A 115,343-nucleotide genomic window follows, 5' to 3' on the forward strand; every position below is an offset into this window, starting at 1 on the left:
CAGCTTGCTTTAAAATATCATTCTCCATGGCCAGCTTTTGATTTTCTTTTCTAAGCTTGATCAACTCTTCCTGTTCTGGTGTACGATTGTCTTTTTCTTGAAAGGAGCCGCTGGATTGATGTTGACGAACCCACTTGTCAAAGGCTGAAGGGGTAAGATCATATTCTTTAATGATTTCACCTCTTGGTTTCCCGGCATCATGTAGCTGAATGATTTGTTCCTTAAAAGCTTGTGAGAATGTTCTTCTTTTTCGCTTGGTCATTTTGATTCTCCTCAGATTTATTTGAATCAAGCTTATATGACCTTAACGAATCTGTCTAACTTAGTGTAACCTATCCAATATTATTTGTTTTACCGGAGGATAATGATCTACAACTCTATGAAGCGAATTAAACTCCCAAAGTACCACCCCCGGTATTCACTCAACTGGACTAATTACTTTATCTATTGAGTTAATCATAATGGTAGGAATCGATTGAAATTCTAACCATTAACTTTTGAGTCGACAACTATGTAAAACGCTTAGTATTTGTTAGAATAACGATGATGCTAATATTCGTTTCCGTTAGAGTTGCACTTTTAAAATAATAATTTGCTTGATTTTCTTTTAATATAAGTTTTGAATACTCAATGATGTCCTGTTGTTTAGAGGATGTGAAACGTTCGAGGACAAATAATTGTTTACCTTAACTACAATTTAACAATTTCTCCTAACTAATACTTTCACATGTATGAGATTCTCTTGGCTTGGCCTGGAGAGTAATGATTGCTACGAGTTAATAGCGAGAAGGTTCTAATGGTAAAGAATGGGCATGTTAACCATACAAAAGTATAAACCCGAAAGGTTGTATTGTATCAATTACTTATCATCAAATTATTTATAAATGGCAACTACCCTTAATATTAGGAAGTTGCCATTTATCTCTATATAAGTGTAGATGCTAAAATAACAAAAAGTTTTTATTTAATTTGTGTCTATTTCAAACGAATTCTGGTTTGTTCCATAATGAAAGTAGCTGACCTATATTTTGCTGTTTTGCCAACTTGTATATTTGGCTGGCTAATGCAATATCTTCTATTCCCATGCCTACGCTGTTAAAATAAATTCTTTCTTGATTGTCTTCCCTTCCCTTACGCTTATTATTTACAATTTCCCCTAGCTCTGAATAGAGGCTCGTTTCCTCAAATTCATTTTCTTCATACATTATTGATATTGTCTCAACGCCTCTATGTTTTAACTCGCTCCAGTCGTCCACTACAACCTTATTCGATTTATGAATCACATCAAACTCGCATTCATGGCTCCCAACATGGATATATAATGAGCCTTCTTCCACCCAATCTGATTTTATGATGGGCTCTTTCGTTACTGTGGCAGTTACGAAAACATCTGAAGCTCTTACAGCTTCCTCAGCAGTATCCACTACTTTTATAGGAATTGGTACAATTTTAGACATCTCATTAGCAAATGCTTGTGCTCTAGAATTATCTAAATCTGTTATTTTAACTTCATTTAATTCGGGAAGAACAGAATAAAGTGCTAAGAGCTGTGTTCGATTTTGAACCCCTGCACCAATTAACCCTAACTTCTGTGAATCTTTTCGAGCAAGGTATCTTGCCACTACGCCTGAATTTGCTCCTGTCCTCATTGAACTTATTAATGTCCCATCCATCACAGCAACTGGCATAAGAGTTTCCGGGTCGTTTAATATAATAATGCCAGCTGCTCTCGGTAAGTCATATTTAAATGGGTTCTGAGGAGCTCCAGAAATCCACTTTATTCCTGAAGCGTTAAAATCACCACCTATATATCCTGGCATAGAATTTATCCTGCCGAATATAGATTCTGAATCGCGATCACCCCACCGGAGGGTTGTTTTATTAGGAAGAACATAATCTCCTTTATCATGTATAGAAAAGACTTGTTCCATTGTATTGATTGCATTTTCCATGTTTAAACCGCCACATGACTTAACATCTTCCTGTGAAAGAAATAAGATATTTGAGTCCATTTATACTTCATCTCCTTTAGCTACTAAATTTTCTCTTTTTTTAATAGTTCTTTTTGATAAGTTAATCTCCACTCCATACTCTCTTTCTGCCAAATCCTGGCTTACTTTTTCTTCAATTACATCGTTTAATATTTTTTCAAGTTCTCTTTTTAACGGAGCACCATATCCACCTGAGCCAGGTGTTTGAGCACTTAAAATGTCACCACTTTCCAATACAACTTCAGATACTTTTCCAGAAGATAGCACTCTTTGGTTTTCTTTTTCCAGGTTTATGATAAAAAGTCCTGGTTCACCACTTTTCCCCCCAAATAAGCCCCACGGTTTAAACTTTTGTCTGTCAGCGTGAGATGCAAATTCTACAGATTCTAAGATGCGGTAATCCCTGCGAATACCTAAACCGCCTCTATGCTCTCCTGCACCGCCTGAATCTTTTCTCAACTCGAATCTTTCAACCATAATAGGATATTCCATTTCTAAGCACTCAATTGGTAAATTAGAAGAGTTAGTTACATGAACATGAACACCATCCATCCCATCTTTAAACGGGCGGGCACCTAAACCTCCTCCTAAGGATTCAGGATAAACAAAAAAATCGTTCTTCCGGGAGTCAATTCCTGAAAAAAGCACTGTACTTACAGCACTGTTACAACCAGCAACTACTTTATCAGGAACGGCTTTTGCTAAAGCACCAAATATCACATCCACAATTCGTTGACATGTATCAGTACGGCCACCCACAGATGCAGGTGGAACAGCGTTCACAATTGATCCTTCAGGAGCTTTCACTTCTATTGAATTATAATACCCAGCATTAGAGGGTATAGAGGGATCAATTACTGCTTTAAGTGCATAATATATTGTTGCTAAAAGTGCCGTTTTTACAACATTAATCCCTCCTTTTACTTGTTTACATGTGCCCGTAAAGTCTAGAAGAATACGATCACCGGAAACCTCGATTTTTATTGCAATAGGAAGGGGACTTTTGTCTAAATCGATTCCATCATCATCTAAGTAATCTGTATAATTGTAAACTCCATCTGGAATTTTTTTAATCCCTTCCTTGATTTTTCTTTCAGAATATAGAAGAAATTCAGACATACCTTCTTGAAATAGAGAGTTCCCATATTTGTCAATTAACTCCCCTACACGTTTTTCCCCGATTCTATTAGATGCAATTTGGGCCCATAAATCCCCAAGTCGCTCGCTAGGTGTTCGACAATTTAGTAGAATCATTTCTATGATATCGTTGTTTATTACACCACTTTTTAAAATTTTAATTGGAGGAATTCTTATCCCCTCTTGAAATATACTTGTTGAATCACCAGATGAACTACCTGCTACCCTCCCTCCCACATCAGAATGATGCGCTATATTTGCCACAAAGCCGACAATTTGTTGTTCGTAAAAGACAGGTTGGGCAATAGTGATATCGGGAAGGTGAGTCCCTCCACCATTGTACGGATCATTGGCGATAAACATATCTCCAGGATAAATTTCTTCTAAAGAATATTTTTCTAAGATTTCTTTACAAATCCCAAGCATTGACCCCAGGTGAACAGGTATGGCAGCAGCCTGAGCAATTGTCTCTCCCTTTTCATTAAATATTGCTGTTGAACAATCTTTTCTTTCTTTTATGTTTGTTGAATATGAAGTCCGAACTAAGGTCCCTCCCATTTCTTCCGCTATAGATAATAAAGCGTTCCCCAGAACTTCTACTGTAATGGGATCTACTTTTAACTTTTCCATTATTTTGCCTCCTAAAGTGTTAAAATGATATTTAGATATTCATCAATTTCCGCTGATACTCCAGGCGGAATTACAATTGTTGAATCCATTTGCTCGACGATAGCAGGACCCTCAATTTTATTGTTAGGCATTAACAATGATCTGTCATATATGTTAGTTGTTATATATTTTTCCTCTTTATCAAAAAAAACGTTACGTTGTGCAATTCTTGCTTTGTATGGATCAGTTTGATCCTTTCTGTACTTTTTCAGGCTGATTTTTGGTACCTCACCAATAGCAGTTACACGGTAATTAATAAACTCTACTTCCTCATTAGGATTTGAATATCCATAATTTTTTTCATGAGCTTTATGAAATTTCTCTAATATATAATCTAAATCTTCTCTTGTATTTAACTTACAATCTAAAGAAATAGATAACTCATAATTTTGACCTAAGTAGCGCATATCAATTTTTTGTTCAACTTTTTGTTTAGATGATGCCACTTCTTCTTTTTCGAGCCAATTAATCCCATCAGAACTTAAAGTTTCAAATTCACTCATTACTTTTTCTAGATTTTCCTCTTTTGCATTAAGCAATCTTGTTTTCACGAAATCCATTTTTAAATCCGATGTTAATAAACCTAAAGCAGAAAGGATTCCTGAATTTTGTGGTATTAATACATGTTTAATACCTACTTCTTTAGCTACATAGGCTGAATGTAAACTACCAGCCCCTCCAAAAGCAACGAGGGTAAACTCCCTAGGATCAAATCCCTGTTCAACGGATATTACTCGTAGGGCTCGTATTATATTCGAATGTACAATTGTAATAATACCTTTTGCAGCTTCTGAAAGAGAAATATTTAATGGATTTGCAACTTTATCTTGAATTGCTTGTTTTGCCGCCTCGTAATCTACCTCCATTTCTCCACCTAAAATATAATTGGGGTTTAACCTCTGTAAAATTACATTTGCATCTGTTACGGTGGGTTCTAATCCTCCCCCCCCATAAGCTGCGGGTCCAGGGGTCGCGCCAGCACTGTGAGGACCGACCTTTAAAATCCCACCGTTATCCACCCAGGCAATACTTCCTCCGCCAGCACCAACAGCGTGAACGTCAGTCATAGGTAAATTCAATGGAAATCCGGCTACTTTTTTTCCAACAGTAATTTTAGGCTCTCCGTTTTGTATTAAAGATACATCTGTACTTGTACCACCCATATCAAAGGTAATTATGTCATTAAACCCTGCTACCTTTGAAATATGGGAGGCCCCTGCTACTCCGGCACTTGGTCCTGATAATGCTGTTCTAGCGGGATTTTCTTTTGTTGTTTGTATAGACATAACTCCACTATTTGATTGATTAATATAAGGAAGTGTTTCTATACCTAGTTTTTTAACTCGATTCGCTAAATTACTTACATATTGACTAATTTTTGGCCCAAGATAACCATTTATTGTTGTAGTACTAAAACGTTCAAATTCTCGGTACTCCGGAAGAACCTCACTTGATAAAGATACATAAATGTCAGGAAAATGTTTGTTTATTAATTTTTTAATTTGTTTTTCGTGTGTTGGGTTGGTATATGAATGTAAAAAACACACAACAAAGGATTCAATATTCTGGGTTTTCAAATTTTTAATGATACTTTCTGCTTCTTCAAAATTTAATTCTTTATCAATTGAACCGTCATATTTTAATCTTTCTGTAACTTCCTTTCGAAACTCTCTTTTAATAAGAGGTGATGGCTTATCCTCAAACAGATTATATATTGAAGGTCTAGCTTGCCTACCTAACTCAAGAAGGTCACGAAACCCTTTAGTAGTAATTAATGCTGTGGTCGCCCCCTTTCTTTCTATAGCTGTATTCGTCCCTACAGTGGTACCATGAGCAAGATAATTAATACTACTAGGTTCTACTTGATTTGAAGACAGTAATTCTTGAATCCCCTCCTCAATTGATATTGACGGGTCATTTACATTTGATGGCACTTTTAATACCTTTGACTTGCCATTAATTTCATCAAAAAGATAAAGATCAGTAAAAGTGCCTCCTATATCGATTCCAAGCCTATATCCCATAATTCATCCTCCTAAATTTAAAGCTGTGTTGAATTAAATTGTTAATAAATTTAACTAAATGTTTTGTGACTATCATTAATTATTTCAGTTTCAATATTTTGATAATTCTTTCGAAAAACTAGTATCCCTACTATCAAAATCAATCCTAAAATATCTGTAACCCATCCTGGTATTATTAATGAAACTGAGGCTAACATTAATACAATCCGTGTAAATGTTTTCGTTCTTCTCAAAAACCAACCTTCAAAAACAGCGGCAAGAGAAACCATTCCGATGGTAGCTAATAATGATTCTAAGAGTATTTCGAACCAGTCCCCCTCCATTAATATTGGGGGTTGAAACACAAATAAATACGGAAGAATAAAGGCTGCAATTGCTAATGAACAAGCTTGAAAAGCAGTTCTCATTGGAGGAGCGCCAGCTATATTTGCTCCAGTATATGCCGCAAGACCTACTGGGGGAGTTATTCCAGATAAGCATGCAAAATAAAAAACAAATAGGTGTGCAGCTATCGGCTCAACTCCGATACTAGATAGAACCGGAGATAATACAGATATTACCAACAAATAAGCCACTGTGGTGGGTAAACCCATCCCAAAAATTATTGCAACCACCATTGCAAAAATTAATGTTAATAACACATCTCCCCCTGATAAGTTGACTACAAACCTTGCAATTTTTCCCCCAAGGCCAGTAAGCCCAATTACTCCAATTACAATGCCTGCACACGCGACGGGTGCAACTATTGCAACAATATTTTTTGATGCGTTAAACATCGCTTCTAGAGAAGCCTTAACACTAGGTCTGGTTTGTTTCTTGATAAGCCCTAATAAGACAGCAAAAATCATAGCAACGAAAGCCGCCCTAATTGCTGAAACTTTAAAAATTGAAAGCTCAATAATTATCACAATAATCGGGAGCAACATATATCCTTCTTTTTTTAAGAGTGGCAATAATTTAGGTATTTCTTGAGATGATAACCCTTTCAAACCTCTTTTAGCTGACCTAAAATCAATACCAAACCAAATTGTAATGAAGTAAAGAATTGCCGGAATTAAAGCAGCTGTTATTACAGTTAAGTAAGTAACTCCTAGCATTTCAGCCATAAGAAAAGCACCTGCGGCCATAATAGGCGGCATAATTTGCCCACCTGTTGAGGCGGCGGACTCAACTGCTCCTGCAAAGGTCCCTTTGTAACCTAACTTTTTCATCATGGGGATTGTAAAGGAGCCTGATGCTGCTACATTAGCTACTGCACTTCCAGAAATACTCCCAAACAAAGCACTAGACACAGTAGCAATTTTGGCTGGTCCTCCTCGAGAACGCCCAGCTATTGCCTTTGAAAAATTAAAAAAGACATCCCCTACTCCAGTTAATTCAAGAAAAGCAGCAAAAATGATAAACATTGTGACAAATGAAATAACTACTGCTAAAGGGGAACCAAAAATTCCTTGATAGGTAATAAGAGTATTAATTATTCTCTCATACGAATATCCTCCATGCCCCATGATGCCAGGTAGATAGGTACCAAACATGGCATATAAAATGAATATAAGTGCCAATATTGGCAAAGTAGCGCCTATTGTTCTTCGGGTCATCTCCAACACTAAAAGTACTGCTAGCGTTCCAAATACTAAATCCAATCTAGTTGCTTCCAGCACTCCCCTTGTAATAATGTTTTCAAGTTCGAAGACCGTATAACCAAAAGTGGTAATACTGAGAAAAATAAATAAATAATCTAACCAACGAAATCTAGACTCAAAGATCGAGAATATTAATATCGCAGGAATAAGCAACATCAAGGGACGAAATATATGTGGACCTAAAGGAAAAAAGTTTAGTACAAAAATGATAAACAACGGAAATGTTATTCCAAGCCATTTTATAATTAATAACATGGTAGCACCTCCTTTTTAAGTATGATTTTTGATGAGACTACGACTCTCTTATTTACTCTGAACCTGGAGGTAACAATTCGTTTGGAATTTCTACTCCTTGTTCTTCAAAATATTCTACAGCTCCAGGATGATATGGAATAGTGGTGCTACCTAAATTTTCCATAGACATTCCTTTGGCCATTTGAGGCATTACTTCTTCAATCATATCTTTATTTTCGTAAGCTGCCTTTACAATTTCATATATAGTCTCATTAGAAACATCTTTGCTGGCTAATAATAAATTATATAAACCAAAGTTTTCGACCCCTTTCGGAATAGACTCGTAGGTATCTGGTGGAATTGAGAGCCATAAATATTGAGGATAAACCTCAGAAAATTTCTTTTTTTGTTCTTCATTCAATGTTACTATATTTAGCTTATGACTAGTTTCTAAACGTGTAACAGCAGAGGCAGGCCAAGCAATTGAAAAACCTTCAATAGTGCCGTCTTTCAAGGCATTAGCAGCATCGTCTGTTGGTAAATTTGAAGTATTGGGTTCTATATTAAAAGTTTCAAAGACTCTGTCCGCGAAAACTTGATTTGAAGACCCAGAAGGTCCACTGCTGTAGGACTTTCCTTGTAAGTCTTCTATATTTTCAATACCTGACTCTTGAAATGTTACAAACATATACACCCCCGGCCATCCCGGAAAGACCGTTCTTAATTTATCATGAGATTTTCCATCGAATTGATGTTCACCCTTGTAAGCTTCATAGGCTGTTTCAGTAGAAGAAAAACCTATTTTTATTTCTCCTTCTTGCAGCAAGCCAACGTTATCTACAGATGCACCAGTAACTTGAACGGAAGCTTGCGATTCTGAAACCTTGTCATTTATTACATTGGACAAAGCTGTAGCTCCTGTGTGAAACCCTCCCCCAGTAGTACCAGCACCAATTGAAAAATTGGAAGAAGTAGATCCTGATGTTTCGGAATTCGAACAGCCAACAATACCAAATGCAACTAAGACTGACAGAAACAGGCTGACGACTAAAAGTCTCATTTCTTCAAAATCCTCCTTTGAATAATAATTGTTTCTGCCAATATATATGCAAAATTCATGCCAAACAGATTTTTCTGATAATATCAACGATTTTAGTGAAAAATTTTTGTTTATATGTTCAAAACGCGGGATTTATGTTCCAATCTTGAGATTGTAGTAAGTTATATCTAGTGATATAATACACATTAAAGTATTCAGAAATTAAAGGGGATTCAAAAAATGGGTCAAAGAATTGCTATGCTCGGTTATAAAGATTTTATTGATTTAACAAAAGGTATCATTAAGGGTGCTCAGAACGAAGTTTTAATAGATGTTTATCAATGTTTTTTAAATGAATGCCTGACTACTCTTCCTGAAATTGAGGAACGAAACACAGATATCATTATTACTGGACGGGCCAATAAATCTGTACTCATAAATGAAACCAATATCCCTATAATAACTTTCAGAATAACACCATTCGACATCCTTTCAGCTGTAAAAAAAGCAATAACACATTCAAAAACCATTGCAATTGCAATGGCAAATTTTGAGGATCTTGAATATGATTACACAATTTTACAAGAGCTATTATCCGTAGAACTTGAGTTTATATCTTATAGTACCCAACTTGAATTGGAAGATAAAATCAGAAAATTCTCTGAAAAAAATGGAACAGTTATCGGAACAAGTGTAGCTGTTAACACTGCAAAAAAATTTGGGTTATATGGAATTCTTATTTACTCTTTAGAAAACAGCATATACAATTCTATAAATCGTGCTAAAGAAATTATTAAATTTAAAAGAGAAGAAGAAAAACAGGCAAAGGAATTTAAATCTATTCTTAATAGTGTTAGTGATGGTATTTTAGCAACAAATAAACAAGATAAAATCACACTAAGTAACCAATCTATGCAAAACTTACTTTCCAGCCATAATTTAGAAAGTAAGTACTTATCTGATGTTTTCCCTAAATCATTTTTGAATAATATTACCTCTAACGAAAGTATACAGGATAAAATTATTCAACATAATAACAACACGTTTAATGTTAACCGTATTCCAATCAATGTTAAGGGAAATAAATTAGGAACAGTCACTACCTTTCAAGATGTAACCAAAATACAACAAATCGAACAAAAATTTCGTTTAGAAACAGAAGCGAAGGGACTTATTGCTAAAAAGCACTTCAATGAAATTATTTATGTTAGCAATTTAATTAAAAAAACAATACAGAAGGCAAAGCGTTTTGCCCAAGCAGATTCCACAATTTTAATTACAGGAGAAACAGGAACAGGAAAAGAGTTATTTGCTCAAAGTATCCATAATGAAAGCCCCAGAAGCAATTACCCCTTCATTGCTGTTAACTGTGCTTCTCTGCCAGAGAATTTACTAGAAAGTGAATTATTTGGATATGATGAAGGCGCATTTACAGGAGCAAAGAAGAAAGGAAAGAAAGGGATATTTGAAATAGCTCATAACGGTACCATTTTCCTTGATGAAATTAATTCGGTTTCTCTACAATTTCAAGCCAAGCTTTTAAGAGTTATCCAAGAAAGAGAAGTGCGCCGGATTGGAAGTAATAAAGTAACCCCCGTTAACATACGGATTATTGCAGCTACTAATCAGAACCTGTATAAATTAATAGAAGAGAATAAATTTCGAGAAGATCTTTTCTACCGTTTAAATGTTTTGAAAATTGTAATTCCACCTCTACGAAACAGAAAAAACGATATCATCCCTTTGACTGAAGAATTTATTTTTAAACATAATCGTGAATTATACTATGAGATTAAACCCTATCTGAGCGAGATTTGCGAAAGATATTTATTTAACTTACCTTTGAAAGGAAATATAAGAGAATTATATAATATCCTTGAACGATTTACGATTCAATGTGAGTTAATAACAAACAAAAATTTTAGTTTCTACAAAATCCTGATGGCAGATTGTATTGAACAACCCTATGAGGGGGACCCAAGTGAAAAAATTTCAATACCATTAAAAGATACTTATAAACAAACTTTGTTAGAGGCTGAAAAAGCCATACTAAAAAGGTATATCAACATTTTTGATGGCGATAAAGCAAAAGTTGCCTCGCAAATAGGAATAGGTAGAACTACTTTATATCGAAAGCTTAATTACATGAACATTTCCTATTAATTGCTAAATATAGCCTAGGCAGATTGTATTTGTTCAAAATTGAAAAAAAGCTCCAAAGATGGTTTTTCTCTCTCTTAGTGAATAGCTTTTACTTGAGCTTTTAAAAGAGGAAGCATCAAGTTTATTGTTAAAAAATTTAATTCACGTTCACGTCACCAGCTCTTTGATCAATTTTCTCCAAACACTTTTATGTATCCACTATCTTTTTTTGTGTACCTAAAGGATGCAGCTGAACGGAACTCTTTTAAACAGCATGTCTATCATAGTCATCTCGCTTGCGTATCAGATGCTTCTTCAATACCAAGAGCACCTATCCAAGCTGGAAAAAGTAATAGATGCCCTGGCTAGAACCTTTGAGGAATATGAATTGATTCAATCCATTCCCGGCATTGGAGAAAAGATTGCAACCACAATCATCTCCGAGATGGGAAACATTGATCAGTTCAAATATCCAAAAAAACTTGTTGCCTATGCAGGTATTGATCCTAGCGTTTTTGAATCAGCAAGTTTAAAGCCACCATCAATCGTATCATAAAAAGAGGCTCATCAAGATTACGCCAGGCCCTTTATACGGCTGTACAATGCGCTATAACGAAAAATCGTAATAAAAAGCTTAGAGCATTCTATGACCGCAAAAAAGAAGAAGGCAAGCCACATAAGGTAGCAATAACGATTGTGCAAACAGGCTTATTCACTGGATCCATGCCATGTTGAAACATAATGAAGCTTTTGTAGATTAACAAAAACGCTAGAAATACCTATTTTTACCAAAACCTTCCAGTTTCGTAAAGGAAGGTTATTTAGCATGTTCAATTTTAGTGTACCATGTTTTTTGAACTTTTTTAGACTTAAGTGTTACTCCTATTAGCTGGTATTGTTTAAGACTAAATTAATAAGTAATCCCTTGTTTGAAAAAACATCGACTTCATAGTGTTCTAAATCATCTTCAAATAAGTTATCTCCTAATTATGCCGATACCCCTTTTGCGATGATCAGGATATTTTCTGCAAAATGGTTTCGACTTTTTCATTAATCGATTGGAAATTAGGTACTGGCGTCATTTCATCCAACAGCTGATATTCTTCTTTCAAATGCGTAATGCGCTCCACACTTTTGTCAATCCTGCCTTCGCTTATTTCTCCATTCTCAACAGCTGCTTTCAATTCATCAAAAACAGTCGCAATCAAATCGGGATCATGTGCAACGAGCAATAAATCTCCGCCCGCTTTCACTGTCTGGATCGCTGCATCAGCAACATGATAATGATCGGTAATCGCGTCCATCGTCAAATCATCGGTAATCACGACACCATCAAATTCATAATCCTCTCGCAAAATGCCTGTAATCACTTCTTTCGACATGGATGCAGGATAATTTTCGTCTATTTTTGGGAGCAGAATGTGAGCGATCATGCTAACATCGGCATTTTCCGAAATGGCTTTCTTAAATGGCTTAAGCTCCAGTTTGGACAGCTCCTCATAGCTTTTATCGATCTTCGGGAGTTCCAAGTGGGAATCCTCGCCTGTATCACCATGTCCAGGAAAATGTTTCATGACCGAAATAACCCCTTCACTTTGGATCCCTTTCATCATCTGGATACCCAGCCTGGTAACAATATCCGGGTTGTTGCCAAACGAACGGTCACCGATGACAGGATTATCTGGGTTGCTGTTTATATCGAGAACAGGAGCGAAGTCTAAATTAAAACCGAGTGCTTGCAATTGCTCACCGAGAAGTGTGCCGACATTGAACGACACATCCGAATTATTCAGTTCACCAATCGAACGGCTTGTCGGCAGACTTTTTACTCCATCAGGCATTCGTGTTACACTGCCGCCTTCTTCATCGACCCCCAGCAATAGTGGGTAAGGGTTGTCAGTATTCACAGCTTTGATATCATTTAGTAAGTTAACGGTTTGAGTCTTACTTTCGATGTTTTTTTCAAATAAAATAATACCTCCAACATGATATCTTTCAATAATGTTTTTTGTCTCAGCGGTCATTTCCGTTTCATCTATCCCGCTGAAAATCATTTGTCCTATTTTTTCATCAAGGCTCATACTGTCAGCGTTTATATCACTTGAATCATCTCCTTTGTCACCATTTCCGCCATCTCTGCTAATTTCCTTCGATAATGAAATATGATCCACATCAGGATTATCCGAATCATCGGCAGGTTTCGGCAACACCCATTTCAAGACATAATCATTGGAAAGTTCATAGACAAGTATGATTTGATCATGATCTTCGTCTTGGTAGTAACGCGTATCATCCGGTTTTTCATATGTTTGAATCGTATCCAGATCAAGCGACTTGAATGTTTCCTGTGACGAACGCATATCGGACACAATATTATCTGTAATACCGACGTCAATGTCATGTGACGGATAGTTCAAAAAAAGACCAACATCCGTATCGTCGGTATTATCCGGTTCTCCCCAAGCTTTTTGCACATCATCGGCAGTCGTTTCACCGACAATGATATCTCGATCTAGGATTTTTCCTTGTTTGGCCAAGTCGAATATTTTGTCCAAAGATGGCTCAAGTTTCAAGGCCTCTTTATTTTCATTACCCGTTGATGTTTTCTTTGATTGTTTGTCTGCTTGTTTATCATTTGTATTATCACCCGATGAACTGAAAAAAAAAGCACCTCCAAGGGCAATGATAGCAATAATAATGATAATGGTAATGGTAATGCGCTTGATCATAGGAATTCCTCCGTGAATAGTTATTCCATAATTCGGTAGCAGTGTTATTTCTCATTTACCTCTCCAACCCTTCAGATGTTTTAACATGTACTATCCACCTAAAAACACCTTCCTTTACTCCAACAAAATGACTTGATTGTTGAGCATTAGTGACCAACTTACCTATGGTATCAATACATTTATTCACGTTCGATAACCCCATCCTAACAGAATATTTGGATAGGATTCTAAAACAAACGTTTGTAAAAACAAAAAAATTTAATTTCCAATACCCCTTGTTACAACTTCTTTCAATAGTTGTTATAATGAGATGTTTTTATGTGTTATTATGTGATAAATTCACCGATGCAGGAGTTGTATGTCACGTTGTGAAAGATAACTCACTGTACATATTACGACAATAATAACCATAGAAAATATTCAATAAAGGTAGGGAGACATTCACAATGAAAATAAAAAAACTCAATCCTCCTCAAATAATCATTTCTATTTTCATTAGTTCAATAATAATAGGAGCCTTTCTTTTATGCCTTCCAGTCGCAAGCGCAGAAGGAATCTCTTTTATCGATGCATTATTTTTCGGTCAAATAGTTTGTCAGATATTGCAGCCAATCCCGTCATTAATATTGTAATTTCATTTCTTTTTATTGTAGGTGGGATAGGATTTACCGTTGTATTTGATATGTGGAGGAGTAAAGAATTCAAACAGCTTTCCCTACAAACAAAATCAATGATTGTAGGAACATTAACGATCAATATTTTTAGTTTTCTTATTATATTTATTTTGGAGTACTACAACCCAAATACACTAGCAGGACTTTCTAATTTTGATAAAATTCAAGCAACTTATTTTCAAGCTGTCACTCCGAGAACAGCTGGATTTAATACTTTAGATATTGGACAAATGGAAGAATCTTCTCTTTTCCTTATCATTATTCTTATGTTCATTGGAGGTGGAAGTACATCTACAGTCGGTGGTATCAAACTAACCACTGCATTAGCCATACTCTTAGCAACAATATCCTTGTTCAAAAAAAGAACATGTCGTGATTTACCAGAGAAGTATACCTAACCATGTTGTTTTAAAAGCATTAGCCTTAACTATAGGAAGTATTGGCGTAGTCTTTACAACAATATTCCTTTTAAATCTAACAGAGGATGCATCGTTTTTAATGATTATGTTTGAAAGTGTGTCCGCATTCGGAACTTTAGGGCTATCCATGGGGTTGACAGGCAGTTTAACGTTGTTTGGTAAATGCGTTATCATCTTAAACATGCTTATTGGAAAATTAGGTCCTTTAACTTTCGCTTTTGCGTTTGCTAAACAGTCCCCTGACCTCATCAAATACCCTAATGAAGAAATTCTTACTGGCTAAGTGTTTTTAAAGAGTTTTTAGGAATTATTATTGAAAAGGACACTTCTAAGGATTAAGAATCTTCTTTAAGAGGGGAATTTATTTTGCGTAATCGAACTACAGCGCAAGCAGGATACGCTTGAAGAGTGGAGGAAATCAGGAAGCCCATGAAAGATTAAGAAAAATTATTGAAGAATTAAGCCTTCACGCCTTTCATGTGAGGGCTCGTTTTTCTTATGCTTCTAGGGTTTGTCAAATAAAGTGTGTAAGTTAAATTTACGCAATGGATTTTAAAATCCTGTCTTTGAGATGATCATGGACGAGGAGCTGATTCATAACCATTTCCCAGTTTTGGATTATGACCCTCTCATTTAGTCTTCCGCTATTTGATCCACAAATATAATACATTAAATATTTCTATCCCCATTTTGATTAATTGTAAAGTTACCTGTACTAATATCATTTGCATAAAGTGTGTCTATCATTTTCCTTATGGCCTTTTAACAAGTCATGTAACTATGACCATAGTACTCAACTTCGACGGCGGGGCCTGTATTTAACCGTTGAGCCATAATAGCATAAATAAACTAGAATATAATGACTATAATACTGGTTATTAATGCACTATAAATCTTTTTTAAACATTTATATTTACTTCATCTCTTATTTATAAGACAATGTAGAGTCTTTTAAGCTGTGAGCTGTGGTTCGAATACTGACATTGGCATGCTGACTTAAAAACGCCCGGTGTTGAAAAGACATCGGACGTTTCCCAGTAATGTAAAATTTACTATATCATGTACAAATAGTTCAAAATGAAATTTAGTTCAATGATGTTGTTAGTGACAGATCCTCAACAAAATCTCCCTCGGTGGTATAGAAATGAACACTAATGTCATCTAATGTATTCCATTTCATAATAGCATATGTTTTTTCCATTCTGATGCGAGGAAGCAAAACACTTCCTGGATTGATCAGCAATTGATTACCTGCTTTTTCTGCACCAGCGATATGTGTATGACCGAAGCAGACAACCTGAGCATGTTGTTCTTCCGCCCTATAAGCAATTGCCATCGGATTTGATTTCACTTGATGAAGATGACCATGGGCAATAAAAAACGTGAGGTCATCGATTGTACTGACCTGTTCTTCAGGAAATCTGGCATCAGCGTCACAATTTCCGCTAACTTTTATGAATCCTTCTAATTCGTGTGAGTCCATTTCAAGTTCTGAATCACCGCAGTGAATTTTATAATCGATATGATGCCGTGCCTTGATGGCCGCGAGCTCTTCAGTGGAACCGTGACTGTCACTGACAATCAATACGCTTGGCAAGTTATCACCTCATCTGTTTACTGCAATTGTTTAACCCAATCCTCCAGTTGAATGATGGCGTCGCTTCGATGACTGATTTGGTTTTTTACATCAGGAGAAAGCTGTGCCATTGTTGTTGTGTAACCATCGGGGATAAAAATAGGGTCGTAGCCGAATCCATGATGACCTGCCTGTGAGGTAGCAATTTTCCCTTCACAGAATCCCTTTTTAAAAATGGTCCTCTCCCCTGGGACAGCAACTGCCAGGATACATAAAAATCGTGCGGTCCTTTTTGAAGGATCAACCCCCTGTAATTCACGCAATACTTTGTCGATATTCTTCTGGTCATCTTTCGGTTCGCCCGCATACCTTGCCGAGAAAACACCCGGCTGGCCATCCAATGCATCAATAACCAGGCCTGAATCATCAGCTAAAACAGGCCGCTTCAGCAATGCGGATATTTCCTTAGCTTTCAATGCAGCATTTTCTTCAAACGTCGTTCCCGTTTCATCAATATCATCGATTTCCCGTGAAAGTTCCAGAAGTGAAACAGCATTAATCCGGTACTTGGCAAAAAAAATCTTGAACTCCTTTGCCTTACCGGGGTTTTTCGTAGCAATAATCATTTCATTCATGGTGAATCTTCCTCAGTTTTTCTGGTTTCACCGATGCGATTGGTCATGTCGCCCAGCACTGTTTTTTGGATCGAATTCAATTCCTGCATCCCTTCACCGGCAAGCCCAAGCATCGTTTGCAGCTGGTTGCCTGAAAATGTTGCTTCTTCACCGGTTCCTTGTATTTCAATAAACTCTCCTGCACCTGTCATCACAACATTCATATCGACAGTTGCCACGGAGTCTTCCTGATAGTTTAAATCAAGCAGTTCTGTTCCGTCCGGTGAAATGCCAACGGAAATGGCAGCCATGAAATCTGTGACAGGCATTTTTTTTATCATTTTCTTATGAAGCAGTTTATTAAAAGCCAAAACAACAGCGACAAATGCTCCTGTTATCGAGGCTGTCCTTGTTCCGCCATCAGCCTGAATGACATCACAGTCAACCCATACAGTACGCTCACCTATTTGATTCAAATCGACAACTGATCTTAGGGCACGTCCGATTAATCGCTGGATTTCCATCGTTCTCCCGCTTACTTTTCCTTTGGAGGATTCACGGATATTACGCTGTTCCGTTGCCCGCGGAAGCATCGCATATTCTGCCGTAATCCAGCCTTTCCCCTGACCTCGCATAAAAGGGGGCACTCGGTCTTCAATACTTGCATTGCAAATTACTTTTGTATCGCCAAACTCAATCAGTACAGACCCTTCCGGATGTTTAATATAGTCCGGTGTGATATTTACTGGTCGTAATTCGTTATAATCTCGCTGGTCATTTCTCAACAGAATTTATGCCTCCTTCATTATGCATCAACCATTATCCTAACATATTTTTTGCAACGACACATGAATTATGAATGGAGTCAGGAAAAATCAGAAAAAATCGAGACCCGTTATCTTATAGCAACTCTCGTCGTTTTTCTTTACTTTCATCTTTTCATGTTTTTATCCGTTCCAAAAGTGAAAAAGACTGCTCACACAGTCTTTTTATATTATAATTTTTCAGTTGAATAAAAAGATTGAGTCGTCACAGGTTCCGTGTATGGTTCCCCGTTTTCATTAAACAGCGTCTCAACATCTTCAACCTTTACTTCAACAGCTTCCACCTCTTCGTCTTGCGTTAAGGTTCGCACAAGGGTTTCCATCACTTCATTGGATATAACAGCCTGCTCACTATCTTGCAATACTTCCTGATTGAACACCACTTCAAGTACGCCTTCATTTAAACTTGGAGCATTGGTCAATTCTGCGGAACCATTGAAAACATGCTGCAAATTAGTGTCAGTATTCGGCCCCTGCATTAGTGCCTGAACCATGGATCCGTATAAGCCGCTATCCTCCACGTTAATATATTCGGTTACAGGGACAAAATATTGATTTTCACCTTGAATGGATGGGTAGTACAATGTTACAGGTTCACTCCCAAGCAAATCAACTGAATCGGATTGAACCAGATTTATCCCATTAACCCTTGAATATCCATCACCAATAGGCGTTCCATCAACAGGCATCGTCTCCTGTGGATCCCCATTAATACGAAGCTTCATTTGATCTACATTTTCAAATTGTGTTAATGTATACGTCATAGCTTGGAGTATTTCCAGCTCCTGCTCTGCCTCGTAACTTTCGAACTCCTTTGATACATCGACAATCATTGTCCCATCGTCTTCCAAATTTAACCCAAGTATTTGAGTTCCTGCCGGTATTACAGCCTGAAATCCATTTGGTAAGAGTGATGTGACCGGACCATCTTTCACGAGATACTCCAATGCCTGTTTTGCCACTTCGTTTGATTCTGGCTGTGGTATCTCTAATGTCTGAGAGGCTACCATTCCATTGGCATCGATCAAATACAGCTGCCTGTCTACCGTTTCAGATGCTGTCGTCTCATCACCTTCTCCCTCTTCTTTCTGACTTTCTTCCCCTTTTGTACTTACTTCTTCGCCTGTTTCACTTTCCAATTCATCTACTGCTTCAGCGTCTTGCGGCGGATCCATCTCCTCATTGTCCAACGATTGCTCACCCTGGAAGCACCCGGATAATATAATAGTGAGAAACACTGTTAGGCTCAATGGCAATAGACTGCGCTTCTGCATGTTTTTCCCTCCTACGATGGTTTGTACTATTATATATACGAGCTCAACAAAAATTTAGACCAACCTGTACACAAAAATTAGAACCTTTTCTGAAAATAATCAATCAGAAAGGGCTCTAAATAACAGCTTGCTCAATCGTAACGGACTGAAAATGATCCGTTGATTCCTTGAAAATACCTTCTGTAATTTGGGCAAAGACCCCCATTTCGCCTGTTGTATAAAATTGATGAGTTGGTGATGTCATTCCATTATTCAGCTGATCGTGAAATTCCAGAATTGTACTGGCTTCACGTGCCGTCTCTTCACTCGATGAGATAACTGAAACCTGATGACCAATGATTTTTTGAATTGTACCTTTGATTAAAGGGTAATGTGTACATCCGAGAATCAATGTATCAATATGATTCTTTTCCTTTATTGGCTCCAATGATTTCTCCACAATTTCATCAGCTTTTTCACCAGATAAAAGCCCTTGTTCAACCATTGGTACAAAAAGCGGGCATGCCAATGCGTTAACATGAATATTGGCATTAATGCTTTTCAGCGCCATGGTATAGGCATTGCTTCTGATTGTTCCATCCGTACCAATCACACCTATACGACTGTTTTTTGTAACCTTGATTGCTGCACGTGCACCTGGTTTGATAACACCTATCACCGGAATCTGCAATCGTTTCTGAAGCTCGTTTAACGTAAATGCTGTTGCTGTATTACATGCAATCACCAGCATTTTAATATCCTTGTGGAGTAAAAATTCCACCATCTCCCAGGTAAACATCCTGACCTCATCCCTGGATCTTGGCCCATACGGACACCTTAATGTATCACCCAAATAAATTAAACTTTCTCCCGGAAGCTGGCGCATTAACTCATGAGCAACTGTAAGACCGCCCACACCAGAATCGATAACGCCTATTGCCTGACTCAAAAAAATCGCCTCTTCTTGCTGTTATTTATGATCAATATGCTGCATTTCTTCAGACAGAAATGCTAATAACTCATTTAACGTTTCTGTCTGATCTCCCGAAAAGTTCGCCAGTACATCACCTAAATATTCCTGCCGCTTCTTGATGACTTCCTCAATAATGGTTCTGCCTTTTGGCAAAATATGAATCCTGACGACCCGCCGATCACTTGTATCTCTGACTCTCTCAACCAGCTTATTCTTTTCCAGACGGTCTACCAGATCTGTCGTTGTACTGAACGCTAAGCCATTTTTATTTGAAAGCTCTCCAATCGTCATATCCCCATCAATCAGAAACTGCAGCGCAACAAATTGCGGTGAGGTGATCGGGTAATGATTCAGGATCTTCCGCCCGTTCTGCTTAATAATGCCCGATATGTAACGCAGTCTCTTTTCAAGCTCGGCAATTGTTTCTGCTGATATTTCATTACTCAATACGGGTAACCCCCCAAGGATTCCAATTTGATATCCGTATTTTAACATAACATGACAAAAATCGCAGTTTCCAATTCATTTTGGCAGGGTTTATGACGGACTGTAGAATGCTTCACATATGGTCTACCGCTATCATATTTAACGTTCCTCAAAATGTGCTTACCATTTGCTCATATTTTCATTCGCTATTCATAACAAAATTAGTTACCCTTTATCTGCAGCTCATCGACTTCAAGCAGGATTATCATTTGAAAAACATGACCAAATTTGTAAAATAGATCTCCAGCACTTAATAAGAGATAAAAAAACAAAAGAAATTGACCGGGAAAACTATAAAGTAAAACTTCATTAAACCTAGTTATCATGGTAACGATAACAGTCCTCACATGTGTCTTTTATTTCTGGATCCTTGACTCCTACTTCAATAAAAATGGATCCAAAACAAACGAAAATGAAGTTTGCAGTTTAAATGGGTTAGAATACACATTGTATGAAGATACGCACCGATTAACCGTATTTTCATATGCTAATATTGACTAAATAATTTACCCTTCATCTGCAGCTCTTTGACAGCAAGGAGGGGTTATCATTTGAAGGACAACGAGTACAAACCGAAGCAACTATTGACCAAACGTGAAAAAGAGGTATTCGAGCTCTTAGTACAAGATAAAACAACAAAGGAAATTGCCCAGGAATTGTTCATATCAGAAAAAACTGTCCGGAACCATATTTCCAATTCGATGCAGAAATTGGGTGTCAAGGGGCGATCACAAGCTGTTGTAGAACTTCTCCGAATGGGGGAGTTAAAGCTTTAGGAAAAACCGACTTTCTTTATAGGAAGTCGGTTTTAAATTGCCAGTAATCGTTCTTTCATGGAATCAGTTAATGGTACCGGTTTTCCGGTTTCAGACTGTATGTATACCATTCTCCCTCGGCCTGTCAAACAGAGTTCACCTTCATCGTTCAATGCCATATAATGGACATCCAGCGACGTGTTCCCGACATGATTCACTTTGACATATAACTTCATATCCTCATTAAAATAGATCTGTTTATGATAATCACATTGCAAGTCAGCGACGATGGGCATAGATGAATCGTTATCCCGATTATCAAAAAGGTCTGCTGCTTTTAAAAATTCAATCCGTGCTTCTTCAAAATAAATAAATGCCGATACGTTATTGACATGTCCAAACATATCCGTTTCAGAAAAACGAATGTTGACCGGGATAAAAAATGAAAATTCAGATCGCCATTGCTCCATGTCTTCAATATATGAAATCTTTCTCACCAGTATTGCCTCCCTATTGAAAAAATGACCCCCGCCGTTGTCCAGGGCAAGGGTCATTATAGATTCATAGATTCTTAGTCTAATGGGCTTCATCACTGCCAAAGAAGTTCTTAAATGCTTGAATATTAGTAGCACGGTTCATAGCAGCAATTGACGTTGTCAACGGGATACCTTTAGGACATACTTCAACACAGTTTTGTGCGTTGCCGCAGCCCGAAACGCCCCCATCTTCCATTAATCCTTCCAGGCGTTCACTTGCATTCATCTCACCTGTTGGATGAGCGTTGAACAGACGTACTTGTGAAAGCGCAGCAGGTCCAATGAAATCTGACTTATCATTTACATTCGGACATGCTTCAAGGCAAACCCCGCAGGTCATGCATTTAGACAATTCGTATGCCCATTGGCGTTTTTTCTCCGGCATGCGTGGACCCGGGCCTAGATCATATGTTCCATCGATTGGAATCCATGCCTTAACTTGCTTTAATGCATCGAACATTTGTTCCCGATCAACGAATAAGTCACGGATGACCGGGAATGTACTCATTGGCTCAAGACGGATCGGCTGCTCAAGCTCATCCACGAGTGCGGCACATGACTGCCGAGCTGTTCCGTTAATGACCATGGAGCAAGCCCCGCAGACTTCCTCCAGACAGTTCATATCCCATTGAACCGGTGTTGTGTTCTCTCCATTTGCGTTTACCGGATTTCTGCGTATTTCCATCAGCCCGGAAATAACATTCATATTTGTTTTATATGGTACTTCAAACGTCTCTTCATAAGGAGAGGAATCCGGGCTGTCCTGACGAGTAATAATAAACGTAACAGTACTTTGTTCAGCCATCTTTACTTACTCCCTTCACTTATTTTTGGAATAATCACGTTCACGCGGCGGGATGTGAGAGATATCCACTTCCTCATACGTGATGACAGGTTCGTTTTTTTCCCTATCATATTGTGCAATCGTTGTTTTCAGGAAGTTTTCATCGTCACGTTCAGGAAATTCCGGTTTATAATGTGCCCCACGTGTTTCATCACGTTTCAGGGCTCCATTTGTAATAACACGCGCCAGCTGCAGCATGCTTTCCAGCTGCCGGGTGAACATAACACCCTGGTTGTTCCAGCGGGACGTATCATTAATGTTAATATTTTCCCAGCGCTCCGTTAGTTCTTTAATTTTCTTGTCTGTCTCTCTTAACCTGTCGTTATAACGGACAACAGTTACGTTATCTGTCATCAATTCTCCCAATTCTTTATGAATTTGGTAAGCATTTTCAGTACCGTCCATGTTCATCAGCTTTTCAAATCTTTCCTGCTCTTCTTTTTCACGATCCTCAAACAGTTTTGACGGCAGGTCGTCAACATGTTTATCCAGTCCTTCGATATATTTAATGGCGTTCGGACCAGCAACAGATCCGCCATAAATAGCTGACAGTAATGAATTCGCACCTAAACGATTGGCCCCATGCTGTGAATAATCACATTCGCCGGCAGCAAAAATGCCAGGAATGCTGGTCATCTGATCATAGTCAACCCACAATCCGCCCATGGAATAGTGAACAGCAGGGAAAATCTTCATCGGAACTTTACGTGGATCCTCACCGACGAATTTTTCGTATATTTCAATAATGCCGCCGAGTTTGACGTCAAGTTCTTTTGGATCTTTATGTGACAGATCCAGATAAACCATGTTTTCACCATTAATACCAAGCTTCTGGTTGACACAGACATCAAAGATTTCACGTGTTGCAACATCACGGGGTACCAGATTTCCGTATGCAGGATACTTTTCCTCAAGGAAGTACCATGGTTCACCATCTTTATATGTCCAGACACGGCCGCCTTCACCACGTGCTGATTCACTCATCAGACGGAGCTTATCATCACCAGGTATAGCGGTAGGATGGATTTGAATAAATTCACCGTTCGCATATTTGGCACCTTGCTGGTATAGGATACTTGCTGCTGAGCCTGTATTGATCATCGAATTTGTGGATTTTCCGAAAATAATTCCGGGACCGCCTGAAGCCATGATCACAGCATCTGCCGGAAATGATTTAATCTCGTGTGAACGGATATTTTGGCCAACAATCCCTCGGCCGACATTCTCTTCATCAATAATGGCGCCGACGAATTCCCAGCTTTCATATTTGTTAACCAAACCTTCCACTTCATAACGGCGTACCTGCTCATCTAACGCATACAGCAGTTGCTGTCCCGTCGTTGCTCCTGCATATGCTGTACGATGATGCTGTGTACCACCGAACCTCCGGAAATCAAGAAGGCCTTCAGGTGTGCGGTTGAACATGACCCCCATGCGATCCAGCATATTGATAATGCTTGGAGCCGCGTCACACATCGCTTTTACCGGTGGCTGATTGGCAAGGAAGTCGCCGCCGTAAATCGTATCATCAAAGTGAATATCTGGTGAGTCACCTTCACCTTTTGTATTGACTGCACCATTAATGCCACCTTGAGCACACACAGAGTGAGAACGTTTTACAGGCACAATAGAAAACAAGTCTACATTCACACCTGCTTCAGCTGCTTTGATTGTTGCCATAAGGCCGGCTAATCCGCCTCCTACAACAATAACTTTACGGTTACTCATATGGATTACTCACTCCTTGTTCTCTGTATTAAACTCCGTAAGCAAATTGAATTAGCGCTCTGACACCTACATAGCTAAGAGCCAGAAAGACGATCAGTGTAACATATGTAACAATTTTCTGGGATCTTGGTGATTGTGTGAAACCCCATGAAACCAAGAAACTCCAAAGACCGTTGGCAAAATGGAAAGTTGTCGAAATGACACCAATAATATAAAACCAGAACATGACTGGGCTGGCAAGAATACCTTCCATCAGACTATAATCCAGGTCCACATTGCCAAGACCGATTTGAACACGTGTCTCCCATACATGCCATACAATAAATACAAACGTTATAATACCGGTTATCCGCTGCAGAAAAAACATCCAGTTGCGGAAATAACCGTACCGTCTTGTATTGTTCTTAGCAACAAAGACAATATAAACCCCTAGTATTGCATGAAATAGGATCGGCAAGTATATAACCAGGATCTCTAACGCTAATCGGAACGGCAAATCATGCATGAACGACGCCGCTTGATTGAAACTCTCTTCACCATATACAGCGAAGTGGTTAACGACCAGGTGCTGTATGAGAAAAACCCCGATTGGAATGACCCCTAACAAGGAATGGAGCCTGCGGTAGAAAAATTCTCGATGTTCTGCCATTAGTTACCCCCCTCGGTTTAAATGTTATGTTTTACAGATAGTACACCTTTTGACAATAAAACCCTATTTTATTTATTGCCCAAAAATTGTACAATTTATGACATACTTATTGTAATGCTAACGATGAAAAGCGTCAAGAAAAGGAAATAACCCAGAATGTGAAAATATTAAAATTTTACTGACGCTGCTTGCACTTTGACGAATTTGCATAGATAATAATAGTAGAATTCCAAGATTCATTTTAGATAAGCCAATGTATTTTTTACGTGCATCAGCATTTGGGAAAGGATGACACCAATGTCTAAAGATCATGAATCCATGCCTATTACGCTTCTGGATAAACTGCATACATCAGGGGCCGGGTATGATATTATCCGATATGTGGGCCTGCCTGATATATTCGGAACAGAATCCAACACCCTGCTCTATTTTATGGGTAAAAACCTGGCCAGAAAATTGGATATTCAGTCCGTATCAGATATCGTCTATGCTTTCGAAAAATTAGGCTGGGGCCAATTGGAACTGGTTAATGAAAAAAAGAAAGAACTTGTTTTCCAATTAATGGCCGATTCAGTCGTATATCGGTTAAGCTCTCCACTGGACACTGAATTCCGTTTGGAAGCAGGGTTTTTGGCAGAATCAATCGAACGCATCAAAGAACGTTCATGCGAATGTAAAGAAGAATTACATAAAAAGATTCATCAAATAGAATTCACAGCAGTCTTCACCGATTGATTCCCGCATAACCCTGATTTCTTGAGATTATATAGCCGGAAATCAGGCGAGCAGAAGTTTTCAGGAAAGCCGTTTTCATTTATTCTTTCATAATCCATGATCAAATCGGGAGCGGAATACATCAAGTTGTTTCGCTCCCTTCTTCATCATTAAGATGGGTGAGAATACTCTGGGCAACGTCTTGTGGAACACCTAATTTCGTAATCTTTTCCAGGGATGTATGTTTAATTTCATTAACGGATTTGAAATGTGTCAGCAGCAATCTTCTCCGTTTCTCCCCCACCCCCGGAATTTTATCCAGCTCAGATTGGAATAAACTTTTCCCGCGCAGCTGTCTGTGAAATGAAATCGCAAACCTGTGGACTTCATCTTGAATCCGCTGTACGAGATAGAATGCCTGGGATTGTCTGGATAATTGGATCATGACCGGTGGATTGCCATATAATAATTCGCTTGTTTTATGTTTATCATCTTTCGCCAGCCCGCACAACGGAATATCCAGTCCCAATTCATTTTCCAGTACATCCAGGGCAGCACTCATCTGGCCTTTGCCGCCATCAACAATAATCAGATCCGGAAGCGGCAGTTCTTCTTTCAGCACTCTTGTATAACGGCGGCGGATGACTTCCCGCATTGTTTCATAATCATCCGGGCCCTCCACATTTCTGATTTTATATTTGCGATACTCCTTTTTATCGGGGTTGCCATCTGAAAAAACAACCATTGCCGAAACCGGATCGGTCCCTTGAATATTGGAATTATCAAATGCTTCAATACGGTGTGGCGTCTCAATATGCAGTGCTTCACCAAGCTTTTCCACTGCTTGTATGGTTCTTTCCTCATCGCGTTCAATCAGCGAAAATTTTTCGTCCAGCGCAATTTTTGCGTTTTTCATGGCGAGCTCAACAAGTTCTTTTTTTCTTCCGCGAAATGGCGTGTGTGCGTTAACCTCCAGCAGTTCACTCAATAAATCGGTATCTGTCCCAATCGGTACGAGCAATTGTTTTGGCTTCAAATGGTGGTGATGCAAATAAAACCTTCCAATAAAACTGATAAACGTGTCCTCAGGCTCATCGAAAAACGGGAATATCGAGACATCCCGTTCGATTAATTTTCCTTGTCTGACAAAGAATACCTGGATGCACATCCAGCCTTTATCATAACTGTAACCAAAAATATCACGATCTACTTGATCATTTAATGTCATGCGCTGTCGTTCCATTACGGCTTCAATATGCTGAATAAGATCGCGGAGTTCTTTTGCCCGCTCAAAGTTCAGCTCCTCGCTTGCTTCATGCATTTTGCCGACTAAATCGTTTTTGATTTCTTGATGTCCGCCGTGCAAAAATGATGTGATATTCTGGATGATTTCTTTGTATGTCGTTTCCGATGCCGGATTTTCACTGCATGCAAGGCATTGATCCATATGATAATACAGACACGGACGCCCTGGTGGATTATTGCATTTGCGCAATGGATACAATCTGTCAAGCAATTTTTTCGTTTCTCTGGCTGCGAGTACATTTGGATAAGGTCCAAAATACTTTCCTTTATCCTTCTTGATATTCCGTGTAATTAAGAGCCTTGGATGCCGTTCAGACGTAATTTTTAAATACGGGTATGATTTGTCATCTTTTAACAAAACATTGTACCTGGGGTTATATTTCTTGATTAAATTCATTTCCAGAATCAATGCTTCCATTTCAGATGTGGTCACAATATACTCAAAATCCCGAATTTCCTGCACAAGTCGTTGTGTCTTTTTATCATTTGCACCGGTGAAATAGGATCGGACTCTGTTGCGGAGCACTTTGGATTTACCGACATAGATGACAGTATTGTTTTTGTCTTTCATCAAATAGCATCCGGGTTGTGATGGCAATACAGCCAGTTTTTCGTTTAGTTGCTGGTTCATTTGCAAACTCATCCCCTGAAAAATTATACCAAATTATATAGAATCCCTTGTCACATCATGTAACAAGGGATCAAATAACACGTTTGTATATCATTATACACCTTATGAGGCATGTTTGTTAATCAAATCAACTAATGCTTCTTTAGGCTGAAAACCAACAACCTGATCGACCACTTTGCCGTCTTTGAATAATAGAAGCGTTGGTATACTCATAACACCATATTTGCCGGCTGTTTCCTGATTTTCATCAACGTCCAGTTTGACAATTTGTACTTTTTCTTCCATTTCACCGTCTATCTCTTCAAGTACCGGTGCAATCATTTTGCAAGGCCCGCACCATGGAGCCCAGAAATCAGCCAATACTAAACCTTCAGCTGTTTCCTGACCGAAATTTTGGTCAGTCACATGTTCAATTGCCATTATTATTTCCCTCCTTTAGTCACTTAACTATGGTTAGAGTATATCATCGTTAGTAGTTCCTCGCGAATACTTTGCTTATTCATATCACAAAGGCGGAAGCACCCTGTTAACCTAAAAGACCTGACCGGAATCGATCAGATCTTTTCAGGGTTCTACACGACTTGCTTAAATTCTTCCGTAAGTTTCGGAATCACCTCAAATATGTCACCGACAATGCCATAATCCGCTACATTGAAAATATTTGCTTCCGGATCTTTATTGATCGCAACAATCACTTTCGAATTGGACATTCCAGCCAGATGCTGAATAGCACCCGAAATGCCGACAGCAATATACAAATCAGGTGTAACCACTTTACCAGTCTGGCCGATTTGCAGTGAATAGTCACAGTATTCGGCATCACATGCTCCACGTGAGGCTCCGACAGCCCCTCCCAACACATCTGCCAGTTCATACAAAGGTTTGAACCCTTCTGCACTTTTCACACCGCGTCCGCCGGCAACAATAACGTTCGCCTCAGATAAGTCAACACCATCAGAAGCTTTACGGATGACCTCTTTAATAACTGTACGGATATCTTTTACATCAACTTCTTTTCCAGTTACCTCTCCGGAACGTGAATCGTCACGATCCAATACCGGAATATTGTTTGGACGGATTGTCACGAATGTTAACCCGCTTGTAATCACTTTTTTTTCAAATGCTTTACCGGAATAGATTGGTCTGATAAATACGGCTTTGTCACCATCATTTACAATGTCGGTTGTGTCTGAAATCAGACCCGTTTCAAGTTTGGCTGCCAGCTTCGGTGTTAAATCCTTGCCTATCGCCGTATGACCCATGACAATCCCATCAGGTGACTCGTCATCAATTACGGCCATAACTGCCTGTGAATAACCTTCTGATGTATATGTTTCCAAATGATCATGCTTAACAATCACAACACGGTCTGCCCCATGGAAGATTACTTCCTGGGCAGATTCATTCAGATCGTGGCTGCCGCATAAAACACCAACAATTTCCGCATTGGAATCTATCTTTTTCGCTCCTGCGATTGCTTCAAACGTTACATTGCGCAATTCACCATCTCTTGCTTCACCTATGACGAGTAATTTATCGCTCATATTATTTCTCCTCTCCTTATAGGTTTCTCATTAAAGTACTTTTGCGTCATCTTTAAGCAGGGAGATCAATTCCTTCACTTGGTCATCAATCTCGCCTTCCAGTATCCTTCCTGCTTCTTTTTCAGGGGGGAGGAATACATTAATCGTTTCGGTTTTTGCCTCCACATCATCTTCATCCAGATCCAAGTCATCTATTTCAAGTTCCTCCAATGGTTTTTTCTTGGCTTTCATAATACCTGGAAGTGATGGATATCTGGGATCGTTTAAACCTTGCTGACAAGTTGCCAATAGCGGGAGACTTGTCTCAATTTTTTCGACATCTCCTTCTACATCCTTATCAATATTGGCCTTATCCCCATCAATTTCAAGCGCCGTTATTGTTGTGACATAATTGATACCCAGACCTTCAGCGAGTCTTGGTCCCACCTGACCACTTGCTTCATCTATCGCTACGTTTCCTGCAAGAATGAGATCAGGTTCCTTGTCTTCAAAATAGGTCTGCAGAATTTTAGCTGTTGTGAACTGATCACCGGCTTCCACATCATCTTCGGTGTTGATTAGGACAGCCTTATCCATTCCCATGGCAAGAGCAGTGCGCAATTGTTTTTCAGCTTCTTCATCCCCGACTGTAACAACTGTAACTTCTCCGCCATGTTCATCCCGCTGTTTAATGGCTTCTTCGACAGCATATTCGTCGTAAGGATTAATGATGTATTCAGCACTCTCATCCTCAATGCGCCCATCCGATACCACAATTTTCTCTTCTGTATCAAATGTTCTTTTCAGTAATACGTATATATTCATATATGTGATCCTCCTTATAAGTTGTTCAAAAAGCAAGGGTTCTTTTTTTCCTCATATAGAACTTCTGCTTTCATCTATTGATCCCGGAAATTTGGTTGGCGCTTTTCAATAAATGCCTGCACACCTTCTTTAGCATCTTCAGAACCAAAGATTCTCGCAAATGCCTTCGCTTCTTCCTGAATCCCTTTGGCAAACTGAACTGATTTGGCATGAGGTACCAATTTCATGACCGCGTTAATGGACAGTCTGCTTTTGGCAGCAATTGCTTCAGCAAGTTCAAATGCTGTTTCAAAGGCCGCTTCATCCTTCACAGTCTGATTCGCAAGTCCGGCTGCTTTAGCCTCTTCGCCACTGATCGGCTGACCGCTCAGAATCATTTCGTATGCTTTGGCTGTTCCAACATAATGCGGCAGACGCTGTGTTCCGGCAAAACCGGGGATTATGCCGAGTGTCACCTCAGGCAATCCGAGTTTGGCACTTTTCGTAACAATACGTATATGACAAGCCATTGCAAGTTCAAGGCCACCCCCTAAAGCAGCACCATGAACAGCGGCAATCACAGGTATTGGAAAATGTTCAATCCGGTCGAATAACTGCTGACCTTTTTCCGATAACGCTTGATAATCAGAAGCGTTTTGCAGAGAAGTAAATTCCTTAATATCTGCACCAGCAGAAAAAAATTTACCTTCCCCCTTCAGAACAACAGCCTTCATACTGGAATCGGTTTCAATTTCGTCCAATCTTTCCTCCAAATCGTTTAATAGGTTGCTAGATAAGGCGTTTGCCGGCGGGCTTTGGATGGTAAGTACCCCGACCGGCCCTTTCACTTCATAAGACAGCGTACCCAATACAATCCACCTCTTTTGCTTATTTTTTCACGGAAAGACCAGCCGTGATAAACTCATGAACATCTGTCGCCTGCTGAACAAGATCATACTTCTGCTCCTTCATGACCCAGTTGGTAACAATTTCATCCAATGTACCAAAAATCATCTGTCTGACCAGCTGGATATTCAGATTACTGCGAAAGATATTTTCTCTGGTCCCCTCTTTGATTATATCATCGATGATAACAAGATAGGGTTTTAAAACCTGATTAATTTTCAATCTGAGTTTTGTATTGGATTGGCGTAATTCCAACTGCGTAACAATGGCCAGATAATGATCCTTTGAAAGCTGACGAAAATGCATGTCAATCAATGTAAATAATTTTTCATCTGCATTGTTCTTATCACTGATTCCGTGTGCAATCTTTTCAATAAACTGGCCCATTTTCTCTTCAAAAACAGATATCAGAATATCCTCTTTATTTTTAAAATAAAGGTAAATGGTTCCATCGGCAACACCGGCTTTTTGGGCAATCCTGGCAACTTGTGAGGCATGATAACCATTTTCTGCGATGACTTGCACAGCTGCTTCAATAATTTGATTGTACTTTGGTTTGTTTTTTTTCATGACGATCTCCTTATCAAACATGTCACCTTATAATGAATGAATAATCATTCATATTTTATTCTACATAGTTAGTAAACATATGTCAATATACAGCCTGTTCTATATATTACAAAAACTGGCTTTCGCCAAATCCTTATCGTAAAAAAGCATTGTTTCTTATATGCTCAACCACCCATTTATTGTTCTGACGTTAAAAAAGTTGTGGTGTTATGTTCAGAGATTCAAACGGTCTGATTGTTCGTTTCTTTTTCCTCATCAATCAGTTGCCGGCGTAACACTTTTCCGACTGCTGTTTTTGGCAGTTCGTCACGGAATTCGTAAATTCTCGGTACTTTGAATGCTGCCAGATGATTGCGGCAAAAAGCATTTAACGCTTCTTCTTCCACTTGATGACCTGGTTTTAGAACGACATAGGCTTTTACCGTTTCACCGCGATATGGATCCGGAACACCTGCGACTACAGCCTCTTGAACTGCTTCATTTTCGTATAATACTTCCTCGACTTCACGTGGATAAATATTGTATCCCCCGGCAATAATCATATTCTTTTTTCGATCGACAATATAAAAATAGCCATCTTCATCCATATAGCCTATATCACCAGTGAACAACCATCCATCTTTTAATACGTTGTCGGTCTCATCCTGGTTGTTCCAGTAGCCTTTCATAACTTGCGGCCCCTTGACAGCAATTTCGCCTATTTCCCCTACTTCAGTTTCTTCACCGGTTTCCAGGAAAACTTTAGCATCTGTATCAGGCCATGGGACACCGATACTGCCATTAACCCGTTTGCTCCATATGAAATTCGCATGTGTGACCGGTGATGATTCGGTTAAACCATATCCCTCTACAAGATTGCCATTGGTAACTTTTTCAAATTGCTGCTGAACCTCCAGTGGCAAGGGCGCTGATCCACTGATGCAAGCTTCAATTGACGACAGGTCATATTTTTTCAAGTTCGGATGATTTAATAGCCCTACATAGATCGTTGGTGCTCCAGGAAACATGGTCGGTTTTTGTTTTTGGATCGTTTTAAGTACATCTTCAGCATCAAATTTAGGCATCAGAATCATTTCAAAACCGTACATAATTGACATATTCATAACGGTGGTCATCCCATATACGTGGAAAAATGGCAGTACACCCAAAATTTTTTCCTCACCTGGTTTGGTTTTATATAACCATTTTTGACACATTTGCACGTTGGCAACAAGGTTATAGTGAGTAAGCATGACACCTTTTGGATGTCCGGTTGTTCCTCCTGTATATTGCAGTAATGCCAAATCGTCTTTCGGATTTACATCTGCTGGCGTATATTGTTCATGTGCGTTTTCAATGACCGATTGCCATACATGTATATCCTCTGATTGTTCAACTTTCACAACCATATTATACTCTTTTTTCTGAATAAATGGGTATATCAGGTTTTTAGGAAAAGGCAAATAGTCTTTGATGCCTGTCACGATTGTATGTTTTAATTGTGTATTTCCCCGAACATTGGTGACACGCGGCAGCAAGATATCCAAACAAACAATAAACGCCGCTCCTGAATCGTTAAGCTGATATTCAAGCTCCCTTTCTTTATACAACGGATTTGTCTGAACAACAACCGCCCCGGCCAGCAGTGCTCCATAATAACTGATCACCGCTTGCGGGCAATTCGGAAGCATAATGGCAACCCGATCACCTTTATCGAGGCCCAATGACTGAAGGTAACCCGCCAATTTCTTTGCCTGTGAATAGACTTCAGCAAATGTCATCTCTTTGCCCATAAAATGAAGCGCTTTCTTTTCAGGGAATTGATCAGCAGTTAATGCCAAAAAGGAATCAAGCGGTTTTTCATCATAAGTGATCGTTGCCGGAATTTCATCCGGATAATGAGCATGCCAGTTCTTTTGATCCACCATAAAATTTTCCTCCTTTTTATTTGCTACCCACATTATACCGATAAATTCGTATTTTTTGAAATTTTATATATACGTTTCTGGATTATTTATTTAAGTCAATATTCAAAAAAGAGGATACAGGACATGGTGGCTAAGCAGTCGACATTCTGCTCCAGCAATAATAAGGCGAAAAATGGCAGGGAGCAGGTTCAAGTGAGTAGTTATCTATTCACAATGCCTGCACCAGCACATCTTGTGGTGATTCCTTGAAAATCCCCCTGTAGTCATTTGAATTTTCAACGATCCCTTAAATGAAATAGATAATACCGACAACCAAAAACACCACAGCAACGATAAACATGATTTTTGCCAGTCGTTCCAGCAACAATTTAATCTCCCCCAATACTCGCTCCGATGACAAATGCCAATCCAACCGAAATGAGCAACGATATAAGTCCAACTGCATTATTTCCCTTTCCAATTTCCTGATCAATTTTAATGGATGGTGTCATAAATTCAAAGATGGCATAGCCGAAAAGCAGCAGTATAAATCCAAAGGTACCCCAGCCAATCGTCTCGATCAATGTATCATTATGTTCAATCGAATACCGAAAAATAATAGCAAGACCAAATATTTTCCCGCCTGTTGCCATGGCCACTGCGACATTGCCATGTTTGATCTCCTGCCAGTTACGATACGAGGTCACAAATTCGAACACAGCAAGAAATACAATCGTACAAAGAATAACAACACTGTAGCGTGCAGCGGTTTCTACAAAGATATTTTCCCAAAAACCAGTCATCTCAACAAACCCCTTTGCCAGTTTCAATTACCTCAATTCCAGAACGGTTACGCCGCTTCCACCTTCCCCAGCAGAACCTGGTCTGTCTGATACAATACGCGGGTGATTGTCTGCAAGCTCTTTCACACCTTTCCGAAGTGCGCCTGTACCTTTACCGTGAATGATAAAAACTTTGGGGTATCCGGCAAGCAATGCATCATCAATATATTTCTCCAATCGGCTAAATGCATCCTCATACCGCTCACCACGCAGGTCAAGTTCTGTTTTCACATCATAGTGGGATCCTTTAACCGTTGTAAGCGGCTTTTCAGTGACCGGGCTTTTGTTTTTTACCAGTTGTATCTCATTGTGCTTCACTTTGACTTTCATAATACCGACTTGAATCAGGTATTCATTTTCGCTTACTTTATCCAGTACAGTTCCTCTCTGATTTGCTGACAGCAGCTTTATTTCGTCTCCCGGCTTTAGTTCCTGTTTTGATCGGGCTGCTTGTTTCGGCTTATCCGGTTTTTTAGCAGATAAATCCGGCTGCGCTTCTTCCAGCATTTTTCGGGCTTCAATCCATTCGTGTTCCTTCAACTGTGCGCCGGTTTTCATATGGCGTATTTCATCCACAATCGTTTCAGCTTCGTCACGGGCTTTCTGTAATGCCTTTTCTGCTTTATCTTCCGCTTTCTTGTATAACGATTCACGCTTATCTTTAAACTGTTTCCATGCTTTCTGAAGGTCTGTGTGCAACTTTTCACTTTCCTGCAGTACTTCATGCGCCCGCTCATAATCAGCTTCAGCCTGACGCCGTGATTGATCGAGTGAAGCAATCATGTTTTCAACGCTTTCAGAGTCAATTCCAACATGATTTTTTGCCTGGTCAATAACCGACTGCTCAAGTCCCAGGCGTTTTGCTATTTCAAACGCATTACTCCGGCCGGGCACACCAATCAATAAGCGATAGGTAGGCTGCAACGTTTCCACATCAAATTCCACTGATGCATTGACAACATTTTCCCGGTTATAACCGTAAGCCTTCAATTCAGGATAGTGCGTTGTTGCCACTACACGTGCACCTTTGGAAATGACGTCATCCAGTATGGACATGGCCAGGGAAGCACCTTCCTGAGGATCTGTACCTGCACCAAGCTCATCGAATAAAACCAGTGATCTATGATTAACCTGCTGCAGAATGGAAACAATGTTAGTCATATGCGACGAAAAGGTGCTTAAGCTTTGTTCAATAGACTGTTCGTCACCAATATCGGCGAAAACATCGCTGAAAACTGCCATCTCACAGCCGTCTGCTGCAGGAATCTGCAGACCGGATTGCGCCATCAACGTAAACAGTCCGATCATTTTTAATGTAACCGTTTTTCCGCCTGTGTTTGGACCGGTAATGACAATCGATGTATAGTCATCTCCGAGGATAACATCATTTGAAATGACTTCATCATCCGGAATTAACGGGTGCCGCGCTTGTTTCACATTGATCATACCGGCATCATTGATTACCGGCATAGCAGCATTCATCTGTTTTCCCAGTTTTGCCCTTGCAGTGATAAAATCAATTTTGGACAATACTGAAATATTTTCGGAAAGGAATGCTTCATGATTAGCAATTTCCGCGCTCAGCCCGCTAAGAATCCGGTCAATCTCCTGCTTCTCTTTTACGCTTGCTTCCTGCAGTTGGTTATTCAGATCGACGACTGCTTTTGGTTCCATGAATAGTGTTGCACCAGAGGCCGACTGATCATGAACGATTCCCCCGACAGCCCCGCGGTATTCCTGTTTTACCGGCAAGACATAACGGTCATTCCTGATCGTAATGATGGCATCTGATAACATTTTACTTTGTGATTTGGTATAGCTGTCCAGCTTATCACGCACTTTGCTTTCATACGTGCGAATGGAAGAACGGATGCTTCGTAATTTATCAGAGGCACTATCCATGATATTTCCCCGATCATCGATACAACTATTGATCCTTGTCTCCAGCTCGCGTAATGTTATAATCCTTCCAGCAAGCCCCTTTAAAATCGGCAAATCCGCCTCTATCTTTTCTAAAAAGTTTTTAACCTGGCGTCCTCCGTAAAGCGTATTGGAAACATCAAGACATTCTTCTGCTGACAATACACCACCGATGACACTCCGCTTGATGCTTGGGCGAATGTCGGTAACTCCCCCTAAAGGTACAGCCATATTCAAACGTAATATCTGACTTGCCTCATCGGTTTCCGCCTGCATTTCCTTGACAGCAGCTATATCGGTTGAAGGTTTCAGCTGTAAAGCCATTTCTTTCCCAATCAAAGTCGCTGCCTGATTATTCAATTGTTCAATCACTTTATTAAATTCCAGCGTCTGCAGAATTCGTTCGTTCATCAGGATTTTCCCCTTTAAGTGGTTAAACGTATCGCGCTTTGAACTTTACGTTTGTTCTTGCTCAGTTATACGATTCATAAATGCCATAAGTTTCTGTTTAGGCCATGTGTTCATGACCGTATCCTTCTCGATCCATCCTTTACGGGCAGCGCTGACACCGTACTTCATATGATCAAGCATGTGATAATCATGAGCATCCGTATTGATGGCGATGTTAACTCCAGCCTCTTGAGCCAGCCGTACCCATTCACTGGACAGGTCCAGCCGGTTCGGATTAGCATTGATCTCAAGAGCGGTATTTGTTTCTTTGGCACGTTCAATCAGACGTTCTACATCCACACTGTAGCCTTTACGCCGGCCAATCAGTCTGCCGGTAGGATGTGCAATCAAAGATACGTACGGGTTTTCCAGTGCCGCATTTAATCGTGCCATTATTTTGTCCTGTGATTGATTAAAACTTGAATGGATGGCACCAATCACAAAATCCATTTCCTGTAAAAAATCATGGTCGAAATCTAACGTCCCATCCGGTAAAATGTCCATTTCAACACCGGCGAAAATATGGATATCATCATATATTTCATTTAATTTGGCTATTTCTTCCCGTTGTTTGCGCAGCCGTGTTTCATTTAACCCGTTGGCGACCCGGAGAAACTTGGAGTGATCAGTAATCGCTATATAATCATAGTGTTTCACACGTGCCTGGTTGACCATCTCTTCCAGTGATTGGGCACCGTCGCTCCAGGTCGTGTGCATATGCAAATCACCACGGATATCATCCAATTCAATTAATGAAACAGGATCACGGTAGGCTTCCACTTCACCGGTATTTTCACGGACTTCAGGCGGAATATAATGAAGGTTAAAATGATCAAAAAATTGCTGTTCACTTTTAAATGTTAATATCTCTCCAGTTTCCTCTACTTCCACGCCATATTCATTGATTTTTTCACCTTTTGACTTGGCAAGCTGCCTCATGGCGACATTATGATCCTTAGAGCCGGTAAAATGATGCAACGTCGAGGCAAATTCATCCGCTTCAACAATCCGGAAATCCACATTGATATCGTAAACATCCTCAAGTGTAACAGAAACTTTTGTGTCGCCTTGTGCAATAATCTCCTTAATCTGTTCCATTTCAAGCAGACGATCGCGGACAGCTCCGAAATTTTCAGCTGCAATAATGAAATCAATGTCTCTGATGGTTTCGCGCATCCTTCTCAAGCTACCTGCGCGCGAATAGTCATGAATCTCCGGAATCGTACTCAAATAACCTTCAATCTGTTCAGCGATAGGAAGCATTACAGCAATCGGTAATCGTTCAGGTCGTTTATTTGCTTCGTTCAATGCCGCTAAAATTTTTTCAGCAGATTTTTTACCAAATCCATCAAGATTCTCTACTTGTCCATTTTCACATGCCTTTTTCAGCGAGTCGGCATCCGTAACACCGAGTTCCTGATAGAGTTTGGCCAGTTTCTTTCCGCCAAGACCAGGCAAATTCAGCAATGGAACTAATCCTTTAGGAATTTCCTTTTCCAGCTGGGTGAGCGTTTCAGACGTTTCCTGTTGAATATATTCCGATATAACAGCAGCAGTTCCCTTGCCAATCCCTTTGATTTTCGTAAAATCATCAATAGCCGTTATTGAACGCTCATCACGTTCGAGTGCCTGAGCTGCCTTGCGATACGCAGAAATCTTGAATGGGTTTTCCCCTTTAAGTTCCAAATAGACGGCTATTTTTTCCAATAATTTTATCACATCTTTTTTATTCACAGCCATATCAATTCACCTGCTTTGATTGTCATTAAAAAGGCCGATTCAAACAAGACTATACTCATTGTACACAACATACAACCGTATTGCCTATTATTTAAATCAGCCAGCTCCTATTCGTTTCAATTGGCACGCATCAATTCATTCATGCTTGTAAACCATAATGTTCTGATTTGTTCTGATAAAAATGGTGTGTGTTCAATGATAAACAATGCAATCGATGAGCCATTGATCCATGATTGAATCTCTGTCATTGGTGTCAATGCCAGAATGTACAATACAATAAAAATGAGCAAGTATACTTCAACAAATCCCAGCACCGCACCAAGCAGTTTATTGAGCGAATGCAATATCGGCAATTCCGCCACAAAATCGAGCATGGATGCGATGATTTGCAGAAGTATCTTAACTGCAAAAAAGATAATGGCAAATGCAATTGCATTATAAAAAGCACCCTCGAGTGGTAAAGCTTGCAGAAAGTCCGCCCACGCACTATTATTATCGAGTTCCGGATACGGTATCCACAATGCCAGCCGTGGTGCTAGTTCATCATAGTATAAAGCTGCAAGAATGAAGGATGTAATAAATCCGATTAGATGAAATGCCTGTAAAATAAATCCTCTTTTTAACCCGATTAAAAAACCAAAAATCAATAATATGATGAGTATGAAGTTTACCATATATTACTGTTCCTCTTTCCTATTTTGTGATCCCATGAGTGCTGCATAGTCCTCTTTTAATTTCATATAGTCATTCATTGTATTGACAGCGGTAAGTACTGCCAGCTCCGCCGTTGTAAGCTGCTGGTTTGACCCGTGAATTTCACGCATTTTATGATCCACCTGACTGGCAACCAGACGGACATGACTTGTATCTTCATTTCCGACTATTGTATAATTTTTATTATATATCTCAACGGTTACCCGTGTTTTATCATCCTGGGTCACACTCGTCAGCCTCCTGTAATCGTTATTTTTCAACGGTTCCTTATCATGAGAATGTTTCATTTTCTTATAAGATCAACTATTCATTTATTATTTTTTACGTTAACATAATCGAATATATCGTAACACAAAAACCTTCAATCGGAAATCCAAAAATGATATATTAAATTGCAATGCGCTAGATGAGTAAAAAACGGAGGTTCACCATGCCACAACATGTATACGTATTAACAGCGGAAACACTTGATCAAATGAAAATTTACTATTCCGATCGTTTGCAAACGACACCACAGGGAGCTGTTTTTCGGGCCAGAACAACCAATGCGGTCATCACTGCCTATCAATCCGGAAAAGTTTTATTTCAGGGAAAAGACCCGGCTGCAGAGGCCAAAAAATGGGCTGACATTGAGACGGAAAAATCGGCAAAACCGAAAAAGCCCGCCCGGCAGCAAACGGTATTCACACCACCGGAGACACTATTAACCGGAAACCATATTGGTTCAGATGAAGCAGGAACAGGCGATTATTTTGGCCCGATCACCGCAGCGGCCATTTTTGTAAAAAAAGACCAAATAGATTTGTTAAAAGAATTAGGTGTAAGGGACTCCAAAAATCTTGGCGATACGACTATCCGCCAAATAGCCAATGACATCCTAAAGCTTGACATGCCTTATTCACTTTTAGTATTGCGAAATGAGAAATACAACCATTTGCAAAAACAGGGCTGGTCACAGGGAAAAATGAAAGCCATGCTTCATCATCATGCGATCACCAATGTTTTAAGCAAAGTGGATTCAGCGGAAGTAGATGGTATATTGATTGACCAGTTTTGTGAAGTGCCAGTCTACAAGCGTTATCTTGCTGCCGAAAATGAGCAATTGCCGGATAACACGTATTTCATGACGAAAGCAGAAAGTCATTCCATCGCAGTAGCTGCTAGCTCTATCATTGCCAGAACGAGCTTTTTAAAAGAAATGGAGCAGTTATCGAAAAAAACTGGCTTTACACTGCCTAAAGGCGCATCGGGAAAAGTTGACCAGGCAGCCGCCCGTATGATGAAATCAAAAGACCGGGAAATACTGAACACATGCGCCAAGACCCATTTTGCCAATACGAAAAAAGCACAATCCCTTTTATGAAAAGCTCTTTTCGTAACTTGTGTTGCTCTTCAAAACCCTTAGCGTTGCTATTAACTGCGACACACAGTGAAAAAGTTGTGTGCAATGACACCACTCCGGAATCACACATGTACTCGTCGTGTTGCAATTTCTTTCAGTGAAGCAGCATCCTTGCTACCGCAGCTTAAGCTCGTCGCTTTCCGCGGACGACGGTCCCAGCCTCCTCGTTCGTTCCTCACTGCGGGGTCTTTATACTGTCGCTGTTCCCGCAGGAGACTCGTGGTGAGCCCACGGAAAACGAGTATATTCCAGCTACATCTTCAGAAAAGCCCGCTAAATGATACCAACCGGTCTCTCTTAGTTCTGTGTCGCAGTTTGTAGCTTTTGTGTCAAAAACAACAATCTTTTTGAAAACAGCCTTATAAAAAGCAGAGCAGGCACCAGATAAGCGTGCCTGCTCTGCTTTTATTATGAACGTACATATGCGTTAAATTTTTTATTCACTGTATCCACGATTTTCTGATAAGATTGCTCCACCTCGTCGTCTTTCAGGGTTTTTTCCGGATCCTGATAAAGCAGGCTGTACGCAATGGACTTTTTACCATCAGGCAAATTTTCTCCTTTATACACATCAAAAATCTGAACGTCCTGAACCAGTGGTGAACCGGCCGCTGTGATTGTTTCCTGCAAATCTCCGGCATTGACCTCTTCATCAACAATAAAGGCAATATCTCTTGCGACTGATGGATATTTTGGAATTGGCTTGTAGCCGGTTGTATTCGTATAACCGTGTAAAACGGCCTCCATATCGATGTCAAATACATACGTTTCATTTATATCCATTGTTTTTTCCAGTGATGGATGAACCTGACCCAAAAATCCGATAACACGATTGCCGGATGAAACCGTAGCACATCTCCCTGGATGCATGTCAGGCAATTTTGTTTGTTCAAAGGAAATCGGAATATTTAGCAGATCGAATAATCCTTCTATAATCCCCTTGATTAAATAAAAGTCAACCTGCTTTTTTTCCTGCTGCCATGGATGATGAACCCACAGACCCGTAAGCGCTCCAGCCAGGCGCAATTGTTCATCCGGTTGCGTTGAAAGTGTTGTTTCATCCGTAACGAACACATTTCCAAGCTCAAAGTATTGAATGTTCGTCTGTTTGCGTGCGCGATTATACGCCAATGTTTTCAGCAGCTCCGGCAAAATACTCAGGCGCAAATATTGATGATCCTCACTCATCGGCATCGAGAGCTGGACCGGATTCGGACTTTTCTTCCGCAATTCCGGACTGATCAGTTTATTAATCACGGCATCATCGGTTAATGAATAAGTGATCGTTTCCATTAGGCCAGTACTTTGCAAATAGTTTTTTACTTCACGTTTCAACTGTTGTTTTTTCGTTAGCCCGCCAGCCTGTGATGAGCCTTTCGGTAACGTATATGGCAAATGATCATAGCCGTAAATCCTTGCCACTTCCTCAAGCATATCCTCAAAAATCGTGATATCCCCGCGACGGGTCGGAACTTTCACAACAAATCGATCATTGTCCTGCTCGAACAAGAATTGCAGCCTATTTAAGATGAGACCAATATCCTCTGTAGTAATGGCCGTACCCAACCGATTATTAATCTCATCGGTTTCGATAACCACTGTTGTTTCACTGCGATCCAATTCATCAAATGATACGGGATCAGCCAGAATGGTCGCCCCTGCGTATTTTTCGAGCAAATGGCATGCACGCAGTCCGGCACGTTCAACCCGGTTAGGGTCAACACTTTTTTCGAACCTTGTACTCGAGTCACTCCGCAGTCCGGTGTCTTTAACTGTTGTACGGACTGCAAATGGGGCAAAATAGGCAGCCTCTAGTAAAACAGTTGTCGTATTTTCATTGACTTCCGTATGCAAACCGCCCATTACACCAGCAAGAGCGACCGGTTCTTTTCCGTTAGTGATGACAAGATTCTCATTGGATAATGTTCTCTGTTCACCATCCAGTGTCGTCATTTTTTCATTTTGTTCAGCACGGCGGGTTACTACCTGGTCCGATCCAAACCGGTCATAATCAAATGCATGCAACGGCTGTCCATACTCGAGCAAAACATAATTGGTAATGTCCACCACATTATTAATCGGACGGATACCAGCGGCCATTAAAGCATTGCGCATCCACATAGGCGATGGTTTGATCTCAACATCTCTTGCGATAAATGCTCCATAGTACGGATTCAACTCGGGTGCTTCCACTTTTACTGATACGTAATCACCAGTTTTTCCGCCGCCAGGGTGTACCGTTTCACTCGGCAAGTGGACTTCCTGATCAAGAATGGCAGCTGTTTCATATGCAACGCCAAGCATACTTAAGGCATCTGCACGATTCGGCGTCAAGTCAAATTCCAGTACGGCATCGTTTAAATTCAGAAGCGGCTCAACACTTTCACCGACTGTAACATCATCTGGAAACACAAAAATGCCCTCAGCAATGTCTTTCGGAACATATTTCTCGTCAATGCCGAGTTCCTGGAGTGAGCAAATCATGCCATTGGATTCGACACCGCGCAATTTTACTTTTTTGATTTTGAAATTATTAGGCAGCACAGCTCCAGGCTTAGCAACTGCCACCTTCTGCCCCTGTCGGACATTTGGTGCACCGCAGATGATCTGCAGTTGTTCATTACCGACATCAACCTGGCACAGATTCAATTTATCTGCATTCGGGTGTTGCTCACACGATTCAACATGACCGACAACGACACCGCTGCTTTCCGCTGCTATATACGCAATTCCATCGACTTCGATACCCGCCTTCGAAATTTTTTCCGCCAAATCTTCGGGGGTGTTCGAGCTGATATCAACGTAATTTTTCAGCCAATTTAATGATACTAACACTACAATGTTCCTCCTTTAGCATGATGATACTGGGTAATAAACCGCTTGTCATTGGTATAGAAATGACGGATATCATCAATTCCGTACTTCAGCATGGCAATTCGCTCCGGTCCCATTCCGAACGCAAACCCAGTATATTCCTCAGAATCATAGCCGGCCATTTCCAATACATTCGGATGAACCATTCCGCCCCCGAGAATTTCGATCCAGCCTGAGTGCTTGCAGACAGAACAACCATCTCCTTTACACACTTTACAAGAAATATCCATCTCAACAGATGGCTCGGTAAACGGAAAGAAACTTGGACGCAGACGGATTTCACGGTCATCACCAAACATGCTTTTGGCAAAATTATCCAGCGTCCCTTTCAAATCACTCATCCGGACATTTTTATCAACATAAAGTCCTTCGATTTGTGTAAATTGATGGGAATGTGTTGCATCATCTGTATCGCGGCGATAAACCTTGCCTGGGCAAATCATTCTAACGGGCTGTGTTCCGCCGTAATGCTGCATTGTCCTGGCCTGCACTGGTGATGTATGCGTCCGGAGTAGCAGCTCATTTGTAATATAAAATGTATCCTGCATATCACGCGCTGGATGCCCTTTAGGCAAGTTCAGCGCCTCGAAATTGAAATAGTCGGTTTCCACTTCCGGACCTTCCCGTACTTCATAGCCCATGCCAATAAACAAGTCCTCAATTTCCTCAATGATGCTTGTCAGTAAGTGGGCCCCGCCAACCTGCACCGGACGGCCAGGCAATGTGACATCAAGTGCCTCGTTTTCAAGCTTTTCTTCCAGTGCAGCTTGCTCAAGGGCATCAGTCTTTTCGTCTATTTCCTTTGTAATGGCCTCACGCACATTGTTGGCGATCTCACCCACAACAGGTCTCTCTTCTTTGGAAAGGTTCCCCATACCACGCAGCACACTTGTCAGGGATCCTTTTTTACCCAAATAGGTTACTTTGATATCCTGAAGTTCTTTTAAATCTGCCGCCTCGCTTACTTTAGCGAGTGCTTCCTGGCGGATGTTTTCCAACTGCTCTTTCATGAATAATGCCTCCTCGTAAAATGTTGCTATCAAATAATGCTGAACAAAATCAAAAGCGCAAGTGCCCGGTCAGTGACGTACGGACTGGACTGAACCGCGGGAGATAAAGGAAACACGGCGACTGCAAGGAACCGATGTTGACTTATCGTACGAAGGCGAGGGAAGTCTCGCTATCGTAGAGCGCTGGAGTGGAATGCAACTGTTCATGCCAATAATTTATCCACAAGCATTTGTTTTTGACTAATAAAAAAAGCCCCCATTCCCACTAAGGGACGAGGCTATGATGTCGCGGTACCACCCTTGTTGACACAGTTATTCCGTGTCCAACTCCAATTTGATAACGGATTATATGATCCGGGGCACCTTTACTTATACTAGGTCCAAGTGCCAGCTCCAGAGTGAAATGGCAGCAATCCATACAGCAGAGATGCTCTCAGTCTATGACATCTCTTCCCTTTTGCCGCAGGAATGTATTGCGCCAGTCTCTTTCACAGCTATTAATACTTTGCTTTGCACAGGTCAAATTTATTTCATTATAGACAATTTACCGGCAGTTTGCAACTGCTACCGTTTAATATAATACATTAGGATACCTGCTGCAACACTGACATTCAATGATTCGGCTTTTCCGTAAATTGGAATTTTAACTGATTGATCTACCAGTCGGATCAGTTCATCCCGTACGCCTGCCCCTTCATTTCCTACAATCAACGCTGTTTTGCCGGTAACTTCAGCTTGTTCCAGTGCAATGGCATGTTCCAGTGATGATGCCCATACGGAAAATCCTTCGGCCTGTAATTCAGGTATTTTTGCCTTGAGATCAGCCTGTATAATCGGCAGGTGGAATAATGAACCTTGTGTTGCACGGATAACTTTATCATTATATACATCAACCGTATTATTACCAAGTATAACCTTATCAAAACCGGCCGCATCTGCGGTTCGAATCATGGTACCTAGGTTGCCCGGATCTTGAATCGAATCAATTAATAATGCCGTATGACACATGACTTCTTCCGGTTGTCGCATGCTTACCACCGCTGCTATTCCCTGCGGCGTTTCTGTCTGCGTTATATGCTGCAGGACATTCCTGCTGACAGTCGTCATGGAAAAATGATCGCACCAGTCCGGATAATGAAGCCCTTCCACTATCATTATTTCGTTGATTCCCCATTTACTTTGATACGCTTCTTCAATCAAATGGAATCCTTCAATTAAAAACATCCCGGATTGCTTGCGGCCTTTTCGTTTGTGCAATTTCATCCATTGTTTCACTTTTGTATTTTGCAATGATGTGATCATTGTGTTCATCCCATTTCGGCAATTTATTTTCTTATCATACATATTTTTGATTGCAGCGGTCAAACTATTGTTAGTTTAATCAATCTGAAGAGGTGGTTTCATGGATCTGAATTTACGTAAAGCTATTGTATCCAATATCGCAGAAAATGACCAGGGACAATTGGAAGCAACAATTGTCGATGCTATTCAAGACGGCGAAGAAAAAATGCTTCCAGGTTTAGGGGTACTTTTTGAACTGATTTGGGAGCAATCTGATGAACAAGACAAACATGATATGCTTGAAGCATTGGAACAAGGTGTCAAACAGGCAAACAACAGCTGATGGAAAAAGATAGATGCGGTAAGATGCATCTATCTTTTTTTATAACGTCAGAAATGTGAATCTGGTTGTTTTTATGAAAATGAATCATAAGTCCCTGTCTATAATCCAATTATCATGAAAATTTTTTATTTAGTCCATTGTTATGAGTCTATTGACCTATTTAATACACTTATATAACAGATTTTTTGCGGCTGTCATTTTACAACATTTTTCAACACTATTGACCATTGATTTAAAGAATGGTATATAATTGAATTGCTGTATTAGGACAAGGACATCATAATACATATATTTATAGAGATTTAGAAAGGAGATCAGTTAAATGGAACAGAATGGTGAAGCGAAGAAAGGAATACCCAAAAAATACATAGCCATCATAGTTGCGGCTTTATTGGTGATTGGAGGGAGTGTGGCAGCCTTTGTATTGAAGACCGGTTCTCCAAAGGCACAGTATTTTAGTGCTGAGAAAAACACTATTGAATTTATCACCGAAAAAGTGGAGGAACGTTATCAGTCGGAGTTTGACTGGGCAAAAACGACAATGGAAAATCCAACTGAAAATTCATTGGAATTGTCAGCTGAGTATAACGGCCCGCCAAGCAATGGAATGGGAATGAGTCCTGAACAGCTGATTAATAATTCAACCATACAGCTGACATCTCAATTGAATCAGGATGAAAACCAGCTGGCAGCAGATCTGCAAATGAACTTCGCAGGAATCGATATTAATGACGTCAGTATGTATGTTGATGCTGATAATGTCCAATTGGAGCTACCATTTCTGGAGGAAGGACTGCAGATCAAAGATGACGATTTAACGGCACTATTGCAGGAAGCAGACCCATCACTCAACGATTTCAATATAGATTTTGAGCAATTATTCAACCAGATGGATGGCATGCTGTCAGATGAAGATCAATCCTATATAGCAGATGAATATTTTGCGATGATTTATAACGAACTGCCGGATGATGCTTTTGAATCAGCAGATGAGACAGTCACTGTCCAGGATGAGTCGATCGATACAGAAAAAATAACCCTTCAGCTTTCAGAGCAGGAAGTTAAAGAATTGGTAACTACCGTTCTGGAAAAAATGAAAAATGATGATCAGTTAAAAGAAATCATTAAGGATCAAATCAAGATGCAACAATTTGGTATATTTGCATCCAATACAATGCCTGCTGAAATGGAAAATGAAGTGGATACCATGATGGAAGATTTCGAGCAATCTATCGATGAAACAATTAACGGTTTGGAAGATTTCCAGATTCCGGATGGTCTAACGTCTGTCGTTTGGGTACAGGACGATTTGATCGTCAAACGGGATTTTTCCGTCAGTATGGCGCCAAAAGATGAAGAAACAGTGTCCCTCACTGTCCAAGGCAATCAATTACTACAAGACGCACAGCAAACCATTGACTATGAATTCGCGATAGACGAAGGGGCATTAACCTTGAATGCTGATCTGTCTAATCAAGATAATGCACTCGATGATTCCATTTCAGTTGCTGCAGGTGATATAGAGTTATCATACACGGGTACATCCACACTCGAGGATGGAACAAGAGAATTTGAACGAACTTTTTCATTAAACAGCCAAAGTACGAACGACTCCGGAAGTCTGAACTGGAACGGAGAGGCAACGTATGATAATGATCAAATGAATGCTGAGCACACACTTACGGTCGAAATTCCGGATCTTCCACAGGATATCATCAGCTTGCATGTAAAGAATGATGCCCAAACAATTAATGAAGTGGAGCAGCCTGATGATGCCAATGCGAAAAATCTTGGCGGCATGTCCTTAAACGAATTGGAACAATATTTCCAAACAGAAGTGGCAACGCAATTTCAGCAATGGCTGATGGAGATTATGGGTGCTCCTGGCGATAGTATGAACAGCTTTTAATGAGGAAGTGCCGGCATGACATTTATCAAGCATAGTATTCTATTTATACGAAGCAATCTGAAGAAATTGCAGAGGAAGTGGCTATCACTTCCTCTTCTTTTACTGTTCCCGATTATACTTGTATCTCTCATTGCTTTTGTGGCTATTTCCATATTCACGCCTCATGAACAAGAACCAATTCATGTCGGACTGGTAGATCTGGATCAGTCACCGGAAACAGAAATGGTCACCGAAATAATCGAGGAATCATCTCAGCTGGGAAGCTTTATAAAAATGGAATCACTGACAGAGGCACAGGCAAAAACACAAATAGACGACAGATTAAGTGCCTATGTAAGCTTTCCGAAAGGGTTTACCGAAAGCTTATACAACGGAAATTCTGTCACATTGAGTATAACCGGAAATCCGAACAAGCGGACAGAAAGTTATCTTGTTAAAGAATTACTCGATAGTATTGCAAGGCACATTCGTGCATCACAGGCTAATATTTTAACGATTAATTTTTACGCTAAACAGATGTCCCTTGAGCCTGAAACACGACAAGACATGCTGTTTCAACAATTTAACAACTTTCTTGTCTATGCTGTCGGAAAAGACAAAATATTGGACGAGGAACAAATCAGCAATAATGCTACCAGTACACCTGTACACTACTACGGTCTGGCAGCATGGTTTATGATCATGACCATATGGCTCCTGACTTTTTATTTATTTTTTACGAATGAGGAGCAAAAGCGCATGCAGGACAGAATGCGGTTGTATGGCGTGAAAGTGCTTCACCAGCTGACGGCCAAAATCATAACTGCTTTCATATTTGCAAGTATGTTTGCAGGAATTTTATTTTATATCTATATCGCGTTAATGGATATTACACTATATGGTGAAGATTACGTGCGAATTGGTATCATCACCGTATTATACAGTTTAACGTACCTGTTCATCACGGCCATACTCGAAATACTTTTCTCAGGGCAAAAAATACGATTGCTCGCACAATCAATATTTACGCTGGTTACTTTACTGGCAAGTGGAGCGATTGTACCAACCTTGTATTTCCCGTTGTATGCACAGAATCTGCTTCCATATTTTTTTGCAAGTGAAGGGTACCATTGGCTCCAGGAAATTTTGCTGAATGGCAGGCTTTATGCTGATTACGTCCCGATGTCGCTCATGCTGTCATCTGCTATACTGCTTATGATTGGCATATCACTGTGGAAGGAGCGTGCATTCCAATGAAACAGATTATGGCAACGCGCTTCATGCATTGGAAAAAACAATGGGTAAGCATTATATTCTGGCTTCTGTTTCCCATCCTTGCCACAACAGGTATCACGGCTATAACAGAAACATTGCAAGACGATACAAAAGTTCCGGTCGGTATTGTCATGGAGGAACAAACAGCGGCCTCTGAAGAATTGGTACAGGACATTAAATCGACCCCTTTTATCAGGGCGGAAATACTTTCTGAAAATCAATCATTACATGATCTGGAAAAACATGAGCTGGACAGTGTATTCGTGATTCATGAAGGATTTGAAGAAAACGTACAGCGGGATCATCGCGATCGGCTGATTACCAGTTTTCAATCCGATTTATCATTTGCTTATTCGGCAGTCAAAGAAATGATTTTATCTTATGTACAACAGGAGACAGGAAGGTCAAAAGCAGCATTTGTCGTTCAAGAACTTGAGCAGCAGCACAATGGAAATACGGGATGGACATATGAAGAAATCACTGCAAAAAGCAAAGAAATCCAGCAAGATGAAAACCTGCTGGACACAGCATTTTCGTTCGATGACACGGTTATGGAAGCAAACCAAACCCCGCCCCTTTTCCCTATTTGGGGATTATGGAGCATATGCACACTCCTTTCCACAATGCTCGTGTTTGACTGGGTTATAAAGGAGAAGCGGTCGAAAGCGATTTTACGTTTAGCATTTTCACGGTGGTCACTAAAATCATATTTGCTGCAAAACTTTATGTTATACAGTGTCGTGCTATTCCTTGTCGACCTTGTCACTGTAAGCATATTCTTATTTATGTTCGGGGAATGGATCAGCGTCGTGAGCCTTATTGTTTATCGTCTATTCATCAATATGGCTGCATTTCTGTTTGCCCATCTTTTCAGGAACACATTATTATATTACACCGTATCATTTGCGCTGGTTTTAATTGTTGGCATCAGCAGTGGTGCTGTGCTCCCAGCAGCATCCATTGACAGTCCGGCGTGGTTTGATTTTGTTAATCCATTGGCACCGCTGCTATCAGGGGAATATGTTAATTTATGGTCCGTTATGATTATGGTACTAGCTGTTTTTTGGCTGGTCAGAAAGGAGCGATTTCATGCTTAATGTCCAAGCTCTTTCAAAAGTATATGGTAAAAGAAAAATTCTCGATACCGTCTCATTTGCAGCCAAACCTGGGGAAATTATTGGCCTTGTCGGTGAGAATGGTGCAGGCAAATCAACCATGCTGCACATTTTGGCAGCATTATCGAAGCCAACATCCGGAACGATAACGTTGCATAACAAATCATACGAAACTGAATCAAAACTAGTGAAAAAGGAAATTGGTTTTGTCCCACAGGATATTGCACTATGGGATGATTTTACCGTCGAAGAGAACATGCTGTTTTTTGAAAAACTTGCATGGCATCACAAAAATAAAGATGAGCTTAAACAGCTTTGCCGCGATATGAAGCTGGACCATTGGGATGAACCGGTCAAAACACTTTCAGGCGGTATGAAGCGTAAATTAAATATAGCGATCAGCCTGATTCATGAACCCAACTTGTTGCTCCTTGACGAACCGACTGTCGGGATTGATCTAAAATCCCGCAAGGAAATTGGGGCCTACCTGTCTGATCTGGCGAAACAAGACGGAAAAATAATTTTATATACATCACACGATATGGATGAAATCATGCAATTGTGCGATCGCATTTATTGCATTGGTAACGACCCTTTTTACTATCAGGTATTGAAAGAATATGGAGAAAATCCGGTTTTATTGTAGCAATTTGTTGCTCATTGACGATTTCCAGTATAAACTATAGATAACATGATTTAGGAGTTGTCATTTATGGATATACGAAGCCTGCAATCATACATACAACAACAGGCAATGGCTGCCATGACGTCATCTGTCACAGACAGCAATACAAGGAACTCCCCAATGACCGACTTGGTGTTCAAACAAATGCTCCAGCAGCAAATCAATAACGATATGTCAGCTGATCAAGGTCAAGGCAAATCTTATGTCGGTACAGCAATGTATCCTGGGATGAACAATACCTGGACAGAATCACCTTCAGGCGCAAACAACCTGTCGAATTCCAGCATCAGTAATACCTTGCCGCTAACAACAGCCAATACTGTATTACCAGACACATTTAATACATATATAACTCAGGCTGCCGAAAAATATGGGATTGATCCTGAATTGATTCATTCAGTCATTAAGGCAGAATCAAACTATAATGCGGATGCAAAAAGTAATGCTGGTGCACAAGGACTGATGCAGCTGATGCCTGCAACTGCACAGGGACTTGGTGTTACCAACCCGTATGATCCGCAGCAGAATATTGACGGCGGAGCAAACTACTTAAGCCGGATGCTTGGGAAGTATAACGGTGATGTTGAATTAGCACTTGCCGCGTACAATGCTGGTCCGGCTAATGTAGACAAGCACCAGGGCATACCGCCTTTCAGTGAAACACAGCAATATGTTGAAAAGGTGATGAACAGTTATTTGACCTAGAATTGAGTTCTTTGAATAACCAAACGCCTGGAATTTGATCTGGGCGTTTTTATTTTGGCTTCACAGCTCATAAGGAATCTGAATGTATATCAGTGATTCCGGATTTTTGTTGTCGGGTCAAGCTGCCCCCTACCCCACGTTTTTTACCAAAAAAATAGCACCCCAAATGAAATATTTGGCATGCTATCAGCTATCAAGTTAATAAAAAGCTGTCCCTGGTTAACCAAGCTTTATTTCCTTCACTTTGTCAGCATCCAATTTCTTAATCGTTGCAACAATCAGTTTCACGGCATTTTCAAAGTCATCCCGATGCAAAATTGCGGCATGGGAATGAATATAGCGTGTTGCAATGGTAATCGATAATGACGGGACACCGTCTGCGGTTAAATGAATGGAGCCCGAATCTGTCCCACCTCCGGAAATGGTTGCATATTGATATGGAATATTTTGCTCATTTGCCGTGTCGACGACTAAATCCCGGACCCCCTTATTAGGAATCATTGAGGCGTCATAGATAATGATTTGTGGTCCCTTTCCAAGTTCGCTGTCTGCCTCTTTATCCGAAACACCCGGCATATCGCCGGCAATTCCTACATCGACACCAAACCCGATATCCGGCTGAATGGCATGAGCTGATGTACGAGCACCGCGCAAACCAACCTCTTCCTGAATCGTTCCAACCCCATATACGGTGTTCGGATGCTCTTTGTTGTTAAGCTGTTTCAGCACTTCGATCGCGATCGCGCAGCCAATCCGGTTGTCCCATGCTTTTGCCATCAGCATTTTTTCATTTTTCATTTGGGTAAATTCAAAGTAAGGGACAATGGAATCACCAGGACGAACACCGAATTCCTGTGCTTCTTCCCTGCTTGATGCACCAATGTCGATAAACATATTATCAATTTTCACAGGCTTCTTGCGCTCTTCGGCTGTCAGCACATGCGGCGGTTTGGATCCGATAAGACCTGTGACATCACCTCGTGTGGTCATAATGGTTACGCGCTGGGCCAGCATGACCTGATTCCACCATCCGCCAACAGTCTGGAAATACACAAAGCCATCGTCATCGATTCGTGTAACCATAAAGCCTACTTCATCCAAATGGCCGGCCACCATAATTTTCGGACCGTTCGCATCACCGTCCTTTTTCGCAATCAGGCTTCCCAGATTATCGGTATAGACGTCGTCAGCATATGAGGAAATGTATTTTTCCATTACTTCTCGCGGTTCTTTTTCATTTCCGGGAATTCCCCTTGCATCAGTCAAATCCTTTAACATGGTGTTTGTTTCATCTAAATGCGCCATATGTATAAACCTCCTTTTATTTTTCCTCTATTATTATAACGCCAACATTGATAAAGACAAAATCTTTCTATTAATACCCTTGATTCTGGCGCTCGTAATTGATTTCATTCTTTTTTAAGTATGCACTTTTAACAGCTTTTTCATCAAAGCCGAGTAAAATGCCCAGCTGCAAATAGCTTTCAAACATCTGTTCATAGTGTGGCTCTGAAGGAGCACGATAAAACGTAACACACGCATCGTAAACACGATTAAATTGCCCGGTCTCATCTGTTTCGCCTGGATTGACCACGTCAGAATCATACCGGTACCCTTTTTCCAGTCCCAATGACATCATAAAATGAATACCGTCCACATATTCCTCCAAAATAACAGATTGATTATTCCGCGGTTTCGTGCTCCAAAATTTGAAGCACCGAGTTTCATTTGCCAGTTCACCCAGTTCCACAAGCAAAGCCAAGTATTTCTCGCGGAACAGGTCTTTGTCTGACAGATTATGGTGAGACTCGATATAAGCATCCAATTGCTCCTGCATCGCATATAGTGATGACCAATTCATTTGCCCTACCCCATTTCAGTTTTATAATATGTGTAACAAATCCCAAAGTATTTGCTTAGGCTCTTTTAGTAACGATTGCTGTTATTTTACCCGTTTTTCGAGTACACACCGCTTTACGCCGTATCTGCGGAGCCTCACTTTGTCCGCTGTTCCTCGCTGGCGTCTACGTGTATTTGAGGTTTACCTTACTTTATAATCATCAAACCTTCAGAAAGTAATCTTCGTTTATAATTGTATCACGAATTCATCATAATCGTGAAACCTGTCGGGAAGTTGAAACGTACTGCATAATATCAAACGTAACAGGGAGACGGTAGATATGATTGTTCTTTTGTTCCGACTGCTGATTTTCATCGCACTTGCTCTACTCGTCTATACGATTGTCCAATACTTTCGCAATCCGGACCGGAAACTTCAATTGGCCAAAGCAGCCAATACATTTTATATGGTGGATGATCCTGGCAATTCCAAAAAAAATATTCAGTTTGTATATAAAAGCTGCCTGTTTGAAGGGGAAAAATATATCGATGCCACCGAAGAATCATTTGAAGTCGTCGATATCCATGTGTTCGCCCATGATACCGATGAATTGGAAGGAATAACAAGGGATGATTTGTATTTTATTGAAAAAGAATTATTGATCCGCTATCCACATGCCGCCATTACGTGGAAATATCCAATCAATAAACTGATTCTGACAACGATTGATTGAAAAAAGAACTGCGGGGGCCAATTCTTGCTAAAATATGCGCACCCGCCGAACGGATGCGCATGCACATCATGTACTGACCTGGAAAAAGTCATTCCATTTTATGATGATCTCTTTACGCCGCAGAATATAAATGATTGGCAATAAAGCGAGTAAAAACAAGAGGATAGAAATGGGGGATAGACTTGATAACCATTTTCCGACAGATGTATAAACAAACGCCAGTGGAATATTTGTCAACAGCGAAGACCTGGTATAATCCCTGAAATTTTCCGAAATCTCAATCAGACAGAGTGATAACAAATGAAAGTGAATGAAAGGTACGAGTCTCAGAAGAGCAATTTGCGATGTCGTAAATTCAGAACTGTTGCCCAATAATTTTCGCTTTAAACGGACAAGTTTCCCGAACGTATCCGGCATCAAACGAATAACAATATAAAAAGTGATACTTGACAGTGTAATACCAATAACAGAATATAATGTGCCGGCCACTGCACCGAAAAGAACCCCGCCTGATATACATATGAAAACAACCGGAAGAAAAAATAACGGTCTAAATAAATGAAAGCTAATAAATAATATCGGTGCGAGCAGCCCTCCTGTTTCAATAAACACCATCATGTAATTGCCAAATTGCTCCATATCCTCCCTCCTTTGCCGGTTTGTGTTCCATACATCAGTTCATGTATATGACATTAGACGAGCCATTATGACATCTATGACATGAATATCATAAAAACTGATAATACAGCCTGAGTAATGATTAAAACCGGCATACCAAACGTAAATGAACGATGTTTTGTCTTATGGCGGAAGGTTTTCATACCGGCCCATACACCAACAGCACCACCTAAAATGGCCAGACCCCAAAAAGTTCGTTCGGGTATACGGTAGGCTTGTTTTTTCGCCTTTCGCTTATCCGCTGCCATTAACATAAACGTAATAGCATTGACACCAATAATGTAGACAACAATCATTTCCATGATGATATCCCCCTAATCAAAAATGGCCAAACCTGGGAAAACAGGTTTGGCCACTATGCCAGCAATTACTTTAATGCGGCTTTAGCTTTTTCGGCTAATTGGGCAAATGCCTTTTCATCACTGACAGCAAGGTCTGACAGCATTTTACGGTTTATTTCGACACCAGCTTGTTTTAAACCGTGCATTAATCTGCTGTATGAAATATCATTCATACGTGCTGCAGCATTAATACGGGCAATCCACAGTTTGCGGAAGTCGCGTTTTTTCTGTCTGCGGTCACGATAAGCATATTGACCGGACTTCATCACTTGCTGTTTTGCTGTTTTAAATAACGATCTTTTTGAACCATAATACCCTTTAGCTAATTTTAATATGCGTTTACGGCGTTTGCGTGTGACTGTTCCACCTTTTACACGTGGCATGTTAATTCCCTCCTAATACAATTGAAAAATCATAACAAAATTTCGACCTGAAACTTATTTATATGGCAGCATTGTTTTGATACGTCTGAAGTCACTTTTAGAAACAACAGCGGATTTACGCAGTTTACGTTTTTGCTTTGGAGATTTATGCGCAAACATATGGCTTGTATACGCATGTCCGCGTTTTAATTTTCCTGTACCTGTTTTACGGAAACGTTTTTGTGAACCTTTATGGCTTTTCATTTTAGGCATATGGGTATCCTCCTTGTGTAGTCTAAAGCTATTTCTCCTTAACGGGCGCAAGCATCATAAACATATTGCGGCCTTCCATTTTTGGTTTGGATTCAATTGTCGCAACATCGTTTGTTTCTTCAGCCAGACGGTCAAGAACTTCCCGGCCGAGATCTTTATGCGTAATCGCACGCCCGCGGAAACGCACAGATGCTTTTACTTTGTCGCCCTTACTTAAGAATTTTCGGGCATTCTTTAATTTTGTGTTGAAATCATGGTCGCCAATTCCCGGAGTGAAACGCACTTCTTTAACATTAATGATTTTTTGCTTTTTGCGTGCTTCTTTTTCTTTTTTTTGCTGTTCGTAACGATATTTACCATAGTTCATAATACGGCATACTGGTGGTTTTGCATTCGGTGCAACCAGCACTAAGTCCAGGTTTCTATTCTGTGCAATATCCAGCGCTTCGTTACGGGATTTCACTCCTAACTGATCCCCATTTGAATCGATCAGACGTACCTCACGGGCACGAATTTTTTCATTGACGTTCATTTCTTTGCTAATGGCCAGCCACCTCCAAAAAATTTTTTGAGTGATCTTTCATTGACAAGTTATTCTATCGTAAATAAAAAGTGTCGGTACACAGATGCACCCACACGTCTCCAATAATTTCTATTGAAAAATTCAAGACCAGCCGACTGCATGCTTGCGTCGATCAGGTGAGAAGCGGGTGCTTCTACTTGTCTCAGATCATTTAATTCAACTTTCATAGAATAGCATCTATTAAGCAGTGTGTCAATAGTCACGAATACGATTAATAGCTCATTTTTAGTGTATCATAGGTGCCTGCCTAAAAAAAGCCCAAATACGCAAATGTATTCAGGCGAAGTTTCCATGATTATGATCGCATTACTTTTTGGTTTATTTCTCTGTTAATAAGCGCTTCAAAATCTTCATAAGCCAAAGTTTCGGACTGCTTCTCCCCGTAACGTCGGACATTCACGCCGCCATTCTCTTTTTCACTGTCACCCAGCACCAGCGCAAACGGGACTTTCTGTGTCTGTGCTTCTCTGATTTTATAGCCGATTTTTTCGTCACGTTCATCCACTTCGACGCGCACGCCCTGGAAACGCAATTTATCCGCTACTTCCTTGGCATAATCGAGATGGACCTCTGGTGCTACCGGGATAACCTTCACTTGAACAGGAGCCAGCCATGTTGGGAATGCGCCTTTATATTCCTCAAGCAAAAATGCCACGAATCGTTCCATGGTTGAAACAACACCACGATGGATGACAACCGGTCGGTGTTCTTTGCCGTCTTCACCAATATAGGTCAGGTCAAAACGTTCCGGCATCTGATAATCAAGCTGAACAGTAGACAATGTTTCGTCTTTTCCTAACGCTGTTTGTACCTGTACATCCAATTTCGGACCGTAAAAGGCAGCTTCACCTTCTGCTTCTACATAGTCCACTCCCATATCTTCCATTGTTTCTTTCAGCATTGCCTGCGCTTTTTCCCACATTTCATCATTGTCAATATACTTTTCCTTATCTTCCGGATTACGATATGAAAGGCGGAAATAATAATCTTCAATTCCAAAGTCTTTGTATACTTTTTGAACAAGCTCAACGACGCGGATAAATTCATCCTTTAATTGATCTGGGCGGGCGAATATATGCGCATCATTCAGTGTCATCGCACGAACACGCTGCAGCCCCGCCAGTGCACCGGACATTTCATAGCGGTGCATCGTGCCCAGTTCCGCTATTCTGACCGGCAGATTACGGTAACTCCATAATTGATTTTTATACACCATCATATGATGCGGACAGTTCATCGGACGAAGCAACAACTCTTCGTTGTCCATTTCCATTGTCGGAAAAATATCATCCTGGTAATGATCCCAATGGCCGCTTGTTTTGTACAATTCAACACTGCCCAGTACAGGTGTATACACATGGTCATAACCAAGGCGTTCTTCCAAGTCAACGATATAACGTTCAATATTACGGCGAACAGTCGCGCCTTTTGGCAGCCAGAGCGGCAAGCCTTGTCCGACCTTTTGTGACACATTAAATATGCCAAGTTCTTTACCCAGTTTACGATGGTCACGCTCTTTCCGCTCTTCCAAAATACGTAAATATTCGTCAAGCTGTCCCTGTTTTTCAAATGCTGTCCCGTAAATACGCTGCAGTTGTTTGTTATTGCTGTCACCGCGCCAATATGCTCCGGATACACTCAACAGTTTAAATGCCTTAATCTTGCTTGTTGACGGCACATGCACCCCGCGGCATAGATCAAAAAATTCACCTTGCTTATAGATCGTAACCTGCTCATCTTCTGGAATATCGTCGATTAATTCCAGTTTCAGATTATCACCGATTTCTCGGAACATTTCTTTTGCTTCATTGCGGGAGACCACGACCCGCTCAATTGCCAGGTTTTCATCGATAATCCGTTTCATTTCTTTTTCAATCTTTGGCAGGTCTTCAGGTGTCAATGAATGGTCTAAATCCATATCATAATAGAAGCCTTCATCAATAACCGGTCCGACCCCGAACTTCACATCATCAAACAGACGGGTGACCGCCTGTGCCAATAGATGTGCTGTCGAATGCCGCATGATGTCAACACCCTCATCATTTTTGTACGTAATGATTTCGATAGCACCGCCATGAGGAAGTTCCCGTCTGAGATCAAACGATTCCCCATCCAATTTGATTGCAAGTGCCTGTTTCTTTAACCCGGACGATATAGAACCCGCAATATCTGCACCGGTTGTTCCCTGAGGAAACTCCTTACTTGCACCGTCGGGGAAAGTAATTGTTATATCTGCCATAGTAACCACTCCTTTGTTCGTATCATTCGTTTTAGTTTGAAAATCCCTATGTTTTATAAAGGATTGTTATGAGTAAGACCTACTTCATACATGAATTTCTCATGCGAGCAGTAACCTTTTCAAAAGAGCCAATATAAAACGCCCGCCACCTTGCCTTAAAGCAAAGGGACGAGCGCTTAACACGTGGTTCCACCCAATTTCCCGCAAAAAATGCGGCTTCATTAATCTTTAACGCAGAATATACGCTGCAGCTTACTATACCTTCAACAGCAGAGTTTAAAGGTGGTAATCATTTGCATGCATAGCGGAAGTTTTCAGCCGACGACTTCCTTCTCTTATCTACCCAATAACCAAACGATCATGTCCTTATCAGCACTGTTACCAGTTATGAGTTTACAGTTCAACTAACATTCAGCAGGTTAAAGCGTCCGCTGAATAAAATTTTACTATATATAAATGGTATTATAGCTCTTGTTGAAAATAAAATCAAGCCATTTCATTTATTTTTTAAATCATATGGAAATGGAAAACTGCTAAATGGTTCAAATTCAGCCCTTTCCTGAAAAATGTTGATCACTGTCAATGTTTTAGGTTCTGATGGATCATCACCATATATCTTGATTTTCTCCGGTGCCATCGCAATCAACGGTGATAAGTTCAACTCATCGGCATCAAGTCCAACGATATAAAGCGGTTCCTTTTGCATAAGCATCCGCAATTCCATTCTTGAAAACCGCTTACCGTCCGGCGTGAAAAATGAAAACGAATTCCCTTGCAAAATGTGGATGGTGTCATAAACCGGTTTTCGTTTGGTAATATATCCCCGTAGCATATCAATAAATGCCTGGTGATCTTCTTCACGTTTGAATTCATCAATCGCCAGTCCAACATAATGAATAATCTGATCTTTAAATATTTTCAATTGAAAATGAACAATCGAATCAAAATGAATCGCTTCTGAATGTTTGATGTTAGTCAGGAAAAGTGAATATAGCAATTGACTGGGATCCTTATAATTCCTTACCAATTGAATATCATCATCATCACCTGTAAAAATCCAATGTGATAAATCCATAATACGCTCAATCTCATCTGAATTTTTATAATAATAATTGCGGCGTATAATACTGTTTATCATGTCTGTCAGCCGGTAAGTCACGAACACGCCAGACATTGCTTTAGCTATGGACTCCATAAAGTCACTGTCAGACACTTCATAATCCAGCTGCAAATGATTCCCCCATTCTTTTGTGGTTTTCCAATGTAATTCAACTTGTTTATTAAATTGAAACAAATGCTCACAAAAACAAATCGCTTCCTTATCCGACTCAAAATAAACCTCCAGCAAATACATCACCCTCATCCAAGACCAAACTGTTACATTATATGGACATCCATATGAAAAAATGTATGGTACCATGAAACTAGTAAATATCTAGTTAGGCTTGTTAAGATAGGGTATAGGCTTCTGCTTTTCTAATTGATACACCATCCAAAAAGGTGCCAATCCCTCAAAATTTAGTGGGATATGGCACCTTTTTGGATTTAGATTCGATTGTAGCCAAAATAAGGAATTACCTGCCATTACCAGCGAGCATCATTAATCGCGGCGATTTCTACCAATCAGTTTAACTTCCTTGCTGACTTGTTTGACCCGTTCAATGATCCGTCCAGCTTTGACGGATTCACTGCCGCCCCGGTTAGTTGTTGCAAGCTGTTCTTCCAGTTGTTCGAGATTGTAATTCGATGTGAAAAACACTGGTAAGTTTTCCATCATGCGGTACTGTAAAATAGATCCGAGAATCTCATCCCGAAACCAGGCGGATTGTGTTTCTGCACCGATATCATCAAGCATGAGAACATCCGTCTTCTTAAAATAATTGATTTTTTCATTAATGGAATCGTCTTTGATAGAACTTTTCATTTCCCGGACGAATTCAGGCATATAAATCAGCATGGACGATATGTTGATTCGTTTCAGTTCATTGGCAAGAGCACCCAGAAAATACGTTTTTCCGACCCCAAATGGACCGAAGAAATAAACACCTTTTTCCGGAAGATTTGTTTTAGCCTCTTTCAAAAAGTTTAGCATTTCATGGACGGCCGGCTGTCGTTGACTGTCGATATCGATACTGTCTATGCTGGCATGAAATATATCCTTTGGCATATATAAGCTCTGAATGAGGTTTTGCTGTTCTTTCTGTTTTTCATAGTCAATCCGGTTATGGCATTTTTCATATACAAGGTTGATCTCGTCATGATTAGTCCGCAAAATAGGTGAGTAACCCTGAATCATGTTGATGCATTCGCCGAAGGATTTGCATTTATCACACTGCTTGGATTGTGTCTTATACTCATAAAGTTTGATCAGATTTTTTTCAATTTCTTGTTGCGAGAGCTGTGGATTGAGTGATAGAAACTCACTAATTTCAGAATCGTTCAGAACTTCTTCCCTTACTTTTAAGTAGTTTTCTTTAAAATTTTTATTTTGCTCCATCCATTTTTTGATTTCAGATTGTACTGGCTTCATAATCGTCATCCTTGCAAATGATTATTTTCCGTTCTTAAATTCTCGGAGAAGGGCTGCAAATTCCTCGTTATTTTGTTCCGTATCCGGATTATGCTGCGGAACTTCCGGCTTTTTCTTCTTCCGTTCCTTAAACCAATCCGGAACAACTTCTTTTGAAGCAGGTTTCCGGTAGTTTTGACGTTTCTTCTCCCGCTGCTGAGATTGCGATTTTTGGTTTTTGGCAAATGCCATTGCTTCCCTGGCTGTTTTCAGATTGGCGCGTGACCAATGGCTGGCGATTGTTTCCATATATGCTTTCGACAGCTTCATATCCGATTGCAGCAGGACATAATGGATGAGGACATTCATAACAGGAGATGGCAAACCCTGTGTCGTCATGACTTCACGAATCATTTTCAAATCCTGACCAGATGCCTGACCGCCGTTGGATAAATCTTCAAGCAGCTGTTTCGGAGAGATTTTTTCCAATTTCAGAATCAGCTGCTCTTCCTTGGTAGTCGGCTGATATTCTGGTTCAACTCCAGCCTGTTCCGTTTTTTCAGTCAGTCTGATCGCTGCTTGCTGATGCTTGGATTGAAACAAATCATGACAGGCTTCCTTAAATTCTTTGGGGTCAAGTGTATTCTCATCCGTAAGTGCCCATAATACAGCTTTTTCCACCTCATATTCAGCCAGATCATACAACTCCATCATTTGCGGAATAAGTCGTTTGTTAGCTGTCGTCAATACTTTTTTGACTGGAATCATCCGTGACGCAAGCATTTGTTCCATCCAGGAAAAATCAATCGATGGGATGTTCTCCTCTGCCTGCTGATTTCCAGCTGTTATATCCAATCCTGTTGTATGCGGCTGGAATGTCTGAAACACTTCGTTGAATGCGGCAGTAATATTGGTACCTTTTTCGTTTGTCTGTAATTGGAAATGTTCCTGCAGCATTTCAAATTTATCCTGCCCTATATGATGATACAACAGCTGTGTGAGCATATCGTCAGCAAAAAATTCGACTGGTGAAAAGACACACTGCAATTCATATGTATACGCTCGATGATCGTTTGACTGTTGCTGATAGGTCTTCAATAAACCGATCCCTTCCAGTTTTAGCCTTGCCCGATAAATGTCATTGAGCTGCAGGTCCATATAGTTCATGAGTGTATGGTGTGTCTGAAATACAGTGTTCCGCTGAAAATCCAGTTCATTGAGCAGGGTCTGATATAGTGAAACCGCATGGATTCCAATCAAAGGCTGATATAAATGTGTTAACGATGTTGTATAGTCAAAAGGGAGACTGCCTCTCAGCAAAACCCGATATCCTTCGACCGGCAGGATTTTTGCGATATCCTTCATTATTTTAACCCTTTCTTCTGTCTAACGCACCGAAGCACTTATTCGGATTGTTCTTTGTCTGATTTAATTAAATCCTTCAGTTCATCCAAAAACACAGAGATATCCTTAAACTGGCGATAAACGGATGCGAAACGGACATAGGCCACTTCATCAATTTCTGAAAGCCGCTCCATAACCATTTCACCTACCTCATTGCTTTCTATCTCGGAAACACCTGTATTACGGAGTTCTTTCTCGACGTCGATCGCAATCTCTTCGATTTTTTCAAGTGGAACAGGCCGCTTTTCGCACGCTTTAATCAGACCGCGGATTAACTTCTCACGGCTGTATTCCTGTCTGGTGCCGTCCTTTTTAACAATAATTAATGGCACTTCTTCAATCCGTTCAAATGTGGTAAACCTGAAGCCGCATCGTTCACATTCCCTGCGTCTGCGAATTGAACGGCCTTCTTCAATCGGCCGCGAATCCAACACTCTTGTACTTTTGTTTTGACAATTTGAACATCGCATATTGTCCAACCCCATTCATTGATAACTACCGTTTGTCCTTATTATCCTCGATCGGCAGTTCCTTATCGGCATATGTATATAATTTCTGAATGACCTTATGACTATAACCAAAAATCAATCGGAAGCGTTGACTCCGTTGTAACTGAAAAGTCAATTGCTGTTCTGTAAGGTCTGACCATAATCACAGTCGCTACGATAAATGCTTTCTTCCCTTTGACAATTGTCGCACTTATTTCCCCATGCTCTTTAGAGATCGCATTAATGTGATACTTGGGATCGTTTTTAAACAGATTTTCCAGCATATTCAATCCTTTTTCACTTGTCGTCTTATAATAGTGTGTCTGCAGTGAAGGATCTATATGTGTATCATTTGTTTCGGCATGATCACTAAAATACTTTGCAATTGTCCGGCGAAACGACATTTTCACACCTCATCCCGGAGAAAGTAAAATCTATATAGAACCATAATAGCTAATTTCATTATAGACTATGTGTCTATCTATTGTAACACGATTTTTATATATAAAGTAACTATTAAAATTACCTGAGGCTTGTCCTCGTCATCCCGCATGTAACGCTCCACTGAGCAAAACTTCACTTTCATTATCTGACATTAAAAAAGATTGACGCATATTGTGTTTGTAATGGTCAATCTTTTCTTATTTAACATTTATTGTTTGCTGCTATCATGAAATTCCCACTTGTTTCTCCTGACTCATATAGCTTCCGACGTGTCTGGCAAGGTCTACCACCCGTCTGGAATAGCCCCATTCATTATCATACCAGGCCAAAACCTTAATCTTGCTGTCTTCCATCACCATGGTTGATAATCCATCAATAATAGCGGAATAGCTGGTTGTCGTATAATCAATGGAAACAAGCGGTTCATCGCTGTATTTAATAATTCCATTTTGTTCATGCTCCGACGCATTCCGGAAAATGCTGTTGATCACTTCAGCTGATACAGATTCTTCCACATCAATGACTAGGTCAACCAGTGAAACATTTGGTGTCGGAACTCTTAATGCCATACCATGCAATTTTCCGTTCAAATGCGGGAGTACCTTTCCAAGCGCTTTCGCTGCCCCAGTCGATGTGGGAATAATCGATTGGGTGCATCCGCGGGCACGCCGTAAATCTTTATGCGGATTATCTAGGTTTTTTTGATCGTTCGTAAACGAATGAACCGTGGTCATCAGGCCATTGACAATTGTGAAATGATCATCCAGCACTTTAACGACCGGTGCCAGGCAATTGGTCGTGCAGGATGCATTAGAAATGACATCATCTTCTTCCGGACGATAGGTTTGTTCATTCACACCCACGACGATTGTGTTATCAACCTGCTTACCCGGAGCTGTAATGACAACTTTTTTGGCCCCCGCCAGAATATGCTGTCCAGCGTCTTCTTTTGTTTTAAACTTGCCTGTTGCCTCGATGACAATATCAATCTCATGTTCTTTCCATGGCAATTTTTCCGGTTCACGTGAACTAACAAGATTAATTGGTTTCCCGTTCATTTTCAGACCGTTATGGAGTGCTTTCACTTCTCCGTCAAACATACCGTGAATACTGTCATACTTGATTAAATGTGCCAGTGTTTCGGGAGGATAATTGGCATTTATTGATACAACCTCTAGTTCATGATCGTTGACCGCCTGACGAAAAACCATTCGCCCTATACGGCCAAAGCCATTGATGGCAATCCGGGTTTTCCTCATTTTCCATCCCCCAATTTATGTTATACTTTTTATCGTTTTGTTATAATTAGTATAACATATTGAAATGAGAATGTGCTAAATTTTAACGAGAAAACTTGCTTTAATTAAAAGATACTATGAACAGTTATGTTAAAATTAATTCAGAAATGTATAAATTATTGTGATTCAAGGAATCATCACGTATGGAGGGGTGGCATAAATTGAATGTTACGATCGCTAAACCGCAAACAAAGCATGCAAAGGCTATTGCTGCTATTTGTTCATCGGGCTGGAAACAAACAGTGGAAGGTAAATTGAGCGAAGAATACCAAATACAAAATATTGTCTACTGGTATAACCATGAACGGGTGGTTCATGACATACATAATGGGGCTTATACATTTACTGCACTAATCGATTCGAAAGTTGCCGGTGTAATTGGCGGCGGAATGATCGGACCGAATGCAGGAGAGATATTTGTGCTCTATGTAGATGAAACATACCGGTATAAAGGAATTGGAAGACATCTGCTTGAAGTACTGACTCAAAAACAAATGATCAGTGGTGCTGCAGAGCAATGGGTGTCAGTCCAGAAAGGGAATCAGCTGGGCATCCCCTTTTACGAAGCAAGAGGCTTTAAATGTCATGGAAGAAGGGTGACAACCACCGAAACTGGTGAGAAGAAAGTAGCTCTACGGTATTCGAGACAGGTTCGTTAATCACTTTTTTTATCTGGGGCTGTCACTAAATCTATTAAAAAATTAATTATGGCCCTGCTTAGCTATTGGAAGAGATAAAGAAAGTCTTAATTGAAACAATTGGTTTACTAGGTTGAGGAGATATTCTATTCGAGCAGCTAAACGGAAGTTAGCTATTATAATGCGTCAGTAGTATTTTAGAAATAATATGGAACCCTTACTCAGAAAATTATTACCGGAAATACTTGAGTAGCATTTCAGTCATAATCCTGCTACTTTATTACTTGAAAAAGGAAGGAGTGCTGATCAGGAGCTGAGGTTATGGCGGGGGTGTTTCGTTCCTTGTTCGTTCTGACTCTTCACCCAAAGGAAATGGGAGGGGTTTATGACAAGCTGGGGATTTGGAAAAGAGTTCGCCGCTCGGACAACAAAGGACCTCCTGGCACTTCCTTATTCTAGAACAATTTAAGTGTTTACGTCATCGTCACTGGTATTCGGGTTGGCTATTGAACTTCCGCAATGGTCTTCTGCAGTAGCGTTTCCATATTTCCCAAAAGCGTCCGTAATGGAACGAACCGTCACTTAGATTGGTAGGTTTTCATGATATACAGGTATTTTAGGATTAAGGAAAAGCTTATGGTTTTAGCCCATATCAGATATAAATAACTTGCCAAGTGACGCTCTTCCTTAATGAGTTTTAAAATAGATTTTTTACAATTTCAGAGATATTTCTGTTCTATGACACCCTACAAGCTTAAGTACCAAAGAATCCAAGGATGTTTGCAACCATCCCACAGTTTTGTTTGTACTAAGAAGGTTATCACCGTTTTTATTCAATTGTAATTTTTCAAGCATTTTTACTCAAGTCGAGTAAGTTCCAGATTGCTTCGACTACATCATCTGGACAATCCGTGTGGATCGTGGTATGTCCAGCATTTTTGAGTATACGATGCTCCCCACGCGGAACTGAATTTGCAAATTTTTTATAGGTTGTATTTTTTACATTATTGAATGGATCAATAGTCTCACGCAGGAATGATTCACTCGTGATCGGCGTCATGAATGGATCGATCCCCATCGCTGAAAACACGATCAACGGGATATTTGGCATCTTTCCTCCTTTACGTACCTCTTCATAGACCTCGCTGTTCAAGTTTTTCCTTTCTGTAATTGTTTTCGATAATGTCCCAAGATGATATTCAATCAGCGGTTCACGTATCGAATCTGGCCACTTTGCAAACATCTGATCGAATAAAACACGAAAGGACCGCTTGTAAGTTAGGAGTGTCCGAAGGATAGTAAAACCCTGCTGAACGATGTAGCGTTTTTTTAACTTTGGTGTATTGGTGAGAAAGTCCTCGTGAGGCGGTTCTAGCAAAAGCATCCCGGCTACCTCATCTGGAAATCGCTGGGCGTAGCGACGTGCGTATATTCCACCCAACGAGTGGCCGACGAACAGATAGGGAGCTGGTATACCAGCGGTATGCAAAAGACTCCGCAATTCATCAGTAACCTCAAGGGCACTTCGAGGTAGCTTAACCTGATCGCTCCAGCCCGTTCCCGCTCGATCATAGATCACTGATGTTGTACGCTGACTAATTTTATTGTGAATATTCAGATAATCAAGCCCGACCATGCCGGCCGCCGGTATAAATACTACTGATGGACTTCCAGACCCAGAGCGGTCGAGTAACAAGCGTCGTCCTTCCACATTGTAGAAACATCCAATCGGCGATTCACTACTTTGGGATTTATCGCCTTGGTGTTTGTTTGTATAATTTTTCATCCGAGACCTCCAATAGTTATTATTTCTCATACTCTTGTATCAGTGTGAATAGCACTTCAAAAGAACCAGATGGTGCCCGCAACAATCTCGCTACGATCACAAAAAAGCTCGGGCCCTCCGAAAAATGTCTCATGGGACCACATATAACCCCCCCTTGCCCTACTAGGAATTACAGCGGAGATAGGGATTAATTCATTTATAAAAAACTTTCCTGAGTTCATTAAGGTAACCATCAAGTTCTGCAAGAATATTGTCATAATCCAATTCAGTGATTTCTAAATTTCTAATATCCTCCAGTATCTGATTTGTAAAACCAATATTCGCCCAAAAAATAATCTGTTTGCATCTTTCAACGTCCAGCCCTTCTTTGAATTTAGATTCATCAACTATTTCAAACATTGTCGCATGGCATAAAGATTGTTTTCCGTTAACTCTTTCTTCCAGCTTTTTATTCACTTCATCAGACTTAGTAATCGCAGTAATTTTAATAAATTCAAAAATCCAAGGATGCTTTTGTAGTAACTCAATCTGGAGAAGATATGATTGCCGCAGCCTTTCAAAAATATCTTTTTCGTTAAAATTCATTAAATCAAGATATTCTTTATTAATCATGTCAGTGCAGTAATCATAAAGAAATAGAAAAAGATCCTTTTTACTATTTACGTAGTGGAACATTAACCCCTTTGAAATCCCAGACTCTTTTGCAATAACATTTGTCGAGGCATCATCAAATCCCTTCGTGGCAAATTCCTTTAATGCTGCATTTAAAATAACATTCCTTCTTTTGGGTTCCAGATCCAAAATTTTAGATAGCATGATAATCACCTTTTATGTATTTGAATTTACCTATTAGATCAATTTTATTATAACTGTTTTTACCTGTTAGGTCAATACACATAGCTTTAAATTATCCGATTTTCTCGGTATAAATTAAATCCGGTCTGTTTTTCTTGGCTCAAGAAGGTGGAATTTACGTTTTAGGGTTCGATAGACTAATTTTTCCAACACAAACAAACGTCCACGTCTAGGCTGCACGTTTTTAAAGGTTAAAAATATCGGTTAAATAATGCCTTTATGCTACCTTACAAGCGCTACACAGCAATCTGCATGTCGAATGAAATATATAATATTATTCCACAATCTGGCGCACGATCGTTTAAGTACATTTTTCACAAACTATACTGCCATCTTCACACTGGCTCAAATCACTGGTAAAACTTTAATGAAAAATAAATTATAGCATAGTTTTGAAATATTACTTCATATAATTTGCGACTAACTTATAGCACCTTTCTTTTGTAAGACTGGCTTGGGTAGCCACATATTCTAATGATTCTGTTGAACCACCTTCATATTCTAGTGATGCTTTTTTAGCAGCTTCATCTCTGTGTTCTACCCAATTCCTCTGTTCTTTTCTTAATTTATCCATCTGTTCTGTACTAAGCTGTTCTTTCAACACTCCATAAATTTCATTCAATGCCTTATCCCAGTTTTTATATCTTTCCTCCTCTTGTTCCTCCATATCTGATATTGTCGTTTTAGCCTCTGCGTTTTTGTCTGATTCTTCCATTCTATTCAGTTTATTGAGATATTCTTCTTTCTTATTTTCAGTAACGTCATCGTCACTATTACCGGACGTCAATGACTTTCCATCATTTGAATTTGCAGATGTATTTTCAGAAGTGTCTTCTTGGTCATGTATATGGGTGTCGTCCGTATCTTCTGAAGAATTTTCCGTTCTATTTTTATCTGTATCCTTTGAGCTTTTATTCGATAAGTTGCCATTTGCATTTTGCGTCGTACTTCTATCCAGTGACTTGTTACTCGAATTAGCATTTGACTCCTCAGATGCATTCCCGCAAGCAACCAATACAACGAATATTACTGTTAACATTACCATTAAAAATTTATGATTATTTTTCATTAAAATACTACCTTTCTCCTATAATCTGGCTCTATAAAACAATAGTGAAGGCACTTTATTCCTGGTAAGCTCCTTTCATCGAAGAACATTTCAAACTGTCAAATTTAAGATAATGGTCATTGTGAAAGTTTCTCTAATGCTGCTACGGCTTCGATTTCCACTAATTGATTTGAATATCCTAACACTGTCACGCCAGATAAGGTGCTTGGCACATCATGATTACCAAACTCACTTCTTATTGTTTCCCACGCAGTTACAAGATCTGTACGATTTTGAGATGCTACAAGAACTCTCGTATATACAACATCATCCAACGAAGCATTACACTCCTTCAATGCTGTTTTTAATTTCTCAACACAGGTTTCAGCCTGAAGCTCATAATCATTTGGATTAAGTATTTTTCCATCTTTATTAAGAGGACAGGCACCTGCTAGGTATAGTAAATCCATTCCAGATGGTACTCGACTGGCATATGCGTAATCAGTTTGAGCTAAATCTGCTGAATGAATAAGTGATATTTTGTTGTTCATTATCATTCTCCCTTCCTTTGCAGTTCCCTTCCATTCATGATTATTCTGATTAGCTACTACGGTAATGGCTTCTAACGATTTCCAATAAGAAACAGTAACACCATATCCTTTATCATCTCTTGTGCTTTCAACATCAATAAATCTAGGTTCTTTTTGCTAACTTGATCATTTTTTCCGCTGTATTTTCATACCCCATTGAATCTTGTTCTGATCTTTGGGAAGTTAGTACAACTGCATAATACATATTTATTATTTTCTCTCCCAGATTCAGACTTAATTTAAAGGTTTAGCAAACTTATTTATTACTCGTTTGCCTTTCTTCATTATCTGGCCCATATATTCAGTTTTTACCAACTTTTATTCCAGATAGGCGCCCGTTTATTCAGCTAACAATACATTTTAAAACGGCGGTTTTTGCGAATTACTCAAAATCTCTTCGATATAGTATAAAAGCATAGATTGCACCAACTAAAAATACGATCCCTTGAAATAAAATAAAGAATTGACGAAAGTATTCTATATCACGATTAACTGATAAAATAAATGTCGCGTTGATAATAAGCTGTGTCGTAAACATACAGGAAATAATTTTAAGATGTATTGCATTTGTTCTTTCATCAAGCTTACCAAACTTGTTACCAATATACACAAGCACAAATAATGATCCTAAATATATCACTATAGTCAATCCCACAATGATATTGAAATTTCGTGAGCTCTCCAGCATCCAGTTATTTAACATTTCAATCATCTTTTTCATCCTTTCTTACATATGAAAATATCTCATTAACATCCACTCCAAAAAAATTAGCTATTCTAAAAGCTAATACAAGAGAAGGAGAATAATTGTTCTTCTCCATAACAAAAATCGTTTGCTTAGAAACGCCGACAGAATCAGCCAATTCTTTTTGCGACATTTTTCTTAAAACCCTATGTTCGTATACTTTATTTTTAATGTAATCATCAAAGTCTTCTTTCAAAGTCAACACCTTCCTTTTTTGCTTGATACATTCATTATAAATCATTCTTTTATAAAAGTAAAGTTAAGTTATATAAAATATAATATTTATTATATGAAAGATAAGTAAAGTTAAATTGAATGCCATATATGTATTTCATTCAAAACCAAAGGAATAAAAAAAGGTTAGGTTCCTGCTTAGAATCTAACCCCTTCCGTGTTAAATTATTCAATCCATTATTTAATAAGTCTTACTCAACAATATGTCCAGGTTCGTTGAACACAAGACTGGGCAATGGTTATGAACCAGTTCCTCTTTTTATTGTTCTATGTTTTCACAAGATTTAGCTCCAGAAAGAATAAACATTTTTCTCAGCGTCTACTATTAATGTTGACAGTATTGCTGAATGAATGTTGTCCTTTCGCTGAACGCAGCATATTGCGCCTCTCTGGCGAAAGTATCACGTCACACTACATCCCATTCCCGTAACAATGTTTCAAGCTGTTGATAAGCGTTACGTTTTGATCTGTTATTATCAATAACCGCATCAGCCAATTCCGCTTTCTTTTTGACCGGCAATTGTGCGTTAATCCGCTGATAGGCTTCTTTTTCTGAACAGCCATCACGTTCCATCAACCGCTCCAGCTGTACTTGTTCATCGACATAGACAACAACTGTTTTATCTGCAAAGTGCGTCAGTTTGCTTTCAAATAGCAGTGGTATATCCAGCACGACACTCTTCACACCGGTTCCAACATAATTATCTCGTTTCTTAAGCATTTTTCCCCTGACGGCGGGATGCACGATGGCGTTTAACTGCTTGCGTTTTTCCTCATTGCCAAAAACGATGGCACCTAATTTTTTCCTGTCGATTGATTTGTCACCCCGCAATATTGTTTCACCAAATGTATCGACAATCTGACTATATGCTTTTTCGCCGGGCATGACAACTTCGCGTGATATTTTATCCGCATCAATGACCGGAATATTGAAATCATCGAACATTGATGAAACAGTGCTTTTGCCGCTTGCGATGCTTCCGGTCAGTCCGATTACTAGTGTCATGTGCAGTCCTCATTTCATTGTTTTTGGCACGAGACACAAACGTGCGTGCCTCGTCCGCCGATTTTCATTTTGACGATTGGCTTTCCGCATACTTTGCATGGTTCGTTTTCCTGTCCATAGACAAACAACTCCTGCTGAAACATGCCCATATCACCCTGGGAGTTAACATATGACCGTATGGTTGTACCACCCAGTGAAACAGCTTCCTGTAACGTGGAAATGGCTGCTTCCCAGATGGCCCTCACTTCTTTTTTCTTTAATTTATTGGCTTTCTTTAATGGATGGATGTTCGCCTTAAATAATGTTTCATCAACATAAATATTGCCGAGCCCGGCTACAACCGTCTGATCCAATAGCACTGATTTGATCAGACGGTCAGTCCTTTTCAGCCTCCGGTAAAAATAATCCACCGTGAATGTCTCATCAAATGGATCTGGTCCTAATTGGTTCAGCGGTTTATGGTTCAGCTCGTCACCTTTTTTAAATACATGCATTGTCCCAAACTTCCGCACATCATGATACCGGAGTTCTTCACCATTGCTAAACTCAAAAATGACGTGTGTATGTTTTTTCACCGGTTCCACTGACGGATGGACACTGTATTTCCCTTCCATCCGTAAATGGGATACAAGTACTGCATCATCCAGCTGGAATAACAGGAATTTTCCTTTTCGGGTGATGTCACAAATCGTCTGTCCGATTAAAAGATTCTTAAGTTGTTCAATATCATCAGGTTGTTTAATAATATTTGGCCAATATACAGACACATCTGATATCGTCTTATCAATGACAAATCGTTTTAACGTTTCTTTGATTGTCTCTACTTCTGGCAGCTCTGGCATGTCATCTTCCCCTTATTTTGCATCAAACCAGCTGTCACCATATTCATAATCGATCTTCAATGGTACATTCAAATCCACAGTGTTTTCCATGGTGGCTGGTACGATTTTCTTTAGTTGTTCAATCTCTTCTTTCGGTGCTTCCAGAATTAATTCGTCATGCACCTGTAAGAGTATCCGTGCTTCAAGTTTTTCTGATTTTAATGCTTCATGCAAATCGATCATCGCTTTTTTGATAATATCCGCGGCACTGCCCTGAATTGGTGTATTCATCGCTGTACGCTCAGCAAATGAGCGCCGGTTGAAATTCCGGCTCGTAATGTCCGGCAAATAGCGTCTGCGCTTCATTAATGTTGTCACATAGCCCTGATGCTTGGCTTCCTGCACAATATCATCCATATAAGCTTTCACACCGGGATAGCTTTCAAAATAACGTTCAATAAACTGCTTGGCTTCCTTGCGTGTGATGCCAAGGCTCTGGGACAACCCAAAATCACTGATGCCATAAACAATTCCGAAGTTTACTGCTTTGGCCTGCCGGCGCATATTGGCTGTCACGTCTTCTCTCTCGACATGGAACACATCCATTGCTGTCTGGGTATGAATGTCCAAATCGTTTGTGAACGCCTCAACCAGTTTTTCATCATTTGCAATGTGAGCGAGCACACGCAGCTCAATTTGCGAATAATCGGCAGCAAACATGATCCAGCCCTGCTTAGATGGAACAAAAGCCTCACGAATCTTGCGCCCTTCTTCCAGCCTGATCGGGATATTCTGCAAATTCGGATCGATTGAGCTCAAGCGACCGGTCTGGGTCAGTGCCTGATTAAAACGCGTATGAATTTTTTGGGTATCTTTGTCCACAACTTTCAGGAGTCCTGCAATATAGGTTGACTGCAGTTTGCCTAATTGGCGGTAGAGCAAAAGTTTCGGAATGATGTCATGCTCATGCTGCAGCTGTTCCAAAACATCTGCCGCGGTAGAATAGCCCGTTTTCGTCTTTTTGATGACGGGCAGTCCAAGCTTTTCGAACAGAATCGGTCCAAGCTGTTTCGGCGAATTTAAATTAAATTTCTCGCCGGCCAATTCGTATATTTCCCGTTCCAGATCATTCAGGCGCTGTTTTAAATCATCCCCCATTTCTTCGATCCGATCAGTGTCAACCAACACACCGGTATGCTCCATTTCCCCTAAGATAAGTGCAAGCGGCATTTCCAGTTCTTTCAGCAGTTCATGCTGTTGATTCGTTTTCAGCTGCTCTTCCATGGTATCTTTCAGCTGAAATAGCACGTTTGTTTTCCGGACAACATGTTCACTCAGCTTGTCCTGTCCAGGCACTTTCATTTTGGCACCTTTTCCATATACTTCTTCATCAAACAATACATCAGTTTTACCCATCCTGTGAGCAATAGCCGGGATGTCATGATTATTTTCAGCCGGGTTAAGCAGATAGGAGCTCAACAGCATATCAAATGTAATCCCTTTAATATGGATACCTTGATTTAATAAAGCCACAAGGGTTTTCTTGGCATCAAACACAACTTTCGAATTGCTGCTGTCTTCTGCCCATGTTTTAAAAGCTTCGGAATGAACGGCTTTGTCTGTTGGGATAAAATATGCATCAGTCGCATTCACTACACCGATTCCTTCAACCCTGCCATAATGATAATTTTCATCAAGCATTTCCAGCACCAATGCCGCTTTATGACCTAGCATCTCCTCGGTAACCTCATCGGCAATCGTATAATCGATGTTGCTAAGTTCTGCACGTGCTTCTGTGTCATCTCCAGCCTCACCATCAATCCGCCCCAGCAGTGATTGAAATCCTAAATCTTTGAAAATAGCACTGACTTCCGTTAGCGGATATCCTGCATATGTAATCTCATCCAGTGAAACGTCAATTGGTGAATCGCGGTTAATGATCACAAGCTTTTTGCTCATGAAGGCATCCTCTTTATGATTTTCCAGCTTTTCTTTTAATTTTTTACCGTTGACTTGATCAAGGTGTTCGTACACATTGTCCACTGTTTCAAACTGTTTCAGTAGTTTGGTCGCTGTTTTTTCCCCGATACCCGGCACACCCGGAATGTTGTCCGAACTGTCCCCCATTAATGCTTTCAGATCAATAATCTGCTCAGGTTTAATTTCCATCCTCTCCTGCATGAAAGAAGGTGTGTATGGTTCAATGTCACTGATCCCCTTCCTGGTCAAGTTCACTGTAACCTTGTCTGAAACAAGCTGCAGGAGGTCCTTATCACCGGAAATGACGGTGATATCCCATTTATTTTCCTGCGCCTGTTTGGAAAGCGTACCGATAATATCATCCGCTTCGTATAGATCAAGCTGATAATGTGATATTTTGAATGCATCCAAAACTTCTTTTAAAAGCGGAATCTGTTCCGACAGTTCCGGTGGTGTCTTTTGCCTGCCCCCCTTATAGGCCTGATATGTTTTATGGCGGAAAGTGGTTTTCCCAGCATCAAACGCTACCAGCATGTGTGTCGGCTTCTCGTCTTCCAAGATTTTCAGCAGCATCGTTGTAAAACCGTACACCGCATTCGTGTAAACACCCTTGTCATTATTCAATAACGGCAGCGCAAAAAACGCACGGTAAATGACACTATTTCCGTCAACCAATACAAGTTTATGGCTCATCTGAACGTTCCTCCGATCATACTTTATCATTAATCCTATTCTATCACAGTATAACAAAAAGCACCCTCCATTAAGAGGATGCCGGATCATTTTTGGGCAAATAGACATGAAAAGTCGATCCCTGATCTGGCTCACTTTCCACCGATATTTTCCCATCATGCACTTCAACAATATGTTTTACAATCGCAAGTCCAAGCCCAGTTCCGCCGGTATTTCGGCTGCGGGCCTTATCCACCCGGTAAAAACGCTCAAATATTCTGGGGATGGCTTTCTCGGGTATGCCAATTCCATTGTCTGATACCTGAATATGAATCATCTCACCTTCGTTATTTACCGTCAGATTCACTTCACCATTCTCTGGTGTGTAGCTGATCGCGTTGGTCAATAAGTTGATGATGACCTGTTTGATTCGTTCACCATCAGCATGCAGTGTTATGCCATCCTGCACGTCAGCCGTTACAGTAATTTCTCTTTGGTTTGCCCGTTGATCAATAACGGGTAAAATTTCACCGATGAGCAGGTTCATATCGACGACTGTCCTGATCAGTTTGAATTCATCTTTTTCAAGCTTGGATAATGTCAGCAAATCTTCAATCAGGCCTTGCAGCCGGGTACTTTCATCATTAATGATCGTCAAAAACCGGTCAAGTGATTCCTGATCATTTTTTGCCCCGTTCAGCAGCGTCTCCGCAAAGCCTTTAATGGATGTGATCGGTGTTTTCAGCTCATGCGAAACGTTAGCTACAAAATCTTTCCGCATCAATTCAAGTCTTTTCAGATGCGTAATATCATACAGCAGGAGAACTGCACCTTTCAACATGCCACGTTCATTAAATATAGGGGCTCCGATGATTTCAATGTATTTTTTGTTCACTCCTATGAACTGCTTAAAGGAATGGATGATATTTTTCTCATACAAAAAAGTCTGCTGAACAGTCTCGTGAATGGTTTCGTTCGCCAAAACATCGTAATATATATAGCCATGGTAATCATTGGATTCCCCGCCAAACATTGCTAAAAATTTACGGTTAACCAGATGAATGTAGCCTTTTTCATCAATTAAAACCAAACCGCTTTGGGTATTGTCGATCACGGTGGTTAGCTGTTCCTCCTGCACCTGCTCCTGTATTTTGAATTCACTTAAATTCCGCGCAAGAACATTTAATTTATTATTGAGTTCACCGATACTGCCACCAGCTGAATGGTGGATTCTTGTCCGATAATTTCCTTTAACGAGTTCATCCACTGTCTGGGATGCTTTTTTAACCGGTTTCATATATCTGTCATAAACATGCAGCATGATGACGAGCAGAATAAAATATTCCACAATTAAAATCGATACCAGAATGATATATTCCGTTGTCAACTGACTCAGAGCAATTCCCGTTACAGCAACCAGAAGAAGCAGAATGGCATGATAGGCCAGTAACGGTTTTGTAAATAAAGGTTTCATAATGTTGGATGCTCCAATTTATACCCAAGCCCCCGAACTGTTTTAATGTATGTTGGTTTTTTCGTATCCGGTTCAATCTTTTCACGCAAATGGCTGACATGAACATCAACGATACGGGTGTCCCCGACAAAGTCATAGTTCCACACTGCGCTTAAAAGCTGATCTCTTGAAAGAACTTTTCCTTTATGGGATGCAAGATAGTATAAAAGCTCAAATTCCTTCCGAGTAAACGTCAAAGGGTTTCCTTTTATGTCAGCTTCATAGCGATCAGGATAAATGGTTAAATCACCAATTTGTATTGTAGTGGCATTGGATTCCTCTGCCTTTTTAGCACGCCGTAAAATCGCTTTAACCCTGGCAACAACTTCTTTGGGGCTGAATGGTTTCGTCAAATAATCATCCGCACCAAGCTCCAGTCCCAGAACCTTATCAAATTCTTCATCTTTTGCCGTCAGCATCAGAATCGGTGTATCAATTTTGTTTGTACGTAAATGTCTGCAAACTTCCATACCATCCATTTCGGGAAGCATCAGATCAAGGATAATCAGATCATAATCATTATTTTCCGCCTTTTGAACAGCTTCATCACCATTATAGGCTTCATCTGTTTCAAAACCCGCCTGCTCCACATTGAATTTTACCAGTGTTACAATCGATGCTTCATCATCAACAATTAGAATCCGTTTCCCCATGGTAATCCCCATTTCTATGACAATTTAAGCTATCTTCATCTTACAACGAAACAGGGATAATGTGAACAGATGCAGATGTAAAGAAAAATTTACAAACGATGATGGCGCGCTATGAGCTTATATCTATTCTCAGTCGATATTTGCTACATTTGGCTGATTTATTTTATATTTAGTTGATATCCTGAATTTTTCGGTTGATATCGCTCAAATACGGTTGAAAATACTCTCAAAAGAAATTTTCCAGTGAACGTCCTGTCAGCGATTCAGGCTCATATGCAGGGCAAACATTGAGCTTTCCCTGTAAAACTTCATCGCCATCACTGTCAAAACCTATGACAGAGAGCGTTATTTCATGATGATCAACATCGACCGCAATCACTTCTAGTGTAAACTTCATTTCGGCATCATGAAATACCGGTTTGGGGAATGTCATTTCATGCTGGGTAATATGGCTGCCGGGTCCTGGCAGGTGCATTGATACCATGGATGACACCATACCGAAAAGCATGACAGACGGGACGACAGGTTGTTTATATGGGGTCTGGGAAGCATAATCATGCTGAATATAGAGCGGATTGGCATCATTGGTCAAACCTAAATATAATAATAATTCCTTTTCCTCAATAATGTGGGATGCGGTGTACGAATCACCAATTTGCAGATCATCAATTTTTTTGCCAAGCTTTCTCTTCTTGCCGAGCACAAGATCACCTCCAATTATGTAAGCGTTTTCTATTATAACAAATAATCATTATATCCGCTATTATAATTGAACTTTCACATAAGAAAAATTCAGGCCCAGTCTTTTCTGATATCGAATGAGCCTATTTCTTAAACTTAACGCTATTCCTAAAATGTAAAAAAGCTTCCCTCTGCACCAGCCGGCAAGGGGAAGCTTTTTAATGAATTACGATAACACATTAAGGACATTTTTAACGGAATCTGCTGATTTGTCCAATTGTGCTTTTTCATCATCGGTCAGATCAAGCTCGATAATTTCTTCGAGGCCATTTCCACCGATAACAGTTGGCACGCCAAGATAAATATTATTGTAGCCATATTCGCCTTCCAGATACGCGATTGACGGGAGGACGCGACGCTGATCTTTCAGGATTGCTTCTGCCATGACGGTCAAGGAAGCAGCCGGTGCGTAATAGGCACTGCCATTCCCCAGCAAACCAACTATTTCCCCGCCGCCTTTGCGGGTACGCTCGACTATTTCATCCAGACGGTCTTTGGAAATCAATCTTTCAAGCGGAATTCCACCTGCATAGGAATAACGGATTAATGGCACCATGTCATCCCCGTGGCCGCCGAGGACGAATCCTGTAATATCTTTAACGGACAAGTTTAATTCCTCTGCAATAAATGTGCGAAACCGTGCTGTATCCAGTACACCGGATTGGCCGATAACACGCTCTTTAGGAAAACCGGATTCCTTAAATACGGTGTAAGTCATGGCATCAACCGGGTTTGTCAATACGACAATGGTTGTATCCGGTGAATATTTGACGATGTCCTGTGTGACGGATTTCATGATTTCAGCGTTTGTATTGACCAGGTCATCACGGCTCATGCCAGGCTTGCGGGCGACACCGGCTGTAATGATGACGAGATCGGAGTCTTGCGTGTCTTCATAATTGGCTGTTCCGGTAACATTGGCATCAAATCCTTGAACAGGACTAGCTTCCTTCATATCCAATGCCTTTCCTTTTGTCGGGTCTTCCATGTCCGGGATATCAACAAGCACGACATCCCCGAGTTCTTTTTGTGCCATCATTAAGGCAGCTGTTGCACCCGTAAAACCGGAGCCGATGACGGATATTTTTTTGCGTTTAATAGCCATGTAAGTCCCTCCGATTAGTCCATATTTTTAATCAGTTCATCGCCGAATCCGCTTGTTTTCACTTCGGTTGCACCATCCATCATGCGCGCAAAGTCATATGTTACCACTTTGGATCCTATCGTTTTATCCATTGCTTTTGTGATCAGGTTTGCTGCTTCTCTCCACTCAAGATGTTCAAGCATCAGGACAGCGGAAAGAATGACGGAAGAAGGGTTAACTTTATCCATACCCGCGTATTTAGGAGCTGTACCATGCGTTGCTTCAAAAATAGCATGTCCGGTATCATAGTTAATATTCGCTCCTGGTGCAATACCGATTCCACCGACTTGTGCAGCCAATGCATCAGAAATATAGTCGCCATTCAAATTCATGGTCGCAACAACATCAAATTCTTTCGGGCGGGTCAGAATCTGCTGCAGGAAGATATCAGCAATGGCATCTTTGACAAGGATTTTGCCGGCAGCAACTGCTTCATCCTGTGCTTTATTGGCAGCATCTTTACCATCTTTTTCAACAATCCGGTCATATTCTGCCCATGTGAATACTTTATCACCATATTCTTCTTCGGCAACTTCATATCCCCATGCTTTAAATGACCCCTCTGTGAATTTCATGATGTTACCTTTATGTACTAAAGTAACACTTTTGCGTCCTTCGTTAAGTGCGTAATCAATAGCCGCTCGTACAAGACGCTTTGTCCCTTCTTCTGATACGGGCTTCACACCGATTCCGGAAGTTTCAGGGAAACGGATATTGTTGACACCCATTTCATTTTGCAGGAAGTCGATCACTTTTTTCACGTCGTCTGAGCCCTTTTGCCATTCGATTCCGGCATAAATATCCTCTGTGTTTTCACGGAAAATCGCCATATCCACATCTTCCGGATTTTTGACCGGTGATGGCACGCCACTGAAATAACGGACAGGACGCAGGCAAGTAAATAAGTCCAGTTCCTGGCGCAAAGCAACATTAAGAGAACGGATTCCGCCGCCGATTGGAGTTGTAAGCGGGCCTTTAATAGCTATTTTATACTCATCAATTGTTTTGAGTGTATCATCCGGAAGCCATTCGCCGGTTTTATCGTACGCTTTCTGTCCCGCATATACTTCTGTCCATTCAATTTGCTTTTCGCCATTATAAGCTTTTTCAACAGCTGCTTCGATGACTCTCTTTGCTGCCGCCCAAATATCCGGACCGGTCCCGTCACCTTCAATGAAAGGTACAATTGGACGATTTGGAACGTTCATCCTGCCATTTTCAACTGTGATTTTTTCGCCTTGTGTCATATAATAAATACCTCCTAATCATCTTCATACATTATCAGTTTACCATAAAATGAGACTTCAATCATTGGGGTTCATCTCCCAATGATTGTTAGTTAAATAAATCGTGCATTTACGAAGCAGTTGATTCCCCACTTATCCTTCCTGATTCACCCTAAGTACCGAAAAGGGATTTCATGCGGAGCAATACCCCTGCCACGATAGTTGCAAGCTCTCTAGAAAGATATTCCAATTAAACCAATGAAAAAAATCAGGATTATTCACGGTTTCTTCCAGATTAAACATTTACGAAAAACGCTTTAGCGATTTTCGATAGCCACATATTCCTGTGTATTAGGTCCGACATATTCAGCACGTGGACGGATTAAGCGATTATTGTCATATTGTTCCAGAATATGTGCAAGCCATCCGGATACACGGCTTATTGCAAAGATTGGTGTGAACAAATCATGATCAATACCCAGGCTGTGGTATACAGAAGCCGAATAAAAGTCCACATTGGCAGGCAGGCCTTTTTCTTCTTTTATATAATCTTCAATCTTTACAGACATGTTGTACCATTTTGGCTGTCCGGTTATTTTCGTTAATTCTTTTGACATCCGTCTTAAATGTTTGGCCCTTGGATCACCATTTTCATAAACACGATGTCCCATGCCCATGATTTTTTCTTTGTTGGCTATTTTTTCTTTGATGTATGGAATCGCATTTTCTTCTTCGCCGATTTCGGTGAGCATTTTCATAACGCGCTCGTTTGCACCGCCATGTAATGGTCCTTTTAAGGCACCGATAGCAGCTGTTATGCCGGAATAAATATCCGATAATGTAGCAACGCATACACGAGCTGTAAAGGTTGATGCATTCAGCTCATGATCGGCGTGAAGAATAAGCGCCTTGTTGATGGCTTCTTCCTCGACATCTTTCGGATCCTCACCATTTAACATGTACAGGAAGTTGGCAGCAAAACTCAAATCTTTCTTCGGTTTAACTGGTTCCTGTCCGTTACGTATACGTGCGAAAGCCGCTACAATAGTGGCTATTTTAGCCTGGAGGCGGATGGCTTTGCGTTTATTCGCGGCTTCATCCATCACATCTGCTTCTTCATCATATAAACCTAAAATGGATACAGCCGACCGCAATGCCGCCATCGGATGTACACTTGACAGATCATATGAGTGTAAATGGTCGATAACTGCATCAGGAATATTCATGTTAACTGCCAGGTCATCTTTAAACTCATCCAGTTCTGCTTTCGTCGGAAGCTTTAAATTCCATAATAAATAGACAACTTCTTCAAAACTTGAATTCTCTGCCAAGTCATCGATTTTATACCCGACATAAGTAAGCTGGTCATCGATTATCGAACTAATGGATGATTGAGTTGCGACAACCCCTTCAAGTCCTTTCGATGTCATAACAAACCCTCTCCTTTTTCTATGAATTGTTCATTAACTTAGGATAAAGTAATCAGTTATTACATTTGACAATATTCTAACAATAACATTGCCATCCCCATGGACAATTATAAAGTATAATTTGCCCAATGTGAATTGAAACCGATTAAATCCAGCAACATTTTTTGCAACGTCAGAAAATTTAAGTCGATGGATGACCTTATAAGAAAAAACTAAGGCTTTCACTATAATGGACTTGGTGAGAGCCAAGTTTTTCTAACATAATGAAACACGATATTATTTTTTACGCGCTATTATTCCGCAAATAACTGTCTTTAGTCTATTTTTCCGGTTTCTATCATATGTAACATAGTACAAGCATCATTTTGATAACCAGGGGGATTCCAATTGTACAGGCAAAAGATATACCAGCTTTTACGATTCTTTTTCGTGATATTATCTGTTATAGTCATATGTTTAACCTTAACATATGCCATTCCGTATATTTATCCATTTCTGCTGGCAGCATTACTTTCATTGTTTTTGAACCCTGTGGTCACGATATTGGAGAAAACATTCAGAATGCCGCGTGGTTTCGCTGCGTTCATTGCTATGGCGATTACTATTTCAGGTGTTATTGGACTGATTATCCTGCTCATTTCCGAGCTGATCCATGGAACGTCTTATTTAGCAGATATCATCCCGGATCATTTCCGTGCATTCGTTTTTATGATGGAAGAGTTTATTAACGGGCAGCTGCTGCCATTATATCATCATTTTGCTTCCTTTTTTCATACACTGAGTCCTGATCAGCAGGCAAGCATTAATGAAAGTATCAATCAGTTCATTCATCAGTTTGCAGCATTCGGTACTAATATTCTGAATACGCTTTTGCTGCAAATACCGCGTACATTGTCGCTCGTGCCTGGTTCCATCACCATTTTTCTATTTACTGTCATGTCAGCTTTTTTTATGACAAAAGATTGGCATATACTTATCACGAATGTAAAGAAAATGATTCCAAAAAATGTACTTCATACAAGCAGCAGTGTTTGGAATCATTTACAAAAAGCTTTCTCCGGATTTATGAAAGCTCAATTAATTCTTATTTCGGTTACATCCTTGACAATATTAGCCGGACTTTTATTGATTCAAGTAGATTTTGCATTAACAATTGCACTATTTGCAGTGTTGGCCGATATGCTTCCCTTCATCGGAACAGGCATTATTTTTATTCCTTGGATCATTTATCTATTTTTGTCAGCCGACTATTCCATGACCATTGCTTTAACCATTTTATATATGTTCGTCGTCGTTCAGCGCCAGTTACTGGAACCGAAAATCGTTTCAGACAGGGTTGGGTTGAATCCGCTCGCAACACTTGCGGCCCTTTTTATTGGTATCCAAATATGGGGAGCCTTTGGATTGTTGATCGGACCATTTCTAGTCATACTTGGAAATGCCTTTTATCAAGCAGGGGTCTTCCAGCAAATGGCACGATTTATTAAAGGCTGATTACCATCTGCGGTAAATAATAGTGCTTTTCTCTGCCCATGTTCGTAAAAGCTTCTCCAGCACTCGTTTAAAAGGATTCCGAGTAAACGGAAGCACTAAAGTAAAGCCGGCTATATCAGTAACAAACCCAGGAGCAAACAGAAGAACGCCGCCAACAAAAATGCAAATACCATCAATGATCGCTTCACCTGGAGGCTGTCCATTGTTTATCAAGCTCTGTGCCCTTTTCCATGCTTCGAAACCTTCTTTGCGTGCAAGTGATACACCTGCAACACCGGTTAAAATGATCAATCCAACTACCCACCATGGGCCAATAATGCCGCCAGCCCAAATGAACACACCTATTTCAATGGCAGGTACAATGATGAAAGCAAGCAGTAACCACCGCATCAAATGCTCCCCCTTTTATCTGATTTGAATTCGGATTTTCCAAAGATCTCATTTTTATTTCCGGTACCTGGCTCCTAAAAAAGCCAAATTTACAGCACTTTGGCATGTCCTTCGTATATGTCACCTTTTGCCCCATCGATGGTAATATCTGTATCGTCCTGAATTTTGTCAAAAACATCTTTGACACCGACAATAACCGGTATTCCGAGACTCAGTCCGACTACTGCCGCATGGGAGGTAAGTCCGCCTTCTTCTGTCACGATGCCAGATGCTTTTTCAACGGCTTCCATCATATCACGGTCCGTACCATAAGTGACCAGGATATCATTTTCAGCCACTTTTTCAATTGCTTCTTCAGCATTTCTTGCAATGACAGCTTTGCCATAAGCACTCCCGCGGCCTATTCCTTGTCCTTTCGCCATCACATCACCGATCACATGAATCTTCATCAAATTGGTTGTACCTCTTTCACCAATCGGAACACCAGCTGTTATAATCACTCTGCTGCCGCGTTCAAAAATATTGGTGCTCAGCCCTTGATCTACTGCAATATCTAACATTTCATCCGTAGAACCTGCCTTGCTCCCCACAACAGCATACACACCCCATACGAGTGCCAGCTGGCGGTTAACACTTTCATTAAACGTTACAGCAATAATAGGTGCTTCCGGACGGTATTTCGAAATCATCCTGGCTGTATGTCCGCTCTCTGTTGGTGTGATAATAGCACTGACCGACAGATTCATTGCCGTATGGGTCACTGATTGGCTGATCGCGTCTGTTATCGTCATATCAACAGATTTGGACCGGTTATCCAGAATCAGCTTATGATCCAGTCCTGTTTCTGCCTTCAGTGCAATATTACTCATCGTCTGAACTGACTCCACCGGATAATCCCCTGCAGCAGTTTCGCCTGATAGCATGATCGCATCCGTCCCGTCAAAAATGGCATTGGCCACATCGGATGCTTCAGCTCTCGTTGGTCTTGGGTTGCGCTGCATGGAATCAAGCATTTGGGTTGCCGTGATGACCGGTTTACCGGCTATGTTACATTTTGTGATCAATTCTTTTTGGACAAGTGGCACATCTTCAGCCGGCGTTTCCACACCTAGATCACCACGTGCCACCATTAGCCCGTTACTCACTTCCAGGATCGATTCAATATTATCAATCCCTTCCTGATTTTCGATTTTCGGAATTATTTTTATATGTGTCGCATTGTTATCTTCAAGCAGTTCCTGTATTTCCAATATATCAGATGGGCGGCGGACAAAGGATGCTGCGATAAAATCAACACCTTGTTCAATACCAAACACAATATCCCGCGCATCCTTCTCGGTAATCCCTGGTAAATTTACGCTGACGTTCGGTACGTTGACCCCTTTTTTATTTTTGATCATACCTGAATTTAATGCTTTCGTTTTCAGTTCTTTATGTTCGTGATCAATATCCAGTACTTCCAATTCAATTAACCCATCATCAAGCAATATTTTAGAACCGGCATGAACATCATCAACCAAACCGCTATAGGAAACGGAAAAACGTTCAGCGGTTCCTTCCACTTCACTCATGGTCACATGAACAATACTGTCTTTTACGATTTCCGCTTCACCATGCTTAAATGTTCCTGTTCTGATTTCAGGTCCTTTCGTATCCAGCAGAATGGCAACGGTTTTTCCAGTTTTAGCTGCCGCTTCCCTGATATTTTGAATCCGTCGTCCATGTTCCTCATAATCGCCATGAGAAAAATTCAAACGGGCGACATTCATTCCTGCATCCATGAGTTGTGTCAGTCTTTCGATTGATTCCGATGCCGGTCCAATCGTACATACAATTTTTGTTCTTCGCATTTACAGCGCCTCCTTACAAATCATATCGACAATTCTTTGGATAATTGATACATATCCATATCAATCGTGTGCTTCTCTGCTAAAATTTCTGCAATGTCATGGTCAACCAATTGGTTATTTTGGATCCCCGCTATTCTTCCTGCTTTACCACTCAGCAGCATATCGACAGCTTGTGCACCCAGCCGGCTTGCCAATACACGATCAGATGCAGTCGGAGATCCTCCGCGCTGGATGTGGCCTAATACAGTCACACGTGTTTCTAAATCGGCTGTTTCTTTTATTTTTTCGGCATATTCAAATGCACTGCCGACTCCTTCTGCAAGAATAATAATACTATGTTTTTTGCCACGTTCCTGACCACGTTTCAGACGTTCAATAATATCATTCAGTTCATCTTTTTTTTCAGGAATGAGAATACTTTCCGCACCATCTGCAAGACCGGCCCAAAGTGCCAAGTCACCAGCATCTCTTCCCATCACTTCAATGATAAATGTCCGTTCGTGCGAAGAGGCAGTATCACGTATGTTGTCAATTGCTTCAATAACGGTATTTAAGGCTGTGTCAAACCCAATTGTAAAGTCGGTACCCGCGATATCGTTATCAATCGTTCCAGGGACTCCGATACACGGATAACCTTTTTCAGTCAGTTTTTGTGCACCGCGAAAACTTCCATCACCTCCGATGACAATCAAGCCTTCGATCCCATGCTTTTTCATTTGCTCAATACCTTGATTCTGACCGCCATCGGTTTTAAATTCCTCACACCTGGCAGAACGCAATATGGTACCGCCACGCTGAATGATATCACCAACCGAACCAATATCCATTTTTTTGATATTGCCGTCAATAAGACCCTGAAATCCATTTTTAATACCATATATTTCGACACTATGATAAATTGCTTTCCTAACAACAGCACGTATGGCGGCATTCATACCCGGTGAATCGCCACCGCTTGTCAAAACACCAATCTTTTTCATCTTTTCACCTCATGTCTTTCATTGTCACTACATCCAAGATAATTGTAACCAGCAAAAATATCAATTATTTTAGCTATAAGCATGAAAGAGGCTGACCCGTGTCAACCTCCTCATAAATAATTTAAACCTGTTGATAGTCTCCAATTTTATTATACTTTTCCCATCTCTTTTCAAGTAATTCATCTGAGGGTATTGCTATCAGTTCTTGTATCGATTTGGTTAAAACAGCATCAATGTTTTCCGCTTGTTGTTTGGTATCTCGGTGCGCACCGCCTCTTGGCTCTGGAATAATATCGTCAATCACATCCAGCTCATTTAAATCATACGATGTAATTTTCATATTTTCTGCTGCCTGTTTTGCAAGGCTGGCGTCTTTCCACAATAATGCTGCTGCTCCCTCCGGTGAAATAACGGAATAGGTGGAATTCTCCAGCATATGGATACGATCGCCGACACCTAACCCCAGTGCACCGCCGCTTCCGCCTTCACCAATGACAATACAAATAATCGGTATCCTAAGCCCGGCCATTTCCATCAGGTTCCGGGCAATCGCCTCACTTTGACCACGTTCTTCAGCAGCCTTGCCCGGATAAGCGCCTTTCGTATCGATGAAACAGATAACAGGGCGATTAAATTTTTCCGCCTGGCGCATATGCCGCAATGCTTTCCGGTACCCTTCCGGATGCGGCATGCCAAAATTGCGGCGGATGTTTTCTTTCGTATCTCTGCCTCGCTGATGGCCAATCACGGTGACAGGAGTATCCTGATAAAGCGCAATTCCGGATACAATCGCTTCGTCATCACCATATAAACGATCCCCATGAAATTCAATGAAGTCCGTAAATAATTGTTCGATATAATCCAGTGTTGTCGGGCGATCCTGGTGTCGTGCCATCTGAACACGCTGCCATGGTTGCAGATTGCCGTATATATCGTTTTCCAGCACTTCCAGCCGTTTTTCGAGTGTGGTGATTTCCTCTGTCAAATCGATATCACTATCAGCCGTAAACGATTTTAACTCTGCAATTTTTTCCTTCAGGTTTACAATCGGTTTTTCAAAATCCAACGCATGTTTCATGAAGTTTTCCCGCCTTTCCGGTGCATGGAAAGCAATTTATAAAGAAGAGATTTCATTTCATGGCGATGAACAACTTTGTCAAGTTGTCCATGCTTTAATAAAAATTCTGCAGTCTGAAAGTCATCCGGCAGTTTTTCATTAATGGTTTGTTCAATAATACGCCGTCCGGCAAAGCCAATCAAAGCTCCGGGTTCTGCTAAATTATAGTCTCCTATCGATGCAAAACTTGCCGATACCCCGCCTGTCGTCGGATGTGTCATAACGGAAATCATCAACCCGCCAGCTTCAGAAAAACGTTTCACAGCAACAGATGTTTTCGCCATTTGCATTAAACTTAAGACACCTTCCTGCATTCTGGCACCACCGGAAGCAGTAAAAATAATGAACGGCAGTGATTGGTCATTGGCCCTCTCTATCGCACGGGAAATCTTCTCGCCAACAACCGAGCCCATGCTCCCCATCCGGAAACTGGAATCCATGACAGTAAATGCTGTCATTTGTCCGTCAATCGAGCCTTTCCCGGTCACCACGCTTTCATTCAGACCGGTTTTTTGACGATCTTTCTCTATTTTTTCTTCATAACCTGGAAATTGCAGTGGATTGGTGGTTGTAAGCTGCTTATCCCATTCCTCAAATGTTTCTTCATCGATTAAACTATGAATCCGTTCCCAGGCTGTCAGAGGATGGTGATAACCACAATTTGGACAAACGTTAATATTCTTGTTCATTTCTTTTCGATAATAGATTTTATGACAGTTCGTACATTTTTTCATTAGCCCTTCCGGAATCTCAAGTTTACTTTGTTCACCTGGAATGGTAGCATATTTCTTTTTTTTCTTGCCAAAAAAATCCTTGAGCAAGGGAAATTCCTCCTTTTGTTCACAACAGGACAAGCAAAACGATTTTATAACTATACTGCGTCACCTGTATGAAACACCCGGCTGATTTCTCGTCTATCCAGAAGTTAGATACCCGGTTCAGGGAATTCGGTGAATCAGCGGGTTAGAGACATTTAAACTGCAGGTGTCACAAACTGTCAACTGGACTGAATTATTTTTCCGTTGGCAGTCCATAAAGTGAAACATCATTCAGTAGGACGTTCATCCCCACTGAATGTTTATGTTAGTTGAACAGAATCGGACATTTACAGCAGGCAGTTGGTTTCCACAATCTTGTCTAGGTTTTAACTATTTTTAAATGCAGGTGCTTACTGCTTGTTACATGCGGAATAAAACAATTCCTCTATTTTACCATAATTTTTTGTTTGATAAAGCTTTATAAGTTCCAGATAAAATGATTGCTCATACGAAAGACTGGAAATCGTATATGAAAATTCATCCATTAACTGCCACACTTTGGCCAACAACAGGTTCTCCGTTTTATAAAATAAGTATTGAAAAAATGCCACGTGTCTCTCATTATTGCTTAATGTGCTGTCATAAATAATGCCATACAATTGCTCGATATCATCAAGGCGAATATGATCATAGGCAATCCTGGCGGCTTCTTTTTCGATAATTTTTTTGGCAAATAACAGATCATTTCTTGTGTTTGCCCCTTGAAGGATAAATGACGACAGTACTTCTACTGAGTGATACGGCCGATAATGGCTTAAAAACGTCCCTTCCCCATGTCTTGTTTCAATCAATCCCAATAATTCCATAGCGCGCAAAGCTTCCCGAATGGAGGATCTCCCTGCCTCCAGGTTTTCGGAAAGTTCACGCTCAGATGGAAGCTTGTCTCCCGGCTTTAAATCATGATCGTCAATATACTTGCGGAGCTCCTGTAAAACACCCTGATATACCTTTTGCTTCGGTGACATGGACACAGCCGGAGTCACTCCTTTTAGAGGTTGTTCAAAAAACGCAGAAAACGTACTCCCTTTAATGAAGAACGTTGGCCAATCGGTCCTTTTTATCATTTTTGAACAAAATTTACTGGATTATGCCTCATCAATTTGTGTCAGCTGACGCGTTTTTTCAGCAACACTTTCCGGATCAACCTCAATCCTGGCAACTCCGGATTCCATTGCAACACGAGCAACACTGGACGCTACCAGAGGTGCAACCCTTGGATCAAATGGAGCTGGTATAACATAGTCTGGCGTTAATTCATCTTCAGTAATAAGAGACGCTATCGCTTCAGCTGCAGCAACCTTCATTTTTTCATTGATGCGGGTTGCCCTGACATCCAATGCTCCTCTGAAAATTCCGGGGAATGCAAGTACATTATTAACCTGGTTCGGAAAGTCAGAGCGACCTGTCCCAATTACTTTTACACCTGCGTCTTTTGCGTCATCGGGCATAATTTCAGGATCAGGATTGGCCATCGCGAAAATAACCGGATCATCATTCATTTTCTCTACCATCTCTTTTGATAATAAACCGCCAACCGAAACACCGATAAACACGTCTGCACCATCCAGGATTTCTTCCAGCGATCCTTCTTGTTTATCTTTGTTGGTCATTTTGGCGACCTCATCCTTGACTTCATTCATCCCATATGGTCTGCCTTCAAAAATGGCCCCTTTGGAATCGCACATGACCATGTCACGCACACCAAAATTGTATAATAATTTTATAATAGCAATCCCGGCAGCACCGGCACCATTCGCCACTACTTTGATATCCGAAAAAGATTTACCGGACAGTTTCAGTGCATTAATCAACCCGGCAACCGTCACAATGGCGGTACCATGCTGATCATCATGAAAAATCGGTATATTCGTTTCTTTTTTCAGACGCTCCTCTATAATGAAGCAATTCGGTGCAGCGATATCTTCCAGGTTGACACCACCGAATGTCGGCTCCATCAACTTGACTGTTTCCACAATTTTTTCGACATCATGTGAATCCAGGCAAATTGGAAAAGAATCAACACCGGCAAAACTTTTAAACAGGACGGACTTTCCCTCCATTACTGGCAAAGCTGCTTCAGCTCCAATATTGCCCAGACCCAAAACAGCCGACCCGTCACTTACAACCGCAACTGTATTGCCTTTCATCGTATAATCGTATACAGACTCTACGCGGTCATAGATTTCCTTGCACGGCTCTGCTACACCAGGAGAATATGCTAAGCTTAAATCTCTTGCATTCCGTACGGGAACTTTCGCGTCGGTTGAAAGTTTACCCTTATTCATTTTGTGAATGTGCAATGCTTCGTCTCTTAGATTCGGCACACTGTTCACTCCTTTTATTGATTTTTCAGTAAGCCCGGTAAAGATGACGGATTGAATTTGTGACGTTATGTTTTTACGCTCCTTGTAAAAGAAAAGCACTTTCCTGAGACAATACAGTTTAAGGGATGATTCCCTTATATTCATATCCTCAATTAAGGTACTTCAACTAAAATACTTGTCCGCGTCCTCAACATAACCACTTTTTTCTTCGATGTTTCACTGCCTAGGGTTTCTTTATCCCCTCAGCAACATACCCTGAGAAAGTTAAATTAACAGGGTGGTCTGACCACTTAATGATTTCATTATAACAGATGGCTTATCTGTGTAAAGAAGAAAGGTGACGCTCAATTTTCTTATTCTCAGGATTATATCATGGCATTTTCACCTTATCCAGCACAACATTTTCAGCACCAAAATAATGCCGTAACGCTTGGAGGCACGCTTCATCAGGATGAACCAAATAAGCGTATGATAACTGGTATGATGTCTTTTCCTGCTGATCATAAACGATGACTGGTGTCCTGCCGGGATTGTTTCCTGCTATGTTTTTAATCCCTGCCAGCGCTTTTTCATTATTATCTTCTGTTATTTTAATGAATAAACGCTGGTTCTGATCAACCTCCCATTCATGCTCGCTGAACTCTTCGATGACGGTGATAATCCACTGAAGCTGATTATTCCGGCTTTCGACCTTTCCTTGAAATGTTACGAGCTGCTCTTCCGAAAGCCAGCGATGAACTTCCCGGTACAAATCCGGAAAAACGACTGCCTCCATATCACCTGTTTCATCACCAATTGTCAGAAATGCCATTGGATCTCCCCGTTTGGTACGGATTTTTTTGACAGCCTGTACGATTCCGGCACTGTTCTGGTTTCGTTTTCCGGCCATTTTGGGTGCATCCGCCATGGAGATATACCCATTTGTCTTCAAAATGTCCCTGTATTTGCTGAACGGATGGCTGGAAACATAAATGCCGAGCAGTTCTTTTTCATCACCCAACTTTTTCATCAGGCTGAAATCTTCTATCGCTACATAGTTTTCTTCCAAATCAAGTTTCTGCTGAAACAGGCTTGACTGTCCGCTGAATTCCTTAAACAGCTCGCCCTGTTCCAGTGCCTGGTCAATCGATGCCAAGAGGCTTGCACGGTTATCATAAACGTCGTCAAAAGCACCTGCCATTATCAGTGTCTCCAACGTTCTGCGGTTGATCACTGTCAGCGACACACGCAGGCAGAAATCAAACAAACTTTTAAATAAACCATCTTTTCTGACCCGGATAATTTCGTTAACGACCTGGTTGCCAATACCTTTAATCGACAGAAACCCCATCCGTATCTGATCATTCTCCACGGAATATTTGCCGAAACTTTTATTGATCGATGGCGGGGCTAATGTCAGCCCATGAGCCTTCAATTCTTTTATATACATATCTGCCTTATCCTGCTGGCTCCCCACCGAACTCAACAATTCCGCAAAGAAGGCGGCAGGATAGTGTGCTTTTAAGTATGCAAGCTGGTACGATATTTTACTGTAGGCAACCGCATGACTCCTGTTAAAACCATAATTGGAAAACTTAACAATCCATTGAAAAATTTCCTCGGCAACTTGTGCTGTGTACCCATTATCCAAACAGCCCCGGATGAAAGCAGCTTTTTGTTCATCCATTACCTGCTGCTGTTTTTTACTGACTGCCCGCCGTAAAATATCAGCCTGTCCCAGTGAAAATCCGGCAATTTGATGGGCGATTTGCATGATCTGTTCCTGATAAATCAGTACGCCATATGTTTTTTTCAAAATTGGCTCAAGGTCTGGATGCGGATATTCAATTTCTTCCTTCCCGTGCTTCCGGTCAATGTAAACCGGGATGTTATCCATTGGCCCGGGTCGAAACAGGGCATTCACCGCAACGATATCCTCGAATGTTGTCGGCTTCAATCTGCTCAGCACCTGTTTCATGCCCTGTGACTCCAATTGAAACACACCATTCGTCCTGCCTTTTTGCAGCAGTTCATACGTTTGCGCGTCTTCTTCCGGGATATCCGTTAACGTGAGCGTTTGCCTGCTTGTATAGCTGATCGTCTTTAATATTCGTTCCAGCAGCGTTAAATTTCGTAAACCGAGAAAGTCCATCTTTAACAAACCGATTGCTTCGAGATCGTTCATGGCATACTGTGTCAGATAGGTATCATGGGTGCCGGCAGTTAACGGGACATCCTCTACGATCGGTTCCTCGCTGATAACCACACCAGCTGCATGTGTCGACAAATGTCTTGGCAGTCCCTCCAGTTTTGCTGCAATGGTGAATAATGCCTTCAATTTGTCCGACTGCCGAATATATTGCTGCAAGTCTGCAGATTCTTTCACATACGCTGAGATCGGCTGCTTCGCCTGAACAGGGATTTTTTTTAATATAAAATTAGCATCCTGCTTGTCCACATCCATTGTTTTCATTAGTTCCCGCAGCAGTGATCTTGCAGCAAACGTACCAAACGTAATTATTTGCGCAACATGGTCATTTCCATATTTATCACGGACGTAATCAATGACTTCATCCCGTCTGTGATCCGAAAAATCGATATCAATATCTGGCATCGTAATACGCTCGGGATTCAGGAAACGTTCGAACAATAAATCATATTGTATCGGATCGATTTCCGTAATACCGAGTACATAGGCAACGAGCGACCCCGCAGCTGATCCGCGGCCGGGTCCGACTAAAATATTCTGTTCTTTGGCATAAGCGATAAAATCCCAGACGATTAAAAAATAGTCACTGAATTGCATTGATTTAATGATCCCCAGTTCATAGGCAAGACGCGCCTCTATTTCATCCGAGACAATATCATATTTTTGTTTGGTGTTTTCCCGGCATATGTTTTCGAGATATGTATGAGTATCCACCTCTTCCGGAACAGGGTAGGATGGCAGCATTTTACGGTCAAAGTCAAACGTGACATGGCATTTTTCGGCAATCATACCAGTTTCATGAATGATTTCAGGCCAATCTGCATCAAACAGTTGCTCCATTTCTGCCTGCGATCGCAAATGACGCTGTTTTACCGTTGCATCTGTTATCCGCATCGACCATTTCTTATCATGTTTCATGGATTGTAGACAATCATATGCGAGATCGTCTTTTTCACCCAGGTACCTGACATCGTTCAGTAATACAGCATTCGTCTGATACATGTCATGAAAAGCTTTTATGGCCTGATTGATATTGCGCTCTGTAAGCAGCCCGTGATCCTGAACCCCCAGGTAAAAATCAGCCCGGTCAAACATATGCCAGTGTTTTTCCAAATATTCCTTGACATGATCATATGGTTCTTGCAGTAATAACGATCCCGGTTTGGATTCAGCCGTAATCAAAATACAAATCAGGTCATCACTGTAAGACTCCAGTTCAGTGTGTTCTATGCCTTTTTTTGGAGATAGTTGAATACGTGTGCTTAACTTGATTAAATGTTGATACCCTTGATTATTTTTAGCCAAAAGAATACAAAAATCCGGTTCTTCATCAGCAGAAGTAACCTTTACATTCATTCCAATGATGGGTTTAATCCCATTTTTTTGACATGCTTTATAAAATGGGATAGCACCATATAAAACGTGTTCATCAGTTAGTGCCAGCGCACCAAATTGCAGTTCGCGCGCTCTTGCAGCCAGCTTGTCAATCATAATGGTGCTGTTCATGAAACTATATCCGCTTCGGACTTGTAAGTGTGTAAATGACATGCTATCCCACCTCCCTTTTGAACATTCATATATGATATCTGCCTTCATTATAGCTAAACAAGCAAAAAACTGCATTTTATAACGTTTAATGTTCATTTCATGCATCCTGACATATCTTGTCCACTGGCATCATAAAATGAACCAGTATACTGACAAGGAGTACAAACCATGGAAGAACGATTTATCGCTCAACTCATTCATTGTTTTTTTATCGCATTCGGTGTCATTATAGGCGGTGCCATTATCGGCAGTATCGGCGCATTTGCTACAGGCGATGCACCATTCACCCAAATGAATCGGATTGCGGACAGGCTGCGGATATGGGCAATTGTTGCTGCAATCGGCGGAACGTTTGATGCCATTGCTAATTTCGAAAAAGGTGTTTTGGACGGATCTACCTTTGACCTGTTTAAACAAATCATGCTTATTTTAACAGCAATGGGCGGGGTTAAAGCCGGGATTATCATTATCAGCTGGCTGATTCAGGAGGATGTTGGATAATGCATATTCCGCCATACCATAAGAAGACAACATGGCAGCGGTTTTTGGTTGGAACGTTTGTCGGTGCAGTCATTGCTTACTTTATATTTGTATACATGCATGGATCTATGTATGGACAGCTTCTGGAGGAGAATCGTGATCTCAAATCAGAAGTGACTGAACTGAAAAATCAAAATGAAGCATTACTGGAAGACAACGAAAATCTAGACGAACAGTCAAAAGCACCCATTAAAGTGGAAACCATCGAAATAACGATTACCAACGAAGAAGATCTGCCGGATAGATTAATTATACATGACCTTGAAGAATTAATGAAGGAAGAAATCGAGCATATCATTGGAAAAGATGTTTCCATTATTTCAGAAAGTGATGGATTATTGACTGCCACTATCGAGAACAAAAAATTTACAGTGGATGATTTTGAATTCCAGTTTTCGGTCAAAAAACTATATTTAACGAAAACAGTCAAAATTTCAGTAGAGGCTAATATGGCAGATTAATGTGTAAACATTTCATGCAGCTTTGGCGATTTTGTAGTAAATCCTGTCTCATCCACTGATAATCGGTACAGATTGCGTATTGGAAAGGAGTTGGCAGTTCAAACTGTATTATTCCCCAGAACAAGATAGCAATAAACCGGTCACATTGAACCACACTAAGTCACAAATCATTTGCAAGTACCGTATTTATTGTTAAAATCGATACGTTATCAATTTTTATATTTTCGTCCATTACTTATTGTAAAAGGCTGTCGAGAACTTATCGACAGCCAGAGTTATTGTGAAAAAACACCGATATTTTTGTCTTAACAAATTTTTACCAAGGTTGACTTGTTGGGCCAATTGTAAATTCGTTAACATTCGTATCTTCTGGTTGATCAAGGGCAAACGCCACAACATTGGCAATTCGATCAGGTGTAATTCCAAATTGCTCGTATAACGCAGTCATACCTCCTGATTATTACTTTGAAAAAATAATTCATGATTAGTATAAAAGCTAGAGTTAACTCTAACACAAGTGGTAAATAAAAAATAAAGCTATTTTTTTGATATCTTTTAGTTAACTTTAAATATAGAGTTCTTTTGCGTTAGCTATAGGGAATTGTTTTATGGAAAATATAGCAAAAAGTGTCTTTATAATTGGGACATACTGGAGGAATTGAAGAAGCGACATATATAATGAATGGACATTTCAGAGATCAGTAAAAGCTTTCTGGCAGAACGAGTATCAAACAAATGAGCAATTAGTTCAAGCAATTGAGGAATACATCCATTTCTATAATTTTGAGCGATACCAACAAAGATTAAACGGCCTCAGTCCTATGGAGTATAGGAAGAAGGCCGCGTAAATCCTTTTTATTATTTCCACTGTCTACTTGACAGGGAGCAACTGTAATTGGAACAGTTCAGATTGATCTTGACTAATATTTTTTTGTCTCAGCCTCATTTTATAGGATAACCATTCTAAAAGATGGTTGATTTTGAATGAAGGGAACGAATGTTTTAACTGCTCTTAGCAGCCTGAATACACGGAGACTCCTACAGGAACAGCGGCCTATAGATTAGCCTTCATATTCCTTGCATGACTGTTCCAGATCCTTTATCACCTTTTCTGTTTCTTCCCATGTACTGACAGATGCTCCTGCTGCCATTGGATGACCCCCGCCATCATATTTGGTAGCAATCTCATTAACGACTGGGCCTTTTGAACGCAGACGGACTCTGATCAAATCATCTTCTTCGATAAAAAATACCCATGCTTTAATCTTCTCAATATCACCCAGGACCCCAACAAGCTGCCCCGAATCCATCGGACTGACACCATATTCATTCAGAGTAGCTTTTGTCAATTTAACCGAGCTCAATCCGGATTCAGAAAGCTTGAAATGCTGCAGAATATACCCGCGCAGTCTGGCAATGTTGTCTTTTATGTTATATATACCATCATGAAGGCTGGGACGGTCAAAATCATACGTCACAAGTTCCGCTGCATGCTGGAGTGTTTTCTTGGTCGTACTTGGGAATAAAAACCTCCCAGTATCACCGACAATACCGGCATAAATAAGGCGCGCTGCATCATTGTTAAAGGTAAATCCTTCATTTTTAGCGGACTGGTAAAAATCATATATCATCTCACTCGTTGAACTGGCTGTTGTGTCCACCCACATCAGATCACCATAGACATCCACATTTGGGTGGTGATCAATTTTAATCAGTTTGTCCCCCAAACTATACCGTTCATCACTGATACGGGCAGCATTAGCTGTATCACAGACAATGACCAGCGCATTTTGATATGTATGATCAGCAATCTCATCCATCTTAGCCAAAAAGTCCAAGGATGGGTCTTCTTCTCCGACAATGTACACATTTTTATCGGGGAACGATTCGGCAATCATCTCCTTCAGACCGGCCTGAGAACCATATGCATCCGGATCAGGGCGTACATGACGGTGAATGATAATCGTTTCATATGTTTTAATCGCTTGAATGATCGATGGTATACACATACTATTCTCCTGACTTTGTCACATTTTTTACTTTCTTAAAAAGAAAAAACAAGCTACAATAAAGTGGAACTTCATTCAGTGTAGGAGTAGATCATATGATTATTTTTCCAATTATTATTGTCCTTTCGCTCGTTTTCTGGATTTATTACAAAGTGGCCATCATAAAAAGTGATGATGGGTTGACCCAAGCTTATTTTAACGCAAAATCACGTATTTGTCTCGGAAGTTTTATTTTCTTTTTTGCCATCAATCAATATGTATTTTACCAGACACAGATTTCATTATTTATCGGTATTGTTTTCTTGGTTTTCGGCGGTTTGCATTTGTACGCGGGAATGAAAGAAGTGAAACATTACAGGCGTGAGTGGAACCGGCTGAATTCACACTAGGAGTTCAGAGGTATGATTGAGAGGAATCGGCGGAGTGCCGATTCCTTTGATTGAACGTAAAATAGATAGATTACGTTGACCTTATAAGGGCACTTCGGTACTCGCTATATGACGAAGCTTGGCCTGAGTTTTTCTAATAACGGTCGATCAATTGGGCCATCAGGAGACCCTTTCCGACCATTTTCTTTCCGCCGAATACTTCAATATCCATTTTGGCGTAAATGCGGCCGGCTTCCAGAATATTTGGTTTAATCGTCAGTTTACTGTCAATCTGTACCGGCTTTAAAAAGTAAACCGTCAAATTCTCCACGACAAGGTCACCTTTTTTGTAATGGCGCAAAAGCCGACTGCTCGCTTCTGACATTAACGCCGTAAATACACCGTTGGAAAGTGTACCTATCTGATTCGTCATTTGCGGTGTCACATGAGCATGAAAAACAGTCTGATCCTCTTCTGCTGGAATCAGGTTATTCGCTACAATATCATCAATCGTCTCACCGATTTGTGGCTGCCGCTGAATTTGCTGCAGGGCTTTCAGTACATCCTGCCGTGAAACAACGCCTTTAAGCCTGTTTGACTCATCTACCACCGGAACAACCTCGATGCCTTCCCAAACCATCATATGCGCAACATAGGCCAGTGAGGTTTTATCCTGAGCAGAAATCGGGTTTTTCGTCATGATTTTTTCAACAGATGTTGTCTTATCTTTTCCGATGACATCCTTTGAGGTAATCATCCCCGCTACACGTTCTTTGTCATCGACCACCGGATACCGCGTATGTGCCGATTGTTCATTTAATTCATACCAGCGCTCCAGTTTATCTTTTGTATATAAATATAACGACTGATCATATGGTGAATAAATATCCCCGACGAATACGATTTCTTTTTTGATCAGCTGATCGTAAATCGCTCTATTAATCATGGCAGCAACCGTAAATGTATCATAGCTAGTTGACATGACCGGCAGTTGTTTGTCATCGGCGAGCTGCTTAATTCTGTCATCTGTATCAAATCCGCCCGTAATTAATACTGCAGCCCCTTCACTTAATGCCAATTCATGTGCTTTGACCCGGTTACCTACAATCAGCAATGAACCAGCTTCTGTATACCGCATCATGGCTTCAAGCTGCATCGCGCCGATAACGAATTTATTTAATGTTTTATGTAGCCCTTCACGACCACCCAACACTTGTCCATCCACAATTTTGATCACTTCGGCAAATGTCAGCCTTTCAAAGTTCTCCTTCTTTTTCCGCTCAATCCTGATCGTACCTACCCGCTCGATCGTACTGACAATCCCTTGATTTTCTGCATCCTTAATGGCCCGGTAGGCAGTCCCTTCACTCACATTCAATGATTTTGCAATCTGCCTGACTGAGATTTTATGACCGATTTCCAGTGATAAAATATGCTGTAAAATCTGTTCGTGTTTCGTAGCCATTGATTCACCGACTTTCAACTGTACTAGTCTTTATACTTATCTTATATTATACAGTTGATACAGTGAAACCTCAATGGTTAAGCCCTTTGTCGAGATCCTGTATGCTCCTGTTCCATTACTGGGGGTTTTGTCATTTGCAAAAGTGTTGCAAAATTGGCCCCAACAACCAGTAAAAAGAATCCAAGCCATAATCCCCAAAACAGTACTGCTTCTTGTGTGATGGCACTCGGAATTACCGGCCAGGCAATATACAGGAAAAAGCCAGCCAGCAGTAAGCGCAATATCGCATAATGACGCACTTATATCTCCTCCCTCGCTATTAATCTATGATGAAAGCAGGAGGTGCAGAACTGACAGACAAAACTTTCATCCCTGCAGCCAATCATGAAAATACCAGCCTAATAAAATATCCCCGTGAAAATAGGTTATGATCGATGCGATAACGATATATGGACCGAATGGAACCGGCTGCTGCCGGTCAATAACTTTCAGCAGGAGTAATACAAGTCCGATAACTGCACCGATCATACAAGAAAGAAATAAAGCTAACAGCGTTTTTTCAAACCCCAATACGATACCTAAAAGGCCAAACAACTTCATATCGCCTGCACCCATACCGCCGCGGCTCACAAGAATGACAATCGCAATAATGAGGACGCCGGCAAAAGCTCCTGCAATTGAGGACCACCACGTATCCAGCGGCCGGATAAAGCGTGCCAAAACCAATAGCGGAAAAAAGAATAGCAATATACTGTTCGGAATAAGCATGTATCGAATGTCGGAAACAAGTATGATCACCAGCAATGACATCAATATGAGCGCCGTTATTAATTCAAAGTCCAATCCCGACTGTATGTAACAGAATACAAACAATACGCCTGTTGTTAACTCGATCACCGGATACAGAAGTGAAATGCTTCCATTGCAATGTCTGCACTTTCCACGCTGCATCATGTAAGATAAAACAGGAATAAGCTCAGGCCATGACAAGGGGTGTTGACATTGCGGGCAAACCGAACGGTCATTAGTAAAGGACTTTTTTTGGGGTATACGCAATCCAATGACATTGAAAAATGAACCGAAGATCAGACCAAGCAGGAAGAATAATAGAATGAGAAGATTATCCATTACTGTGCTCCTTGTTCCATTCTAAAATGAATGATAATAGATTTATGACACAAGAACATTATACCATGTCAAGGCCAGTATGGAATAAGAAAGTTTGCTAAAGTTGAAAATCCAAAACTGAATGTATAGCTCCGTCTTGTTAGAGGGCACCGAAGTTTTCCCTTGATATGCATGCTGACGTTTATAATTTAAAAAACGTGAGCCATCGCCCACGTTTTTTGTCCGTTTACAAATCCACTGAATCCCCGATTTTCATCGCAAGTCCTTGTCCGGTTTTCACCTTGGAGACGAAATCATCCGGATCCTGTTCAATCATCGGGAATGTATTATAATGTACGGGTACGACTGTCGTAGCATTGATCCAATCTGAGGCAATCAGCGCATCATCAGGTCCCATCGTGAAATTATCACCGATTGGCACAAACGCTATATCGATGTCGTTCATATCACCGATCAGCTTCAGATCACTGAACAGTCCCGTATCACCGACATGATAAACGGTTTTGCCATCAATCGTCAGCAGAATTCCACCCGGCATACCAGTATAAATAATAGTACCATCTTCTTCTGTATAGGATGAACCGTGAAATGCCTGGGTGAATTTCACTTTCCCGAAATCAAATTCATGAGCCCCGCCGATATGCATATTATGAGTGTTCAGCCCTTTATTACCAAGGTAATCGGCCAGCTCATTCGGGGCTACGACCAGTGCATCGTTTCGTTTGGCAATTTCTTCAGTGTCCCCGACATGGTCATTATGGCCGTGTGTCAGCAAAATAACATCTGCCTCAACAGACCCTGCATCAAGGTCACATGCTTCATTCCCGGAAATAAACGGATCGATTAAAATGGTGTGGCTGTCTGTTTCAATCCGGACCACAGAATGTCCATGATAAGATACTTTCATGTCTATCGCTCCTTTAGCTCAATAGTCTGCACTATATATATTCGATAGAGGCCTTCCTGATTCCTTTACCCGTTTTGGATTTTTTTATGCAAATTTCGGGATAAAGAACAGACTGAATCCCCCCCGGGGCTTCATATTTATTCTTTTCCAATCTTCTTTTTAAGTTCTGCCAGTTCATCGTCAATTTCGCCATGATCATTGTTTAATTTGTCAAATTCCTCATCAAGTGACCGGCCTTCATGTGTTAAATCTTCACTTGTATCGGCTTCTGCCTCATACTGCAAGACTTTTTCTTCCATCCGTTCAAAACCTTTTTTCGATTCATCACTGCCGATTGCTGACATCGTTCGGTTCATTTTTGTTCTTGTTTTGGCCGATTCCGCACGAGCCTGAAGGGAATCTTTCTTCAGTTTCATTTGTTGGTATTCCTTTTTCATTTCATCCAGTTTATCACGTAATACGTTACTGTCCTTGTTTGCCTGTTCCCAGGATTCCTGCAATAATTCAGCCTGTTTCTCCTGTTCTACCTTATTTTCCAGTGCACGTTTGGCCAAATCGTCATTACCTGCTTCAATTGCCTGTTCAGCCTGTTTGTGCCGTTTTTCCACTTTCGCCTGTGCATCATCAGCCTTCCGCTTCAGCATTTTTTCATTAGCGATTTGTTTCGCAACTGCCGATTCAACTTCCTGGATATCACTCTCCATATCCCGCATGAACTGATCGAGCATTTTCACCGGATCCTCCGCCTTGTCAAGCATAGCATTCAGCTCTGAACTGACAACGGTCGAAACGCGTTTAAAGAACTTAAACATGTATATGCCCTCCTTGTTTTAAATTATTTACAAGTCCCGTCATTCTGAATGTTTCCCTATGCAATACGATGATAATCCATAAAAGTTTCAAAAATGAACAATTTTTCGGATTTGATTTGTTATAATGGACCTACAATTAGAATAGGGGTGATCACAATGACAGAAAGATTGGACTTGCTGCTTGGTGAACTGAAAAAGAATGACCAGGACAGTATGCTGATTACGTCAGCGGCGAATTTTTACTATCTAAGCAATTATTATACAGATCCGCACGAACGCCTTATTGCTGTTTATATCAGCCGATATCATGATCCATTAATGATTATACCCGCAATGGAGAAGGAAGATGCCAAAAATGCAGGATGGAAGTATGAGATCATTGCTTACAGTGACCATGAGAATCCGTGGAAACTGTTTCGCCAATTTCTGACACGCAACGAGAGTAGGCCGCAATCAATGGCATTGGAGCAAAACCATCTGACATTGGAACGCTTTGAACACATCAAAACAGTACTTCCGGATGCCATTTTCACCGATGCACAGGAAATATTGGCTAATTTAAGGGTGATCAAAAACAGACAGGAGTATGGACTTCTTAAAGAAGCTGCGGCACTTGCTGATTTCGGTATCAAAACGGGTGTTAAAGCAATAAAACAGGATGTCAGTGAACTCGAAATCATTGCAAAAGTTGAGTACGAACTGAAAAAACAAGGCGTCCGGCAAATGTCCTTTTCCACGATGACTTTATCAGGTGCTAAAACCGCATCACCACACGGGACACCTTCCATGAAAACAATTGGGAAAGGGGATCTTGTACTGTTTGATCTTGGGGTGGTTTATGAAGGTTATTGCTCTGATATTAGCAGGACGGTTGCCTTTAAATCAGCAACACCCGAACAGGAAAAGATCTACAATACCGTACTGGACGGACAGATAAAGGCCATTGAGGCATCCAGGCAAGGTACGTCGGTCGGACAAGTTGACTTGGCAGCACGCAGGCACATTGAGCAAGCAGGCTATGGCGACTATTTCACCCACAGGATCGGACATGGACTTGGAATTGAAACGCACGAATATCCATCGATGCATAGCCAGAACAAGCTGCCGCTTCAAACAGGTATGTGCTATACGATTGAGCCAGGTATTTATGTCCCGGGGCAAGGCGGTGTGCGAATTGAAGATATGGTTTTCATGACCGATAAAGGCCCAGAAATATTGACTGAATATCCGAAAGAACTGCAAATTGTGGATTAATCAGCAGATATCCTATTAATAAGGTCGGTCTTTATGAACCGATTGCCTTCGATATCAACTGAATTAAAGCGGCACCTGAGTCAGGTGCCGCTTTAATTCATTATTCTTTTCCAAGTAGTGCATGCACATCATCATAATGCAAACCATGGGATTCAGCAACTGCTTTATATGTGACATATCCATCCAGTGTATTGATTCCTTTTAACAATTTTTCGTCATCAAGGCAGGCCTGTAGATATCCTTTATTTGCCAGCTTCAGTGCATATGGCACTGTCACATTTGTCAGTCCGATTGTTGATGTACGCGGGACCGCGCCAGGCATATTCGCAACTGCATAATGCAAAACACCATGCTTTTTGTAAGTTGGATTATCATGTGTTGTAATCCGGTCGCTCGTTTCAACAATGCCGCCCTGATCAATCGCAACGTCAACAATGACTGACTCTTCCGGCATTGACTTAATCATTTCCTCTGTTACCAATTTCGGTGCTTTTGCTCCCGGGATCAAAACAGCACCAATCACAAGATCAGATTCTGCGGCGGAGTCACTGATATTTTTCGGATTGGACATCAATGTATTGATATCCGAACCAAAAATATCATCCAGCTGACGCAGACGCTCCGGATTCAAATCAATAATGGTCACGTCAGCACCAAGCCCCATTGCCATTTTGGCTGCGTTTGTACCAACTACACCACCACCGATGACAGTCACCTTCCCGCGTTTTACACCAGGAATTCCTGAAAGTAATACACCTTTCCCACCTTTGGTCTTCTCCAGAAACTGTGCACCAATTTGCGATGCCATACGCCCAGCAACCTCACTCATCGGGGTCAATAGCGGCAATGAACCATTATCAAGCTGTACTGTTTCGTATGCAATGCCGACTACTTTCTTGTCAATCAACGCTTCGGTCAATTTCGGTTCCGCTGCCAAGTGTAAATAGGTAAATAAAATTTGACCTTCATAAAAATAGTCATACTCCTCAGGAAGCGGCTCTTTAACCTTCATGACCATTTCTTTTGACCAAGCTTCTTCTGCAGATGAAACGATCGTCGCTCCTTCCACTCTATACGCTTCATCCGGAAAACCTGATCCCAGTCCGGCACCAGTCTCAACATAGACCTCATGGCCAGCATCTGTTAATGTAACCACTCCGGCCGGTGTCATGGCTACCCTGTTTTCGTTATTTTTAATTTCCTTTGGCACTCCAATTTTCATTGAATATACCCCCTATGTTATGTATATATAAAATACCATGAAAGCATTTTCATTATAACAAATCCCGACAGGAAAAAACATTCAAATATTATCGGTAGCGATTGATAACATCGATTCCACCTGTGATTTCAAAAATAGATCCGGTAATCATGTCTGAATCACAGTCACATAAATATAAAATTACACGAGCGATATCCTCTCCTGTTCCGGGCCTGCCAATTGGTGTCTTATCGTCACGAACTTTTCGGCTGTCTTCAATACCGGCTTCTTTCATCTCACCGACAATATTGCCGGGACACACCATATTGGACGTAATTTGATACTCCGCCTCTTCAAATGCAACTGTTTTTGTCAGTGAAACAAGACCGCTTTTGGCAGCTGCAAATGCAGAACGATACAGCCAGCCTGAAGCACTGTTGGCTCCCTGAAAGCCATAATTGACAATCCGCCCAAAACGCTGCTTTCGCATATGCGGGATCGTTTCTTTAAGCAAATAAAAAACGGCATCAAGGTTGCCATGGATCATTTCGTCCCATTCATCATCGGAATAATCAAGCAGTTTTTTCCGTTCAAATACAAACGGACCTGCATTGTTAATCAGATAGTCGATTCCACCATGAGATTCCACTGCGGTATTCACCAGGTTATTTATCGCCTGTTGATCGGTTATATCAGCTTGTTCAATATGTAGCAAATCACTGTATGATGCGAGCTCTGCCTGGACGTTCCGTGCCTTCTCAGCATTATGGTGGTACGTTGTGGTGACATGATGGCCGGCTTCCAAAAATGTTTGAACGACTTGCCTTCCCAGTCCTGATGTACCTGCTGTTATCAATGCATGTCCCATCGGCTGTTCCTCCTTTTCTGCAGTATTTGCTGAAACGCTTATCATGACTGAAATTATAACATAATATAATGTAATAAGTCAGTTGAACAATCCACCCCGCAGCAAGGATGATTGTTCAGCATCTTAATTTTTCTGATTATTATACGTGTGGATGCTCCGGTTATTGGAGAGTTTATCCTTATCTTCAATCACACCGCTCTGATAGCTCTCAAATAATTGATTTTGCACGGCCGAAATACCTTGTTTATCTTCAACCCATTTATTTTTCCTGACCAAGTTTCATCACCTCCATTCTTAGTTTGTTCACCATGAATACACAAAACAGTAATTTCTTTTTCCAGTTTTGGTAAATACGATTGTCATTCGATATTAAAGGGTAATAAAATAATAAAAGGAGGGATTTCCAGTGGAATATAAGCATATTGTCGTAGCAGTAGATGGGTCTGAGGCTTCTGAAAAAGCATTCCGGAAAGCGCTGGATATTGTAAAACGAAATGACGCACGGATGATATTGGCTCATGTTGTTGATTCAAGAACTTTTGCCACAGCTGAGGCATATGACAGAACATTGGCTGAACGTGCAGAGGAATACGCAAAAGATTTGGTGGACAGTTACGTGGAAAATGCAAAAGTTGCGGGGATAACCAAGTTGATAAGGTGTGTCGAGTATGGATCACCAAAAGTAAAAATTGCCAAAGATATAGCGGGAAGCTTTGGAGCGGATTTAATTATTTGTGGTGCAACAGGAATGGGAGCCGTCGAACGTTTCCTGATTGGCAGTGTTTCGGAAAGCATTACAAGATATGCCAGCTGTGACGTGCTGGTCGTACGCTGACCAATGTGCTTGGTGAGTTGACGGCTCCATGTTTTCCTGCTGGTAATGTTCACGTGAATTGGTACTGCTCGCGCGACCCACTGTTACCTTGCTGACTGCATGTCGCGCGATTTAATCGTGCTTGCTCGATTTGGTACCACTGCTGTCGCATATTTCCGCAGGGGCAATCTGGGAAATTACCGAATATCTTTTCGCAATTCATTGACAACATGATTGATTTCAGGAATGATCAGTTTATTCATAGCTAATTTCACAGCGCCGGATGAACCGGGGGTTGCAAAAATAGCTTTATTCCCGATCACCCCCGCAATCGCACGTGACAGAATGGCGGCCGAACCAATGTCTTCCTGATAACTGAGCATACGGAATATTTCACCAAATCCGTTCATTTCTTTATCAAGCATCGGCTCTATGGTTTCAATCGTCACATCACGATGGGCAATACCGGTTCCGCCATTCATTAAGATGATATCAACATTGGCGTTTTCACATCCTGCCGTAATCTGATTCCGAATAGCACGCTTTTCATCCGGAACAATCGCTTTTTCAACGACATGATGACCAGCTTCCTCAAACAATGCAGTCATCAGATTTCCGCTTTTATCTGTTTCCGACTGTCTTGTATCACTTATCGTTATGACCATACAATTAATCGGATTATTTCCCAGTTTATGCTCATGAACAGACAAATCAGTCTCCCCCTCAGCCTTGTGATGTAAGCCTTACCGTATCCCGAGCAATCACAACTTCCTCATTCGTCGGGATGACCATTACTTTGACCGGGGAGTGCGGGTAGTTGATAAATGTTTCTTGCCCACGGACTTTATTCCGGGAAGGATCCCAATAAACGCCCATAAATTCAAGTCCGGTCAGTACCTTTTCCCGAATCACATCACTATTCTCACCAACACCTGCTGTAAATATGATCGCATCAACTCCCGACATTCTCGCAGCATATGATCCCAGATATTTATGAATGCGCGCTGCAAAAACTTCCAGTGCCAGTTCCGCACGTTCATTTTTATCAGCTGTCTGTTCAATATCGCGTAAGTCACTGGAAAAGCCGGACAAAGCGAGCATCCCGCTTTTTTTATTTAAAACATTGACGACTTCATCTGCTTCTTTCCCGGTCTTTTCCATGATAAATGGAATAAGTGCCGGGTCAATATTGCCGGATCTTGTTCCCATTGTTACACCAGCTAAAGGTGTGAAGCCCATTGATGTATCAATTGATCTTCCCTCCTCAATCGCTGCAATACTGGCACCATTGCCTAAATGACAGGAAATCAGGCGCAGCTGATTAAGCGGCAGTCCAAGCATTTCTGCTGCACGCTGTGACACATATTTATGAGAAGTGCCGTGAAAACCATACTTGCGAATACCATAATATTCATAATATTCATACGGTAGACTGTATAAATAGGATTTCTCTGGCATCGTCTGGTGAAAGGCCGTATCAAATACCGCAACCATTGGAACATCGGGTAAAATTTCCCTGAATGCATGGATGCCGGTCAAATTTGCCGGATTGTGAAGCGGCGCCAGTTCAGAAACTTCTTCAATCGTCCGGATGACCTCATCTGTGATCAGCATAGAATCACTGAATTTTTCACCACCATGAACGACACGGTGTCCAACTGCATTGATTTCTTCCATGGACTGAATAACCCCGGAAGATGTAAGTTTCTCCAGAAGGTGCTTGACGGCTACTTCATGATCCGGTATATCCATCACCATTTTATTTTTATCATTTACTTCAATCGTAAAAACAGAATCGGATAAACCAATCCGTTCGACGAGACCTTTTGCCAGAACGGTTTCGTCAGGCATCCGAATTAGCTGGAATTTTAATGACGAACTGCCGGCATTAATTGCCAAGATATTGGACATATTCTTTAACTCCCTTCATGCTGCTATTGGTCCATATTCGCAGCAAACCATTGATTGATCTGCGCTAAGATATCATTTATGGCTTCTGTATTTTTAAACGAAGGCACTTGAACTAACAATGGCTGTTTTAGAGCGGTTGTGTTCGGTCCTTTCTTTTGCAGCATCAGAATGCTTTTTCGATTTTTGTCTGATTTGAATGCTGTTTCCGGCAACTGCAAAACACCTATAATATGAGCCTGCTCCTGAAGATAGGCATGCAGTTTATCGGATTGATCACTGTCGAAAAGAAACTCAGGTATGACAAAGATCATATAGCCGCCGGGTTTTGTATAATTCATGCTTTGTTCAATAAACAAATGGTGGGCATATGAATGACCTTCATCCGCTTTAAGTTCATAATCATTAGCACGAATATCGTCTGGGTAATAGCCAACCGGCAAATCACTGACAACCAGATCAACCGGATCCATCAGAAATGGACGTAAACTGTCCTGATGGAAAAACTCGATTTCCTGTTTTTGCAGGTTGGCATTTAAGACGGCCAGCTTAATGAGTGTCGGGTCAACTTCGCCCGCAGAAACATGATGCAGTTTGTCCAGCTGCTCTGTAACGGTTATTAACAGGTTTCCCGTACCAGCTACCGGATCAAAAGCCCGGATTTTCTCTTGGCCATTTGTTATTTTTCCGGCTAAATAGCTAACAAACAATGCAACTGTTTCAGGTGTCATCAAATGCTGCTGCTGTGTGGCCCCCTTCATTCCCTTTAAGATAGCCAGCTGAACAGCCTTTCGAATGTCCACAATTTCATATGATGCCGGGTCCGGAATATTATCCAATTTCTGTATCAATCGCTCATCTGCATCCTCGGGCGGACTCCCGTAAAAACAAGTTTCCAGTGCGATGATCAGACTGTCCAAATACGTTTCATTCATATATTGTTGGACAGTTTCCGTCAGATTATCAATTTGTCCAAACAATACTTCCACGTTTGATTTTTCCATGTGCAAATCCTCCGATCCATTGTGTCACAAGGCGTATCTATTGTACCAAATGATCAATGGTTCCTAAAATGAAAAGCTCTCCTGCAGGTATCCACTGCAGGAGAGCTTCGGGGGGAGTTATTCTGCTTTTTGTGCTTCTTCCAAAGCCTTATCATAGTCGGGATGATTGGTAACTTCACTGACATATTCCACATATGCGATCCTGTCATTAGAATCGATAACAAAAACAGATCTTGCCAGCAAGCGCAGTTCCTTGATCAAGGCACCATATTTTTCACCGAAGTCCGCGCCTCGGTGGTCAGATAGTGTATCAAGATTTTTAATTCCGTTTGCAGCACACCAGCGTTTTTGAGCAAAAGGCAAGTCCATACTGATGGTTAAAACTTGTACATTATCCAGCTTATCAGCTTCTTCGTTAAACCGTCTCGTCTCTTCAGCACAGACACCTGTATCAACGGAAGGTACAGCAGCAATTAATTTCACTTTTCCTTTATAATCTTCCAGCGTGACTTCCTGCAGATCATTGGACAAAACCGTAAAATTCGGAGCCTTGTCACCGACCGAAACCTCATTCCCCACGAGCGTGACCGGGTCCTGGTTGAATGTAACATTTGCCATTTGAACCATTCCTCCTATATTCATTTACTTTATATTTTATTATGAATGGATTGACCATTGATGTCCAATGATTCAACAGTTAAGTTTGACCCGCTGCACACTTCCGCAAAACGTCCACCTCGTTATGAACATGTTGCGAATTAAATATCGTAACTTTGATCAAAATCATCGTCAAACTTTTGTGATTCCTGCTCGCGATGTTGATCCTGCCGCCGTTTCTTTTCTCGCTGCTGATTACCTTGACCTTCCTTACTCTCGCTCCTGCCTGACTGCTGTTTCATCATATCCGGCAATCCCGATTCTTTGAGCAATTGCTGGATCTTCTCCACCGCTTTGGGAGCATAATCCATCATCTTTTCGTATATATGTGTACTTTCATCAAGGTGAATCATTTTTATTCCTTTTGGATTGACAATCAAAAAGGCAACTGGGGTAACCGATACACCACCGCCACTGCCGCCGCCAAAAGGTAACGAATCACTCCCGCCGGATTCTCCTGAGCTGCCACTGTTGCCATTGAATTCACTCCCGCCCGCAGCAAATCCGAATCCCAGTTTCGACACTGGAATAATCACGCTCCCGTCCGGCGATTCCACCGGGTCACCAATGATCGTATTAACCTCCGTCATGTCCTTCAAGTTTTCCATTGCAGTTGTCATTAAGCCTTGTATAGGATGTTCATCCATGGTTATCCTCCTTCTTAGATGATCGCTTCTCGCTTCGCAGGAAGTTTCCGTATTATTTTTAGGAATGCATAGATAGCTTGCCCCACTCTTATAGATATCATGCAATCAAATGCCGAATGGATTTGCTTTTGATTAAAAAGAGGAGTAACTGCAGTCGATGGTTTACAATAAAAATGACTTTTAGCAGATAATAAACCGATCACCACTCCTTTTACAGACCAAATCCCACCAGTGACCATACCAGTAGTATGAGCTTTTCCGGTACCGACTTCTGTTTTCCAGGAAATGTTGTGAAAGCGAAGACGATCCAAAACGGCTACTGCAATTTCATGAAGATCCTTTATCCTCTGCAAGACATTCTGAGCTGTCTTATGAAACAGTGATAATATCTCTTGAAATGCCTGTTCCTGATCTTTTTCTGCTTCCGATAGATCAATCGACCTTTCCAGCAGCCGAATCCGGTAAAAATAAACAGCCAAATAAAGGGTCTGCTCTTCATGAGTCAGTATAACGGAACAAACTACTTTGATCCGAGAATATAATAGAACAATACAAATAATAATGAACAATACCAGAATAACAACAATCATCATCTCACCCCTCTTTTTTATCCTGCTACAAATTTCCTTTTTTACGCATGATTGGGATATATCACAAAGAAGTGATAAACTTAGAATAGGGATAACTGCTTAAATAAGAGGTGAATATCATGCCGGAACGAAATAACATATACTTTTTTTACACAACAGATGATAAACTTGACGAAAAGCTGAAACCTTTATTTAATCTGGTAAGGGAAAATAACTTCAACATTGTGGACGATCCGAGCCATGCGAATGTCATTGTAAGCATCGGCGGTGATGGTACGTTTCTGCAGGCTGTCCGGCAAACCGGGTTTCGCCAGGACTGTTTATATACAGGTATTACCCGTTCAAATGAATCAGGGCTGTATTGCGATTTTAATATAGACAACTTTGACGACATGCTGCACACGATGCTGCACGAAGAAATGGAAGTACGACGCTTTCCGGTTATTGATGTACAGGTGAATGGCCAATCAGCATTTCACTGTCTTAATGAAGTCAGCATCCGATCAACTATCATCAAATCAATTGTTATTGACGTACACATCGATGATATGTATTTTGAAACATTCCGCGGTGATGGTTTGATCGTTGCAACACCTACCGGAAGTACAGGATACAATAAATCGACACAGGGGGCTGTCGTTGATCCGAAAATTCCATGTTTCCAGGTGTCTGAAGTAGCTTCACTTAATAACAACCGATATAGGACGCTAGGTTCGTCTTTCATCTTAAACAAAGATCGGCAGCTCACTTTAAAAATGGTTCAGGACGGAAATGATTATCCAATTATCGGGATGGATAATGAGGCATATTCGATCCGGAATATTCAAAACGTGACAGTTAATTTGAGCGATAAAGTCATTAAAACAGTCAAGCTTAAACATAATTCCTATTGGGATAGAGTAAAACGGACATTTCTATAAGATTCTTTTCGTAAGGATTGTTTGTTGTTTCACCCGTACGCTACATCGCATGAAAAAATGCGTGCGCATTTGCGAAGCGTCAGCGTGTATTCAGGCTGCTCATAGCTTATAGCATACTTCTCTGTCTTATTTCAAAAACTTTTAGGAAGCTTCCTTTTATAAAATGAAAAGTACCCTTGCCAACTGTAGCCGGCAAGGGTTTTTCCACATACAAGCAATGAAACGGGGCTACCCTCAAGGCAGGATAGCCCCAGCCATCATGATCATTTGATTGTTACTGTGGGAAGTTACCGCCAAATTGCTGCTCAGCGGTGTTCACAAGTCGTTTTGTGATTTCTCCGCCAACGGATCCGTTAGCGCGAGAAGTAGTATCTGCACCAAGTTGTACACCAAACTCCTGTGCAATTTCAGTCTTCATTTGGTTTAAAGCTTGTTCTGCACCAGGTACTACCAGTTGGTTTGAACTGTTGTTGCTTGGCATATCCAATCACCTCCTTGGTACCTTTATGTTGTGTACCAGAGAGACGTTTTAAAACTGGTAGTTGTTGACAATCTCGTCTGTTATAATAGATCATCGAATTCGGTATCTGCATCAGGTTTACCGCTCAATGTGATCACTTCAATACCATTGACAGCCTCTTCAATCAGACCAGTAAAATCAGTCTGTAGCTCGAATTCATTCACCTTTTCCCGCGAAGGCCTTGTTTTTGGCGATTTTGGCACAAAGATCGTACAGCAATCCTCAAATGGACGAATAGAGATGTCATACGTGTCAATATTTCTGGAAATCCTGATAATATCATCTTTGTCCATCGCCACTAACGGGCGGAGAACCGGATAATTGGTCACTTCATTGATCGTATTCATGCTTTCCATTGTCTGGCTTGCTACCTGACCAAGACTTTCCCCAGTCGTCATGGATAAAATCGATTCCTGCTTGCATACCTGCTCACTTATCCGCAGCATCATTCGGCGCATAATGGTCATCGCATAATTTTCCGGCATTTCACGAAAAATATGCTGCTGCAATTTTGTGAATGGAACGATATGAACACGAATTTTATTGCCATAGCGGGTCAGTTTTTCCGCCAAATCCAATACCTTTTGCTTCGCGCGCTCACTCGTGAACGGCGGAGAGTGAAAGTGGATTGCTTCTATTTCCACGCCTCGTTTCATGGCCATAAAGCCTGCAACCGGGCTGTCAATTCCACCGGACAGCATGAGCAGCGTTTTACCGGATGAACCGACCGGCAACCCGCCAAGTCCCGGAACAACATTGGACGTAATATACGTTGCTTCAGTTCTGATTTCAACATTCAATTCCAGGTCAGGCTGATGTACATCCACCGTATAACCGGTTGTATTTGATAACAGATGTCTCCCTAAAACCTGATTCATATCCTGAGAGCGTATCGGAAATGTTTTATCAATCCGCTTCACGGAAACTTTGAATGTATGGACGTTCACACTGTTTTTCAGCGCCCACAAGGCAGCTTCCTTAATGTCAGCTTCATCATTTTGGATTTTTATCGCAAGGCTGAGGCTTTGAATTCCAAACACATTGCTGCATTTTTCCATAACCGGTTCCGGATCATGGCCGTTTAATAAGACAAACATTCTCCCTTGTGTCCGTTTTACCTTCGTTTTCGGAAAGGCTTTTAATTGCTGCTTCAGATTATTTTGCAGCTGTACAATGAAATGTTTTCGATTTTTCCCTTTTAAAGCCATCTCGCCATAACGAATTAATATATGATCGTATTGCATAACTATCTACTCCAGTACTGCTTTTAGTTGATCAATTGCTTCTGCCAGTGCATCCAGAAATATATGGATTTCTTCCTCTGTCGTATCATAAGCAAGGCTGATACGAAGCGCAGAGGTCGAACGGTCCGTACCATGGCCGCATGCTGTAAGAATTTTGCTTTCATCCGTCTGTTTGGATGAACAAGCTGATTTGGTTGATATATATATATCCCGTTCACCAAGTGTATGGATAATGACTTCCGGTTTTAAACCCGGAACTGAGATATTTATGATATGTGGGGCCGCATCTTCAGGGGTGTTCACTTCCACACCGTCCATTTCGGAGAGCTTTTTCCGCAAAATCCGCTGCAGCATATACATATGCTTGATTCCTGCATGTTCCCTTTCTTTGATCAGCCGCAACGCTTTAACGAGAGAAACTGAACCGGCAAGATTTTCAGTACCTGAACGTAATGCCTGTTCCTGGTTGCCGCCATGGAACAGGGGGTAAAGGACCGTTCCCTTTTTGACATACAATAAACCTGTACCTTTTAATCCGTGAATTTTGTGTCCGGAAATCGTACATAAATCAATCCCACTGTCAGTAAGCTCCAGCGGTACCTTGCCTACTCCTTGTACATGATCGACATGGAAAAATAACTTCGGATACTGTTTGGCAATTTGCCCGACTTCTTCAACGGGCTGTATCGAACCGAGCTCATTATTCACATGCATCATACTGATTAAAATCGTATCATCTCTGATGGCATCGTTTAATTCTTCTGCAGAGATGACCCCATTTTCATCCACCGATATATAGGTTACGTCGAATCCCAATTGTTCAAGACCTTTGAATGCCTCATCAACGGAGGAGTGTTCGACCGCTGTCGTAATGATATGCCTGCCGCGTCCCTGATGTTCAAGTGCAATTCCTTTAATGGCGAGATTGTTTCCCTCAGTCCCGCCTGAGGTAAATACTATTTCATCACGATGAACATTCAGCAGTTCGGATGCCTGTTCCTTTGCTTTTGCCATCAGCTTTTCAGCCTCTCCGCCAAGCTGATGAATGCTTGAAGGATTGGCAAAAAAACGTTCAGACGCCTGATAAAAACTTTGCAGCACTGACGGCTCGGGTTTTGTTGTCGCACTGTTATCCAAATAAATCATGTTCATGACTCCCTATTTAATATATCTATGACAGTATAACAGAAATCAAGGCTGACTCATCAGTAAAAGGATTCCGTGCTTATCCTTCCCATTAAGACAGCCTTTACATCATTTATTTCTGAATTTAAGAAGTTGTTCAATTCAAGTCCAGTTCCTCCAGCAGGACATCAATTGAGACTTTACCTGAATCATCTGTTTCATGGATATTGGAAATTTTTCTTGAATGATATGCCTTTTTATCTTTTATAGCATAAACTGGTTCTGATTCTCTATTTTCCTCTTCATATGCCAAATCCTTGTTTTCGGTTATCCCAATTTGTGCTTTCCCATGTGTTTTTGCTGTCACGGGGACGTGTGCACTGGAAAAAAATAAAA

At 40.8% G+C, this 115,343-nt stretch carries 110 protein-coding genes, 2 pseudogenes and 1 other annotated feature (1 of these 113 running past the window's edge); of the genes and pseudogenes, 23 read left to right on the top strand and 89 right to left on the bottom strand.

From position 1 onward, the window contains the following. The 6 genes from BM195_RS13050 to BM195_RS13075 form a co-directional block, all read right to left on the bottom strand. Positions 1–262 (bottom strand): transposase (locus BM195_RS13050; protein ID WP_139224005.1); only part of this gene is annotated, 262 nt, incomplete at its 3' end. Positions 263–980: 718 nt separating this feature from the next. Beyond that, positions 981–2,012 carry an ornithine cyclodeaminase family protein gene (locus BM195_RS13055; protein ID WP_090239034.1) on the bottom strand — a complete coding sequence of 344 codons (1,032 nt, stop codon included), beginning with the start codon at positions 2,010–2,012 and terminating at the stop codon, positions 981–983. After that, positions 2,013–3,758: a hydantoinase B/oxoprolinase family protein gene (locus tag BM195_RS13060; protein WP_090239037.1), complete on the bottom strand. Its 1,746-nt coding sequence runs from the start codon at positions 3,756–3,758 to the stop codon at positions 2,013–2,015. Between the two features lie 11 nt (positions 3,759–3,769). Continuing rightward, positions 3,770–5,821, bottom strand: coding sequence for a hydantoinase/oxoprolinase family protein (locus BM195_RS13065; protein WP_090239041.1), 2,052 nt, complete (start codon positions 5,819–5,821; stop codon positions 3,770–3,772). A 50-nt stretch (positions 5,822–5,871) separates the two neighbouring features. After that, a complete protein-coding gene (locus tag BM195_RS13070; RefSeq protein ID WP_090239044.1) occupies positions 5,872–7,719 on the bottom strand; it encodes a TRAP transporter permease in 1,848 nt (615 codons plus the stop codon). Between the two features lie 52 nt (positions 7,720–7,771). Continuing rightward, positions 7,772–8,758 (bottom strand): TAXI family TRAP transporter solute-binding subunit, encoded by a 987-nt coding sequence (locus tag BM195_RS13075; RefSeq protein ID WP_090239047.1) that lies wholly within the window; start codon positions 8,756–8,758, stop codon positions 7,772–7,774. A 219-nt stretch (positions 8,759–8,977) separates the two neighbouring features. Between BM195_RS13075 and BM195_RS13080 the strand changes: the two genes are divergently transcribed. Further along, positions 8,978–10,900: a sigma 54-interacting transcriptional regulator gene (locus BM195_RS13080; protein ID WP_090239050.1), complete on the top strand. Its 1,923-nt coding sequence runs from the start codon at positions 8,978–8,980 to the stop codon at positions 10,898–10,900. 216 nt (positions 10,901–11,116) lie between these two features. Then, positions 11,117–11,640 (top strand): annotated as a pseudogene (locus BM195_RS13085) (transposase); the annotation flags it as partial. 252 nt (positions 11,641–11,892) lie between these two features. Here the strand turns inward: BM195_RS13085 and nagZ are convergent. Further along, the gene (gene nagZ / locus BM195_RS13090) at positions 11,893–13,608 is read right to left on the bottom strand and encodes a beta-N-acetylhexosaminidase (RefSeq protein WP_090239053.1); all 1,716 of its coding nucleotides are present in this window, start codon (positions 13,606–13,608) and stop codon (positions 11,893–11,895) included. Positions 13,609–14,134: 526 nt separating this feature from the next. On the opposite strand from nagZ, the gene BM195_RS18890 reads away from it, so the two are divergent. Both BM195_RS18890 and BM195_RS18895 read left to right on the top strand, forming a co-directional pair. Then, entirely contained in the window at positions 14,135–14,680 is a 546-nt protein-coding gene (locus BM195_RS18890) for a potassium transporter TrkG (RefSeq protein ID WP_090239057.1), read from the top strand. Continuing rightward, entirely contained in the window at positions 14,655–14,984 is a 330-nt protein-coding gene (locus BM195_RS18895; protein WP_090239060.1) for a potassium transporter TrkG, read from the top strand. The genes BM195_RS18890 and BM195_RS18895 overlap by 26 nt, the downstream gene beginning before the upstream one ends. Positions 14,985–15,785: 801 nt before the next feature. Here the strand turns inward: BM195_RS18895 and BM195_RS13105 are convergent. The 6 genes from BM195_RS13105 to BM195_RS13130 form a co-directional block, all read right to left on the bottom strand. Next, positions 15,786–16,298 (bottom strand): YfcE family phosphodiesterase, encoded by a 513-nt coding sequence (locus BM195_RS13105; protein WP_090239064.1) that lies wholly within the window; start codon positions 16,296–16,298, stop codon positions 15,786–15,788. Between the two features lie 17 nt (positions 16,299–16,315). Next, positions 16,316–16,912: an XTP/dITP diphosphatase gene (locus BM195_RS13110; RefSeq protein ID WP_090239067.1), complete on the bottom strand. Its 597-nt coding sequence runs from the start codon at positions 16,910–16,912 to the stop codon at positions 16,316–16,318. Next, complete coding sequence (rph, locus tag BM195_RS13115) at positions 16,909–17,676, bottom strand: ribonuclease PH (protein WP_090239070.1); 768 nt, start codon at positions 17,674–17,676, stop codon at positions 16,909–16,911. Before rph ends, BM195_RS13110 begins: the two co-directional genes overlap by 4 nt. 209 nt (positions 17,677–17,885) lie before the next feature. Next, positions 17,886–18,989, bottom strand: coding sequence for a GerMN domain-containing protein (locus BM195_RS13120; protein WP_090239072.1), 1,104 nt, complete (start codon positions 18,987–18,989; stop codon positions 17,886–17,888). Between the two features lie 115 nt (positions 18,990–19,104). After that, the gene (gene racE / locus BM195_RS13125; RefSeq protein ID WP_090239075.1) at positions 19,105–19,917 is read right to left on the bottom strand and encodes a glutamate racemase; all 813 of its coding nucleotides are present in this window, start codon (positions 19,915–19,917) and stop codon (positions 19,105–19,107) included. Between the two features lie 21 nt (positions 19,918–19,938). Continuing rightward, positions 19,939–20,388 carry a MarR family winged helix-turn-helix transcriptional regulator gene (locus tag BM195_RS13130; protein WP_244535766.1) on the bottom strand — a complete coding sequence of 150 codons (450 nt, stop codon included), beginning with the start codon at positions 20,386–20,388 and terminating at the stop codon, positions 19,939–19,941. Between the two features lie 590 nt (positions 20,389–20,978). Between BM195_RS13130 and BM195_RS13140 the strand changes: the two genes are divergently transcribed. After that, positions 20,979–21,203 (top strand): helix-turn-helix domain-containing protein, encoded by a 225-nt coding sequence (locus BM195_RS13140; RefSeq protein ID WP_090239084.1) that lies wholly within the window; start codon positions 20,979–20,981, stop codon positions 21,201–21,203. A gap of 32 nt (positions 21,204–21,235) precedes the next feature. Here the strand turns inward: BM195_RS13140 and BM195_RS13145 are convergent, their stop codons facing one another. The 4 genes from BM195_RS13145 to BM195_RS13160 form a co-directional block, all read right to left on the bottom strand. After that, positions 21,236–21,679, bottom strand: a complete 444-nt coding sequence (locus tag BM195_RS13145) for an acyl-CoA thioesterase (protein ID WP_090239087.1) — start codon at positions 21,677–21,679, stop codon at positions 21,236–21,238. 79 nt (positions 21,680–21,758) lie between these two features. Further along, positions 21,759–22,523, bottom strand: a complete 765-nt coding sequence (gene sdhB / locus BM195_RS13150) for a succinate dehydrogenase iron-sulfur subunit (protein ID WP_090239091.1) — start codon at positions 22,521–22,523, stop codon at positions 21,759–21,761. Positions 22,524–22,538: 15 nt separating this feature from the next. After that, positions 22,539–24,290, bottom strand: a complete 1,752-nt coding sequence (sdhA, locus tag BM195_RS13155) for a succinate dehydrogenase flavoprotein subunit (RefSeq protein ID WP_090239094.1) — start codon at positions 24,288–24,290, stop codon at positions 22,539–22,541. Positions 24,291–24,318: 28 nt separating this feature from the next. Then, positions 24,319–24,939, bottom strand: coding sequence for a succinate dehydrogenase cytochrome b558 subunit (locus BM195_RS13160; protein ID WP_090239097.1), 621 nt, complete (start codon positions 24,937–24,939; stop codon positions 24,319–24,321). Positions 24,940–25,236: 297 nt separating this feature from the next. Between BM195_RS13160 and BM195_RS13165 the strand changes: the two genes are divergently transcribed. Then, on the top strand, positions 25,237–25,674 hold the full coding sequence (locus BM195_RS13165) for a YslB family protein (protein WP_090239100.1): 438 nt from the start codon (positions 25,237–25,239) through the stop codon (positions 25,672–25,674). A 121-nt stretch (positions 25,675–25,795) separates the two neighbouring features. On the opposite strand, the gene uvrC is transcribed toward BM195_RS13165, so the two are convergent. The 12 genes from uvrC to zapA all read right to left on the bottom strand — a co-directional run bounded on the left by uvrC (position 25,796) and on the right by zapA (position 39,171). Next, positions 25,796–27,589: an excinuclease ABC subunit UvrC gene (gene uvrC, locus BM195_RS13170; protein ID WP_090239104.1), complete on the bottom strand. Its 1,794-nt coding sequence runs from the start codon at positions 27,587–27,589 to the stop codon at positions 25,796–25,798. Between the two features lie 102 nt (positions 27,590–27,691). Beyond that, positions 27,692–28,009: a thioredoxin gene (gene trxA / locus BM195_RS13175; RefSeq protein ID WP_090239107.1), complete on the bottom strand. Its 318-nt coding sequence runs from the start codon at positions 28,007–28,009 to the stop codon at positions 27,692–27,694. A 152-nt stretch (positions 28,010–28,161) separates the two neighbouring features. Then, complete coding sequence (locus BM195_RS13180) at positions 28,162–29,133, bottom strand: electron transfer flavoprotein subunit alpha/FixB family protein (RefSeq protein WP_090239110.1); 972 nt, start codon at positions 29,131–29,133, stop codon at positions 28,162–28,164. Positions 29,134–29,163: 30 nt separating this feature from the next. Beyond that, on the bottom strand, positions 29,164–29,937 hold the full coding sequence (locus BM195_RS13185) for an electron transfer flavoprotein subunit beta/FixA family protein (RefSeq protein ID WP_090239113.1): 774 nt from the start codon (positions 29,935–29,937) through the stop codon (positions 29,164–29,166). A 74-nt stretch (positions 29,938–30,011) separates the two neighbouring features. Further along, entirely contained in the window at positions 30,012–30,785 is a 774-nt protein-coding gene (locus BM195_RS13190) for an enoyl-CoA hydratase (RefSeq protein WP_090239116.1), read from the bottom strand. A gap of 19 nt (positions 30,786–30,804) precedes the next feature. Beyond that, positions 30,805–31,392, bottom strand: coding sequence for a fatty acid metabolism transcriptional regulator FadR (locus BM195_RS13195; RefSeq protein ID WP_090239119.1), 588 nt, complete (start codon positions 31,390–31,392; stop codon positions 30,805–30,807). A 221-nt stretch (positions 31,393–31,613) separates the two neighbouring features. Continuing rightward, complete coding sequence (locus BM195_RS13200; protein WP_090239122.1) at positions 31,614–33,299, bottom strand: long-chain-fatty-acid--CoA ligase; 1,686 nt, start codon at positions 33,297–33,299, stop codon at positions 31,614–31,616. A 368-nt stretch (positions 33,300–33,667) separates the two neighbouring features. Continuing rightward, the gene (locus BM195_RS13205; RefSeq protein WP_090239413.1) at positions 33,668–34,081 is read right to left on the bottom strand and encodes a DUF350 domain-containing protein; all 414 of its coding nucleotides are present in this window, start codon (positions 34,079–34,081) and stop codon (positions 33,668–33,670) included. Between the two features lie 27 nt (positions 34,082–34,108). Beyond that, positions 34,109–36,451 carry an endonuclease MutS2 gene (locus BM195_RS13210; RefSeq protein WP_090239124.1) on the bottom strand — a complete coding sequence of 781 codons (2,343 nt, stop codon included), beginning with the start codon at positions 36,449–36,451 and terminating at the stop codon, positions 34,109–34,111. Between the two features lie 45 nt (positions 36,452–36,496). Next, the gene (gene polX / locus BM195_RS13215; protein ID WP_090239127.1) at positions 36,497–38,230 is read right to left on the bottom strand and encodes a DNA polymerase/3'-5' exonuclease PolX; all 1,734 of its coding nucleotides are present in this window, start codon (positions 38,228–38,230) and stop codon (positions 36,497–36,499) included. A gap of 116 nt (positions 38,231–38,346) precedes the next feature. Beyond that, on the bottom strand, positions 38,347–38,904 hold the full coding sequence (locus BM195_RS13220) for a CvpA family protein (RefSeq protein WP_090239130.1): 558 nt from the start codon (positions 38,902–38,904) through the stop codon (positions 38,347–38,349). A 3-nt stretch (positions 38,905–38,907) separates the two neighbouring features. Next, complete coding sequence (gene zapA, locus BM195_RS13225) at positions 38,908–39,171, bottom strand: cell division protein ZapA (RefSeq protein WP_090239133.1); 264 nt, start codon at positions 39,169–39,171, stop codon at positions 38,908–38,910. 203 nt (positions 39,172–39,374) lie between these two features. Here zapA and rnhC point away from each other — a divergent pair, with 203 nt between their 5' ends. Beyond that, the gene (gene rnhC / locus BM195_RS13230; RefSeq protein WP_090239136.1) at positions 39,375–40,307 is read left to right on the top strand and encodes a ribonuclease HIII; all 933 of its coding nucleotides are present in this window, start codon (positions 39,375–39,377) and stop codon (positions 40,305–40,307) included. A 447-nt stretch (positions 40,308–40,754) separates the two neighbouring features. On the opposite strand, the gene pheT is transcribed toward rnhC, so the two are convergent. The 3 genes from pheT to BM195_RS13245 all read right to left on the bottom strand — a co-directional run bounded on the left by pheT (position 40,755) and on the right by BM195_RS13245 (position 45,532). Continuing rightward, positions 40,755–43,181 (bottom strand): phenylalanine--tRNA ligase subunit beta, encoded by a 2,427-nt coding sequence (gene pheT / locus BM195_RS13235; protein WP_090239139.1) that lies wholly within the window; start codon positions 43,179–43,181, stop codon positions 40,755–40,757. Then, positions 43,181–44,230, bottom strand: coding sequence for a phenylalanine--tRNA ligase subunit alpha (pheS, locus tag BM195_RS13240; protein ID WP_090239141.1), 1,050 nt, complete (start codon positions 44,228–44,230; stop codon positions 43,181–43,183). The genes pheT and pheS overlap by 1 nt, the downstream gene beginning before the upstream one ends. 564 nt (positions 44,231–44,794) lie before the next feature. Further along, positions 44,795–45,532, bottom strand: coding sequence for a TrmH family RNA methyltransferase (locus tag BM195_RS13245; protein ID WP_090239143.1), 738 nt, complete (start codon positions 45,530–45,532; stop codon positions 44,795–44,797). Positions 45,533–45,632: 100 nt separating this feature from the next. Between BM195_RS13245 and sspI the strand changes: the two genes are divergently transcribed. The 6 genes from sspI (at position 45,633) to BM195_RS13275 (ending at position 51,522) form a co-directional block, all read left to right on the top strand. Further along, on the top strand, positions 45,633–45,854 hold the full coding sequence (gene sspI, locus BM195_RS13250; protein WP_090239145.1) for a small acid-soluble spore protein SspI: 222 nt from the start codon (positions 45,633–45,635) through the stop codon (positions 45,852–45,854). A 322-nt stretch (positions 45,855–46,176) separates the two neighbouring features. Then, a complete protein-coding gene (locus tag BM195_RS13255; RefSeq protein WP_090239147.1) occupies positions 46,177–47,763 on the top strand; it encodes a DUF6583 family protein in 1,587 nt (528 codons plus the stop codon). Between the two features lie 15 nt (positions 47,764–47,778). Then, positions 47,779–48,999, top strand: coding sequence for an ABC transporter permease (locus BM195_RS13260; RefSeq protein ID WP_090239149.1), 1,221 nt, complete (start codon positions 47,779–47,781; stop codon positions 48,997–48,999). Further along, complete coding sequence (locus BM195_RS13265; protein WP_090239151.1) at positions 48,996–50,114, top strand: ABC transporter permease; 1,119 nt, start codon at positions 48,996–48,998, stop codon at positions 50,112–50,114. The genes BM195_RS13260 and BM195_RS13265 overlap by 4 nt, the downstream gene beginning before the upstream one ends. Continuing rightward, the gene (locus BM195_RS13270) at positions 50,107–50,778 is read left to right on the top strand and encodes an ABC transporter ATP-binding protein (RefSeq protein WP_090239153.1); all 672 of its coding nucleotides are present in this window, start codon (positions 50,107–50,109) and stop codon (positions 50,776–50,778) included. The genes BM195_RS13265 and BM195_RS13270 overlap by 8 nt, the downstream gene beginning before the upstream one ends. A 66-nt stretch (positions 50,779–50,844) precedes the next feature. Then, positions 50,845–51,522, top strand: coding sequence for a lytic transglycosylase domain-containing protein (locus tag BM195_RS13275; protein ID WP_090239155.1), 678 nt, complete (start codon positions 50,845–50,847; stop codon positions 51,520–51,522). 219 nt (positions 51,523–51,741) lie between these two features. Here the strand turns inward: BM195_RS13275 and BM195_RS13280 are convergent, their stop codons facing one another. Both BM195_RS13280 and BM195_RS13285 read right to left on the bottom strand, forming a co-directional pair. Beyond that, positions 51,742–52,827 (bottom strand): M42 family metallopeptidase, encoded by a 1,086-nt coding sequence (locus BM195_RS13280; protein ID WP_090239157.1) that lies wholly within the window; start codon positions 52,825–52,827, stop codon positions 51,742–51,744. Positions 52,828–52,897: 70 nt separating this feature from the next. Further along, the gene (locus BM195_RS13285) at positions 52,898–53,383 is read right to left on the bottom strand and encodes a dUTP diphosphatase (RefSeq protein ID WP_090239159.1); all 486 of its coding nucleotides are present in this window, start codon (positions 53,381–53,383) and stop codon (positions 52,898–52,900) included. A gap of 319 nt (positions 53,384–53,702) precedes the next feature. On the opposite strand from BM195_RS13285, the gene BM195_RS13290 reads away from it, so the two are divergent. Next, a complete protein-coding gene (locus BM195_RS13290) occupies positions 53,703–54,095 on the top strand; it encodes a sigma-w pathway protein ysdB (RefSeq protein WP_090239161.1) in 393 nt (130 codons plus the stop codon). Positions 54,096–54,161: 66 nt separating this feature from the next. On the opposite strand, the gene BM195_RS13295 is transcribed toward BM195_RS13290, so the two are convergent. The 12 genes from BM195_RS13295 to BM195_RS13350 form a co-directional block, all read right to left on the bottom strand. Continuing rightward, a complete protein-coding gene (locus tag BM195_RS13295; RefSeq protein WP_090239164.1) occupies positions 54,162–54,734 on the bottom strand; it encodes a TVP38/TMEM64 family protein in 573 nt (190 codons plus the stop codon). 74 nt (positions 54,735–54,808) lie between these two features. After that, entirely contained in the window at positions 54,809–55,075 is a 267-nt protein-coding gene (locus BM195_RS13300) for a DUF1294 domain-containing protein (protein WP_090239168.1), read from the bottom strand. 65 nt (positions 55,076–55,140) lie between these two features. After that, positions 55,141–55,497, bottom strand: a complete 357-nt coding sequence (gene rplT / locus BM195_RS13305) for a 50S ribosomal protein L20 (RefSeq protein ID WP_090239170.1) — start codon at positions 55,495–55,497, stop codon at positions 55,141–55,143. Positions 55,498–55,551: 54 nt separating this feature from the next. Continuing rightward, a complete protein-coding gene (rpmI, locus tag BM195_RS13310) occupies positions 55,552–55,749 on the bottom strand; it encodes a 50S ribosomal protein L35 (RefSeq protein ID WP_090239173.1) in 198 nt (65 codons plus the stop codon). Between the two features lie 28 nt (positions 55,750–55,777). Beyond that, a complete protein-coding gene (infC, locus tag BM195_RS13315) occupies positions 55,778–56,281 on the bottom strand; it encodes a translation initiation factor IF-3 (protein ID WP_139224006.1) in 504 nt (167 codons plus the stop codon). 68 nt (positions 56,282–56,349) lie between these two features. Next, positions 56,350–56,477: a sequence feature (ribosomal protein L20 leader region), on the bottom strand. A 150-nt stretch (positions 56,478–56,627) separates the two neighbouring features. After that, positions 56,628–58,571: a threonine--tRNA ligase gene (thrS, locus tag BM195_RS13320; RefSeq protein WP_090239178.1), complete on the bottom strand. Its 1,944-nt coding sequence runs from the start codon at positions 58,569–58,571 to the stop codon at positions 56,628–56,630. 496 nt (positions 58,572–59,067) lie between these two features. After that, complete coding sequence (ytxC, locus tag BM195_RS13325) at positions 59,068–59,925, bottom strand: putative sporulation protein YtxC (protein ID WP_244535767.1); 858 nt, start codon at positions 59,923–59,925, stop codon at positions 59,068–59,070. Between the two features lie 246 nt (positions 59,926–60,171). Then, positions 60,172–61,101: a primosomal protein DnaI gene (gene dnaI, locus BM195_RS13330; protein ID WP_090239181.1), complete on the bottom strand. Its 930-nt coding sequence runs from the start codon at positions 61,099–61,101 to the stop codon at positions 60,172–60,174. Positions 61,102–61,122: 21 nt separating this feature from the next. Next, a complete protein-coding gene (locus BM195_RS13335) occupies positions 61,123–62,445 on the bottom strand; it encodes a replication initiation and membrane attachment family protein (RefSeq protein ID WP_090239184.1) in 1,323 nt (440 codons plus the stop codon). 38 nt (positions 62,446–62,483) lie between these two features. Then, complete coding sequence (nrdR, locus tag BM195_RS13340; RefSeq protein WP_090239188.1) at positions 62,484–62,954, bottom strand: transcriptional regulator NrdR; 471 nt, start codon at positions 62,952–62,954, stop codon at positions 62,484–62,486. A gap of 101 nt (positions 62,955–63,055) precedes the next feature. Then, positions 63,056–63,376 (bottom strand): cytosolic protein, encoded by a 321-nt coding sequence (locus BM195_RS13345; RefSeq protein ID WP_342028039.1) that lies wholly within the window; start codon positions 63,374–63,376, stop codon positions 63,056–63,058. 264 nt (positions 63,377–63,640) lie between these two features. Then, the gene (locus tag BM195_RS13350; RefSeq protein ID WP_090239191.1) at positions 63,641–64,675 is read right to left on the bottom strand and encodes a glyceraldehyde-3-phosphate dehydrogenase; all 1,035 of its coding nucleotides are present in this window, start codon (positions 64,673–64,675) and stop codon (positions 63,641–63,643) included. 200 nt (positions 64,676–64,875) lie between these two features. On the opposite strand from BM195_RS13350, the gene BM195_RS13355 reads away from it, so the two are divergent. Beyond that, a complete protein-coding gene (locus BM195_RS13355) occupies positions 64,876–65,373 on the top strand; it encodes a GNAT family N-acetyltransferase (RefSeq protein ID WP_090239423.1) in 498 nt (165 codons plus the stop codon). 826 nt (positions 65,374–66,199) lie between these two features. Here BM195_RS13355 and BM195_RS13360 read toward each other — a convergent pair. The 15 genes from BM195_RS13360 to citZ form a co-directional block, all read right to left on the bottom strand. Beyond that, positions 66,200–67,138, bottom strand: coding sequence for an alpha/beta fold hydrolase (locus BM195_RS13360; protein ID WP_090239194.1), 939 nt, complete (start codon positions 67,136–67,138; stop codon positions 66,200–66,202). A gap of 192 nt (positions 67,139–67,330) precedes the next feature. Continuing rightward, entirely contained in the window at positions 67,331–67,954 is a 624-nt protein-coding gene (locus BM195_RS13365; protein WP_211772930.1) for a TetR/AcrR family transcriptional regulator, read from the bottom strand. A 439-nt stretch (positions 67,955–68,393) separates the two neighbouring features. Further along, on the bottom strand, positions 68,394–69,062 hold the full coding sequence (locus BM195_RS13370) for a lysozyme inhibitor LprI family protein (RefSeq protein ID WP_090239201.1): 669 nt from the start codon (positions 69,060–69,062) through the stop codon (positions 68,394–68,396). Between the two features lie 116 nt (positions 69,063–69,178). Then, on the bottom strand, positions 69,179–69,592 hold the full coding sequence (locus BM195_RS13375) for a RidA family protein (protein ID WP_090239204.1): 414 nt from the start codon (positions 69,590–69,592) through the stop codon (positions 69,179–69,181). A 421-nt stretch (positions 69,593–70,013) separates the two neighbouring features. Continuing rightward, positions 70,014–70,343 carry a 6-aminohexanoate hydrolase gene (locus BM195_RS13380; RefSeq protein WP_090239207.1) on the bottom strand — a complete coding sequence of 110 codons (330 nt, stop codon included), beginning with the start codon at positions 70,341–70,343 and terminating at the stop codon, positions 70,014–70,016. Next, complete coding sequence (locus BM195_RS13385; RefSeq protein ID WP_090239210.1) at positions 70,336–70,572, bottom strand: helix-turn-helix transcriptional regulator; 237 nt, start codon at positions 70,570–70,572, stop codon at positions 70,336–70,338. Before BM195_RS13385 ends, BM195_RS13380 begins: the two co-directional genes overlap by 8 nt. 444 nt (positions 70,573–71,016) lie before the next feature. Next, the gene (gene coaE / locus BM195_RS13390) at positions 71,017–71,616 is read right to left on the bottom strand and encodes a dephospho-CoA kinase (RefSeq protein ID WP_090239213.1); all 600 of its coding nucleotides are present in this window, start codon (positions 71,614–71,616) and stop codon (positions 71,017–71,019) included. Between the two features lie 14 nt (positions 71,617–71,630). Next, positions 71,631–72,458, bottom strand: a complete 828-nt coding sequence (mutM, locus tag BM195_RS13395) for a DNA-formamidopyrimidine glycosylase (protein ID WP_090239216.1) — start codon at positions 72,456–72,458, stop codon at positions 71,631–71,633. A gap of 12 nt (positions 72,459–72,470) precedes the next feature. Beyond that, on the bottom strand, positions 72,471–75,110 hold the full coding sequence (gene polA, locus BM195_RS13400; RefSeq protein ID WP_090239220.1) for a DNA polymerase I: 2,640 nt from the start codon (positions 75,108–75,110) through the stop codon (positions 72,471–72,473). Positions 75,111–75,180: 70 nt separating this feature from the next. Next, entirely contained in the window at positions 75,181–76,563 is a 1,383-nt protein-coding gene (gene pnpS, locus BM195_RS13405; RefSeq protein ID WP_090239223.1) for a two-component system histidine kinase PnpS, read from the bottom strand. After that, the gene (locus BM195_RS13410) at positions 76,560–77,255 is read right to left on the bottom strand and encodes a response regulator transcription factor (RefSeq protein ID WP_090239226.1); all 696 of its coding nucleotides are present in this window, start codon (positions 77,253–77,255) and stop codon (positions 76,560–76,562) included. The genes pnpS and BM195_RS13410 overlap by 4 nt, the downstream gene beginning before the upstream one ends. A 226-nt stretch (positions 77,256–77,481) precedes the next feature. After that, positions 77,482–77,958, bottom strand: a complete 477-nt coding sequence (locus BM195_RS13415; protein ID WP_090239230.1) for a MaoC family dehydratase — start codon at positions 77,956–77,958, stop codon at positions 77,482–77,484. Between the two features lie 204 nt (positions 77,959–78,162). Beyond that, positions 78,163–79,101 carry a malate dehydrogenase gene (gene mdh / locus BM195_RS13420; protein WP_090239233.1) on the bottom strand — a complete coding sequence of 313 codons (939 nt, stop codon included), beginning with the start codon at positions 79,099–79,101 and terminating at the stop codon, positions 78,163–78,165. Between the two features lie 14 nt (positions 79,102–79,115). Next, positions 79,116–80,387, bottom strand: coding sequence for an NADP-dependent isocitrate dehydrogenase (icd, locus tag BM195_RS13425; protein WP_090239237.1), 1,272 nt, complete (start codon positions 80,385–80,387; stop codon positions 79,116–79,118). Positions 80,388–80,683: 296 nt separating this feature from the next. Further along, the gene (gene citZ / locus BM195_RS13430; protein WP_090239240.1) at positions 80,684–81,796 is read right to left on the bottom strand and encodes a citrate synthase; all 1,113 of its coding nucleotides are present in this window, start codon (positions 81,794–81,796) and stop codon (positions 80,684–80,686) included. A 387-nt stretch (positions 81,797–82,183) separates the two neighbouring features. Here citZ and ytvI point away from each other — a divergent pair, with 387 nt between their 5' ends. Next, entirely contained in the window at positions 82,184–83,290 is a 1,107-nt protein-coding gene (gene ytvI / locus BM195_RS13435) for a sporulation integral membrane protein YtvI (protein ID WP_090239243.1), read from the top strand. Here the strand turns inward: ytvI and BM195_RS13440 are convergent, their stop codons facing one another. The 8 genes from BM195_RS13440 to dnaE all read right to left on the bottom strand — a co-directional run bounded on the left by BM195_RS13440 (position 83,291) and on the right by dnaE (position 94,505). Beyond that, positions 83,291–83,680 carry an FxsA family protein gene (locus BM195_RS13440; RefSeq protein WP_090239248.1) on the bottom strand — a complete coding sequence of 130 codons (390 nt, stop codon included), beginning with the start codon at positions 83,678–83,680 and terminating at the stop codon, positions 83,291–83,293. Between the two features lie 89 nt (positions 83,681–83,769). Further along, entirely contained in the window at positions 83,770–85,530 is a 1,761-nt protein-coding gene (gene pyk / locus BM195_RS13445) for a pyruvate kinase (protein WP_090239251.1), read from the bottom strand. Positions 85,531–85,550: 20 nt separating this feature from the next. Then, positions 85,551–86,510 carry a 6-phosphofructokinase gene (gene pfkA, locus BM195_RS13450; protein ID WP_090239256.1) on the bottom strand — a complete coding sequence of 320 codons (960 nt, stop codon included), beginning with the start codon at positions 86,508–86,510 and terminating at the stop codon, positions 85,551–85,553. Between the two features lie 121 nt (positions 86,511–86,631). Further along, a complete protein-coding gene (gene accA / locus BM195_RS13455) occupies positions 86,632–87,588 on the bottom strand; it encodes an acetyl-CoA carboxylase carboxyl transferase subunit alpha (RefSeq protein WP_090239261.1) in 957 nt (318 codons plus the stop codon). Continuing rightward, a complete protein-coding gene (accD, locus tag BM195_RS13460) occupies positions 87,585–88,448 on the bottom strand; it encodes an acetyl-CoA carboxylase, carboxyltransferase subunit beta (RefSeq protein WP_090239265.1) in 864 nt (287 codons plus the stop codon). Before accD ends, accA begins: the two co-directional genes overlap by 4 nt. Before the next feature lie 347 nt (positions 88,449–88,795). Then, on the bottom strand, positions 88,796–89,410 hold the full coding sequence (locus BM195_RS13465) for a FadR/GntR family transcriptional regulator (RefSeq protein WP_342028040.1): 615 nt from the start codon (positions 89,408–89,410) through the stop codon (positions 88,796–88,798). A 120-nt stretch (positions 89,411–89,530) separates the two neighbouring features. Then, positions 89,531–90,730 carry an NADP-dependent malic enzyme gene (gene ystJ, locus BM195_RS13470; RefSeq protein WP_170848264.1) on the bottom strand — a complete coding sequence of 400 codons (1,200 nt, stop codon included), beginning with the start codon at positions 90,728–90,730 and terminating at the stop codon, positions 89,531–89,533. A 409-nt stretch (positions 90,731–91,139) separates the two neighbouring features. After that, positions 91,140–94,505, bottom strand: coding sequence for a DNA polymerase III subunit alpha (gene dnaE, locus BM195_RS13475; RefSeq protein ID WP_090239275.1), 3,366 nt, complete (start codon positions 94,503–94,505; stop codon positions 91,140–91,142). Positions 94,506–94,673: 168 nt separating this feature from the next. On the opposite strand from dnaE, the gene ytrH reads away from it, so the two are divergent. After that, entirely contained in the window at positions 94,674–95,006 is a 333-nt protein-coding gene (gene ytrH, locus BM195_RS13480; RefSeq protein ID WP_090239278.1) for a sporulation membrane protein YtrH, read from the top strand. Further along, the gene (ytrI, locus tag BM195_RS13485) at positions 95,006–95,506 is read left to right on the top strand and encodes a sporulation membrane protein YtrI (protein ID WP_090239282.1); all 501 of its coding nucleotides are present in this window, start codon (positions 95,006–95,008) and stop codon (positions 95,504–95,506) included. The genes ytrH and ytrI overlap by 1 nt, the downstream gene beginning before the upstream one ends. A 316-nt stretch (positions 95,507–95,822) precedes the next feature. Here ytrI and BM195_RS13490 read toward each other — a convergent pair. Continuing rightward, positions 95,823–95,957 (bottom strand): annotated as a pseudogene (locus BM195_RS13490) (oxidoreductase); the annotation flags it as partial. Between the two features lie 220 nt (positions 95,958–96,177). On the opposite strand from BM195_RS13490, the gene BM195_RS18900 reads away from it, so the two are divergent. Further along, entirely contained in the window at positions 96,178–96,354 is a 177-nt protein-coding gene (locus BM195_RS18900; RefSeq protein WP_090239428.1) for an IS3 family transposase, read from the top strand. Between the two features lie 213 nt (positions 96,355–96,567). On the opposite strand, the gene BM195_RS13500 is transcribed toward BM195_RS18900, so the two are convergent. Then, entirely contained in the window at positions 96,568–97,515 is a 948-nt protein-coding gene (locus BM195_RS13500; RefSeq protein ID WP_090239286.1) for a DHH family phosphoesterase, read from the bottom strand. Positions 97,516–97,610: 95 nt separating this feature from the next. On the opposite strand from BM195_RS13500, the gene BM195_RS13505 reads away from it, so the two are divergent. Next, positions 97,611–97,904, top strand: coding sequence for a YtpI family protein (locus BM195_RS13505; RefSeq protein ID WP_090239291.1), 294 nt, complete (start codon positions 97,611–97,613; stop codon positions 97,902–97,904). 133 nt (positions 97,905–98,037) lie between these two features. Here BM195_RS13505 and BM195_RS13510 read toward each other — a convergent pair whose 3' ends face one another. From BM195_RS13510 to BM195_RS13530, 5 genes are all read right to left on the bottom strand, one after another. Then, the gene (locus BM195_RS13510; RefSeq protein WP_090239432.1) at positions 98,038–99,348 is read right to left on the bottom strand and encodes a DRTGG domain-containing protein; all 1,311 of its coding nucleotides are present in this window, start codon (positions 99,346–99,348) and stop codon (positions 98,038–98,040) included. 77 nt (positions 99,349–99,425) lie between these two features. Continuing rightward, positions 99,426–99,647: a hypothetical protein gene (locus BM195_RS13515; protein WP_090239298.1), complete on the bottom strand. Its 222-nt coding sequence runs from the start codon at positions 99,645–99,647 to the stop codon at positions 99,426–99,428. A 67-nt stretch (positions 99,648–99,714) separates the two neighbouring features. Beyond that, complete coding sequence (locus BM195_RS13520) at positions 99,715–100,476, bottom strand: prepilin peptidase (RefSeq protein ID WP_090239305.1); 762 nt, start codon at positions 100,474–100,476, stop codon at positions 99,715–99,717. Between the two features lie 226 nt (positions 100,477–100,702). Beyond that, positions 100,703–101,383 carry a metal-dependent hydrolase gene (locus BM195_RS13525; protein ID WP_090239310.1) on the bottom strand — a complete coding sequence of 227 codons (681 nt, stop codon included), beginning with the start codon at positions 101,381–101,383 and terminating at the stop codon, positions 100,703–100,705. A 137-nt stretch (positions 101,384–101,520) separates the two neighbouring features. Next, on the bottom strand, positions 101,521–102,195 hold the full coding sequence (locus BM195_RS13530) for a PspA/IM30 family protein (protein WP_090239313.1): 675 nt from the start codon (positions 102,193–102,195) through the stop codon (positions 101,521–101,523). Between the two features lie 156 nt (positions 102,196–102,351). Between BM195_RS13530 and BM195_RS13535 the strand changes: the two genes are divergently transcribed. Further along, on the top strand, positions 102,352–103,449 hold the full coding sequence (locus BM195_RS13535) for a M24 family metallopeptidase (protein WP_090239316.1): 1,098 nt from the start codon (positions 102,352–102,354) through the stop codon (positions 103,447–103,449). A gap of 100 nt (positions 103,450–103,549) precedes the next feature. Here the strand turns inward: BM195_RS13535 and ald are convergent, their stop codons facing one another. The 3 genes from ald to BM195_RS18380 form a co-directional block, all read right to left on the bottom strand. Beyond that, complete coding sequence (ald, locus tag BM195_RS13540) at positions 103,550–104,671, bottom strand: alanine dehydrogenase (protein WP_090239319.1); 1,122 nt, start codon at positions 104,669–104,671, stop codon at positions 103,550–103,552. Between the two features lie 88 nt (positions 104,672–104,759). Further along, the gene (locus BM195_RS13545; protein WP_090239321.1) at positions 104,760–105,518 is read right to left on the bottom strand and encodes an SDR family oxidoreductase; all 759 of its coding nucleotides are present in this window, start codon (positions 105,516–105,518) and stop codon (positions 104,760–104,762) included. Between the two features lie 123 nt (positions 105,519–105,641). Beyond that, positions 105,642–105,794: a hypothetical protein gene (locus BM195_RS18380; protein WP_170848262.1), complete on the bottom strand. Its 153-nt coding sequence runs from the start codon at positions 105,792–105,794 to the stop codon at positions 105,642–105,644. A 130-nt stretch (positions 105,795–105,924) separates the two neighbouring features. Here BM195_RS18380 and BM195_RS13550 point away from each other — a divergent pair, with 130 nt between their 5' ends. Beyond that, entirely contained in the window at positions 105,925–106,353 is a 429-nt protein-coding gene (locus tag BM195_RS13550; RefSeq protein WP_090239323.1) for a universal stress protein, read from the top strand. Positions 106,354–106,529: 176 nt separating this feature from the next. Here BM195_RS13550 and BM195_RS13555 read toward each other — a convergent pair whose 3' ends face one another. The 6 genes from BM195_RS13555 to BM195_RS13580 all read right to left on the bottom strand — a co-directional run bounded on the left by BM195_RS13555 (position 106,530) and on the right by BM195_RS13580 (position 111,138). Further along, a complete protein-coding gene (locus tag BM195_RS13555; protein ID WP_425283923.1) occupies positions 106,530–107,042 on the bottom strand; it encodes a MogA/MoaB family molybdenum cofactor biosynthesis protein in 513 nt (170 codons plus the stop codon). A gap of 13 nt (positions 107,043–107,055) precedes the next feature. Beyond that, on the bottom strand, positions 107,056–108,243 hold the full coding sequence (locus BM195_RS13560; protein ID WP_090239326.1) for an acetate kinase: 1,188 nt from the start codon (positions 108,241–108,243) through the stop codon (positions 107,056–107,058). 23 nt (positions 108,244–108,266) lie between these two features. Beyond that, positions 108,267–109,244, bottom strand: coding sequence for a class I SAM-dependent methyltransferase (locus tag BM195_RS13565; protein ID WP_090239328.1), 978 nt, complete (start codon positions 109,242–109,244; stop codon positions 108,267–108,269). Positions 109,245–109,361: 117 nt separating this feature from the next. Then, positions 109,362–109,862, bottom strand: a complete 501-nt coding sequence (gene tpx / locus BM195_RS13570; RefSeq protein WP_090239331.1) for a thiol peroxidase — start codon at positions 109,860–109,862, stop codon at positions 109,362–109,364. A 140-nt stretch (positions 109,863–110,002) separates the two neighbouring features. Then, positions 110,003–110,548 (bottom strand): GerW family sporulation protein, encoded by a 546-nt coding sequence (ytfJ, locus tag BM195_RS13575; protein ID WP_090239335.1) that lies wholly within the window; start codon positions 110,546–110,548, stop codon positions 110,003–110,005. A gap of 14 nt (positions 110,549–110,562) precedes the next feature. Further along, the gene (locus tag BM195_RS13580) at positions 110,563–111,138 is read right to left on the bottom strand and encodes a DUF2953 domain-containing protein (protein WP_170848263.1); all 576 of its coding nucleotides are present in this window, start codon (positions 111,136–111,138) and stop codon (positions 110,563–110,565) included. Positions 111,139–111,257: 119 nt separating this feature from the next. Between BM195_RS13580 and BM195_RS13585 the strand changes: the two genes are divergently transcribed. Continuing rightward, positions 111,258–112,058 carry an NAD kinase gene (locus BM195_RS13585; protein WP_090239343.1) on the top strand — a complete coding sequence of 267 codons (801 nt, stop codon included), beginning with the start codon at positions 111,258–111,260 and terminating at the stop codon, positions 112,056–112,058. Between the two features lie 274 nt (positions 112,059–112,332). Here BM195_RS13585 and BM195_RS13590 read toward each other — a convergent pair whose 3' ends face one another. The 4 genes from BM195_RS13590 to BM195_RS13605 all read right to left on the bottom strand — a co-directional run. Then, positions 112,333–112,539 carry an alpha/beta-type small acid-soluble spore protein gene (locus BM195_RS13590; protein ID WP_090239347.1) on the bottom strand — a complete coding sequence of 69 codons (207 nt, stop codon included), beginning with the start codon at positions 112,537–112,539 and terminating at the stop codon, positions 112,333–112,335. Between the two features lie 80 nt (positions 112,540–112,619). Continuing rightward, positions 112,620–113,822, bottom strand: coding sequence for a tRNA uracil 4-sulfurtransferase ThiI (gene thiI, locus BM195_RS13595; RefSeq protein ID WP_090239357.1), 1,203 nt, complete (start codon positions 113,820–113,822; stop codon positions 112,620–112,622). 6 nt (positions 113,823–113,828) lie between these two features. Continuing rightward, on the bottom strand, positions 113,829–114,968 hold the full coding sequence (locus tag BM195_RS13600; protein ID WP_090239360.1) for a cysteine desulfurase family protein: 1,140 nt from the start codon (positions 114,966–114,968) through the stop codon (positions 113,829–113,831). 136 nt (positions 114,969–115,104) lie between these two features. Continuing rightward, on the bottom strand, positions 115,105–115,343 hold the 3' portion of the coding sequence (locus BM195_RS13605) for a hypothetical protein (RefSeq protein WP_090239364.1). It continues 76 nt past the right edge of the window; the window shows 239 of its 315 coding nt (coding positions 77–315); its start codon lies off the right edge, out of view; it ends in the stop codon at positions 115,105–115,107.

This window comes from Lentibacillus halodurans (assembly GCF_900112045.1).
GTDB classification, from domain to species: domain Bacteria; phylum Bacillota; class Bacilli; order Bacillales; family Amphibacillaceae; genus Lentibacillus; species Lentibacillus halodurans.

Coding starts and splice junctions, on each gene's coding strand:
- BM195_RS13265 (WP_090239151.1), top strand. CDS start 48,996: ATGAAACAGATTATGGCAACGCGCTTCATGCATTGGAAAAAACAATGG.
- BM195_RS13075 (WP_090239047.1), bottom strand. CDS start 8,758: ATGAGACTTTTAGTCGTCAGCCTGTTTCTGTCAGTCTTAGTTGCATTT.
- BM195_RS13465 (WP_342028040.1), bottom strand. CDS start 89,410: ATGTCACCGAAGCAAAAGGTATATCAGGGTGTTTTACAGGAGCTCCGC.
- BM195_RS13290 (WP_090239161.1), top strand. CDS start 53,703: ATGATTGTTCTTTTGTTCCGACTGCTGATTTTCATCGCACTTGCTCTA.
- BM195_RS13370 (WP_090239201.1), bottom strand. CDS start 69,062: ATGAAAAATAATCATAAATTTTTAATGGTAATGTTAACAGTAATATTC.
- mutM (WP_090239216.1), bottom strand. CDS start 72,458: ATGCCAGAGCTGCCAGAAGTAGAGACAATCAAAGAAACGTTAAAACGA.
- BM195_RS13565 (WP_090239328.1), bottom strand. CDS start 109,244: ATGGAAAAATCAAACGTGGAAGTATTGTTTGGACAAATTGATAATCTG.
- BM195_RS13255 (WP_090239147.1), top strand. CDS start 46,177: ATGGAACAGAATGGTGAAGCGAAGAAAGGAATACCCAAAAAATACATA.
- sspI (WP_090239145.1), top strand. CDS start 45,633: ATGGATCTGAATTTACGTAAAGCTATTGTATCCAATATCGCAGAAAAT.
- BM195_RS13195 (WP_090239119.1), bottom strand. CDS start 31,392: ATGAAAAAAAACAAACCAAAGTACAATCAAATTATTGAAGCAGCTGTG.
- ytfJ (WP_090239335.1), bottom strand. CDS start 110,548: ATGGATGAACATCCTATACAAGGCTTAATGACAACTGCAATGGAAAAC.
- nagZ (WP_090239053.1), bottom strand. CDS start 13,608: ATGATCAAGCGCATTACCATTACCATTATCATTATTATTGCTATCATT.
- BM195_RS13275 (WP_090239155.1), top strand. CDS start 50,845: ATGGATATACGAAGCCTGCAATCATACATACAACAACAGGCAATGGCT.
- BM195_RS13360 (WP_090239194.1), bottom strand. CDS start 67,138: ATGAAAAATTATACAAACAAACACCAAGGCGATAAATCCCAAAGTAGT.
- BM195_RS13505 (WP_090239291.1), top strand. CDS start 97,611: ATGATTATTTTTCCAATTATTATTGTCCTTTCGCTCGTTTTCTGGATT.
- BM195_RS18890 (WP_090239057.1), top strand. CDS start 14,135: ATGCCTTCCAGTCGCAAGCGCAGAAGGAATCTCTTTTATCGATGCATT.
- ytrH (WP_090239278.1), top strand. CDS start 94,674: ATGGAAGAACGATTTATCGCTCAACTCATTCATTGTTTTTTTATCGCA.
- tpx (WP_090239331.1), bottom strand. CDS start 109,862: ATGGCAAATGTTACATTCAACCAGGACCCGGTCACGCTCGTGGGGAAT.
- BM195_RS13345 (WP_342028039.1), bottom strand. CDS start 63,376: ATGTCGTTTCGCCGGACAATTGCAAAGTATTTTAGTGATCATGCCGAA.
- rplT (WP_090239170.1), bottom strand. CDS start 55,497: ATGCCACGTGTAAAAGGTGGAACAGTCACACGCAAACGCCGTAAACGC.
- BM195_RS13335 (WP_090239184.1), bottom strand. CDS start 62,445: ATGAAGGATATCGCAAAAATCCTGCCGGTCGAAGGATATCGGGTTTTG.
- ytxC (WP_244535767.1), bottom strand. CDS start 59,925: ATGTATTTGCTGGAGGTTTATTTTGAGTCGGATAAGGAAGCGATTTGT.
- pyk (WP_090239251.1), bottom strand. CDS start 85,530: ATGCGAAGAACAAAAATTGTATGTACGATTGGACCGGCATCGGAATCA.
- BM195_RS13200 (WP_090239122.1), bottom strand. CDS start 33,299: ATGGTGGATCAAAAGAACTGGCATGCTCATTATCCGGATGAAATTCCG.
- BM195_RS13065 (WP_090239041.1), bottom strand. CDS start 5,821: ATGGGATATAGGCTTGGAATCGATATAGGAGGCACTTTTACTGATCTT.
- BM195_RS13300 (WP_090239168.1), bottom strand. CDS start 55,075: ATGGAAATGATTGTTGTCTACATTATTGGTGTCAATGCTATTACGTTT.
- ystJ (WP_170848264.1), bottom strand. CDS start 90,730: ATGAATAAGGGTAAACTTTCAACCGACGCGAAAGTTCCCGTACGGAAT.
- BM195_RS13350 (WP_090239191.1), bottom strand. CDS start 64,675: ATGAGGAAAACCCGGATTGCCATCAATGGCTTTGGCCGTATAGGGCGA.
- BM195_RS13525 (WP_090239310.1), bottom strand. CDS start 101,383: ATGAAAGTATCTTATCATGGACATTCTGTGGTCCGGATTGAAACAGAC.
- polA (WP_090239220.1), bottom strand. CDS start 75,110: ATGAGCCATAAACTTGTATTGGTTGACGGAAATAGTGTCATTTACCGT.
- BM195_RS13380 (WP_090239207.1), bottom strand. CDS start 70,343: ATGATTGAAATGTTAAATAACTGGATGCTGGAGAGCTCACGAAATTTC.
- BM195_RS13120 (WP_090239072.1), bottom strand. CDS start 18,989: ATGCAGAAGCGCAGTCTATTGCCATTGAGCCTAACAGTGTTTCTCACT.
- pheS (WP_090239141.1), bottom strand. CDS start 44,230: ATGAAAGAGCAGTTGGAAAACATCCGCCAGGAAGCACTCGCTAAAGTA.
- BM195_RS13410 (WP_090239226.1), bottom strand. CDS start 77,255: ATGGGGAAACGGATTCTAATTGTTGATGATGAAGCATCGATTGTAACA.
- polX (WP_090239127.1), bottom strand. CDS start 38,230: ATGGCTGTGAATAAAAAAGATGTGATAAAATTATTGGAAAAAATAGCC.
- BM195_RS13160 (WP_090239097.1), bottom strand. CDS start 24,939: ATGGCAGAACATCGAGAATTTTTCTACCGCAGGCTCCATTCCTTGTTA.
- rnhC (WP_090239136.1), top strand. CDS start 39,375: ATGCCACAACATGTATACGTATTAACAGCGGAAACACTTGATCAAATG.
- BM195_RS13245 (WP_090239143.1), bottom strand. CDS start 45,532: ATGATCACATCATTGCAAAATACAAAAGTGAAACAATGGATGAAATTG.
- BM195_RS13110 (WP_090239067.1), bottom strand. CDS start 16,912: ATGAATGAAATGATTATTGCTACGAAAAACCCCGGTAAGGCAAAGGAG.
- sdhA (WP_090239094.1), bottom strand. CDS start 24,290: ATGAGTAACCGTAAAGTTATTGTTGTAGGAGGCGGATTAGCCGGCCTT.
- citZ (WP_090239240.1), bottom strand. CDS start 81,796: ATGACATCGAAAGGACTTGAAGGGGTTGTCGCAACTCAATCATCCATT.
- pfkA (WP_090239256.1), bottom strand. CDS start 86,510: ATGAAAAAGATTGGTGTTTTGACAAGCGGTGGCGATTCACCGGGTATG.
- ytrI (WP_090239282.1), top strand. CDS start 95,006: ATGCATATTCCGCCATACCATAAGAAGACAACATGGCAGCGGTTTTTG.
- BM195_RS13535 (WP_090239316.1), top strand. CDS start 102,352: ATGACAGAAAGATTGGACTTGCTGCTTGGTGAACTGAAAAAGAATGAC.
- BM195_RS13165 (WP_090239100.1), top strand. CDS start 25,237: ATGTCTAAAGATCATGAATCCATGCCTATTACGCTTCTGGATAAACTG.
- BM195_RS13560 (WP_090239326.1), bottom strand. CDS start 108,243: ATGTCCAATATCTTGGCAATTAATGCCGGCAGTTCGTCATTAAAATTC.
- BM195_RS13580 (WP_170848263.1), bottom strand. CDS start 111,138: ATGATTGTTGTTATTCTGGTATTGTTCATTATTATTTGTATTGTTCTA.
- BM195_RS13260 (WP_090239149.1), top strand. CDS start 47,779: ATGACATTTATCAAGCATAGTATTCTATTTATACGAAGCAATCTGAAG.
- coaE (WP_090239213.1), bottom strand. CDS start 71,616: ATGACACTAGTAATCGGACTGACCGGAAGCATCGCAAGCGGCAAAAGC.
- BM195_RS13270 (WP_090239153.1), top strand. CDS start 50,107: ATGCTTAATGTCCAAGCTCTTTCAAAAGTATATGGTAAAAGAAAAATT.
- ald (WP_090239319.1), bottom strand. CDS start 104,671: ATGAAAATTGGAGTGCCAAAGGAAATTAAAAATAACGAAAACAGGGTA.
- BM195_RS13500 (WP_090239286.1), bottom strand. CDS start 97,515: ATGTGTATACCATCGATCATTCAAGCGATTAAAACATATGAAACGATT.
- sdhB (WP_090239091.1), bottom strand. CDS start 22,523: ATGGCTGAACAAAGTACTGTTACGTTTATTATTACTCGTCAGGACAGC.
- BM195_RS13055 (WP_090239034.1), bottom strand. CDS start 2,012: ATGGACTCAAATATCTTATTTCTTTCACAGGAAGATGTTAAGTCATGT.
- thrS (WP_090239178.1), bottom strand. CDS start 58,571: ATGGCAGATATAACAATTACTTTCCCCGACGGTGCAAGTAAGGAGTTT.
- BM195_RS13440 (WP_090239248.1), bottom strand. CDS start 83,680: ATGCGGTGGTTACTGCTTGCTTTCATCATTGTACCTGCCATTGAAATA.
- BM195_RS13180 (WP_090239110.1), bottom strand. CDS start 29,133: ATGAGCGATAAATTACTCGTCATAGGTGAAGCAAGAGATGGTGAATTG.
- BM195_RS13080 (WP_090239050.1), top strand. CDS start 8,978: ATGGGTCAAAGAATTGCTATGCTCGGTTATAAAGATTTTATTGATTTA.
- BM195_RS13590 (WP_090239347.1), bottom strand. CDS start 112,539: ATGCCAAGCAACAACAGTTCAAACCAACTGGTAGTACCTGGTGCAGAA.
- BM195_RS13375 (WP_090239204.1), bottom strand. CDS start 69,592: ATGAACAACAAAATATCACTTATTCATTCAGCAGATTTAGCTCAAACT.
- BM195_RS13220 (WP_090239130.1), bottom strand. CDS start 38,904: ATGGTAAACTTCATACTCATCATATTATTGATTTTTGGTTTTTTAATC.
- BM195_RS13280 (WP_090239157.1), bottom strand. CDS start 52,827: ATGGCGCATTTAGATGAAACAAACACCATGTTAAAGGATTTGACTGAT.
- BM195_RS13210 (WP_090239124.1), bottom strand. CDS start 36,451: ATGAACGAACGAATTCTGCAGACGCTGGAATTTAATAAAGTGATTGAA.
- BM195_RS13365 (WP_211772930.1), bottom strand. CDS start 67,954: ATGCTATCTAAAATTTTGGATCTGGAACCCAAAAGAAGGAATGTTATT.
- BM195_RS13600 (WP_090239360.1), bottom strand. CDS start 114,968: ATGATTTATTTGGATAACAGTGCGACAACAAAACCCGAGCCGTCAGTG.
- icd (WP_090239237.1), bottom strand. CDS start 80,387: ATGACACAAGGCGAAAAAATCACAGTTGAAAATGGCAGGATGAACGTT.
- pnpS (WP_090239223.1), bottom strand. CDS start 76,563: ATGAAACCTTTATTTACAAAACCGTTACTGGCCTATCATGCCATTCTG.
- thiI (WP_090239357.1), bottom strand. CDS start 113,822: ATGCAATACGATCATATATTAATTCGTTATGGCGAGATGGCTTTAAAA.
- accA (WP_090239261.1), bottom strand. CDS start 87,588: ATGAAACATGCGTTGGATTTTGAAAAACCGATTGTAAACCTGAAGGAA.
- mdh (WP_090239233.1), bottom strand. CDS start 79,101: ATGGCTATTAAACGCAAAAAAATATCCGTCATCGGCTCCGGTTTTACG.
- BM195_RS13530 (WP_090239313.1), bottom strand. CDS start 102,195: ATGTTTAAGTTCTTTAAACGCGTTTCGACCGTTGTCAGTTCAGAGCTG.
- BM195_RS13585 (WP_090239343.1), top strand. CDS start 111,258: ATGCCGGAACGAAATAACATATACTTTTTTTACACAACAGATGATAAA.
- infC (WP_139224006.1), bottom strand. CDS start 56,281: ATGAACGTCAATGAAAAAATTCGTGCCCGTGAGGTACGTCTGATCGAT.
- BM195_RS13510 (WP_090239432.1), bottom strand. CDS start 99,348: ATGGCTACGAAACACGAACAGATTTTACAGCATATTTTATCACTGGAA.
- BM195_RS13060 (WP_090239037.1), bottom strand. CDS start 3,758: ATGGAAAAGTTAAAAGTAGATCCCATTACAGTAGAAGTTCTGGGGAAC.
- BM195_RS13545 (WP_090239321.1), bottom strand. CDS start 105,518: ATGGGACATGCATTGATAACAGCAGGTACATCAGGACTGGGAAGGCAA.
- dnaI (WP_090239181.1), bottom strand. CDS start 61,101: ATGAAGCCAGTACAATCTGAAATCAAAAAATGGATGGAGCAAAATAAA.
- BM195_RS13185 (WP_090239113.1), bottom strand. CDS start 29,937: ATGAATATATACGTATTACTGAAAAGAACATTTGATACAGAAGAGAAA.
- dnaE (WP_090239275.1), bottom strand. CDS start 94,505: ATGTCATTTACACACTTACAAGTCCGAAGCGGATATAGTTTCATGAAC.
- BM195_RS13070 (WP_090239044.1), bottom strand. CDS start 7,719: ATGTTATTAATTATAAAATGGCTTGGAATAACATTTCCGTTGTTTATC.
- nrdR (WP_090239188.1), bottom strand. CDS start 62,954: ATGCGATGTTCAAATTGTCAAAACAAAAGTACAAGAGTGTTGGATTCG.
- BM195_RS13285 (WP_090239159.1), bottom strand. CDS start 53,383: ATGAATTGGTCATCACTATATGCGATGCAGGAGCAATTGGATGCTTAT.
- uvrC (WP_090239104.1), bottom strand. CDS start 27,589: ATGAACCAGCAACTAAACGAAAAACTGGCTGTATTGCCATCACAACCC.
- BM195_RS13205 (WP_090239413.1), bottom strand. CDS start 34,081: ATGACTGGTTTTTGGGAAAATATCTTTGTAGAAACCGCTGCACGCTAC.
- BM195_RS13295 (WP_090239164.1), bottom strand. CDS start 54,734: ATGGAGCAATTTGGCAATTACATGATGGTGTTTATTGAAACAGGAGGG.
- trxA (WP_090239107.1), bottom strand. CDS start 28,009: ATGGCAATTGAACATGTGACTGACCAAAATTTCGGTCAGGAAACAGCT.
- BM195_RS13520 (WP_090239305.1), bottom strand. CDS start 100,476: ATGGATAATCTTCTCATTCTATTATTCTTCCTGCTTGGTCTGATCTTC.
- rpmI (WP_090239173.1), bottom strand. CDS start 55,749: ATGCCTAAAATGAAAAGCCATAAAGGTTCACAAAAACGTTTCCGTAAA.